The sequence below is a fragment of the Nocardia sp. NPDC050378 genome (assembly GCF_040655675.1).
Taxonomy (GTDB): Bacteria; Actinomycetota; Actinomycetes; order Mycobacteriales; family Mycobacteriaceae; genus Nocardia; species Nocardia coubleae.
This window is the reverse complement of sequence record NZ_JBFAKI010000006.1, coordinates 1-115,343: the sequence shown is the minus strand read 5'-3', so window position 1 is coordinate 115,343 and position 115,343 is coordinate 1. Positions and strand designations below refer to the sequence as shown.

Here is a 115,343-nt window from a genome sequence, read left to right as displayed (position 1 = left end):
GCCGACTCCTTCGCCATGATGCGCGGCGGCCACCTCGACGTCTGCGTGCTCGGCGCCTTCCAGGTCAGCGCACACGGCGACCTGGCCAACTGGCACACCGGCGAACCCGACGCGATACCCGCCGTCGGCGGAGCCATGGACCTCGCCATCGGCGCCAAGAAGGTCTACGTCATGATGACCCTGTTCGACAAGGCAGGCCGCCCCAAACTCGTCCCCGAATGCACCTACCCACTCACCGGCGTCGGCTGCGTGAGCCGCGTCTACACCGACCACGCGATATTCGACATCACCAGCAACGGCGTCGCGGTGCGGGAAACCTTCGGAACAGGTTTAGACGAACTGCGACACCACCTCGACCCAACCCTCGCTCTCCAGTGTGCAACCGAGACGTCGGGCGTTGGCAGGGGCTGAGAGCGTGTGCGGAGTGCCTTGCCCCATGTGGTGCGGGGCTCATATGCCGCGTGTGGTCCGTAAGTGCCGACCTCCCCATGCCAGACGCAAAGGAACCCAATGTCGATATCCCTGGCTCGGTACCGGAACCGGTACACACAGCAACCAACGCCGTCACCGCGACTGACCGTGACCATGTCTGGCCGGGCCGACCGACCACTCGTGGAGATCGCAGGCACTCACCGGCGCACGCCGGGACACCCGCGCGATAGCCGTTTCATTCACTGCAGTCACCGTTTATGAGTACGCCACCTCTCGATCAGTCCGTTAGTCCCGTCGGCACAACCGGCTGCCCGGTCCCTCACTTCGATACGCCGTTCAATGCCGCTGACCGCCGAATTGTTCTGGAAACAACGGAATTCGTTACCGACCCACACCGCGCCGACGGAGCGATGCGCCGTCGCCACGGCTCCATGGTGCCGATCAAGTCGGCGTCCGGCGTGCCTGGTCATTTGCTATCACACTGCGTGCAGATCCTGAACATCCCGAGCACTTCCCCGCCAACCCGCAGATGTGGCAGAGGAATACTCCGGAAGACTGCCTGGTTTCTGCCAAGACTGTCCAGGCCGATACCCAGCCGTGGTGCATGCTGGTTCGTCCCAACACCTAACGGGCCGAATCAGCACTATGGGCAGCGACCATGATGATGACCACAGCGTCGCGTCTCAATCGAGGGCAAAATTCACTTCGATAACCAATTGGCCACCACAACTTCCCAGGTCATCCGCGTTACCATCAACTTCCGAGCCTCTTTGGGCTGGACTCCGATGAGTTGTTCGCGCTCCCAGCGCAACCCACACGGCACCTGTCTCGCTGAGAGCTGCCGGCTCAGAGACGTCGAGGTGTTCGGTCGTGCGGAGTGGGCTCAGACCACGATCTATGAATCGCCCGATAGTGGCTGAGCAGCAGCGGAATCGGCTGCTCAGCCATTAGGTTTGCTGCCTGGCGCTCGCGGTCTTCGATGAGAACTTCGGGGCCGGATGGGAACTGGGAGTCGCCAGACCGGGAACCGTTACCTGCTAAGTAGATGGGAACACGGTAGGATCGGCACCGGCTAACCAGGATCGTTCGATCGCGCACTAACGCGCGATGACCAGGCGTTTTCCTGTTGCCCATGTTTGTGTGTCCTGCCGAGCGCACCAACCTGCGACACCGTTTTCGCAGAGCATCGGCAATTTTGGAGTTGCAGGTTCGATTCTCCCAGGACGCAGTCGTTCGTCCGTGCGGGGTCGATAATTGCCGTCGGGCCAACGCAGCTGGTCCGGGTTGGGGGTGTGCGCGGTGATAGTCCTCGTCGTAGACGTGTTCGAGTCAGGTGTCGACGTCGCCTCCCCGTAGGGCCAGGTGGGTCATGAGGGTGTCGGAGGCGGCGCCGGTAGCCTGTCCGGAACCGGTCACACGCCGGGGTCGATGAGGATTTTGCCTTCGACCTGACCGGCGGCGAGCCGATCGAGTGACGCGCCCAGGTATGCGAGTCCTACCGGGGTTTCGGCGAACTCGGTTCCGAGCAGTGGGTCTGCCGCGAGGATGTGCAGCGCGGCGGGGAGGTCGGTGTCGCAGACGTGGGCCAGGGTCGTGTCGAGGGTGATCTCGCGGAAGATCATCGAGTGCATGTCCAGGGCGGGCTTGTCCTTGGGAATGCCGACGGCTTGGACGCGGCCGCCGTCGATGACCATCTCGAGTGCGGCAGCCAATTGGCCGGGCGCTCCACTTGCTTCGATGACGACGTCGGGTTTGCGGCCGTCGAGCGCGTCGATGACATCGGTGGCGATGGATTCCGATGGAGTGAGGGTGCGATCGGCGCCGAGGCGTTGCGCTCGCTCGAGGCGGTTGCCGAGCAAGTCGATGACGGTGATGACGAATTCGCCGAGGTGTCGCAGACCGGCGAGGACGAACGAGCCGATCGCGCCGGCGCCGATGATGACGACGTTGTCGCCCTGGCGCGCGCCGGATCGGCGGGCCGCGTGAATGCCGACGGACAGGGGTTGGGCGAGTCCGGCGTGGTCGAGGTCGAGCCCGGCGGGCAAGGCGCGCAGTGTCTTCGTCGGGACCGCGACGAATTCGGCCATGCCGCCGTGGAGGTTCAGTCCGAGGGTTCGGTACTGCGTGCACTGGTTGGTTCGGCCTTCGGCACATCGTCGGCACTTTCCGCACCAGACGCCGGCGCCGCTGGCGACGAGGGTGCCTGTGGCGAAACCGGCAGCAGGGTCGGCTTCGACGACCTCGCCGACGAATTCGTGGCCGGGAATGATCGGGCCGAGGTGTCCGCTGTGGGGGTGGCGGCGTTGGACGGGGAAGGTTTTCGGTCCGGTGGTCCATTCGGTGGCGTCGGTCCCACAGATTCCCGAGCGCAGCACCCGCACGAGCGCCTCCCCTGCGCGGGGAGTCGGGATGGCGACGTGTTCGAGGCGGATATCGCGGGGGCCGTAGTAGACGGCGGCTTGCATCGTCGATGGCACAGCAGTGGCTTCCTCGTCGAGATGGCGGACAGGGTTGGCGCGCCGGCAGGCGGGCTGGGTCGCCACGAGCGACCCAGCCCCCTGTTTGTCACACCTTGACGGGTTCTCCGTCGTTCGGGTCTGTAACCGGTTGGGCGACAACGTCATCGGTGAGGCCGCTGCCGCGGGGCAGGAACAACGCCACCACCGCGGCGAAGCCGAAGAATCCCGCGCACAGGATGAGGCCGCCCTGGAGTCCGATGCCTGCGGCGAGGCCGGCCAAGGCGAACGGGGCCAGCGCCGAGACACCGCGGCCGACGTTGAAGCAGAAACCGGCTCCGGTCGCGCGGGCTCTGGTCGGGAACAGTTCCCCGAGGTAGGAGCCGAACAGGCCGAAAAAGGCGGTGAACGCACCGAACAGCGGTCCCATCCACAGCAGCGCGGTTTCGTGGGTGGTGAGTGCATAGATCGGCAGCGTCAGTGTGACGCCGAGCAGGGTGAGGATGATCGTGCGGTGGCGGCCGATGTGATCGGCGAGGAAGCCGAAGCCGTTGTAACCGACGAACATTCCGAGGTTCAGCATCGTGATGAACAGTGCGACCGAGGTCGAGGGCAGTCCGCGTTCGGTGGTGAGGTAGGTCGGCAGCCAGGTCATCGCGCCCCAGTAGCCGAACAGTGCGAGCGCCGCCATGAGGGTGCCCAGCAGTGTTCGCCGGCGCAGCGAGGGTCCAAGCACATCACGCACCGAGACGACGTCGTCGACGTTGTCGGTCTTCTCGGCGGCCCAGGTAGCGGATTCTGCGAAGAAGACGGCGACGATGGCGATCGGCAGCACCACCGCGCAGCCCGATACCAGGAACATCAGTCGCCAATCGGGCAGGAACCAGCCCGAGATCGTGGCGGCCATCGCACCGCCCGCGGGGAAGGCGCTGATCACGAACGCGGCGGCGCGGCCACGGTGTTTTTCCGGCCAGGTCTCGACCACGTAGGCCGAAACCACGCTCCAGACAGCGCCGAGTCCGATGCCGGCGAGAAATCGCAGGAGCAGGAAGACCTCGAAGCTCGGGACGACGTAGATCGCCGCGGTGAAGACGCCGAAGATGCTCAGCGCGGCGACCAGGGCCTTCTTGCGTCCGAAGTTGTCGGCCACATAGCCGCCGAGGACGCTGCTGACTCCGATTCCGACCAGGGTGGCGGTGGCGAGCAGGCCGCCCTGGGTGATCGTGATGCCCAGGTCGGTACGGATGGACGGTAACGCCATGGACAGCAGGACGATTTCCAGGGCGTCGAACAGGTAGGCGAGGAAACAGCCGCCGAGCACGATCCAACGTGTACGTCGCATCGTTGTACCTCCAGTGTGAACTGCTGGGGGTCGTGCCCGGGCAGCAGTGATCTCGAACCGCAGAGAACGGGTTGTTCGCTGCCGGAGTAGTAGCGGCACCGAGTCATCGCCTGCCGGTGGGGAATCCGGCGACAGGCCTGGCGGTGCCGTGCGATCCGGACCTCCACGGGTCCGGTCGTGTGCGACGGGAGCTAGCTGCCGTCGTGGGTGGCCAGCACCAGGTCGAATGTGATGCTCGCCCAGCCGCCCTGCGGATGCGTCCCGTCTGGCGCGGCGGTGTCGGTGTGGTGGACGGGCTCGACGACGAGGTTCTCCTTCACTCCGAACACCGCGTCGCAGTCGAGGTAGGGGTCGCCCGCGAGGAAGATATGGGTGATCAGGGGCCGGAACCCTGGGGCGGTGACCATGTAGTGCAGGTGCGCCGGACGCATCGGGCCGCGGGCGGTCGCGGTCAGCAGGTCGCCGACCGGGCCGTCGTGGGGAATCGGATATGGTGCGGGCAGGACGGACCAGAAGCGATATTCGCCGTTCGCACCGGAGTGCAGCCGGCCGCGGCCGGCCGAGCGATCGTCGGTGTACTGGACGTCGTAGAAGCCGTCGGAGTCGGCTTCCCATACGTCGATCCGGGCCCCCTCGATGGGCTCGCCATCGACGGAGCGAACCTGGCCCGAGACGTAGCAGGGCAATCCCTTCGCGCCTCGGGCGATGTCGCCTCCGAGTGGGATCTCGGGTGCGGAATCGATGAAGAACGGACCGAAGACCGTCGACTCGGTGGCGCCGGGTTGGGCTGGTTCGTTGATGGCGACCGTGAGCATCGACAGTCCGAGTACATCGGAGAGCAGGATGAATTCCTGCCGCCGATCGTCGGTGATATGGCCTGCGCGAGTGAGGAATTCGATCGCCGACTCCCACTCGTGTTCGGTGAGGCGGACCTCGCGGGCGAAGGCGTGTAGGTGCCGCACGAGATTGTGCATCAACTGCCGCAGCCGGGGATCGGGGGTGGCGTCGAAGCTGGCCAGCACTTCCTCGGTGACAGCGTGTTCCTTGTCGACAGCGGTCGCCTGGTCCGAGCTCATGCCGCCGGCCCTTCGGGGACCGATCCTGCCCATGCGCCGCGCAGGATCGCGCGCAGACCGTCCGCGGTGACGGGGGTCGGGTTGTCGGCCGGGGCGATCGCCAGGATCTCGTCGATCACATCGTCGATACCGGACTCCTCCATGCCGAGCTCACGCAGGCCCGTGGATACCCCGGCAGCACCGCTCATTTCACGCAGTCCGTCGACGATGTCGACTCGCCCGAGCGCGCGGCTGATCCGGTCGACGGCCTCGCCCGCGTTGGGAGCGTTGTAGGCCAGCACGTAAGGCAGCACGATGGCGTGCGTATGGGCATGGGGCAGGTCGAACGCGCCGCCGAGGACGTGACAGATCTTGTGATGCAGGCCGGATCCGGCGACGGCGAACGCCGATCCGGCAAGGTAGGCGCCGAGCAGCAGTTCACCGCGACTGGCCAGGCCGGTCGGGGTGGACGCGATCGTGGTCAGTCCGTTGACCAGGTGACGGATGCCGTCTTCGGCGACGGCGCTGGACACCGGGCTGCGCCGTGGTGCCCAGAAGGCTTCGACGCAGTGCGCTACCGCATTGAGTGCGCTCGCGACCGAAAGTTCCACCGGCAGGGTGAGAGTCAGCTCCGGGTCGTAGACGACGGTCTTGGGCAGTACCCGTCGATCGGTCCCGGTGGTCTTGCGGCCGCGCTCGGTCAGTCCCCAGACCGGAGTGACTTCGGATCCGGCGTAGGTCGTCGGGACAGCGAGGACCGGCAGGCCGGTCGTCAAGGCGACGATCTTGGCCGTTCCGGTGGTCGAGCCGCCGCCCACCGACAGCACCAGGTCGGCGTCGGCGTCGGTTGCGACCTTGCGGGCGAGCTCGGCGACCTCGGCGGGCACGTGGGGGCGGACCTCGGAGAAGGTCGCGACCACCCGATCGGCGAAGGGTTCGCACAGCTGTGTCGCGGTGCTGTTCTCGGCGTCGGTGGCGATGAGCAGGACCCGGTGGGCGTCGAGCAGGTCGAGCTCGGTGAGCAACTGGGTGCGCGCGGCGCCGGCGCCGTAGACGATTCGGCCCGGCAGGCCGTCGTAGGTGAACTGTGTCACCGGATCGTCCCCGGGATGACCGTGGGACCGTAGCCGAGCAGCAGCCACTGGTTATTGTCGCGCACCCAGACCGCGAGCGCGCTGTTGGCCAGTTGTTTGCGCACCCCGCCGGCGGTGATGTCGGCACGCATCTCTCCGGAGACCAGCACGGTGTCGCCGACGACCACGATCCGGTGCACGGGGTGGTCGATCCGGTGGTAGACGTAGAAGCCGGTGCGCAGGTTCTCCAGGTAGCTGTCGAGGGTGTCGACGACGGCGTTGGAGTGCGTGTAGAGCAACTCGGGATGCGCCAGTGCGGCGAAGCTGTCGGCATCGCCTGCCAGGACCGCGGCGTAGCGGGCGTCCTCGAGTGCGCTGATGGTCGATTCGATCTCGGCCGTGGCGACAGTGTCGCTGGTCATGAGAGTGCTCCTGTCTGCGGTGCGGTGGAAAGGGTTTCGCGCAATGTCACGCCGTTGCGGCGGCGCAGGACGGTGAGGACTTCGGCCATGTCGGCCGAACCGAGCCCGGTGGCCACGGCGTCGTCGAGGACGGCGAACGCGGCTTCGGACCCGGGCAGGGTCAGCTGGCGACGGTGGGCCAGCGCGAGGGCCAGACCGAGGTCCTTGCGGATCAGCGACACCGGCGCCGCGACCGGGGTCTCCTCCGGCGCGAGGTAGGCCTGCTGCTTGTAGCCCACGTACGGGGCGCCCGCGGCGCTGTTGCGCAGGATGTCGTAGAACGTGGCCGGGTCGAGGTCACCGGCTTCGGCGAGCAGAATTCCCTCTGCGACAGCCTGACTCAGCCCGGCCAGCACCGCGTTGACGGCGAGTTTGGCGGTGGCACCCGACCCGACCGGTCCGGCGTGGAACTGGGCGGTAGTCATCGCGGCCAGGACCGATTGTGCCCGCCCGAACTGCTCAGGCGTGGCGCCGACCATCGTGGTGATGGCGGCGGTCTCGGCCATCGACACGCTGCCCGACACTGGTGCGTCGATCACCGTGAGGTGCGGTAGATCGGCGAGTTCACGCACGACCTCCGGGCCGACGGTGCCCATCACGATGTGCAGGTGACCCGGCGCGACGGTGCGCAGGCTCTCGATCACCAGGCCGCGAGTGGATTCACCGTCGGGCAGCATGCTGATCGTCAAGGAGGCTGCGGCCAGGGCCTCCGGGAAGTCGGCGAGGTCGACCCCGTCGGGCGCTTGCTCGACGTGGGGGTCATAGGCGAGAACGGTGTGCCCGGCCGCGGCCAGGTGGGCAGCCATCGGCCTGCCCATGCGGCCCAGGCCCGCGAATCCGATCAGCACGGCCACTCCCCCGCTTCGGAGACTGCTGCGGCGAATCGATGAGCGGTGGTGCGAGGAGGCGACAAGCAGGTCGACCGAGGCCGCGCAATCAGGAAAGACACGAGTCTCCTTCGTCGTCGATGACGGGGAACGGGGCTGAAGCCACCGCGAATATGTTCAGTATCATTAAACATTGAGAGAGTGATGTCAACCACGAAACAACAGCTGCCACATCAAAGAGAGGCTCATCATCGATACCCAAACCGCAAGAAGATGCTCCCCGAGTGCAGGAACACGTCTTCACGCGCCCGTCGAGACGAGGGCCGCAGTTCGCCGCCCGCCGCAGATGGTGTTCATCATCAATGAACCCGTAGTGTTCACTGATAGTGGATTTTGTTTCGGCGAGTGGACAGAGGTGCGCTGATGCAGGACAAGATCGGGCCGGCTCTCAAGCAGGCCCGCCTGGCGCGGGGTTCGAGTCTGCGCGGATTGGCGACCGCGGCGGGCATCTCCGCCAGCCAGCTCTCCCAGATCGAGAACAACAAGTCGCAGCCGTCGGTGAGCACCCTCTACGCCCTCGTCAACCATCTCGAGGTGTCGCTCGACGATCTGCTGGGCCTCCGATACGGTCGCACCACCGAACCAGCCGGACATTCGGACATGACCCGTTCCACCGGGGTCGTGCAACGCGCCGCGGACAACCCGGTACTCGAGATGGCCAACGGCGTCCGGTGGGAGAAGCTGGCGGTAGACCCGAACGCGGGCGTCGACGCCCTGCTGGTCACCTACGAGCCCGGTGCGGCCAGTTCGGTGGACCGAATGCCGATGCGCCACTCCGGAACCGAGTACGCCTACCTGTTCACCGGGGAGCTGACGTTGTTGCTCGATTTCGACAGGCACACCCTCGGCGCGGGCGACTCGCTGTGCTTCGACTCCACCCGGCCACACATGTACGTCAACCAGTCCAGCGAACCCGCGCGCGGCGTCTGGTTCGTCGCCGGCCGCCACGAGTCCGGCCCCACCCGGGCATGGGTCGCCGCTCAACTCGGCGAGACCGACACCGAATCGCCTCCGCGCGTGACGAATGCGGTCGACGCTCTGGAATTGCTCGGCGCCACGCCCGTGCGTCCACCCGCGACCAGGCCCGACCGCGACAGCTAGTCACGGCCGGGCCCACAGAATCAGAGACGTTCGAAAACGGCCGCCAGTCCTTGGCCGCCGCCGATGCACATCGTTTCCAGGCCGTAGCGGCCTTCGCGGCAGGTCAGTTCGTGGAGCAGGGTGGCCAGGATTCTGGCGCCGGTCGCGCCGACCGGGTGGCCGAGGGAGATTCCCGAGCCGTTGGAGTTGACGCGCGGATCGTCGGGCTCGACCTTCCAGGTCCGCAGCACGGCAAGGGTCTGTGCGGCGAAGGCTTCATTGAGTTCGATCACGTCCATGTCGTCGAGAGTGAGATCCACTCGGGCGAGCGCTTTTTCGGTCGCCGGCACCGGTCCGATGCCCATGGTCGCCGGTGGCACTCCGGCGACCGCCCACGATGCCAGTCGAGCCATGGGGCGTAGCCCGAGCGCGTGTGCGCGTCGCGGTGTCGTCACGACACAGAGGGCAGCGCCGTCGTTCTGGCCGCTGGAATTTCCCGCCGTCACCGTGGATTCGGGATCGGTCCCGAGTCGGATCGGGCGCAGCTTCGCGAGCGTGTCCAGGTCGGTATCGGCACGTGGGTGCTCGTCGGTGCGCACGAGCATCGGTTCCCGTTTGTGTTGCGGCACAGCGACACTCACCAACTCCGCCTCGAAGCGGCCATCGCGTTGCGCGGCGACGGCGCGCTGGTGCGACTGCACCGCGAGCGCGTCTTGATCCGCGCGGCTGATGGCGAACTGTGCACGCAGGTTCTCGGCGGTTTCGATCATCCCTCCGGCAACCGGAAAGTCCTTGCCGCCAGCGGTGATTCGCGCACGCGCGAGGCGATCATGCAATACCGGGCCGTCGCCGCGAATCCCCCAGCGAATGTCGGTGGCGTAGAACTCGGTGCGGCTCATGGACTCCACACCGCCGGCCAGGACGAGATCACTGCCGCCGGTCTGCACCTGCATGCAGGCTTGCAGCACAGCCTGCAGGCCGGACCCGCAGCGCCGGTCCACCTGAATACCGGGCACACCGATGCCCAGGCCCGCGTCCAGCGCGGCGACGCGGCCGATCGCGGGCGCCTCGCCGTTGGGCGAGGACTGGCCGAGAATGACGTCGTCGACGGTCTCGGAGTCGAGTCCGGTGCGCGCGATCAGTTCGGTGATCACGGTCGCGGCGAGGTCTTGCGGGGCGATGTCCTTGAACACTCCGCCGAATCGGCCGACCGGGGTTCGCAGGGGTTCGCAGACAACGGCTTCGGGCATAGCTCTTCCTCGTAGGCGTCAGGTGGTGGATCGGATCCGGGTGAGGTCGTGCTCGATCGCGGCAGTGGTCTCGAGCAGGGCGGGAAGCAGGGAGTCGCGGACCTCACCGAGGCTGTAGCGGGCAGCCTGGGTCGAGATGTTCACCGCGGCGACGACCACACCGTGCCGGTCGCGCACGGGTGGTTTTGAACGCGAATCCCGACACCACCCTGTGCGCGAATTTCGACACCGCTCGATCTGGTGTTCGCGAATCTCGACATCACCCAGCTAGTCGACTGGGTCGGCACCCTGGCGCCCCGACCAACTGCGGGAGGCAAGTCGGGGTACCGCCGGGCTGCAACCAGATCGGCACACGGCCGAGCCCGACAAGAGCGCTGTCCGCCGCCCGAAAAGGAGTGGAGTTGGGCCACGCCAGTGCGGTTGAATGACTGCCTGCGCCACGCGGCCAGCGAACATGAATGATTGAGGAGTCGATGATGCCGATCGCGACGCTGCGAGGTGTGACTTTGGACTGCGCCGATCCCCGGGCGCTGGCCCGGTTCTACCAAGAGCTCACAGGCATGCAGCTCGGCTACGACGCCGACGGATTGGTCGCCCTGATCGATGGTTCGTGTTGCGACCTGGGCTTCCAACAGGTCGACGGATACCAGGCCCCTCGGTGGCCCGGTCAGGACGTGCCGCAGCAGGTGCATCTGGACCTGAGGGTCGAGGACCTCGACGTGGCGGAGAAGTTGGCACTGGGGTTCGGCGCGGTCAGGCCGGACCGCCAGCCGGGCGGTGACCGGTGGCGGGTGCTGCTGGATCCGGCCGGTCACCCGTTCTGCCTGGTCGTCGGCTGATACCAGGGGTCTTACCACCGCGACCTCTGGTGTTGCACCCGGTCTGGAACTCATCGGAGAAGACCCAAACCTCGCTGCTGTCATCGGAACTCGATCCGATTGGCCCAACTGTCTTGGCAAGCGACGATGTTGGGCCAACTTCGGCGGTAAAGGTCCAGCTTCACCGGCAGCAGACACTGGTGTCGAAATTCGTGACCAACCGTGGGCCGGACGGTGACGGAATTCGCGACCAAACGATGCCCAGATTCGCGACCGAAGCCACACGGGTGCCGCTATCGACCGAAGCCGTGCTCGAGTTCCTGGTCGACGACGCAGAAACCGTCTGCGCGGACCTGGGCCAGCTCGGCACGCAGTTCTCGTTTCGTGGTGACCGTCCTGGCGGTGAGCGGCGTCAGATCGACCTTCGCCAAATAGCTCTCCAGCGCGTTGGCGCCGAGGTCGGCGAGCAGGACCCGGCCCATCGAGGTGGCGTAGGCGAGGAAACGTGTGCGATATTGATCGACACGGTCATGATCCGGCTGACGGGAACACGGGCGACATAGACGATGTCGGTGCCGTCCAGGATCGACACCGAGGTCGACTCACGAACCTTCTCGGCCAGCGCCTCGAGGTGTGGGCCCGCCAGGTCAGGCAGGCTCAGACTGGACAGGAAGCTGTACCCGAGTTCGAGCACGCGCGGCGTGAGCCAGAACTGGTTGCCTGGTGCACGTGGGCCAGTGGAGGTCGGAATCGAGAAAAGGACGGTACGAGCATGACGTGGACGCGACAGGAGTTGGCGGCCCGAGTGGCGGCCGAGCTGAGCGACGGCCAGTACGTCAACCTCGGCATCGGGATGCCGACATTTGTGCCGAACTACTTGCCCGACGATGTCACGGTCGTGCTCCATTCGGAGAACGGTGTCCTGGGCGTAGGCCCGTACCCGAGCGAGGACGAAGTCGATCCCGAACTCGTCAACGCGGGCAAGGAGACGATCACTGTCCTGCCCGGCGCCTCCTATTTCGACTCGTCGCAGTCCTTCGGGATGAGCCGCGGCGGCTGCGTCGACGTCGCCGTGCTGGGCGCGATGCAGGTCAGCGCCCGCGGCGACCTGGCCAACTGGATGATTCCGGGCAAGATGGTCAAAGGCATGGGTGGCGCGATGGACCTGGTCCACGGCGCGAAACGGGTCATCGTAATGATGGAACACCGTTCCCGCGATGGCGAACCCAAAGTCGTCGAGCAGTGCACCCTGCCGCTGACCGGGTGGGGTTGCGTGCACCGCATCGTCACCGAAATGGCGGTGTTCGATGTCGGAACGGAGGGGCTGACATTGGTCGAGACCGCGCCCGGTGTCAGCGAATCCGATGTCTGAGTAGCGACCGGCGCCGACTACATTGCAGCGCCGGGCATCGTATCAGCTCGATGACATCGACGTGTTGTCGGCCCCGCGTCGGGCGAGGGGCAACAACACCGAACGACGTCGTCCCGCACGTAGATGAGTAGGTCACGGTTGGCCGTGCAGGGTAAGGGTGTCGTCGATGCACCGCGCGACGAACACGTCATCGATGGGCTTCTCACCTACCAGCAACCGGAAATACAGCGGCGCGGACAGGGTTTCGAGCACCTCGCGTGGATCCACGTGCTCGGGCAGTTCGCCGCGTTCGATCGCCCTGGTGATGATCTGAGAACTCTTCTCGAATCGCTCGTTCCAGAACCGTCGGCGCGCCGCGTCGACCTCTGGATCCACCGAGAGCGCGATAGTTGTTCCCACCAGCCGGGCGATTCCCGGGCGTGAGATCAAGTGCGAGACCTGCTCGGCGAGCACCCGCAAATCCGTACGGAGTGCGCCGGTGTCGGGGTCAGGGTTTTCGACAGCGGCCAATTCGGTGATCGCTTCGGCAATCAAGGCCATGCGGTTGCCCCAGCGGCGGTAGATCGTTGTTTCGGCGACGCCGGCGCGGGCGGCGACGTCACCGATGGTCAAGCCTTCGATGCCATGCTCGGTCACCTGTTCGACAGTGGCCGTCAACACCGCCTCCCGCACTCGCGCCGAACGCCCCCCGGTCCGCTTGCGCGGCCCAGAGGGCCTCCCGGTTGGCTCATCGTCCTCGCGCTCGTCCATGGTCCAAGTTCTACTCGAAGGATGCCGCCGATATCGAATGCGCGACCACGTCAGGCATTCGGGACCGAGACAAGCTGAGTGGTCAGCGCAGGTAGGCCGAGATCCAGTTGCCATATTCGCAGGCAAGATGCCACTGATGTTCGGCGATGTACAGGCCCGGCATCGAGGCGGGGAAGGCGACCTTGAGCTGACTGCGAAATCCACCGCCGGGCTCCTCGCGGAACTGATGACGGACTCCACCGACGATGAAGCCGTCGGCCAGGGACGCCACCCCCGAGACGGTCAGCGGGTAGGCCGGATCCGAGGGCACCATGACCCCGGCAGTGTCGGTGTAGTCGATGAAGAACTGGCTGGCCAGCACGGCGCCGCCAGTCACTTCGATCACCTCTTGGCGACCGTCTGACAGCGTCGCGATGATGTAGTGATCCGGGCAGGCATCAGTCCACACCGCACGATCGTCGGTCACCCGCGCCCGATCGAACCACTCCAGGAAGCCCTGCGCGGTTCCACGGTCACTGACGACCTCGGTGATCGAGTACTGCCAGCGTCCGTCGGAGGCGGCTATCGCAGCCCGGGCGGCGGTTTCGGAGGCGGTGAGCTCAGCGGCGAGCAGCTCACGCAACCCGTCCGTACCGATCGTCAGGCGGGCGCGCGCCAAAGCCGCTCGGGCAGCGGGTACGTCATCGACGGTGACTTCAAAGCGAGCGAGCAACGAGTCGAGTTCTCCGGTCAGTAGGCTTACATAGTCCCTTCGCAGCCGCGCGGCGGCCACCGACAGCCGCCTCCGCTCCCATTCGACGACCTTGCTCTGGTCGACAACGGTTCCATCGATGAAGGTGCGTAGCCCTGCTCCGGTTGCCGGGGTCACGGAATCGGCGGCAGCGAGCCCGGTCCCGGCGTAGGCCGCTGCGGCGGCGACGGCAGCCGTTGCTCCGGCTGCACTGGCGATGAAGCTTCTTCTGGTCAGCATTGACCAATTCCCTTCGACTTAAAGCTAGCTAAACTTGCGATAATACAGCTTCCGTTACCGCCGTCACGTTGTCAACGGTTTGCGCATAATTAACGCCATAAGAACTTGCGTTTCCCGGCACAGGAGGGCACCCTTAACGCAAGTCCCTATAGCGTTAACGAGAGGTAGGCGACATGAACGATCCCATCGAAATCCGAACATTCCTCGGCGAGGAAAACGTCACCCGCCAGCAGGTGCGTGTCTGGGAAGCGCGGCGCGCCGAAGCGGTGCTGAAGAGGTTCTCCGCGCGCCTCGGGCGCCGCGGAGTAGCCGAACTGCTGCCCGATTTCACGATCGGCGGGGCGCTCGACGCGCCGCTCGATGTCCAGCGCGAGACCCTCACCGCGATGAAGACCGAGCTGGGTCACGCGGGGATCTATGCCATGCTCAAGCGCGATCTGGCGATCTCGGAGCGGATAGCGCGAATCGGTGTCGCCACCAGCCGGGGTCGAGCCAAGTACTCGGTCACCCGGCTCGAAGTCCCCCACTACTCCGCGCAGCGATTCGCCGACTGGTTCAACGACCTGACCATCACCAACGCCGAGGTCGACATGGTCGCCGCCACTCCGGACCACTACTTGGTGCGCGGTCTACCCGACGGTCGTCAGGAAGTCGTCGAAACAACCGGCGGCTCACCCACGGCGTCGCGATTCCTCATCGACTACACCAGAACCGAATCACTGACCATCCCCGTCGATCCCGACTACCCCATCCAGGTCGCGGGCCAAGCCTTCCTCGACGACGGCCTGGTCATCGGCGGCGTCCGCCACCAGTTCCGCGATAGCGACGGCACTCTCGAAGCCCTACTGACCGCGCAGTTCCCTGGCAATCTACCCAACCGGCTCATCCACCAGCATCAATGGCACCTGGCCGACGAGTTCAGCAACTGGATGATCGCCGCGGCCCCAGTCGCGGCGACCGCCTGACACCGAAGACCGCACACACCGATGCCCACCCACCGATATCGGTGGGCGGGCATCGACACGCGGAGACCGGGCAGGCCGCCCTCAGCTGGGCTGCACTGCGTGCTGATCGGTGAGATACACACCGTTGCGACGTCGAAGTACATCCCGGCCAGACGCAGTCGCCCCGCACGCTCAGCATCGACCACGGTGGGATAGGTACGCAGGTGCTCGAGTTGTTGGGCCACATTGTGTTTGGCCAGCTCATCGACCGTGCTGCCGACCTGCTCGACCGGTCCGGGACCCGACACGGGTGCGGGAAGGCCTGCGGTCACGCGCAACACCACATTGGGCCTGCTCGATCCAATGGTTCAGCCCGGACAGGTGACCGGGCGCCTCGGTCAGCGCGGCGCTCATCGCCCCGCACGAGGAGTGCCCGCACACGACGATGTCCTCCACACCGAGAACGTCGACCGTGAATTCGACGGCCGCAGCCACCGAGCTGCCGGTGACCGCGCCGAGACCTGCGCTGGCATCACTGACAGGAACGAGGTTGCCGATATTGCGCACCACGAACAGGTCACCCGGCCCAATGGCGGTGATCATGTTCAGCACGATGCGCGGGTCCGCGCAGGTCAAGAGCAGCGTCTTGGGTGACTGCCCGGCGGAAAGCCGACTCATCAACGGCCGCACCGAGGCCGCGGTGTGCGCGCGGTACGTGTCGACTCCGCGTTGCAGCGACGGGGTGACCATCGTGGGCCCGCCCACGATGGTTACCGGCCGGTGCTCGACAAGCCCCGGTGACTGCCGGTCCGGCCAACCCGCCATCCGCGGTGCGGGCGATGCCGCGGCGGACATGGACCAGCGGAACGGAGTTTCGGCTCCCATTCGCTCGAGTACCGCTGCACGGATCTTCACAGCTTCACTCCGTCGTCGTCGGCCGACAACGCGCCGTCGGGCGCAACGGCCACCGGGCTGTAGCGCTCGGGCAGCGCGATGACGGCGACGGCCGCGAGCAGGAACAACCCACCGCAAAGCGCGAAGCCGATGGCGAAACCGGTGGTGCCGGCGAGATAGCCGAGCAGAAGCGGAGCCAGCGCCGAGATACCGCGGCCGACGTTGAAGCAGAACCCCGCACCGGTCGCGCGAAGCTCGGTCGGATACAGCTCGCCCAGGTAACTGCCGAGAATGCCGGTGAACACGGCGAAGAAGGCGTAGGCGGGCCCGAGAACCAGCAGGGTCGTCTCGTTCGCCGCCACCACATAAAGGGGAAGCACCAGGCCGGTCCCGAGCAGCGACGTGATGAGCGCGCGCTTTCGGCCGATCTTGTCGGCGATGAATCCGAAGACGTTGTACCCGAAGAACATCCCCAGGTTCAGCACGCTGATGAAGACAGCGACCGTGGTGTCGGGGATCTGGCGATCCTCGGCCAGGAAGGTGGGCAGCCAGGCGCTGGCTCCCCAGAAGCCCAACAACGCCAGCGAGCACACGGTGGTGCCGAGGACCGTGGAGCGAATCAGCGTGCGGCCGAAGATCTCCCGGGTGTTCGCCGTCGGCGTTTCGCCCGCCGCGCGGCGGGCACTGACGTTGTCGAGCCATTCCCGCGATTCGGGGAAGAACCGCCAGATCAGCACGATCGGCACGATCACGCCGACTCCGGAGACGAAGAACATCCCCCGCCAGTTCGAGGCGTAGGTGCCCGCGATCAACGCTGCGAGCATGCCGCCCACGGGGAACGCGCTCATCACGAACGCGACGGCGCGACCACGTTCTCGCTCCGGCCACGACTCGACCACATAGGTCGACACAATCGCCCACACACCACCGAGCCCGAAACCGGCGACCAACCGCAACACCATGATCCAGCCGAAGCTCGGCATCACCGCTACCGATGCCGTGCAGATGCCGAACAACGCCAGGCTGCCCAACAGGGCCGACTTGCGACCGTGCTTATCGGCGATCCGGCCGACCGTGACCGAACTGGCACCGATGCCGAGCAGGGTCGCCGTGGCCAGCAGGCCACCTTGCACAACACTGACTCCGAGGTCTGCTCGCATCGACGGCAAGGCCAGCGACAGAATGACGATTTCCAGCGCGTCGAACAGGTAAGCGGTGAACGATCCGATCAAGATGATCCACCGAACGGGAATATTCATCTAACGACCTCATTGTCAATAAATGTGTGAGGGAGTGGGTTTCAGCTCGAAAAACCGAATGCGGAGCCGAACCAATCGGCGGCCTTCGCGGCGGCGACGTTGGTGTCGCGCTGGTCGGAGTACAAACTCATGTGACTGACCGCGGGCAATATCTCGAGACGTTTCGCTGGACTGGCGATGTCGTTGAATGCCGCGATCTCGCGGTCCCACATCGTGATGTTATCGCCCTCGGCGACGATCATCATCACCTTCTTGTCGAGAATGCGCGGCAGGAAGGGAAATACCGAATAGTTCAACAGCAATTCGGTGGACTCGAGCGTGCTCCAGTGCTCATGGCGCTCGGCTTCTCCGGACTCCTTCAGCTTGGTGAACACCTCCCCGATTCGCGGGAACGGCCACGTGGACAGCTCTTTCCACGGCTCCGGCGAGCTCATGGGCAGGGTTGCCCCTTCGCTGCCACCGGCGCGGATCCTGCGGTCGGCAAGGATCGCCGCCTCCAGCTCCGCGAAGGCGACTTCGCCGTGCGCCCGACGCATGTTGTCGAAGCCTTCGACCACCGGGACCACGCTCACCGCGGCCTTCACGCGGCTGTCGGTGGCGGCCAGCACCAGGGCGTGCCCGCCGCTGTAGGAGATGCCGAACACCCCGAGCTGTTGGGCATCGACATCGTCTCGGGTTTCGACATAACTGAGCGCGTTCTTGTAATCGGCGATCTGTTCCCATGGATCGATGTGCTGACGACGCGCGCCGCCGCTCTCACCGAATCCTCGGTAATCGAAGCCGAGGAACTGCACCTGCTGCTCGGTGACGATTCGCGCGACGTGCGGAAGGACGATCTCCTTGACGTAGCACCAGCCACCACCGGCGACCACGGTGGGCAATGGTCCCTCGACACCGTCGGGCCGGAACAAGGTGCCGACCAAGGTCTCGCCATCGCTCTGAAATATGACGCGTTCTTCCATGAGCTGTCCTCCGCTGCATCGAGAAATAATTGAATTCGGCGAGGGCCGTGAAGAAAGGCTATGTGCACCGTGTCGGCTCGCAGTGTCTCGATTTCGAGATCGCACCGAGATGTCCCGGCACCCTTCGCCGGCGCGGCCTGGTGTCGCAGGTCTGAGACACTCGTCGCCGGTGTTCGGGGTTACCATCAAGGCGAGTGTGTTGCCGGTCACAAAAGGTGGTGATGCGAATTACCCGTACTGAGCAGCGACGATGAGGAGAGCTATGAATGACCAATCGCTAATCGCCGCGGCGCGGGAAGCATTTCTGCACGAAGGAGTGGAATCTTCCGATGTTCGCCCGGCCACGCTGCGGGCGTGGAAGCGTGCCAAGCTCGGCGGCGTCCGCCCCGACACCCAACCGGCTGTGGTCTTCGCTTCCGCGATGAACCCCGACAGCGCACTGCTGCGAGCGGTCCGCCCCGTGGTCCACGACATCATGGCCCAATTGGGCACCGCCGAGTTCGCGATGATGGTGACCGACCGTGACGCCTACATCGCCGACCGGTGGGTCTCGAGTACCTCGATGGGTACCCTGCTCGACGGCATGGGCGTGCTGAAAGGCGCGCGGTTCGACGAGGCCAGTGTGGGATCGACCGGGCTCGGAACGGTGCTGGAGGAACGCGCGATCTCCATCGTTGACGGCGCCGAACACTTCAACCGATGCTTCGACCCCGTAGTCGCTGTGGGCGTGCCGGTGATCCGGCCCGGCAGCGGAACCATCGAAGGCGTCCTCGACCTCGTCTGCCCCACCGGCGCCCCCCACGAGGTCCTCGCCGCACTGGTCGAGCGCGCGGCACGCGATGCCGGGGATCGCCTGCTCAGCGGATACGCCGCCGACGACCGCGCCTTGCTCGACGCCTTCCTGCACGCCGATCGCCGCGGCTCACGCCGACCCGTGATCGCCCTCAACGACCGCATCATCATGGTCAACACCCTCGCGTCCGCGCTGGTCGGTTCCCGCTACCGCCATGACCAGCTGTGGGACGCGGTACAGCGAACCATCGCCCTCGGCGGACCACCACTGCGTTTGACCACGGGCGACGGCTCTGCCATCGACGTCGGACTGCGACTGGTCCACCACTCCGGCGATGTCGCGGGCGCCCTGCTGCAGATGTCGACCCCACCGACCGAACCCACTCGGCCTTCGCCCGCCTCGGACCCCGTCTCCGCCCTCGTCGACGCGGTACTCGACGAACTCCCTGGCCGCAGCTGGCTGTGGCGAGCAGCAGTCCATGCGGCGGCACGAGCAGCCACCACCGAGGGCCGCCTCCTCCTCTATGGTGCGCCGGGCGTCGGCAAGACCGCGCTCGCCGCCGCAGTGACCGGCAACCGCGTCGCGATCGCGGGAAAAGACAGAGACGCCAGGCTGCTCGGCGACCTCACCCATCGCGGCCCCGGCGAATTGGCAGAACTGGGCGCTGAACTGGACGCCCACGAACGCGGCTTCGCGGTGGCAACCGTCACCGCCGAGCGCGGCGAAGACATCGACCCTCGCCTTCTGACGATGTTCGAATACGTCGTCGAGGTTCCAGAGCTTTCCCGCCGTCCCGAAGACGTCGGCGATCTCGCCGAGACACTCATCCGTCGCCTCAGCGAAGGTACTGTCGGACTTGCCGCGGCAACGATTCGTGAGCTCTGCCAACGCGATTGGCGTGGCAACGTCGCCCAGCTCAACCGGACCCTGCGCGCCGCGCTCGATCACACCACCGGACCACGAGTCCAACCCGCCGACCTGCCGACCACCACTGCACAGAGCTTCAACCACAAACGCCTGACCCATCTGGAACACGCGGAACGCGAGGCGATCGCCGCCGCACTTCGGCGCGCCAACGGAAACAGGCTCAAAACCGCTCAGGCGCTAGGAATCTCCCGTGCCACCCTCTACCGGAAACTCGCGGCGCTTGGGCTGAATTGAGCACACATCGCGCGCCACCTCGGACGCGAGCGGAGTAAACCCCAAGCCTGCACTCTGGCGTGGAGCCCGTCGGTGACAGTGGCGATGTGGACGACGAGCAGCCGATCTCCTTGGGGCCGAGCCTAGCCTGCGGCGCATGTAGCTCACCAAGCAGCACGCGCGAGCAATCGAGCAAAGTGGTGCGAAAGTCCCCGAACTGGGCACCGGGACCAACCCGGACTGCCAGGTCGAAGCCTTGCGCCATATATCGATACAATCTCGAAAGCTCCCGGTTCTAGCAATAACCGCCGGAGTTCTTCTGCGGTGCGGCGTCATCACGCCCGTTCCACCTCCATGGGTGTAGCCGTGGGCACATCGAAATGGAACGAAACCAGACCGTGCCGGCCGACCGAGACGGTCAGACCGGATAGGAACCCGCGATGATCAGGCGTTTTCCGGTTGCCCATGTTGTGCGTGTCCTGCCGAGGAATCGAACCTGCGACTCCCCGGCGGGCCAGGCATCATATCCAGGTGGGCACTGGCGTTGATGCACAAGAGAAACGCGCGCCAATCATGCGCCACCACCTAAATTGCGGGTCCTTATACGATTTGCACGCGGGTAGGCACAGGAACCGCCGGGAAATGGTCCGGTGGTTTCGAAACCTAAAGGTAGCCATTTACCTGCGCAGACAAGGAAATAATGGGAACAGTCGAACAACTTCGGGAACCTGCGGAAACGCTCCGCCGACTTCATGACCCAGGTCGGCATCGGAGCTCGAGCACTGCGGCATTGCATACCAGCCACGCGACGGCGCCACCGTGACCACGGTACGCGCCCCGCACTTGCTGTTGCCCGCCTGATCGCCCCTCATTGGCGGCGGCGCGAACCGGCAACCACGTCTACCAGGCATTTCCGTGCCAATTGGACCTCGGCGCCAACGCCGCCGTCGGCCGACTCCAGACTCGCCGACGACCCTGCGCCTGGCCCGGGTCAGATCCCGTATCCAGGTGCGAAGTGTTGATGTGGTCCTGGTGTTTCATCGTCCGATCTGTATTCCTGGCTGCCCGGTGCTTTCGACTCAAAGGCAGCAGTGGGCACAGCCGCAGCATTGATGGCGGCATCGATCATTCGTCCGGCCTCGGCCATCGCTCGGGGTGTCGTGCTCGGGCCGAGTTGCTGGCGGGCGCGGTCGAGGACATCCTGGATGGAGATCGGCGCCATATCCAACTCACTGCGTGTAGTGGTACGCCGCAGGCTCGACAGTGACGAGCGTACGCTCGCGCAACCGCGGGTGCGCCGATGTCACGCCACACCGCGGTCAGGCCATCGACAGTGAGATCCGAGGAACTGGCCGACGAGGTAGCCGCGCGCGTCGTGAAACTGGACGCCGTCGAGCCAGCCCGCTCTGCCCGCCGCAGGGCCGAGGCGAAGTCCTCGACGTTCACGCGATCTGGTCCTGGGTCATGGCCCGGGCGCTGGTTTCCGCGTCGTCGGACGCCTACAGCACCGGGTAGCCGTCAGGCCCCGCAACCCGCCGTGGTTCAGCTGGACACCGCGCCGGCCGCGGGTAGCCGGTCGGCGAGCCGCGTCAACCCAGGAGCTGGGAGTCGTCGTCGATCCCGAGCCCTCGCGCGAAAGCGCGGCGTTCACATGGGCCGCGCATTTCATCACTCACCCGAAGCCACTCGAGGCGAGAGATCAGCCAGCGCTCCCCGTCTTCGGACACTCCGCCGTTGGGCAGGTCTGCTGGTTCGTCATTAGCGTCGATACACCAGCCGGTTATCCATCGCCGGACCACGAGGGACTGTCACCGGGTGGAATAGGATAGTCACAGCGCTCCTTTCGTCGAGCTGCAAAGAAGAGGCTCGGCAGGAGGCCGGGTACGGATTCAGACGGGCGGCGACGTGCCTCTGAACGCGCTACTCGACCGCGAAGCGGGCATCGACCGGGGTGACTGGCTTGCCCGCAGTCGGCCGATTGTCCGCAGCCCGCCCGATGTGGGTCCGAACCAGGATCGCCATGGTGCCGAAGCCGACCAGGGAGGTCACCAAAAGGTAGACGGTGATCGGGGTGCTGGTGCCCCATGTGGCGAAAAGCGACGCGGCGATCAATGGCGCGAACCCGCCACCGACGATGGACCCGATTTGGTAGCACATCGACGAACCGGAGTATCGGACCCGTGGCGGGAACATATCGGAGAAGAATGCGGCGAAAGGACCATAGGTAACTCCGACGAATATTGCGACTACGAGCATTGCTGTCGCGAGCACTGGAACACTGCCGGTATCGGCTGCTGGCATCAGCGCGGTGCCGCCCAGCCCGAGCCCTACCCAGCCCCAGAGCAGTACCTTTCCTCGACCTATGCGGTCGGCGAGCATCGAGGAGAAGGGCATGATCAGCATCCAGAGGGTGGTGCCCACCAGTGTGAGGGTGAGGATGGTGGTGTAGCTGTAGCCGATTTGCTTGGGGGCATACGAGAGCAGGTAGGTCACGAAGATGTACGAGATCGCACTGCTGCCGCCGTACGACAGCGCGCCGAGGACGATGCCCTTCCACCCGGTCCGGAATGCCTCCACAATAGGCAGCTTGGCGCGATCCTGTTCCTTCAATGCCCGGGCGAACTCCGGACTTTCGGCGATGCCCAGGCGCACGTACAGGCCGACGATCACGAGCAGCGCACTGATCAGGAAGGGGATACGCCAGGCCCAGGCCAGCAGAGTTTCCTGCGAAACGACCGTCGTGAGGATCAGATAGACCAGGTTGGCGAGGATCAGGCCGCCCGCGACGCCCATCTGCGGAAAGGAGCCGTAGAGCGTTCGCTTGTTCGGCGGGGCGTTCTCCACTGCGACCAGGACGGCGCCACCCCATTCCCCGCCCGCGGCGATCCCCTGTATCACTCTGAGCAGTACCAGCAGGATCGGCGCCCAGATACCGATCGTGTCGAAACCGGGGAGCAAACCGATGAGTACGGTCGTACAACCCATTGTGAGCAAGGAGATCACCAGCATGGACTTGCGGCCGACCCGGTCGCCGAAGTGCCCCATGAGAATTCCGCCCAACGGGCGAGCGATGTACCCCACAGCGAATGTGGCGAACGCCGCGAGTGTTCCCGCCGTCGAGGAGAATTCCGGAAAGAATAGTTGCCCGAGAACCAGGGCAGCCGTGAGCCCGTAGATGAAGTAGTCGTACCACTCCACCGCCGTACCCACGAACGTCGCCAAGGCGATCTTCTTGACGGACGGCAGTGGCCTGCCGGAGTCCACCTCGACGTCGGTCTCGACTTGCGTCATTGCGACCTCCGGTGCCTGCTCGAGCGCTTCACCGCTGGGCGCATATCGCACGCGCCCTGCTTCGGGACAGACAGTGGCGGGCGAGGCCGCAACGGGACTCGATCTTTTCGGCCAGAGTGCCGGTGCCGACGCTGTCGAGGTCACCGTGATGTTGCGACTGTATCATTATTGAAACCTCTTTCTAGATGGACCACCTGGACTGAGCGAACTCAATTCCGACGGGCCACGAGCCGCAGCAGCGAATATAATGTTCCTGCGGGATCTTCATCTCGACTTAGTCACTGATGCGCACAATGCTAATGGGACTGTGCCGTGGAATAAATGTTCAACGACGCCACCGTCGATGTTCATCGGCGCCACGCGAAGCCCCGATCAGCCCATAACGGACGCCCATGGCCCGATACCGAGTGATCGAGTACATGTCGCGCACTTTGACGAACACCAGCGGGTAGTCGTTCAACTCCTGAAGCTGATCCGTGGAGAACTCATGGCGATCACGGGGCCATTGCCTCGAAGTTCGGCGAAATGGGCGTCCGCCCTCGGCTTTGACACCTTCCGAACAGGGGCCAAAGGTCCGAGAGTCAGAGCGTTGCGCCGTAGGCGAGCTCGTCATAGAACGTTACCTCTTCGCAGTAGAAGCGAAACAAGTTGTGTACCAGAGGCATTCGGAGGCCTGGATCCGATCCGCCAGGGGCCGCGGGCCTTGGACCACCCGGTCGATACGCACGATCGGCAACCGCCCACCTGCGCATTCGACAATCGTTCACGTCTGGCGCTGCGAGTGTCACGGCTCACAAGGTAGCAAATAGGCTGAAAGCTTGTAAAGATTAATGACAAAGAGACTTTGAAACGGGGCCGGAAGCGACCCGATCGCCCGCTCATCCCCAGGCACGCCGCCTCGGCCGCCTTGCAGGGTGACGTGCCCCAACCCGCACTATTGGCTCTGAGCAGGCACTTCTCCGCGCTCACCACATTGAGGCGCACATCTTTACAATCTTTATATACAATGCTACCGTCTGTGAGCTGGGTCACCAACCCTCCGGCAGGTCGGCAATGCGCTACCGAGGGGCTGCGGCCGAGTTACCGAAGCATGTGACGCCCGACAAGACGGATCACTCCGGACCCGCTTCCCGATCGCAACGCGGTAGCCGACGCAAGAAAGTCGCATCCGCAGGCGAGCGGGCGCGGAGCATCCGAAGACCCTGATTTATGAGATTGGAAGGACCCGACATGCCGGAAAGAGTTGCCGGAAAAGTAGCATTGGTCACAGGCGCCGCGCGGGGTCAAGGCCGTTCCCATGCTGTCCGTCTGGCGCAAGAAGGTGCGGACATCATCGCAGTAGATGTCTGTGAGCCGATCCGTGGAGTTCCCTACGTCTCCGCCACTGCGGACGATTTGAAGGAAACGGTTGGCCAAGTGGAATCGCTGGGCCGGCGAATCATTTCTGCCGAAGTCGACGTGCGCGAATTCGGTCCGCTCCGCCGCACTGTCGACGAGGCTGTCGCCGAGCTCGGTCGGCTGGATATCGTCGTCGCCAATGCCGGCATCTGCATACCAGCGGGATGGGACCGAGTCACCGAGGATATCTTCACGGACACGATCGACATCAATGTTCGCGGCACCTGGAATACAGCAATGGCCGGCGCGCCGCACCTCGTACGAGCCGGCGGCGGTTCGATCATTCTCGTCAGTTCGGCTGCAGGTCTCAAAGTGCAACCCTTCATGGTTCCCTATACGACCAGCAAGTTCGCGGTCCGCGGCATGGCAAAGGCATTCGCCGTCGAGCTCGCGAAGCACCATATCCGGGTGAACAGTCTCCACCCGACAGGAGTGAAGACGCCGATGATGGGAGAAGGCCTGCTGGCAGCGCTCAATCCGGCGATCGAAAACGACCCACGACTCGGCCCGATGTTCACAAACTTGTTGCCGGTCGAGGCCGTCGAACCCGAAGACGTGTCCGATACCGTTCTCTTCCTCGCTTCGGACGAATCGAAATATGTTACCGCCCATGAACTCGCGCCCGACGCCGGCGTGTCCGAGTTCTGATCCGGGAGTAGAGTTGACAACATCGAATATTCATCGGGAAATCTCTGATCTCATCACAACGTATTGCCGCGGAGTGGACGGTCGAGACGAAAAGGTCTTCCGGTCGATATGGCATTATGACGCCATATACGACGTGGGTGGACAGTTCGGCACATATACGGGCACGGACCAGATCGTTACAGGAGTCCAGGCGATCTGGGATGCGTTTGCGGAAACACACCACTGGACCACGAATGTCTTCATAGATATCACCTCGACAGATACCGCCGAATCACAGAGCAGCGCCCTTGCTCACATGATCGACAACGAGGGAAAATTCGTGGTCTGCGCAGCGGACTACGCAGACAACTTCACGAAGACCGGGGGTGGATGGAAATTCGAGAAACGTACGATCACCATCCATTACATTCGCGAAATCTCCGCTCCCATCTACGGAAGCCGGTGAGATGAACATTCAAACGGAAAACAGGCCCGACGGACATCTCGGTGGAATCGGGATCTACGAATCCGCGCTGCGTTTCGGCGACTCCGCCGAGGCTGCCGATTGTGCCGCGGAAATCGAATCCCTCGGCTACACCGCAGTTTGGATACCGGATGTGGAAGGAGACCTGTTCGGCGCAATGGAGAACCTCCTCTCCGGCACCCGCGAAATCACCGTCGCCAGCGGCGTGATGAACCTCTGGATGCACGACGCCGACGATTCGTCCGCCCGCTACAACGATCTGGTGAAACAATACGGGCCCAGGATAATCGTCGGGATCGGCGCCAGTCACGCGCCGTTCGTCGACAGCGCGGAGGCCCAGCGCTATCGCAAACCGCTTACTCAAATGCGCAGATTCTTGGACGAACTCGATCGCGCGAGACCGCCACTTGCCCGAGGGGATCGGGTACTGGCTGCGTTAGGGCCCAAGATGCTCGAGCTGGCCCGGCATCGGAGCGCTGGCGCACATACATACCTGGTGACCCCGGAACATACCGCCGCCGCGAGAGCTGTACTCGGTACCGAACCCCTGCTCGTGCCCGAGCAGGGAGTGGTCCTGGAGAGCGACCCGGTCGTGGCCCGTGCGATCGCCCGGCAGAACATCGCGCTCTATTTCGATCTGCCGAACTATGTCAACAACTGGCGGCGTTACGGATTCGGCGACGACGACGTTGCCGCCCCTGGAAGTGACCGCCTCATCGATGCACTTGTCGCCTGGGGTGACGAGTCGGCGATCATCGAACGGATTCAGGAACATAGAGCCGCCGGCGCCGACCATGTCTGTCTCCAACTCATGATCGACCGGCCGGACGCTACCGTGTTTCCCCGCGACGCCTGGCGTCGATTGGCACCGGCCCTCGCAGAGATTTGATGGACGGCCCGGCAATCACCACCGGAACCATCGATATCATACGATGCGCAGAAGCCTGTGCTGACCATCGAGCCCGGCGGTTTATAATGTCGTCGCAATATCGTTGAACGGCACCATATCTTCCCTGTTCAACCTCTCCAGGGATCGATTTCCTGCGCTCAACACGTGCCCTCTTGCCCCTGCGCCTACAGTTTCCGGAACGCGCGGGCGGCAAGGGGGGACGTCGAGTCGATCACCCGGTTTCCCCGGTCGGCGAGAACCAGCTCCTGAGTAGCCGCCAAATGCGTGGCCATCAAAGCCGCAGCCATCATCCCGTCGCCCTTTTCGACCAATCGCAGTATTTTCCGGTGCGTTTCCAATGCGGTGCACTGTCGACTCGAATCCGGGTATTTCCCATCCACCTGTAGACCCTCGGCCCAGGCTTGCTCCTGAATTGACCAGACAGCCACCATGCTGCGAACAACCAGTCTGGTCGCCGCGTTGGGCGTCCAGTCGACCAGGATCTCGTGAAACGACCGCGCTACGCCGGTGAACGATGCTCCATCCCCCAATGCACGTTCAGTTTCCTCGATATTCTGCGCCAAATCGGAGACCACGGTCGACATCCGATCCGGACGCTGCGCGCAAGCGATAGCGCATTGCGGCTCGAAAAACGCCAAAGATTCCGCGAGGTCACTCAGCGTGACGTTCTGGCCCTGCAAGGACAGGCCGAGCGCGAAGGCTGCGGTCGACCAGCTCGGCCGGTGCACAAACGCGCCACCGAACCGGCCACGCCGCACGGTGATCAGCCCTTCCGACTCCAGAATCCGCAGCGCTTCCCGGATGGACGGGCCACTGACCTGGTATTCACCCATCAGATCTTCCTGTTTGGGAAGCGGCCCGTCGGGGATACCTGCACGCAGAATACGATCTCGCAGGTCGGCGGCAACCGACTCTGCGGCACGCAGCGGTGTGCGCCCATTCAGGTTCATCGGCCCTCTTCCACAGTCCCTGTCGTGCTCGGCTGCCTACCGCCACAATCTACATAAATCTTACATGCATTAAGGACAATGCTTGCTACTCCGCGCAGCCCACGTGTCGGCGGCGCTGATGCGGTGATCGTCGGCCGGCTTCCGATGAGTCCGGGGTCGACGACAACTTCCCCCGCCAGACCGGGGCCCATGCCGGGCGGGGATTCGATGATGCGCGCCGACGGGTGATGCCAGATCCGTCGATGCCCTTGATCTCACGGGCGAGGTCGAGCGCTTCGTGCGATGAATTTCACGGCATTACGCTGCCGCGTCGCCGGGCAGGGCCGAGCTCTGGCGTTCGGCGGCATCGACCGGCGGTCGCCGGCTTGGCGATAGCCAGTTCACACGTGCCGTTCGCAGTGAACGGTCACCGGTTGGGGCCGTCTAATATGCGCCACCTCGCTCGGCCGGCTACAGCGTGATTCCGTCCTCGACCGCGGTTGGTCCCGGCGCTACCCCTATGGTCGCGTCGGAGTCCTGAGTCGCCCGGCGATCGCGCGGCCGGCTTCATGCATTGCGACAGCGTCCGTTGCGAGCAGAACGTCAGCGAAACGGGACCGGTACTCGCCGAGATCGTGGCCGATCGAGCCGACAACGGCGTATACCGGCGTGGTGCCCGCGCGGGTGAGGATCGCGGAAATGATCTTGCCCGCCTTGGTCTGGCCATCCAGCCTGCCCTCGCCGACGACGATGGCCGAGGCGGCAGCAGCCGCGGCGCCGAAGCCGATCACGTCGAGGATGTATTCGGCGCCTGAACACAGTTCTGCGCCGTAACGCGCCCACATCCCGCCCGAGAACCCGCCGGCCGCACCGGTCGCGTCGACATTCGACGGGTCGCGGGGCAGGGCCAGCGCTTTTGCCTCGAGTTGCCGCGTAAGGAGTCGTATTGCGCCCACGTCGGCGCCCTTTTGTGGTCCGAAAACGCGGGCGGCGTCGACGTAGCGGGTCGTCACGTCGGTCAACACGGTAAGAGCGGCACCGCGGAGTCCGCCGCGCGCTTCGATGGCGGCGATGGCCCCGGTGCCGCCATCCGTGGTGGCGGAACCGCCGGCCGCGACGAGGATGTGGCGGGCACCGCGCCGGGCGGCATCGGCGATGAGCATGCCGGTGCCGTAAGTCGTTGCGGTAACCGGGTCGCGGGGGCCAACGTGCGGTGTGGTGATCCCGGAGGCGGCGGCGATCTCGACGACCGCGATCCCGTCATCGGACAGTCCGTACGCCGCCCGGCACGGTAGGCCCCATGGGTTGCGGGACGAAGTGGTGACCGAGCGCAATCCGAGAGGGACGTCGAGGACTTCTTGGGTGCCCTCACCGCCGTCAGCGACCGGCAACCTGATCGCCTTTTCGCCGAACGACTCGACGCCGGCGGCGACGGCGTCGGCGACCTCGCGGGCAGTGTAGGTGCCCTTGAAACTGTCGGGGGCGATCAGAACCGTCATACGCCCCAGGCTTCCGGATTCACCGGATGCGGGGGGATCCGGTTCTGCGCCATAGCCACGGCGTTCTCGGCGCACAGTCGCGCCATCTCGGCGCGCACCGACACCGTCGCGCTGCCGATATGGGGAAGCAGGACGGTATTCGGCAGGTCCGCGAGGCCGGGGGCGAGGTTCGGTTCGTCCTCGTAGACGTCGAGCCCGGCCCCGGCGATCTCCCCGGATTGCAGAGCGGCGACGAGCGCGGCTTCGTCGACGACGGGACCGCGGGCCGTGTTGATCAGGATCGCGGAGGGTTTCATCGCCGCCAGCACGCCCGCATCGACCAGGTGGCGGGTCTGTGCGTTGAGGGGTACGTGCAGGGACAGATAGTCGCTCGTGGTGACGAGGGTGTCCCAGTCGGTGTGGGTGACGAGTCCGGCGAATACACCGAGTTCCTCATCCGGCACCGGTCGACCGCCAGGCGGTCGCGGGCAGAACAGCACCTGCATCCCGAAGGCCAGTGCTCTTTTCGCGGTCGCCCGTGCGATCCGGCCGAACCCGGCCAGCCCGAGCTTGCGTCCCGAAACATCCTGTCCTAGTAGCAGATTCGGCTCCCACCCGGTGAACTGTCCGGAACGAAGGAAGGCATCGGCTTCCACGGCGCGGCGGGCGGTCGCCATGATCAGCAACATCGCCACGTCGGCGGTGGCGTCGGTGAGCACACCGGATGTGTTGCCGACGAGTATCGAGTTGGCGGTAGCCGCATCGATGTCGACGTTGTTGAACCCGACCGCGTAGTTGGAAATTCCGCGAATCTTCGCCGCGGACAGCAGATCCGCGTCGAAGGTGTCACGCAGTTGAGCCACCACCACGTCGTAATCGCCGGACACGCAAACCTCGCGCAGCCGTGCTCTGTTCGGAGTCTCGTCGGGGACTTCGACGCTGCCCGCGGCACGCAGCAGCGTGAGTGCGGGTTCGGGAATCGGCGTCGTCACGTAGAACCGGGCGTCACTCATCGGCCACCACCATGAGCCTGCGACCGTGCCAACGGTATCGGCGCTGCGACACCGGGCTCCCCTGCACCGAGCCGCACCAGGGCCTCGACCACCGGACGCCATCGTCCGGCGTACGTTGTCAGCGCCGGATCGTCGGCATAACCGGCATCGAGGAGATAGAGACCGGGCAGGGCGCAGGTACCGCCCAGTTCGGCAAGTACCGGCTTGAGCGTGAGATCGGGCGCAAGCGCGTGCTCTGGCGCACCACCGAGCATGAAAGGGACAGTCACGACGCCCGCGAGACCGGTGCCACCGGGGAACTGATCCAGAAACAGTTTGAGCAACCCCGTATATGTGGCTTTGAACGTGGGGCTGCCGAAGACCACCAGCGACGAGGACCGCACGGTCCGGACGGCTGCGGCGACATTCTCGTCGCCCCAGCCCAGCAAACCCGGGCCGAGGTCGATCAGGTCGACGACGTGGTCGGGCGCTGCCCCGGTCAGCTTCTCGGTGAGCATCACCGACGCGGCGAGGGTGCGGGACTCGGGCTTGGGGTTTCCGACAACGACGGTAGTGATCACGGCTCTCCTGTGAGGGTGGACTGGAAGACCGGGAACGCGGGAGCGTGACCGGCTCGGATCAGTCGTGGATCGTGTCGTAGTCACGTTGCTGATCGGCCGGCAGGAACCGTTCTTCGAGCCCGCGCACCTCCTGGTAGCTCGGCTTGACGAACCCGTCCCCCCATCCCGCGAACTCGTCCGTGCCCGCGAAGTCCGAGAGGCGAGCGTTGTACTCGTCGATAGGAGCCAGTTCACCGGTGTCGCGCACCTTCAGCAGGAGCTTCCACGGTTCCTGGATAGCCGGGAGAATGAAGGGGACGATGTTGATGGCCTGGCCCATCTTCGACAACTCGTCCACCGAGGGCGTGGGGCCGGCGTAACTGGGGCTTGCGATCGCGTAGGTCGGTCCTGGTGTCTCGGAGAGCAGGTAGCGGACTTCCTCCCAGGTGCGGATGCCCTCGTAGAAGATGACGTCGACGGCGGTCTCCTGCCGGTAGAGCTTCCCTCGCCGCAGGGCCTCCTCGAGCCCGCCGCCGCCTGCGCCGTAGCCATCCGTGCGGGCGGTGATCACGAAGTCGGGGTCGAGCTCGTCTCTGGCCTCGACGGCCGCGCGCAGCCGCCCGATCGCCTCCTCGTCGGACACGAGCGCGATCCCCGCCTGCCCGCCCGCCTTCTTGGGATCACGCTGGTCTTCGAGGTGGATTCCGGCAACACCGGCGGCGATGAAATCCTGAACCGTCTTGCGAACGTTCTGGATGCCGCCGTAACCGGTGTCCGCATCGCAGTAGATCGGGATGTCGGTAGCCTGGACGATTCTTCGCGCGGCGTCGATGATCTCGGTTCGCGTCATCAGGCCGACGTCCGGGAGTCCGTTCCACCAGGAGCTGATTCCACCGGAAATGTGGAAGGACCCGAACCCGGCTCGTTCCGCCATCTGGGCGTGAATCGGCATTACGCCGAAGGGCATGAGTTCGGTTCGGTCACTTTCGAAGATCCGGCGTAGCCGGGTCGTCTTCTTCTCGAGCATCACACTGACTTTCGGTAGGAGGCTACGGGGTGGTTGTCGCCCAGCCGCGGGCCGCTGCCGGGGAAGAGCTTCTCGCGCAGCGTGCCGGGGGCGTACTCCCGCTGTGCGAGGCCCCGCTCCTGCAGCACGGGAATGACGTGATCGGCGAAGTCGGTGTAGGTGCCCGGGACGAGCATGGACATGATGTTGATTCCGTCCACGCCCGCAGCGTGATATTCCTCGATCTTGTCCGCGATGGACTCCGGGGTCCCGACCACGCGCCATTGTTTGGTGGAGAATGCCAGCAGGTCCCTGACCGTGGCGGTACGTCCTCGTACGGTGTCGATCACGAGTTGGATAGTGCCGCGCATGCCGGGAGCGGTCTCGATCAGATCGGTGAGCGGCTGGTCCGGATCGGCAGAGCCGAGATCCACACCGATCGTCCCGCTCATCACCGCCATCTGCGCCTCGACATCGTTCCACTCGTCGTACTCGGCCTCCTTACGCCGAGCTTCCTCTTCAGTGGAGCCGACGACGAACGTCAGACCCTCCATGAAGAGGATCTCGTCCGGTCCGCGACCGGCCTCGGCCGCCAGCGCTTTCACCTTCGCGATCTTCGCCGCCGACGCCTGCGGCGGCCCGGAGATCATGAATACGCCTTCGGCGTGCCGCGCGGCGAACGCCATACCGGCCGAGGAAGCACCCGCTTGAAATAATGTCGGGGTCCGCTGCGGTGATGGCTCCACGAGATGCGGGCCCTCCACGCTGTATCGCTCACCCTTGTGGTTGATCTTGTGGATCTTCCTGGGGTCGGACATCACCCCGGCGGCGCGGTCCTTCACCATCGCGTCGTCCTCCCAGGATCCTTCCCACAGCTTGTAGGTGACCTCCACGTACTCTTGGGCCCAGCGGTATCGCTCGTCGTGTTCGACGATGCTGGGCAGTCCCATACTCCGCGAACCGTTCTTGGAGACGCTGGTCACGACGTTCCAGCCGATGCGCCCCTTGGTGAGGTGGTCGAGGGTCGATGCCGACCGCGCGAAGGAGAAGGGGTGCTGCTGCAGGATCGAGTTGGTGTAGATGAACCCCAAATCGGACGTGGCGTGCGCCATCGCCGAGATGAGCATGCTGGGATCGCTGACCGGAAATTGGACGGCGTGCTCGGCGATCGCGTCCCAGGACCCGCGGAACTCCCCGTACAGTCCGAAGATGTCGGCCATGAAGATCGCATCGAATTTGCCCCGCTCCGCGATGCGTGCCATGTCTACCCAGAGATCCAGATCGTTGTACTCGAGTGAACGAGACTCCGGGTGTCGCCACATTCCGTGCGAGATGTGGGACGGCGTGTTCATGATGAAAAGGTTGAAGAGCATTGGCCTGTTGCGGCTCATGGCGTCGGTCTCCTTTGACTAGTCAGTTGCCGAGAACATCGGCTGAATCGACGGTGGGATCGGTCCGGCCGCCACGCGTGGAGCCGCAGCGGCCGGACCGGGTATATGTCAGCCAGCCGGCTGGTATGCCCCGACGACCACGGCTGCGTAGGTGCAGTCCTCGTCGTAGTGATTGCGCCAGGCGTGTGGGGCACCTGCCATGATCAGGACCGATCCGGGCTTCAGCGTTCGCACCTGTCCACCGGGGAGCTCGATGTCGACCTTGCCGGACAGGATGATCTCGTAGTCGATCGTGTCGGTCCGGTGCATGTCCGCCTCCCCACCCACTCCCGTCTCGGCATCCTTTGTGCCCGTGGCTTTCACGTCGAGCTTGCCCGCCGAGCGGGCCGGAAATCGGAACAGGCCGAGCTTCGAACCGCCGGGGCCGGGAAAATCCATATCGCGGGGCGCGCCCCCGATTTGCAGCGGCAGCGAAACGATGCCGTCGGTTTCCCATACAAAGGCGCCCTCGAAGGCGCCTGGTACTACCCGTACCGCGGGCTCGCCCGCCTCGGCGAAGTAGGATTTGCCGTCCGCGTCTACGGCGGCGATGACCAGTTCGAATTCGTCGGCGATAGCCATGGTGTTCTCCTTGAGGCAGAGGTGATTTCAGACGCGCGCGGCGGCGGGGAACTGGTTGCTCGGCCGCGCGAAGCCCAGATGCCCACGCAACGTGTCGGCTTCGTACTCGGCACGGAATCGGCCCCGGCGTTGCAGCTCGGGCACGACGAGATCAACGAAGTCCTCAAGCTCCTCCGGGCAACCTTGCAGGCACAGCACGAACCCGTCACCGGCCCCGTTCTCGACCTCTGCCTCCATGTAGTCCGCGATCGTCGCGGGGCTGCCCACCACAGTTCCCGGACCCTTGAAGCCGGTCAACAACTCGCGCAGAGTCGGCTTTCGACCATCGACGGTGTAGGAGAGCACTGCATCCCGATAACCCTGAATCCGGTCTGTCGCACCGAGATCCGGCAGCGGCTCATCCAGCGGATAGGGCGATAGATCGATTCCGAGGGCGGCCTCGAGCACGCCGCGCGAGATTTCCGGATGCAAGTGCTCCTGCAGCCAGTCCCACTTCTCCTGAGCCTCCTCATCGGTGCGCCCGATCACCGGCGTGATCTGCGACAGCACCTTTACGTCACCAGGCTCACGGCCAGCTTCGGCGGCGATTCGCAACACATCGTCGCGGTAGGCCTTGCCGACCGCGCCGCCCAGCGGAGAGAAGAGGATCTCCCCGGTTGTGGCCGCGAGCTGTCGGCCCGGCCCGGAGCTTCCTGCCTGCGCCAGCACGGGATATCCCTGCGGCGGGCGCATCACGTTGAACGGGCCTTCGACGTAGTAGTGCTTGCCGGCGAAGTTGGTCGGATGCAGCTTGGCCGGGTCGAAGAAGATTCCCGCCTCCTGATCGAGAATATAGGCGTCGTCTTCCCAGCTGTCCCAGAGCTTCTTGACGACATCGACGAACTCGGCCGCCTTCTCGTAGCGAAGCTCCGTCGAGATCTGCCCGGCATCGCTGAAGTTCTTGGTGTCCTGCGGCCCGGCCGAGGTGACAATATTCCAACCGGCACGACCATTGCTCAGGTGGTCGATGCACGCGAGCTGCCTGGCCAGCTCGTAAGGCTGGTGAAACTCGGTGTGCGCGGTCGCGACGAGACCGATCTTCTCGGTGGCGGTGGCCATCGCGGTGGTCAAGATCAACGCGTCCCAGACGCCGACCTTCGCGGTGTGGTGGCGCAAATGCTCGGGCACCGGCCACAGAGACTGGTTGTCCGCCATGAAGATTGCATCCAGCTTGCCTCGCTCAGCCGTCCGGGCGAGGTCACGCCACATGTCGAAGTTCCAGATGTCGTTGCCCTTGGTGTTCGGGCGCCGCCATGAGGCCTGGTGCCAGCCCCCCGCGTGCGGCATGACACAAACCGGAATGTGTTGCGACATCATTGTCCTTCCTGTCCGTTCAGTCCCGCCGGGGCTGCGGCGCACCGGCCAAGACCGCGTCGAATCGTGCTTGTAGTTCGTCGATCTGTGCCGGGTGGGTGAGGATGTGTGGTTTGTTCGCCTTGATGGCGTCCACGACGAGCCGACCGGTCGCGTCGGGTGCGATGTATTCCAACGGAGTTGCCGCGACATCGGGATCGGTCACCGGCTGCTCGGCTTTGCCCTCGACGTGCGGGTTACCGGGCTGTTGGACGTAGTCCGCCCACGGCTTCACCCCCCGCGCTTCGGATCGTTCCGCCTCCGACCGCAGGCGCTCGCTGGTAACGATGCGAGTGCGCACCGGGCCTGGATGCAGGATGCTCAACCCGATTCCCTGGGTCGCGAGTTCACCACGTGCCGCATGGGACAGGCCGTCGACCGCACTCTTTGCCGCAGAGTAGGCGGAATGCCCGGCGATCGGGATCAGTGAGGCCATGGACGAGGTGTTCACGATGTGCTTCTCGCCGGAAGTTTCGCGCATCCGGGGAACGAACACGTGATGCCCGTTCAGCACACCCCAGAAGTTCACCTTCATGACCCATTCGAAGTCCTCGTAGCTGGTGTCCCATGAAGCCCGGAACGGGCGCAGCGTCACGCCCGCGTTGTTCACCAGAATCTCGACGGAACCGAATTCGGCATAGACCTCATCGGCCAGCCGACGGACAGCGTCCAGGTCGGACACGTCCACCGAGTGCGCGGTGGCCCGACCGCCCTTTGCGTCGATCTCGGCAGCGACTGACTCGGCTGCCGCCTTGTCGATGTCGACCACGGCGACATTGGCGCCCTCGGCCGCGAGCTCCAGCGCGATCGACCGGCCTATACCGCCACCTGCGCCGGTGACCACTGCGGTCCGGCCTTTGATCTCCTTCATCGGAAATCCTTTCATATTGATCAACTGGTCGAATCGGCCGAATACGGGGTCGAGCCAGCGAATGCACAATCGACGCCGGTTACCGAACAGGGCAAGGTGCTTTATGGCCCAGAACACTCATGTCCTATGACCTAGGACACTATGGGCGGCGCGAGGCCCGTCGGTAGCGGAGCGACGTCAGTCGAGTTGTGCGAATGTGCCAGTCGGGAGCAACGCTCGCCGACAGCGACGCAAGATGCTCACAAAGGCGCGCGACGTGGCAGGGAGGCGCGGAGACGGCTCAGAAGCCGCCCTGCGAGTCGTCGGCCTGGCGCCGATAGCGAAGCCGATACCGACTCGGGCTTTCACCGGTCCATCGCCGGAAGGCGTTGCTGAAGCTGGCCACCTCGACGTATGCCAGCTGATCGGAGATCTCCGACACCGAGACGTCGGTCTCGGAAAGCAGGCGGCAGGCCTCGCGCAGTCGCGCCTGATCTCGCAAGGACCGGAAACTGACTTCGTACTCGTCGAGGCGTCGTTGCAGCGTGCGCACGGACATGGCCAGCTCGGCCGCGAGCCGGGCCAAGCTCAGGCCGGCATTGCCCGGCCTGGCGAGAATTGCCGAAACCTGCTCATCGAGCTGCGCCGACGCTTGCAACCATGTCGCCGAGCACGCGGCCCGCTTGACGTGCAAGTGGTAGAGCATCGCGTTCGAACGAGGTAGTGGCACGTCGAGAAGTCCCGACGGCCAGATCCAGCGAACGGCAGCGCTGCCGGAGACAATCGGGGAATGCACCAGGTCGTGGACAGCGACCGGCACAGGATCGAGCGGCAATTCCAGGTGCTCCAGCGGGAACGGGCCCCGCCAGAGATCGTCGAGGAACGCCGCGATCGCCGCGACGTCCCGCACCACGGTGAATCGGAAAAAGACCCCCGATGGATCGAGCTCGGGCGGCAGCTCGACCTCGATTCCCGCCCAGTCCTCTCCGATGTCGATCGAGCGATACCGCCCGACGCTGTAGAAGGTCTCCAACGTAGTGACCAGGTCCCGGAAATGCCGCAATGTGGGCGCCGAGATCATGGCCGCACCGAATGCTTCGAAGACCGGATATAGATATCTCGTCCCGGTCTCGAGCCAGATGTCGATCTGTTCCGCGGTGCGCTGCGCGAAGACCTCCTGGAAGGCCAGTTCCTGAAGCCACCCGATGCGGCGATCCGGCACCTCGAGAACATCGACAGGGATCCGGGCGGCACGCAGCAGTGGCACCGGGTCGACCCCGTGGTCGGAAAGTACCGTGCACATGAGGTGAACGCTGACGGCCGGGACCTCCGACCAGGTTTTCGCACCGGCCGGGCCAACCTGCGACCGGGCGGGTAGGGGTGGCGCGTTTCGGTCTCGCGCTTTCCCTGTCCCCAATCCGGGCCTCCTTCACCTCGCGGCAGCTCTACCACGTTTGCCAAATATAGCCCTCGCGTCGGGATCCGAAGACCGTTCGAACGACCACCGGAGCACTGGCGCGGATGAACAAACGGTCTGACAGAACTGCACAACTCTTACGCGACGGCAACAGACCGCCCCCGTGGCAGAAACTCCCAACTCCCCTGGCGTTCGCAAGTTAACGAGACAGCAGTCACAACTCCTAGCGTCACTGTGAGATCCATGGCACCAATCCCCGTGGCCGGAGTAGGCCGAAGTAATGGGCACGGGCCGCACACCCATTCAAGGAGATACCGGCGTGAATACGCTTCAGCTCGATGTACTCGACAGCAACCCGACGACCAGAACAGCTGCGTTGCGTGCCGCGTACGGCTGCTTTCCGAGCGGTGTCACCGCCGTCTGCGCCCTGCGCGACAACCAGCCGGTCGGGATCGCCGCGAGCTCCTTCGTGGCCGTCTCGATGGAACCACCGCTGGTAGCCGTGTGCGTTCAGCACACCTCCACCACTTGGCCGCGGCTGGCCGACCGACCGCGGCTCGGCCTCTCGATTCTCGGCGCCGATCACGACGCCGCGTGCCGTCAGCTCGCCTCGAAGAACGGGGACCGATTCGCCGGCCTCGACTGGTCGGCCACCGACGACGGCGCGATCTTCCTCCACGAAGCCGCGACCTGGCTGGACTGCAGCATTCAACAGACCGTCCCCGCCGGTGATCACGACATCGTCCTACTCCGCGTCGAAGCCATCGAGATTCACGAAGGTGTCGGGCCACTGGTTTTCCACGCCAGCACATTCCACCACCTCGCCCTGCCGACATCCGCGGAGGCAATTCGATGAGCATCGCACCGGAGGCGTGCGGTCTTCGGTGAGCACGAGCGCCTCCGGACACGAGCGACAAGACACCGAGGGGTGGTCACCGGCGGCGCCGAGCGGCAAATCCGCCGGGTGGAGGGAGGGGTTCCACCACCTCCTTGACAACAGACCATCGGGGTATCGTCACCCCGAACACGCGGTGTTCACGCCATACGCCTGGCAGTTTCTCGCACGGCGGCATCGAAGTCGACGATCTGGTCGCGGTTGCGGTGATATTCGTCGACATCGTCGAGAACGGTGGCGATCCAACTGGCTTTCAGGCTGTCGGGGTCCAGATCCTTGCAATACGCCGGGGTGCCGGGCTGCTGCCGCCAGGATTCCTCCAGCGGACCACCGTCGACCGGCTCGAACCCGAGCTGATCTACCAGTGCGAACACGGCGTGCTTGGCGTCGCCGTCCGGGCCGGACACCAGCAGTCCCACCCGGTTCCCGCGGTCCGGTGTCCCCTTCTTCTTCAGGTCGGGTGCAGCGATATTGTTGAAAACCTTGAAGACCGGCCGGCCGAGAATCTGCGATACCCAGACGCTGTCGGGCACGCCCCCATCCAGGGCCGGGATCCGCCCATCCCTGACTGGATAGTAGTTGCCGGTATCGATCACAATGGTGTTCTCGGACAGTATCGGCGCCAGTTCGGCGCCGAGTGCGTCGATCGCGTACTCGGGCACGCTGATGATCACGATATCGACATCGCGGACGGCGTCGGCTGCCCACACCGTAGTGAGGTTGTCGATGCCACCGAACTCGGTCAGGGTCGACGGCGCCTTGGAATTCGCGAGCTTGACTTGATGTCCCAGGACGGCAAGCTTGGACGCGAGCGTGCCGCCGATGAGACCTGCTCCGATCACACCGATTTTCATCGTACGCATGAATCGTTTACCTTTCGGAGTTCCTTCTGGTTGATTACTGCGCCGTGTTCGTACTTCTACTTGTGTCCGGAGCCGGGGTTTCGGGGCAGCGCCCAGTTGCACCGACCCGGGCGCAGGGGCCGCCGCCACATCTTGCGATACCGAGAATTCGACGGTTCTCGTTATGCCGAATTCCTATTGAAGCACCGACGACGCAGTCGGCGTAAGCGAGTCGTCCGGTCACCTCTCGAGCTCACCGGGCAACAGCGTTCGTCAACTCCCCGGCAATGAGATCGGCGGCCTGGGAGACGATTCGGGAGATCAGCTCGGCGCAGGTCGGGATGTCGTCGATCAGCCCCTGGCTCTGGCCGGCCCACCACATTCCGCCTTCGACATCACCGTCGGCGAGCACCGCCTGGCGCGCTCGCGCACCGGAGGCCAGAGCCGCGACATCGGCGAACTGAGCACCCTCGCGCTGCGAGATCTCGACGATCTTGCTGGAGACGGAGTTTCGTGCGACCCGTGCCGTATTCCCGAACTCCCGGAACACGATCTCGGTGGCCAGTTCGTCGTTGTCGACGATCTGCTGCTTGACATTGTCGTGCACCGGCGATTCCTGCGTGGCCACGAACCGCGTCCCCATGTTGATCGCGCTCGCACCCAGTGCGAGGGCAGCGACCAAGCCCGCACCGGTGGCGAAACCGCCGGAGGCGACGATCGGGATAGTGAGCTTCCTGGCGGCAGCCGGTATCAACACCAAACCCGGGACATCGTCGTCGCCCGGGTGCCCAGCACACTCGAATCCATCGATACTCACCGCGTCCACGCCGATCGACTGAGCCTTCACTGCGTGCCGCACCGAGACCGCCTTGTGGATCACGCGCACGCCGGCAGCGGCGAAAGCCGGTAGGTGTGGCGCCGGATTGGCCCCGGCGGTCTCCACGATCTTCACCCCACCGTCGATGATCGCCTCCCGGTACTCCTCGTAGGGCACCGGCGTCAGCGTGGGAAGGATCGTGAGATTCACCCCGAAGGGTCGGTCGGTCAACTCGCGGCACCGCGCGATCTCTTTCGACAGCGCCTCCGGCGACGGCTGGGTCAACGCGGACAGAAACGCGAGACCACCGGCCTCGGCAACGGCGCCTATGAGCTCGGCCGTACCGACCGCCGTCATGCCGCCACAGACGATCGGGTGCTCGATACCGAACGCTTCGGTGAAGCGAGTCGTCAATGCCATGGAAGAGCCTCCTCAGCAGGTCGATCATGCGACCTGCACGAGATCCGAATTTGATATTTCGAAGCGTGATTTCTCATTTCGAATCATAGAGGCTATTGTGTGTCTGTCAACACACCCGGCGAACCGGGGTGCCAGGAGTGATCAGCAGTACACGAGGAGACCCTGTGGCGACCGCATCGGCGAACGAGACCCACATTCGAGCCCGGTTGAACGACCTCATCGAGGCGTTGCCGACACAACTGTGGATCGGCGGCCACGATCGATCAGCCTCCGGCGGTGCGTCATTCGACGTATTCGACCCGGCGACCGGCAAGGCCTTCATTCGAGTGGCGGATGCGACCTCGGTGGATGCACTCGCGGCGCTGGACGCCGCCGCCGAGATCCAGCCGCGCTGGGCTTCGACACCAGCACGGGTGCGCGCGGAGATTCTGCGCACCGCGTTCGAGCTCGTTGTCGAGCGAACGGAGGACCTCGCCTTGCTGATGAGCCTCGAGATGGGCAAACCACTAGCCGAAGCGCGCGGAGAAGTGGCCTATGGTGCCGAATTCCTTAGATGGTTCAGCGAGGAGGCCGTACGCATTCAAGGGCGTTACACTCCCGCTCCATCGGGGAATGGACGCATACTTGTCACACGCCAGGCGGTTGGTCCGGTATTGGCGATCACCCCCTGGAACTTTCCCCTGGCGATGGGCACACGCAAAATCGGCCCCGCGCTGGCCGCCGGCTGCACGGTGATCGTCAAGCCCGCCAGGGAGACACCGTTGACCATGATGGTGCTCGGACGCCTCTTCGCGGAGGCCGGGCTACCGGCCGGGGTGTTGTCCGTACTGCCGAGCTCTCGGGCGGCCGACATCAGCGGACCTTTGATGTCGGATACGCGGCTGCGCAAGATCACTTTCACCGGGTCGACCGCGGTGGGCAAACGTCTGATCGAGCAATCGGCGGAGCATGTGCTCGCCAGTTCCATGGAGCTCGGGGGCAACGCGCCCTTGTTGGTGTTCGCCGACGCCGACCTTGATCAGGCCGTCGATGGAGCCATGTCCGCCAAGATGCGCAACGGCGGCGAGGCGTGTACCGCGGCGAACCGCATCCTGGTAGCGAATTCCGTGCGCGAGGAGTTCACGGAGAAGTTGGTCGCGCGGATGGCAGCGTTACAGGTCGGACCGGGCTACCTCGACGGCAGCGAGCTGGGCCCGCTGGTCAATGCCGCCCAGATGACCACCGTGGCCGAGTTGGTCGACGACGCCCTCGCGGCCGGTGCCGTCGCGCGCACCGGCGGTACACCGATACAGGGTGACGGCTATTTCTTCGCGCCGACCGTGCTCGACGGAGTGCCCAGGGACGCCCGAATTCTGCGGGAGGAAATCTTCGGTCCCGTCGCGACCATCGTCGGCTTCGACGCGGAGGACGAGGCAATCGCCATGTCGAACGACACGCCCTATGGTCTGGCCGCCTACGTATTCACCGAGAACCTCGACCGGGCGCTGCGGGTGACCGAGGCATTGGAAGCGGGGCTCGTCGGGGTCAACCGAGGTGTTGTCTCCGATGCCGCCGCGCCCTTCGGAGGCTGGAAGGAGTCGGGCACAGGGAGTGAGGGTGGCACGGAAGGGATCCATGAGTATCTCGTCACCAAGTACGTCGCGCTCCGGTAACCGATCCGCCGCAGCCCGCATATGGTCGCGTCTTTCGACATGACGCCGCCGCGTATGAAAAGTCGAACTCATCTAGACTGACGCGCCGTAGGCAGTCGACAAGGCACCGGGAGCGAGTTACATGAAACCTGCGTTGGCAGCGACACGAGCGATGGCCGTGCTGAATTTCATGATGGTGCAGCCGCGGCTGTCGTTCAGCCTGTCCGAATTGTCGAAAGCCCTGGATGTGAGTCCCGCGTCGATGTCGTCCGTCCTGATGGCGCTGTGCGACGCCGGGTATCTCTTCAGGCATCCCCGGCATCGGACGTATGAGCTGGGACCAGCGTTGGTGGCGGCCGGCCATTCGGCGGCGCAACGCCACCCCCAGATCGAGGCGGCGCGGCCGGAAATGACCAGGCTGGCCTCGGTCGTCGGCGGTGAATGCATCGGCAGCGCGGCCGTAGGCGAGGACATCATGATCCTCTCGATCGAAGGCCGCCCGAACGGGCGAACCCGCCAGAGTTGGATAGGTCAGCGCATACCGTTGATGCCGCCCTTCGGGCAGGTCTTCCTCGCCTGGTCTTCCGAATCCACTGTCGACAAATGGATCGCCCGACTGGGTAGGGTCGAGCCCCATATCCGAGACGAGCTTCGGATATCGCTCGAGGAAGTGCGAACCCGCGGGCTCGCCGTCGGATTGCACAATGACCCTGTCGACGAAGTCGTCGGATTGATCCACGAATCCGCCGAGCATCCGAGCCAGATCCACGATCGCCTGATCGAGGCCATCCCCGGACAGATGAGTGGCTACACGCTTCGCTCCATCGACCTGGAGGCTCGATATGACGTCGCGAATCTCGCAGTCCCGGTGTTCGGGCCGGACGGCAGCGTGGTCTTCGCGATGACCGTATACGGGCTCGCAGGGATCACCGGATCCGATCTCGTCGATCTGAGTGGTGAGATGCTCAGCTCCAGCCGGATCGTTACCCGGGAAATCGGCGGCAGGGCGCCCTCCGTTCCAGCTCCTTCCGCGACGATGAAAGTCCCCCAACTACACGGCGGTGCCTAGCACCGCTGATCGTCGCGTCCGCCACCAAATCAGCAGCCTCCCCCGCGCCGGGGAGGCTGGAGGGCATCCGGACCTCTGGGCGCAGAATGCGCTCCCAGAGGTCCGGGGCGAAGTTCGGATGCAGACGTCGAAAGCCGGAGCGGTCTTGTCAGCGCGCAGTCCAGCCGCCGTCGACCGTCATGACCTGCCCGGTCACGTAGCGGCTCGCATCGCTGGCGAGGTAGAGCAAAGCCCCGTCGAAGTCGTCCACCTTTCCGGGCCGAGGAAGCAGAGTGTTACGCAGAATCCACTCGTTGACCTTCGGCACACTGATGACCTCGGAGGTCATCTCGGTCTCGATGAAGCCAGGAGCGATGGCGTTCACCCGGATCCCGTAACGTCCCCATTGCGCGGCCCATTCCCTGGTGATGGCATTCAGCCCTCCCTTGGAGGCCGCGTACGTGGCCTGAGGGAATCTGGCGATTCCAACCGAGGCCACCATCGAGGAGATGTTCACGATCGAGCCACTGCCCCGCGCTTTCATCGACGGGAACAGTGTCTGCACGATGCGTATCGGCGCCACGAGGTTGACGTTGAGCGTCGTGGTGATCTGATCCAGGGATTCATCCTCCCCACGGACTCCACCGGCGATGTAGGCAGCGTTGTTGACAACCACATCGACATGACCGAAAAGGTCGAGCGCGGCACGAGCGACCTGTTCGGCACCGGCGGGGTCGGCGAGATCTCCCGCCAGCACGTGCGCTCGGTCTCCGAGCTGCCCGGCGAGCTCGTCGAGGACGTCGTGGCGTCGGGCCACCAGGGCGACCTCGGCGCCCGCACCTATCAGCACCTCGGCGAACCGGCGCCCGATTCCCGCTGATGCGCCGGTCAACAGCACTGTCCTGCCATTCAGAGAGAACTGCCGGAGTACATCGTTCACAACGAGTCACCTTCATTCGTGCCCGGCGTGGCGCCGCGGATTCCGAATCGTTCGAGCCCGAAGGCACGAATCGCGTTCGCGTGGAGGAATTTGTCGAGGACCGTGTCGCTCAGGTCGAAATTTCGCACCTGCTGCAACGGCAGTTCGTAGTCGAGTAGTGGCCAGTCCGTCGCGAATATGCATTTGTCCTGGCCATAACTGGAGAGAAACTTCCGGAACGACGGCTCGAAATGCTTGGGTAGCCGCGCCGAGGTATCGATATACACGTTCTCGTGCTTCCACGCGATATGGATCATCTCTTCGACCCAGGGCGACCCGACATGGCCACACACGATCGGCAGGTCGGGGAAGTCGAGCGCCACCTCGTCGATGTACAGCGGCTGACCGCTCCGCGAAGGAAACAGCGGACCGGTGCCACCGACCTGCGTCTGTACAGCGATCCCGAGTTCCTCGCACTTGGCGTACAGCGGATAGAACACCCGGTCGGTGGGATCCCGGTAGAGGTAGAACGGTTCGAGCTTGAGGCCGCAGATCGGGTGATCACGGGCATAGGCTTCAAGTTCACGCACGGCCTTCATCACCCCGTCGGTGGGATCGGCCCATGCGACACCGACCGTCGAATCCGGCAGCCGTTCGAGCACCTTCAAAACTTCACCCATCGGTGTCGCCGGACCGCCCGAGACCAGGGCCAGGTCGACCTCGGAGCGCTCGAGCTCCTCGATCATCGTTTCGAGGCCGATCCCATCGACGAGACGCCTGCTGCCGTACCTCTCGACGACGTTGTAGGTCCGCTGCGGCAGGGCCGCGACCACCTCCGCCGTCCAAGGTTGGATCCAGGCGTCGATCACATTTACTTCTCGAATCTTCATACAATTCCGTCCTGTCACCCTGATGGAGCATTTCCCGTAGCGGTCGGTGACCTGCCTGTCAGCCCGCGCCGACGGAGGCTGCCAGCCTGGGCAGAGTCCCTCCCGCGCCGATTCGCTCGCCGATGGTGTGGGCCAGCTCCCCTTCAGACCAGTAGAGGTCGGCGAGGAGTACGGACCGTCGGATCTGCGCGGCGAAGGAGAATTCCTCGGTGAAACCCATGCCACCGCACACCTGCAGGCCGTGCTGGACCGCCAGCGCGGCCGTTCGCGCCGCGAGCAACGCCGCCGTCGGCACGGCGATATCGGCAGCTGCGGACCATGAGGCGTCGAGTGCCTCCTGCGCCGATTCAGCGGCGACGAATACATCGGCCAGTCGGTGTTGTACCGCCTGGTAGGCACCGATCTGTTGCCCGAACTGACGGCGCTCACGGACATGCTCCGCGGCCACCGCGAGGATTGCTCGTGCGACACCGAGCTGCTCGTAGGCGTTCGCTCGCATGATCGAGTGCCGGATGGCCGAGGCGGTCGCGCCGTCACAGATCTCCCAGACGCGCGCTTGCGGCGCAACAATGGTCCGCAAACGTTTCGACGGGTCCACTCCGGCCACGTCGTCCACCTCGGTGCCACTACCCGGCAGATCCAGCACTGCCACCGTGTCCGCGGCCGGGTGCCAGGCCACAGCAGTGGCCGGCGCTGCCGCGCCGCAGGCGGTCAGGTACCCGCGGAGTTCGATGGAAGCGCCCGGTATCAGGGGTTCCGGCACGGCGGCCAGCCGGCACACAGTGAAGGGCCCGAACTCCGCGAGCGCGGGCGCGGCCCGCAGAATCACCAGATCGAGCGCAGCGGATGCACTTGCGGCGCTGCCGATCTCCTGGAACATGCTCGCAACGGCCTCTTCGGGATGCTCGGCCAACACGTCGTCCCAGCCGAACTCCTCGAGCACCGTTGCGGTCAAGCCGTCCGGGGTTCGCGCGATCAGTTCCCGGGTGGATTCGACGAGTTCCCGCCGGAGATCGTCATCCATTGCGCACCCCCCGCGGTAGATGCAACAGACGCTGCGCGATGATGTTCTTCTGCACTTCGACGGCGCCGCCATACACCGAGGCGGCCCGGCTGTAGAACCACTCCGCGCGAACACCGCGAGCGGCGGCGTCGTCGGTCAGCGAGAAACTCAGCCGGTCGAGGGAACGGATCACATCATTGACCGCGTGTTCTGTCTGGCTGAGCAGCACCTTGTCCACCGAGACCTCCGGTCCGAGTACCTCACCGGCGGCGAGCCGTTCGACGGTCCGCCGGCACTTGACCCGCAACGCGGCCAGGCCGGCGTAGGCGCGGCCCACCTCTTGTGCCTGAGTAGCGGACAGCTCACCCACAGCGGCCAGAGCCCGCTCGAGCTCCGCATGCATCAGTGCTTGCCGCTGCCAGGCCCACATTCCGCGCTCGAACTGCAGCAGATGCATCGCAACCGCCCAGCCCCCGCCGACCTCGCCGATCACCCGGTCCTCGGCCACCGTGACATCGTCGAGGTACACCTCGGAGAATTCTTCCTCCCCGGTGAGGGTGCGCAGCGGGCGAACAGATACCCCGGCCGCACGCAGATCCACCCAGAACATGGTCAGCCCACGGTGGCGGCTGTCCTTGTCCCCGGTCCGTGCGAGCACCGCACACCAGTCCGCCCGGTGCGCCAGCGAGGTCCAAACTTTCTGGCCGTTGATCACCCACCCGCCGTCGACCGGCCGGGCCGTCGTTCGCAGGCTCGCGAGATCGCTGCCCGCGTCCGGCTCGGAGAACCCCTGGCACCAGAGGGACCGGCCGGCGAGGATGTCGGGAAGGTGCTGCGCGGCGAGCCGAGGAGCGAATTCGACCAGCGCCGATCCGACGACCTCCAGCGCGGCCACCGACTCCGGTAGGCCGAGGCCGCACCGCGTCAGCGCATCGTAGAAGTTCGCCCGCTGTACGGCCGTCCCGCCCCGGCCACCGAGCGCTGTCGGCCAGCCCCACCCGGTCACACCGGCTCGGTCCAGGAAGGCCAGCAGGCTCGAACCCCGGTCGATTCGTTCGTCGAGGGTGTCATCGGGGGCCGGGACGAATCCGCTCAGCTCGGTATGCCGGGCCTCCAGCCAGGCAGTCCAATTCGGTTCAGCCGCCGCTGGTTCCGTGTCCGTGTCCTCGACGACTCGCGCCGTCATATCAAAACTCCTGAAGTTCGCTGAACAAGCCCTCGAAACCGGTCTCGAGGGTGCGGCGGGTCAGCAGCTCGACGGTCTGGCTTCGGCCGGCGGGTAGTCTGCGGACAGCTTGACTCACCCGCGACAGCCAGGAGACGTCGGTCTCGTCACAGAATCCCATGGCACCGTGCAGCTGATGCGCACCACGCATGACGATGTCGGCTGATTCGAGGGACGCGGCGCGCAGCGCCAGTGCATCGACCAGTGCGGTGGACCGACCGTGGTTCTGAGTCAGCGACCACAGCGTGTACTTCGCGAGTTCCTCGAGCTTGTGCACAGAGACCTGCATATCCGCCAACCGGAAGCTCGCCGTCTGGAACCCGGTGAGTTTTCGCCCGAACTGCTCACGCTCACCGGCGTACTTGATGGTGTCGCCGAGGGCTCGTTCGAGTAGTCCCAGCAGCCACCAGCTCTGCAGTGTCACCAGCAAGGCGGCAGCGCCTTCGTATCCGGGTGTGGGCTCCGACACCACCACCTCGCCCGCGAACGGCGCGAGGAGCGTACCCAGTGGGCCGGCGTCCGCGGAGAGAACGTCGTACCGGTTTCCGAGAAGGTCGTAGGCCACCCATCCCGCGGCCAGGTCGCCGTGACCTGCCATTCGCGCACCCGACTCCTGCACCAGGATCGCCCCGTCCCTGTCGTCGGGACGGGCCAGACGTTCGGCGATGGGATACGGCAACGCCACCGCACCGGCGGCTCGGCAGGCGACCGCCGCCGCTTCGAGTTCCTCGACGCTCTCGTGTGGACGCAGTTCCCAGACACCCAGTGATTCGAGGAGGGACACCATGTCACCGGACCGATCGGCCGGCTTGTCCGAGTACTTGCGCACCAGGTTCACGCCACCGGCTGCTTCGAGCGTGCCGAATACCGCCTTCTCGAACTCCTGTGCTTCGACAGACAATTGACTGATCATCACTTCACCAGCGCTCTCGCCAGCAGCTGCTGCTGCATTTCCAAAGTTCCGGACGCGACAGTTGACGCCTGGGCATATCGCCAGTGGTCTTCGACCGCGCGCTCGAACAACCGCGCGGTGTCCGGGGTTCCCAGACCACCCGCGCCGGCAATGTCCATCAAGACCTCGGCTACCTCTTGGTCCAGCGTCGTCACCGCGATCCGGTAAGACGCGGCGTCGGCAGGGTCGAGACCGCCTCGTTCCTGGTGGCCCACGATCTTGTAAGCCATCAGCCGGGCTTGCCGGGTGTGCACGAGCGCCATAGTCCAGCGGTCCACCAGGGCCGGCGACAGCTCGTCCCACGCGGCACCGAGGGCTTTGGGCGCCCATTGCAGGAGCCGTTCGCATCGCGCATACCGCGCGATACCCACGCGTTCGAACGCGAGGACATCCGTGACGATGTCCCAGCCGCGGCCCACTGTGCCGAGTACCGCCTCGTCCGGGACCCACGCGTCATCGAAGTACACCTCGTTGAGGTGATGATTGCCGACCATGCTGTCGACCGGCCGTGTCTCGACGCCGTCCTGGTTCATATCGAGCAGGAACACCGTGATGCCGTCCTTGCGACCACCACTCGGTCCGGTGCGCGCCAGCAAGAAACACCACTGGGCCATCCGCGCGTAGGAGGTCCAGATCTTCTGACCGTTGATTCGCCATCCACCGTCGGTCTTCGTCGCGGAGGTTCGCAACGCCGGTAGGTCCGAGCCCGCACCAGGTTCACTGAAACCCTGGCACCAGATCACCTCTCCCGCAGCGATCGGCGGCAGAAACTTCTCGTGCTGCGCGCTGGTGCCGTGCTTCATGATGACCGGACCAACCCAGTTGATGCCCATGTACTGGGCACCGCGGGGTTCGTGGACAGCCCACATCTCCTCGCGCAGGGCCGTCTGTTCCCATACGCTCGCCGCGCTGCCGCCGAAATCGGTCGGCCAGGCCATGGCCAACAGTCGTCGCCGGCCGAGTTCCTGGCAGAAGTTCTCAGCGATCTCGAGGTCGTGTGGATCATGGGTGAAAGCTCCGAGGTACGAGCGGGGCACGAATTCGTCGACCAGTTCGCGCAGTTGGGCTCGTAACGCACCCACCTCGGGCTTTTCTCGATAGTCGAGCATCACCACTCCTTGTTCCCATCGGCCCGCCTGTTCAGAGCGCAGCCCGATTTATCGTTGATGTCTATTCGAATTGAAAATCTGTTCAAATATCGGAGAGGTCGGCGGACATCGACTCCCGCAGTGCCGCCTTGACGACTTTTCCGCTCGCATTGGTCGGCAACTCCGGTACGAATCGAAACTCACGCGGGACCTTGAAGTTGGCGATCCGCTCCCGGCACCACAGCTCGAGATCGCCGACGGTCACTTCTACGTGTGGGCGCGCGACCACAAAGGCGCAGGTCACCTCGCCGAGACGCACGTCGGGGATACCGACCACCGCAGCCGCGGTGACACCGGGATGCTCCACAAGGCAAGCCTCCACCTCGGCGGGGTAGACGTTGAACCCGCCGACGATGACTACATCTTTGAGGCGTCCCGAAATCGACAGATTGCCGATCTCGTCGAGTGCCCCGAGGTCGCCACTACGCAACCAACCGTTGTCGTCAGCAGGTCGCGGCGAACCGGTCGCCGGGTCGAGATAGCCTGCCATGACGTTGAATCCGGCGAGTGTGATCTCACCCACCTCCCCAGCCGCCGCGGTGGTGCCGTCCGCACGCCGCACTGTTATGTGGACACCCGGAAGGGCCCGACCGGACGTGGTCGCGATGGTGGCGCGGTTGTCGCCAGCTCGGGTCAACGTAGCGACCCCGGTCCCCTCGGTGAATCCGTAGGGGATGTAGACCTCGTCGTATCCGAGCTTGTCGTAGATATCGCCGATCAGCTGCGGCGGAATCGATGTCGCCCCGGTGACCGCGGTGCGCAGGGAACTGATATCCCTGTCCAGCAGATCCGGTGCCGCCAACAGTGATTGATAGATCGTCGGCGGCCCGGGATAGTAGGTGATTCGCTCGCGCTCGATCAGTTCGAGTACCACAGAGGCGGAGAACACTGCGAGTGGATACACGGTGGCACCACGCATCAAAGCGGCGAGGAGACCCACTTTGAGACCGAAGGCGTGAAAGAACGGATTGCTGACCAGGAAGCGGTCGCCTTCCCGGAGGCCGGTGATCCCGCTCCATACCCAGTACGAACGCACCAGCGCTCCGTGCCGCAGCATCGCCCCTTTCGGCCTGCCAGTCGTCCCGGAAGTGAACAGCACAGTACCGATATCGTCCGGCCGCACACCCCGCACCCGTTCGTCGACAATTTCGGGCGGGACCTGGCTGGTTCCCCATTCGATAGCCGCGGCGAGCGACCCATCGCCACACCCTCCGAGAGTGAACACGAGCGGCATGTGCGGTAGTGCGTCGGGTTCACGATCGCGCAGCTGCCGCAACGCGTCGACGTAGCTGGATCCGAGGAACGATTCGACCGTGAAAAGGACCTTCGCATCCGCGTCGCGAAGAACCTGCGCAGCCTCCCGTGCCTTGAAGCGGGTATTGATCGGCACCAGCACCGCGCCGGACAGGTGGACGGCGAGCGCACATAGAGCGAAGTCGATGCTGTTGGGTGCCCAGATCGCGACGCGCTCGCCGGGTTGCACAGCGTGCGCGATCAAGACGCGGGCGATGCGTGCTGCTTCCCCCACGTAGTCGGTGAAGGAGACCACCCGCCCGTCCTCGACCAGCGCGGGGGCGTCCCGATACCGGTCCCGCGCCCAATATGCGGCGGCCGCGATCGTTTCGATCCCGGGGGCGGGCCAGTCGCTTGCAGGATTCATGACACTCAACTCCGAATCGCCGAAGGAATCTCGGGCACCGGCTCGACCGGAACCCGTTCGACGAATTGCCCGATCAGTTCGATCGCCGCTTCGGCGGCAGCATCGGTGGCGTAACCGTAGTGCCAGACATGTGGTACGTCGTCGAATTCGCGGTAGGTGACGAGGACCCCCGCAGCCGCCGCCGACGACGCGATGGCACGCGCGTCGTCGCGCAGCACCTCGGCGCCGCTCGCCTGTACGAGCAGCGGCGGCTGATTCGTCCAGTTCCCCAGTGCCGGAGATACTCTCGGATCACTGGCATCATGGCCCGCGAGATACATATCCGCAGCGTCCCCCGCGGCCTCCGCCGACCAGAGCAGATCAGTGCTCGCGCAGGTCTGGTAGCTGTCGGCACGGATTCGCATGTCCACCCACGGGCACAGCAGGATCCCGGCTGCTGGGCGGGGCAGGCCCCGGCGCGACACCTCGAGCATGAGCGCTGCGGCCAAACCGCCACCGGCGGAATCTCCGGCCACCAGAACCGGACTCGTTTGCTTGTTCACGACGGCGATGTACGCCTCGAGCGCGTCGTCGAACGCCGCAGGAAATGGATGCTCCGGCGCCAATCGATAGTCGACCACGAAAAGGTGCGAAGACAACTCTCGAGCGAGGCGGCTGCAGTAGCCGACGAAGCTCTCCGCCGTTCCCATGCGATACCCACCGCCATGGAAGTAGAGCACACTACGCCGCAGTGCCGAAGAGGGCTGCAGATGGTACGCGACAACGCTTCCCAGCCGAACCCGGTCTACCGCTACCCCGGGTTCTACAGGTACCTGCGACATCGCCGCCACGAAGTTCCGCCGCTTGTCGAGCAGACTCGGCGGAGCCACGGCTCTCACCTCCCTCACCACACCGATCCGGTGTCGACGCGGTTGAGTGTTTCCGCCTTGTCCAAAACATCTTTCAGGCGCCGGTAGGCGACGATTCCGCCTCCGATGAATACACCGGCGACGATCGACCTCACGAGGCACACGAGCATGTCACGCCTTCCTCTCCGCTCGGCAGAACCGCGGCGCGATCATCGAACTCGGAGTGCGGGAGCACGGTGTTCGCCGATTTCTCGATGAGTCGCTCGGTGCGCCATACCACTCGCCGCAGTACACGGGTCAGGGCTGAATAGATGATCGCGCCGTCCGACCACTGCGTGATCACCCGCCCGGAGTCGCTCTTGTAGTAGTTGTTGGCCTTCTCGAACGATGTGCCGGACAGCCGTTTCTGGATAACATCGTTGAAGATCCGATGCGCCCGAACACTGACCTCGAGCGCGGTCGCACCCGTGCGCTGCAGATGCTGGACCGCCGACGCGATGTATCCAGCCTGCGCTTCGAGGTGCGTGACGATGGCACCACCGTTGGTGTTGGGACCGTACATCATGAAGAAGTTGGGCATTTCCGGCACGAGAATGCCCAAGAACGCCTGTGGGTCTCCATCCCAGAGATCGGTCAACTTCCTGCCGCGTCGACCGATGATGTCGAAGGTCGGTTCGAAGTTCGTCGCGAACCCGGTGGACATGACCAGAATATCGATCGGATGCTCGACCCCGGCTGTGTCGATCAGACCTCGCTCGGTAACGCTCCGGACAGCTCGCGGGATCAGCCGCACATTCTCCTTCAGGAGGGCGGGGTAGAGATCGTCGGTGAGGATGGGCCGCTTACCGCCGAACGGATAGTTCGGCGTCACCGCTTCCCGCAAATCGGGTCGCTGCGCGAAGACGTCGTCGATGAACCGGCGGGCACCTCGCTCCGCGGCGGCGTTCTGGGGCGTCCCCGGCCGCCAGGAAGCGTTCTTGTACTGGGCCTTCTCCCGCCGCCACAACATTCCGAATCGAACCAGACGCTGTGCGGCCGTCGAGTTCAACGCCTCGCGTTCTTCTGGTGTGAACGCGCGGTCACCCTTGGGCAGAACCCACCCCGGTTCCCGCTGGAACATCAGTACTTTTCCCGCATCCGCCGACAAGGCCGGAACGAGTTGAGCAGCAGTCGAACCCGATCCGACCACCGCGACGGTCCGGCCCGAGACATCGAGATCGGGCAGCCATCGCGACGTGTGCAGTTTCGGCCCGGAGAAGGACTCCAGACCGGGCCAGTCGGGGTAACGGGGCGTATTCAGCAATCCAACCGCACTGACGATTGCCCGATGTCGCACAACGGAGCCATCGCCCAGTGTCACCTCGTACTGTTGGCGTTCTTCGATCCACTCGACTCGGCAGACCTCGGTATTCAACTTGAGATGTGGCCGGAGTCTGAATGATTCGGCGGTCCGCTCCAGATAGTCGTGGAGTTCTGCCTGACGCACGTGGGTGCGACTCCAGTTCCACGGAGCAAAGGAGAACGAGTACAGCACAGAGGGGGTATCGACCTCAGCACCCGGGTATCGGTTGTCCCACCACGTCCCGCCGACGCTAGCGGACTTCTCGTAGATGGTGACCTCGTGGATTCCCTTCTTTTTCAACGCGATGGCAGCGGCGATCCCGGAGAAGCCGCCGCCGATGATTCCCACGCTGATCGGGTTCCGATGGCCTCTCCCTTTCCAGAACTGCACAACAACCTCCTACGACCGGTTTGAGACACGTGGACGAGTCTCCTGCGCCAAAACACGCAATGCTGGATCTCATTTCGATATTTCGAAATTGAGTTCGTAATACGGAAGGCTAGCCACTGTTGCATGTGACTGTCAACACTGCGGCTTCGCAGATGCGCGTTCACCGATCCCGACGGCCGGGGACGACCAAGCCCCCGCCATCGCCGGCGCACGTCCGCCGATACTCTTCGCCACAGCTCGCGCCCCGCCGCGCATTTCGTCGCACAGATCGGACAGGTCCGCACCACGGATGCCGTTGACGCCCGTCAGAGTCATCGCGAACACGACCGTGCCATCCGGCCCGAAAACCGGGGCCGCGAGGTTCGCCACGTCATAGCGCTCGTCGGCACCGATCTCGTGCAGGGCGTAGTCGATGGCCTGCCGGGGTATCAGCCGACCGAGCTCCTCACGCGTCACAGAGCCGGCATCGGAGGAAGTGCGATGAATGAGCTCGATAACCTCTTCCACCGGCTCGTTACGGAGGCCGATGGCCACCCCACGCTGCCGGACCTCCCCCAAGGAGCGCAGCAGTTCGCCACGCAACGCAACCACACTCTCCGGACTCAATCTGCCCAGCCACTCGTCGACGACCGAGTCATTCGCCCAGGCGATGAATACCTGGCCGAAGGGCGGCATCAGCGGTATCCGCTGCCCGATCCACGACTCCCGGGAACGACCGGACGGGCGGCCCTCGATCGCCAGCATCATCATGTCGTCCCCGACGGCTGCACTTCCCACACATTCGCTTCCGAACTCCGCGAGCCGGATCAGCTCGGCACGGGCCGCCTCGATCACCGGATGACGCTCCGATGCACCATGCCCCGCCGCGACCAAGGCTGGACCCAGCACATAGGTCCGATGCCGGGCATCGCGGGCGAGATACCCGGACTCGGACAGGGCCAGCAGCACCGCCGACATCGATGCCGGGCTCACGCCGAGCCCCGTCGCCAACTCCGACAGGGTGAACGCCATCCGAGGATGAACCGTCATGTAGTTGATCACCGCCAGCGCACGGGCGGCCGATTGCGCAGGTTTCACAGGCACTCACTTTCGGGTCGACAGGGCGTTGACGCGCCTCGCTTTCGTCATTACAGTGTTCCACATCACGTAGACAAATTCGATATCTCGAATCTGAATTCGCGATTAGTAATCTGAGATCAGGCCAGTCGGCTCCGTCTCCCCGGCAGAACCAACTGCCCGACTCAACCGAAGATGCAGCTCACCGCCATAGACGGACCACCGGGACCAGCCGCCCGGTGCTTCCCCACCGCTGTGGGCCGACGATCGCGAACCGAGAACAAGGCGCAAGTCAGACTCCGCACACGAAGCGGCATTGCCAGCCGCGAGGAGCCGCATCTTCGGGCAGATCGCGCCGCTCTTACATAGCGGGGCCCCACACAGGAGAGGTTTTCCATGACCCAGTCCACGACCATCGCGACCCCCGACGCCGAAGGGGACAGCCCCGATTGGGCCACGCTGAGCTACCTCGACCGCGCCCGGCTCATCACCCCCCTCATCGAGGGCGAAGCGGAGTCGATCGAGGCCGACAAGCGGGTCACCGACAAAGTGGTCGACGCCCTCCGTGACGCCCAGCTGTTCTGGATTCTGGTACCGAAGAGCCTCGGTGGCGCCGGCCTCGGCATCGTCGAAGCCATGGAGGTCAACGAGCAGATCGCCTACGCCGACGCATCAGTCGGATGGGCCTTCATGGCCAACGCCTTCGGAACCGGAATCCTGGCCGGTTACCTCCCCGAATCCGGATCCGAATTCCTCTACGGCGGCGCAGACAAGGCGATCACCGCCGGAATGTCGGCTCCCGTCGGGCGCGCCGTCAAGGTGGACGGCGGCCTGCGAGCCACTGGCAAGTGGCAGTTCGGCAGCGGTTCGGACTACGCCACGTGGATCGGCGTCGGGCTACAGGTCACCGATGCCGACGGCACTCCGCTGAAGACCTCCGATGGTCAACCCGATGCACGATTCGCCGTGGTCCCCCGTGATTCGGTCGAATTTCTCGGCAACTGGGATGTGGCGGGACTGGTCGGCACCGGCAGCCAGGATTACGCGGTCTCCGATGTGTTCATTCCCGAAGAACTCGCCATGAGCACATTCTCGACGACACCCGTCCGTACGGACGGTGTCTACTACATGGGCCTACTGGGCATCAGCGTCGCCGGACATGCGGCTGTGGCCTTCGGGCTCATGCGCCGGGCTCTGCACGAGGTAGCCAAGATCACCGACGGAAAGCAGCGCGTGGGCTACCCGAGCCCGGTGGGTGACTACGCGGTCTTCCAATTCGAATTCGCCAAGTACGAAGCTGAGTACCAGTCGGCCCGTGCCTACGCTTACGACGTATACGCGCAAGCCGAGGAGTTCGCCGCCCGCGAGGGCTACCTCAGCCCGGAGCTGACCGCCCGCGTACGGCAGGCCGCGACCTGGGCGCACCACGTCACTCACCGCGTGGTGTCCTTCGCGCACCTGTGGTCCGGCACCCAATCGTTCCGCAACCCCAGCTTCATGGGGCGCGCCACCCGTGACTCGTCGGTGCTGACTCAGCATCTTCTCATCGACAACATCACGATGATCGACGCGGCTCCGGCGCTGCTCGATTCGTGGAAGGCCGGGTAGGGCTCTCACCTCGAACGCTCACACGATTAACCAGCATTCTCAACGGAGACAATTATGGCAAGCAAAGAAGCTGCACAATTGGCCGAGCTCTACGCCTACTGGGCGAAGCGCACCGCGGAAAGCAACGTCGAGAGCCTCGACCTGCTCCGTGATCTCTACGACGGGTGGGGAAAGCACGCGACCGAAGCAACGGGCGTGAGCTTCGAGACCGTCGACCAGGATGGTGTCAAAGGTATCTGGGCCATTCCCGCCGAGGCGCCCGCCGACGCTGCCCTGCTCTACATTCACGGCGGTGGATACGTCGGAGGCGGCAGCAAGGGCCACCGTAAGCTGGCGGCCCATATCGCCAAAGCCGCCGGCGTCAAGGCTCTGGTCATCGACTACCGCCTGGCCCCCGAGCATCTCTACCCCGCGCAACTGGAGGACTCCCGCCACGCCTTCGACTGGCTCACCGGACAGGGACTCCGCGCCGGCCGGATCGCCGTGGTCGGCGACTCGGCCGGCGGCGCCTTGGCCACCGCGGTCGCGCTTCACCTGAAGAACACCGACAGCCCGCAGGCCGGTGCCGTCGTCGCGCTGTCGCCGTACTACGACCTCGAAACGCGCGGCAAGTCCTTCGAAACGAACGGCGACAAGGACCTGATCGGCAGCCGCGACGGCATCGCGGAGAACACCGCGATGTTCCTCGGCCCGGACGGTTCCAAGACCGGTCAGTACATCAACGCCCTCCACTCCGATCCCACCGGACTCCCGCCGGTGTTCATCTCCTTCGGCGGTGACGAGGTGCTGCTCGACGGCGCTCATATGTTCGCCGAACTCGCACGATCCAAGGGCGTCGAGGTCGAGGTCGAGGTGGTTCCCGGCATGCAGCACGTGTTCCAGTTCCTCGCCGGAACCGCCCCGGAAGCCGACGCTTCGATCAGCGCGATCGGCGCGTTCATCGCCAAGAACCTCGGGGTGTGATGCCGCCGTGGCCACAGTCTTCGACAAGTTCGATCTGAGCGGACGGGTCGCGATCGTCACCGGCGCCGGAAACGGTATCGGTGCCGCGATCGCGTCCACCCTGGCAGCGGCCGGAGCGCACGTCGTCGTCACCGACATCTCCGCGGATTCCGCCACAACCGTCGCCCGATCTATCACCGACAGCGGGTTCTCGGCGGAATCTGCGCACTTAGACGTCCAGTCACAGGCCGATATCGACGATCTCGTCGCGCGCATCGTCAACGAGCGCGGCCATCTCGACATATTCGTCAACAACGCCGGAGTCATCGCCGACGGGACGCCGTTGACGGTCACCGAAACAGAGCTCGACCGAGTGCACGCGGTGAACTTCAAGGGTCTGGTGTTCGGATCGCAAGCCGCGGCCCGCGCCATGATCGAACAAGGGTCCGGAGCCATCGTCAATATGACCACAGCGGGTATCGACAGTGCTTCTGCGACGGTTGCGGCATACACGACAGCAAAGGCCGCGGCACACCAATTCACTCGTTCTCTCGCGTTGGAGATCGGCCCCCGCGGTGTGCGGGTCAACGCTGTCGCGCCCGGCTGGATCGAGACCTCGATGACCACCCGGCACATCGCGAACAGCGACGGCGAGATCGAGGCCGCGAGCCGCAACGAGTTTCGTCAGCAGCACGCCGGAATCGCCGCCCTCGGCCTGGTCGGAGAGCCCGCCGATGCCGCATACGCCGTCCTGTACCTCGTATCCGACGCGGCGCGATTCGTCACCGGCGCGGTGATGAGGCCCAACGGCGGCATGACCATGCTGTGGTGACGATCCGCAACATCAGTAGAGGTTGACGTTCGTCGACCGGTGTGATCACAGACCTCGACCGCGTACTCGTCGAGTGCCTGCCGAACAGGAGAGAAATGCAACCGTTCGCGAACGGACTGAAGATCGGCTTGGAGGGACGGCCGGTCGTGGTGGTCGGTGCCGGGCCCGGCATCGGCGAGGCGACGGCCCGTGCCTTCGTCGCTGCCGGATGTACCACGTATGTCGCCGATATCGACCTCGCGGTAGCGAAGGAGACCGCTGGCGCGCTCGGCGCCCTGGCCGAAGCCGTCCATGTCGACGTCCTCAGCCGGGACTCGGTCCGCGAGATGCTTTCACAGGTGCTCGACCGGTCCGGGCCACCCGCCGCGGTCGTCAATGTCGTTGGAATCGCACGCGGGAAGCCCTTTTCGAAAGTCACCGACGACGACTGGGACACCATGTTCAACCTCAATCTGCGACAGCAGTACATCGTTGCGCAGGAGGCCGTACGCCTGCTCGGGACCGGTGGCTCGTACATCGCGATCGCCTCACTCAACGGTGTCCACTCCTCCCCGGACAACCTCCCCTATGGCGCCGCCAAGGCCGGGCTGGTGTCCCTTGTCCGTTCACTCGGCGCGGAGTTGGCGTCCATCGACGTTCGTGTCAATGCCGTCGCTCCGGGCATCGTCGAGACTCCGCGCATGCGGGAACTCTTCGAGACCACGGGCCGCAGGGCCGAGTTCGCCGAAGCAGTGCCGATGAAGCGTCTCGGCACGCCGGACGATATCGCCGGCGCGGCGGTATTCCTGGCATCTCCGCTGTCGTCTTACATCACGGGCCAGGTCATAGTGGTCGATGGTGGCGCCTCGGTCAAATATCCACTCGCCCTTCTGACAGATGCCCACTGAAGGAGATGAAGACGTGACAACGAGCCTCGCCGATCCAGCAGAACTTCGCAGGATATTCTCCGCGTGCCCCAGCGGCGTCGTCGCCATATGCGCCGAAGTCGGCGGCGAACGAACAGGGATGGCGGTCAGCACCTTTGTCCCGGTATCACTACAACCTGCGCTCGTGGGCGTATTCATTCAGAACGAATCGCGGACGTGGCCGAAACTCGAGCGAGGAAATCGGCTCGGGCTCAGTGTGCTTGGTTCGGACAACGAGGTGGCCGCCCGGTCACTGGCCAAGAAGGACGGCGACCGGTTCGGTCCGATCGTAACCACGGTCGCGGATTCCGGGGCTGTGTATGTCGATGGTGCGACAGCGTGGCTCGAAGGTGCGCTGTGGTCGAAAACCCAGGCAGGTGACCACTTCATGGTCCTGCTGGAAGTCCACTCCGCCACCGTGCACGACGCCGCAAACCCGCTGATCTTCCACAGCAGCAGCTTCCATACCCTGCCTCGTTGACGAGAAGGCCCGACATGCACAGCTCACTCTCCCTCCATAACAAGACGTCCGCCGCGCAGGCTCCCGAACGAATCATCAAGTTCTCGAACGGTTCTCTCGTGCCCAAGGCCGCAGAACTCCGCCACGCCGAGGCGGTCGAGATGGATATCGAGAGCCTCGACAGGTTCGAGCAGGCAGCTGACGCCGTCCGTGCGATCTTTGCCGAGGCGAAGCTGTCGACACCGCCGCTGCTGCTGCTTATCAACATCTGCCTCGCCGATTCGTCACGTGAAGCGACGCAGCGCTTCGAAAAGTTGATAGGCCACGGCAGCCGTATTCATTTGAGCCACACCTGGTATGTCGGAACCGAGGAAGGGCTGCGTGGCCTCGTCGACGACCTCCGAGTCCTCGGTATCGGCGACGGAGTCTCATACAGGACGGTGGAAACCGCAGCTCGTGAGCTGGCGGGGCAGCGAGCCGAACAGGCTCCGCTGCCGACACACCGTAAGCCGTGACCATCGCGGGCCAGGGAACGTCGAGACGTCGCGAAACATTGTCGACGTGAGCTCATGGGGGCATCGGCCTCATCGCCGGAGTCGACCGCGCCGCCACGCGCGTCTGAGTTCCTCCGAGCGGCCGGCATCCCTCGTCCTGAGACTTCTGGTGGACCGGGTGTTGGCTCATGCACCCTCTACCGGACTCACCTCCAGCGCATGAACCCGACCGACACGCCTCACGCCGATGCGAACACGGCCTGCTGGGGCGACGACCCCCTTTCGAAACGAAGGAGAATGACACATGGGCAGGTTCGACAGAAAAGTTGCGCTGATCACGGGTGCCGCGCGTGGCCAGGGGCGGGCGCACGCGGTCAAGCTGGCGGGCGAGGGCGCCGACATCATCGCGCTGGACTTGTGCAGCCAAATAGACTCGGTTCCGTATCCGCTGGCGACCACGGGGGATCTTGCCGAGACCGTCTCGGCCGTTGAGCGGTTGGATCAACGGATATTCGCGGCAGAGGCAGACGTTCGTGATTTCGCCGCAGTCTCCGCAGCCGTGAAGAACGGACTTGCGGAACTCGGTCGCATCGATGTCGTCATCGCGAATGCGGGCATCGCACCCCACAGTGTCGACGAGAAGGATCCGATTCAAGTATTCGAAGACACTTTGGCTGTCAACCTCACCGGTGTGCGGCACACCGTTCACGCCGTCATCGACACTCTCATCGAACAGGGTGAGGGCGGTTCGATCATCATCACCAGTTCGACGGCCGGCCTCACCGCCAGGGGAGGTACCGGGACCGGTGCGTGCGACGGCTACGTCGCCTCCAAGCATGCAGTTGTCGGACTGATGCGCTCGTGGGCGAATTGGCTTGCACCCCACCGAATTCGCGTCAATACGATCCATCCGACCGGTGTCGATACGCCCATGGTGACGAACGATGCGATGGCAGCGTATCTGGAGGCGAACCCAGGCGGGGCGACGAACCTCCTCGATGTCGCTCTGATCGAAGCGGTGGACCTCGCCAATGCCGCGGCATGGCTCGCATCCGACGAGGCCCGCTACGTCACCGGAGTGGCGCTGCCGGTCGACGCAGGATTCACCGCCAAATAGCGAGTCATCAAACACCCGGCAGTCTGCACACGACCGCGATACGCGGCGGTATCGACGATTGCCGGAAAACACAATTGCGAGGCAACCTGTGAACACACTTTTCGAACCGCTCGACCTGGGCGCGCTGACCACACCCAACCGCATCTTCTTCTCTCCGTGCAGCCGCTACCGCGCCCGACTCGACGAAGTCCCGTCTCCGATGATGGAGGAATACTACCGACAGCGGGCATCAGCTGGACTCATCATCACCGAAGGAGTAAACCCGGATCCCATGGGTCGGGGTTACCTGTTCACACCGGCGTTGTATTCACAGGAACAAGAAGACGGCTGGCGGCCGATCACTTCTGGGGTGCGAGATGCCGGGGGCTCTATGTTCGCGCAGTTGATGCACGTAGGGCGCATGACATGGAACTCCCTCCTTCCAGGAGGGGCAACTCCCGTCGCGCCATCGGAGGTTCGGCCAGACCCCGAATTTCGTGGATACGCGGTCAACGCATCGAGCCCCAAGAATCATTTCCATCCCACGCCCGAAGCACTGACTGCGGACGGGATCGCAAGCACCATCGAGGGATTCGTCAACGCGACCAGAAGGGCGCTCGATGCGGGATTCGCAGGTGTGGAGATCCACGCCGCGAGTGGATACTTGCCCATGCAGTTTCTGAGTTCGAGCACCAACCGTCGTATAGACCGCTACGGAGGTTCGGTACCGAACCGATGCCTATTCCTCTTGGAGCTGATCGACGCGGTATCCGCAGTCGGGGGGGCGGAACGCGTCGCTGTGAAGTTCTCCCCCGGATTTCGGTTCAACGACATTCATGATGACGATCCGGTCGAGTTGTACACCCATCTTCTACGTCAACTCAGCGGTGCACGCCTAGCATTCGTGGAGGTCGCCGATTTCGGTGGATATTACGGCTATGAGCCTCCGACGAATTGGTTCGAGCTAGCGCGCAACCACTACCGGGGAAAGCTTGTCGCCAACGGTGGCCTGACGTACGAAACGGGTTCGGCACTCGTGGCGGATGGTACCGCAGACGCGGTTTCGTACGGTGCGCTCTTCCTTGCGAATCCCGACCTCCCGGAGCGCTTCCGGCTTGGCGCGGGACTGAACGTTCCCGATGCGTCGACCTTCTATACCCAGGGGACCGTCGGATACCTCGACTACCCGACACTCAACGACGGTCCAGTCCCGATGCCGAGCGAAGTGTACGCAGGACACGCGTCTTTCAGTTCGCCAACTGGATAGCCTCGGAACATCTTCGGCCTGCCCGACGGCGTGTCCAGCCTTCCGGTGTCGAGCTTCTTCGCAGAACTCGACGCAACTTAGTTGAACCGAAGCTCTTGTCGCTGTGTCCATCGCCGACGGCACGCGCGGGCCACTACCCTTCATACTCGGTGTCCGAGAGGCACTTCCGAGCACGAGCATGGCGACCGAGTACATCCACGACGAAATCTTTGGACCGAACCGCTGGACGCCAACCGGGCTGGGAACTGTCTGTCATACGTGGTCCCCAGCCCATGACACCGTCGGGTAGTCCATCGGCCGGATCGGTGTAGGCCATGGTCGACACCGACTCAAGCCACGGTAGTAAGCGGCCAGTCGCCAGGCCGACTTCCGATCGTCGCAACGCTGGCCGCGGCTGAGCCGCGGCGGTACGGTCCGCCACGAGGAACACCACCTGCGCGACCCCGCACTCCGACTCGGCCGGCCCTCGCACTAGGGCTGTCCTGGACCGCCTGGGGCTGGCAGGATCCGGCGAGGTGCCGATACACTGCGAACACTCGCAATTCCGCGAGATGTACCGCAAGCCTTTCCAGGCCGATACCCAAGCCGTGGTGCATGCTGGTTCGGCCGAATTTTCGGGGCCGAACCAGCACGGCCGGCTCCGACACCGACCACGTCGGGAACTGCCGATGGTGACGAAACCGCGCCGCTTCCGTGAATGTGCGAACTCGGCCATCTCCTCAGCCTCGGGGGTTCCATTGCCCAGCGGCCACTCGCTCAGCACGGTCTTCCAAGCTGTCGGCGTGGAGGTGACCAGCCTGTGATGGTGCGGCACCCTCAGAGTCACGTCCACCAGGTCGACTTCGTCGCAGACGACGCGCTGCAGGGAGTTGCCCTGTCCGACGGGCAGGAGCTCCCGGTGGACCTCGTCGTTGTCGGTGTCGGTCTGGTGCCGGCGGGCCGAAAGGGGCAATGCTCCGGCAGCGCGAGCGGATCACCTATTATCCCGGGCCGCCGACTATCCTGATGTCGCATGCCGAGGATTCGATGCCCGTGGCCGCGCTCCGGCAGCGGACACGGCGTTCCGCTACGTGCAGGACGTCACGGGGATATCGACTACCGTTGCGTTCGACACATAGATTTGCCCGATAATTGCATTGGATGCCGCCTGCTCGCCCGTGCTTACATGACCTATGTAATCGAGGTCACACCCGCCCTCGAAGGCGAGGCAAGGCAGGGCAATCGAATGGTGCACGCTCCGACAAGCGAAGTAGACATTTCCGAATGGCGCCAGGGTGCCCGCCCACTCTTGACCGCATTCATCTCTTATGGCTTGGGCCCGATCATCATCCTGCAAACCAATGGGTTGTTCGTGCAGCCGATCATGGAGGAAACTGGGCTCAGCGCCACTGCGGTCCAAATTGGTTCGGTGGTGATGCTGTTCGCCGGGATCGGCGGCGTTGGGGTCGGGGCACTCCTGCGGAAGTTCAACGCCCGTACGGTCGCGATCACCGGGTTCCTGGTGCTTGCCGCTCTCGTCGCCGGACTGTCGGTCCTGGCTTCGGCGATCACCTTCTATACAACAGCGACGGCCATAGGCCTTTTCGGCTCGTTTTGCTATCAGGTCATGACGAGTTCCCTCCAGCCAAACCTCCTGCTCGTGGGGCTACCCGTCGCCTTCGCTTCTGCGATGTCGATGGCCTATCTCCTAGGTGTCATCATCGGTCGGATCGGTGGCGGATTCCTTCTCGATCGCTTCCGCAACCCGTATCTTGTGCCCCCGGCGGTCTGCGTTGTCGCCGCCGGTTGCGCTCTCCAGCTGTCTGCGGCAACCGCCACGACCAACCTGCCGGCCATCGGCGTATTTGTCGTCGTGATGGCCACTGCCGCCAGAGCCGACGCAGATTTCCCGGCCTTTTTCACACTCCGGATCGTCGGTCGTAATCATTTCCCGCTCGCTTTGGGGATGGCTGGCCTGACCGTCGGCCTGTCCAACTCGGCGGGCGCCTTGCCGCTGCCGGAATTCGTCATTCATCCGGAAGCTATTCGGGTGCAATTCAGCTGGGTCCTATGTATTGAACACCGGTGACACCTCCCTGCCGACCGACGGTGACGACAGCTGGCTCAGCTTTCCCGCCCGGCTCGGCGTGGAGCCGGTTGAGGCGCCGGGCGACCATGAGGCCATGCTCACCGAGCCCGCCAGGCTGGCCAAGGCGCTGCTGACCGCCGCAGGGCACGACATCGCCCGCGTCACGCCGGCATGACCTGACCCGGCCGTCGATGGCTGCGCGGCAGCGTATTCGCGCCACGGGCTGCCTGTTGCGTGGTGGCGCGTTCGACAACATGCCAGAATCGCACCGCTACCGGGTCATAGCTGCCCCTTCGTAGTGCCCTACGTCATAGGAGCTCGCAACCGTTTCGAGGGCCCCGTACCGGAGCCTTCGGTAGGGCGATTAGCACCCTGCAGCAGGACTGGCGGTAGTGCGGCCCGGCCTTGTCACAAGCCGATGCGCAACGGCGGTTGAGGGCCGGGCCGCCGAGAGGATTCCTGGGCGCCGGCGGGACTGGTTCCGTCAATGACATATCCGTTTCGGATGATGTCGCGCACACCGTCGAGTCCTCGCTGCCCCTTCAGCACCTGGGATTCCAGCCACGCGACCATGAGAATGGTATCGAACAGATCTCGCCCGCAGATCCCGGCTCTGACCGCGCCCGCTCGTTGCGCGTCGACCAGGAACTCATCGGTCAGCTCGATGATTTCGTGGCAGGTGATAGCCAAGGGCGTCTCGTGGCTATCGGCGAGTGCGTGTGCCAGTGACGCCGGCAGGCCGTAATAGGAATTGAAGTACCTCTCGACCTCGGCCAGCCACCGGTCGAGCCGCTCGTCTGTCGCCACCGCTGCCCGGATGTGCCCGGCGGCCGCGCGCAGCTCTTCTCCCTGGGCGTTGAGGGCGGCGAATATCAGGTGGTCCCGATCGGGAAAGTGCCGGTAGAAAGTTCCCACCCCGACTCCGGCCTCGCGAGCGATGGCTTCGAGTGAGGTGGATACTCCCTGGCTGTTGAGGTGATCCTGGGCAATCCGGATCAATGTCTCATAGTTTTTTTGGGCATCGGCCCTCCTTGCCCGACCGTTCGGCATTGCACCCCTCCACTCATTTGCCAACCGGAGGCACCCTCCGTAACCTTTAACAGGAGGCTACCTCCGCTTGAGCTCGGGGGCAACATCCGAAGAGGATCGAGACGAACATGAAAAGACCAATGCACCTGACTGTGCAGCTCATCGCCGGGTACGGCATTGAGGCCGGAGCATGGCGCTGGCCCGGCGTCGAACTCGAGTCGTTCATCAGCGCGGATGTTTTCGTCGAAGCCGCCAGGATCGCGGAGCGTGGCAAATTCGATGCCCTGTTTCTCGCCGATACGCCCGCAGTGACCAGCGACCTCGCGACCCATGCGCCGCAGCATGCGCTCGAACCGCTTGTCACCCTGACCGCAGTAGCGCGCGAGACCGAGCGGATCGGTCTGGTCGCGACATCGTCGACCACGCTCAACCACCCGTACACGGTGGCCCGGCAGTTCCGCGCATTGGACCTGGTGAGCCGAGGGCGTGCGGGATGGAACGCGGTGACGACCTCACATCCGGCTGCCCTGTTGAACTATGACGCGGAGCTACCGACTCGTGAAGAGCGGTACGCACGTGCTCATGAATTCATCGCCGCGGTCATGGGTCTGTGGGGTTCGTGGCCCGACGGCGCCTTGACACTCGATCGGACCTCGGGCCGGTTCGCCGATTCGGCGCGGGTGGCCCCGGTGGCTTTGAAAGGCCGATATGTGTCCAGCCGCGGCCCGCTGGGCCTTCCACCTTCCCCGCAAGGGCAGCCCGTGGTGTTCCAAGCCGGGGGCGGCATGAACGGGCTACATCTGGCCGGGCGGTTCGCCAACGCCGTATACAACAACCCCTTCGATGTGCCCAGCGCCGTCGAACACGCGGCGGCAGTGCAGCAGGCGGCAGTCCACTACCGACGTCCGCCGGAGCAGATGACCGTATTCAACGGCGTCATCACCTCGGTTGCCTCGACACGTAAGGAGGCGCTGGAACGACGGGAGCAGCTCGATGCGCTCGGCGATCTGGAATCGAGAGTGGCCTATCTGGGACACCAGATAGGCGTCACGCTGACACCGGAGGATATCGATGAGCCCGTACACCCGGACCTGCTGAGCCGTGCCCGGGCGAACCCTTCCGATCCACGTTCTCCGCTGGCGTTGAAGCTCGCCCGGGAAGGTCATACGCTTCGGCGAATCCTCGCCCACGGCCCCATCGGCTATCACCCGGTGGCCCTCGGGACCCCGGATGAAGTGGCCGACTTCCTGGAGCATTGGCATGCGGCCGGAATAGGCAATGGATTCAACATCAACCCCGACGCCACGGACGGGTTGGCGAATTTCGTCGACGAAGTCGTCCCGATCCTGCAGAAGCGCGGTCTGTTCCGGACCGACTACACCGGGAGCACACTGCGAGATCACCTCGGTATCCCGTACCAGAACGGACTACCGGCTGCCTACTGGCAGGAAGGAAACGTGGCGTCGTGAAATACTCCCTGGTCGAATTGGCCCCGGTGACTCAGGGCCGGACGAAGAGCGAGGCCCTCCACGCTGCCGTCGGTGCCGCAAGCGAAGCAGAGGCGCTCGGGTACCACCGAATCTGGTATGCCGAGCACCACCACACCGCCGGCTACGCCTCGCACGACCCGATCAGCCTGATCGCCCTGGCTGCCAGAGAAACCGAACGGATCCGGGTGGGGTCCGGCGCTGTCCTGCTGAATCACTACAGTCCGTTCAGTGTGGCGGAGCGTTTCCTGCAGCTCGAAGCCCTCACGCCGGGGCGCATCGATCTGGGTCTCGGACGGGCGACCACGGGACCGCTCGTCGATGCCGCGCTTCGCCGCGACCGTGGTTCCCGCCCGGTGGACGACTTCGCCCAGCAGGTCCAGGAGATCCTCGCCTATTACCACAATGCCTTCGATGCAGGCCATCCCTTCGCCTCCCTCGACCTCACCGGCGGAGTCGACTCCATACCCGAGGTATGGGTTCTCGGCTCCTCTGGAAACAGTGCCCAGCTCGCCGGGACTCTCGGGCTCGGTTACGTATTCGCCGGATTCATCAACCCCGGCACCGCGCCCGCGGCCATGAACGCTCATCGCCAAAGCTTCCGGGCGTCACCGTTCGGACCCGCCGACCACCGAAGCATTCTGGCGCTCAATATCGTCGCCGCCGACGATGAAGGCAGCGCACATCGGCTCACATGGCCGGCCAGGCTGCTCTGGCAGAGCTTGTCGTCCGGGCGGCCGATATTCCTTCGCACCGTCGCCGAAGCCGATGCCGGGCTCGGTCCGGCTCCGAAGGCGCAGGGCAGCACATTCGACGGGAGCACTATCCCGCAGCAGATCTCCGGAACAGTGGAAACCCTGCGGTCGCAGCTCCAGCAAATCGTCAACGTCACCGGAGCCACGGAGATCATGGTTCAAGACATGCTCATCGAACCCGATGTGCGAAGCCGTTCGCGAAAACTGATCGCGGAGGCGGTCTCTGGGGTAGAAGTGCCCGCGCAGATACCGCCTGACACTGCCGCATTGCCGAAGACTGTGCGCCGACAGTAGCTGCCGCCAGCCACAAGCAGTAGCCGGAAACCCTTATGTGCCCAAACTGTTGCGCGCGGCAGGGACCCGGTAGCCGTGTCGCTGCCGGTACCGGCTGGGGCTTTCGGAAGTCCACCGTCGGAACGCGTTGTTGAAGCTCGCCACTTCTGCGGAAGCCTGAAAAGCCAACAGGCAGAACGCTTTCAAGACCTTCACCGAAAGCTGGTACTGGGTATCAGAGCGCTCGTGCAGTCCGGCAACGAGATCGCCGAGAATCTCGATCTGTCGGCGGGCCGCTACTACCTGATCGATCAGCAGGCCTCGAAGGTTGTCAAAGCCGTAGATGCCCACGGACTGTCGGAATGGCTCGACAACCCCGGTGACAAGGTCGTCGACGCAACCGGAGGCACCGCCCCGAAGAAGGAACTCGGCGAAACCACCCATCCCAAAGAACTGATCCGCGGCGATGTCGTCAAAATCAACGAGGTCACCGGGCATCTGGGCAAGATCGGCACCGCGATCGAACAAACGGCTGACGCCCTGCGCAAGATCGACACCGCCGACTGGACAGGCGACGCCACCACCTTCGGCGAAAAATGCGCCAAGCAACCGAAGCTGTGGTGAGACGGCGGCGACGCGATGAGCCAAGCCAAGGCCGCTGACGCCATCGCGACGTGGGGGGAAGCCGACCGAGAGGAACGCGACCGCAAGAACGCCTGGAACGCGCTCTCCGACGACGACCGCAAGGGCAAGAACCTCACCGACACGTGGACCAGCATCCGCGTCGCCGCCCGCGCGATCCTGACGTCGTGGCGGCGGGAATGTTCCGGCCCACCAGCTGCCGGCGGGGTGGGAATACCGAGATCTCGCCCGGCCGCCGGAAGCATCCGCGATACCTCCGGCCGACGGCGCGATGGCACCCGGTTCTCCCCGGTCCAGCTCAACGCTCGAGGGCGCCGTTTGCCTGACCGCACCGACCAGCGCGCGCTCGACGTAGTGATGGCGCCGCTGTTGACATCCGCACAGATCTCGATGACGCCCGCCTCGACCTTCAAACCCGTGTTCGGCGGCCGACGACGCGTCCTGGCAACGCCCCGAGCTTTCGGACCGCCGGGGCTTTGACGCGTGCGGCTGCCGGTCGCCCGCGAACAACGTCGGCTCGGCCCACTCATGCAGCGATTACAGCGTTCTGGGTAAGTGTCGAAGCCGAGAACGCGGGCAAGCCAGCGCGTTCCCATAGTGGTATGGTCACGTCTTGCGGGCATCGGCTGCCCGACGCGCCATATCCGCATTCCGTCATGGCGCTCAGGCCGGTGTGGAAGTAAACGTCCCGAACCTGGTGAACTATCAGCGGGTGCCGCCCTCGGTCCGGACTCAGCCTCCGACGGGCTGCGCGCCCAGATGGCCGCAGCACACCCGGAAGGGATCACGTCAGCGCCGGTAGGGGGCGACGCGCCGCTGGTGCACATGTTCACCTCGGGCACAACCACCAAACCCGGGAGTCGTGCATCCGGTTCGCTTGTGCCGCTGGCTGGCAGAGTCACCTCGAGTTCGGGTCTGGAGTAGGGCCGGAAAGTACGTGAAGACACCTGCCCTAGCAACTGAAATTGCTTGATTTCACAGGATCCCGGATGCAGTGATCGACGCTGAGACGTAACCCGTAGACCAGAGTTCGACGGCCTGTTCGGTGAATTCTCGTGCCGCTCCGGTCACGTACGATTACACCGACGACGTTCGATGAGACATTCCTACACACTATCGAACCCCGCGTGCGGGGTCTGCACGCTCGATCAGATGTTGCACGAGAGTCAACAGCACGTCCTTGGACGATTCCCGACTACGGGCGTCGCAAAACACCACTGGGATGTGCGGATCGAGATCGAGCGCCTCGCGCACCTCGTCAGCGGTATAGTCCGGCGCACCGTCGAAGCGGTTCACTCCCACCTCGAAAGACAGCCCGCGGCCTTCGAAAAAGTCCACTGCCGCAAAGGAATCACCGAGCCGTCGGGTGTCGACGAGGACGACCGCGCCCAGGGCGCCGCGGGAAAGCTCTTCCCACAGAAACCAGAACCGGTCCTGTCCCGGTGTGCCGAACAGGTACAGCACAAGGTTCTGATCGATGGTGATACGGCCGAAGTCCAGCGCGACCGTCGTGGTTCTCTTCTGCTCGATTCCGGAGAGATCGTCGACGCCGGCGCTGACCTCGGTGATCAGTTCTTCGGTGCGCAACGGCGCAATTTCGCTGATCGCCGACACCATGGTCGTTTTGCCGACGCCGAACCCACCGGCGATGAGGATCTTGACCGACGCTGCCAGCTGCGCTGAGGCACCTGCCGAGGTCTGGTCAACTGTTTCGGATTCCATCAAGTACCGCTCGCAATATCTCTAGATCGCCGGGGCCGGTGTCCGCCTGGATCGGAGCCCGGAATATCAGGTGTCCCTCGCCGATCAGGTCGCCGACAAGGATCTTGGTTACTGCCAAGGGAATTCCCGCATGAGCCGCCACCTCGGCCACCGTTTGCGGGGTACGGCACAGCCGGACGATGGCCACATACTCCGGTTCCACCCGACGCATGGTGCGCGGTGACTGTGGCGTGGCGACGACGGTGAGCATGTCGAGTTCGTTGCCGGTCGCTCTGACCCGCCCGCGCGTTACCGCGTAGGGCCGGACCAGCCGACCAGCTGCCTCGTCGAACCACTGCTCGCCATCGTGCGTCATCGCAGGCGCGCTGTGGTGGAGAGATAGGTGCCGACCCGCTGGACGGTGATATTCATTTCGTACGCCACCATTCCGAGATTGGCGGTTTCGGCCGCCAGCAGTGCCAAGCAAGCGTTGGCGCCAGCCGAAGTCACGAACAGCACCGCGCGATCGAGTTCGACCACCGCCTGCCGGACCCCGCCGCCGCCAAATCGGGTGCCCGCGCTGCGCGACAGCGCGTACAGGGTCGAGGACATTGCGGCGAAGTGTTCGGCATCTTCACGTGGCATAACCGTCGAGTGGCCGAGGAGGAGACCATCGGCGGAGAGCACCACGGCATACCGCACACCTGCCAGCCGATCGAGCAGATCATCGAGCAGCCAATTGAGATCACCCGGCTTGGAAGTAGCCACCGTTACCGTCCTGATTCGTCGGAGAAGTTGTTGATCGGCAGGTGGGATGCGTCCACCCGCCCGGAGTACGTCGAGCGCGGGCTTCACTCGGGTACAACATGTCGTCCCTGTCTGGTTCCACTTTCGATAGCGGATATCAGATCTCGGGCCTGCTCGGGGGTACGTTCTCGTTGCGGACGCGGTTCGGTCGCGGACTCCGCAGGGGTCGCGGATTGCGCCAATTCCGGCGTGAGGCTGGCCTGTCGCTGCCTGCGCGGCAGTGCGGGCTTCGACGCGCTTCCCGTGGGCTGGGCAGGCGCGTCGAAGCCGGACTGGGACGACGTCGGAGGTTCGCGATCCACTGCGGGCACCGCCGCCGGCGGTGGATCGAATCCCATGGGTGGCGCACCGAATGTCACCGGTTCAGTACGGAATCCCACCGACTCAGGATTGCCTGCTGGCGGTTCGGTCTCGGCGACGGTGACCGGCGCCCAGTCGGTCGAGGCCGCCCGGCGGGGACGTCGCTCCACCGCCACTGGTTCGGAATCCATCCCGGCCGCCCGAGGAGTTTCGGGTGCGAGCAGGGCGGTGGGAAGCAGGACGATTGCCCGGATGCCGCCGTAGTCCGAGCCCGACAACCGCACTGAGACATCATGGCGCGCTGCCAGCTGCGCGACGACGAACAGACCCATCCGGGAGTCGGCGGACAGCGCCGCAACACCGAAACCTGGTGGCTGGGCCAACATCTCGTTGAACTGGGCCATCGTGTCGCTGGGCATGCCCATGCCCTGATCATTGATTTCGATGACCACCCCCTTGCCGACCACGCTGCCCCTGACCTCGACGTGCGATTCAGGAGGAGAGAACGAGGTGGCATTGTCGACGAGCTCCGCCAGCAAGTGGATGAGGTCGGCGACGGCCGCGCCGAGCACGTGCGTTCCCGGCAGCGCGGCGCTGCGAACCCGTGAATAGTCCAGGGTCTCGCCGATAGCGCTACGCACCACATCCAGCAGCGGTACTGGATTACGCCACTGCCTACCCGGACGGCCGCCGCCGAGGATGATCAGATTCTCGGCATTGCGGCGCTCGCGGGTGGCAAGGTGATCAAGGCGGAACAGGGTTTCCAGGATGGCCGGATCCTCCTGCCGTTCCTCGGCCTTGTCGAGAATTTCCAACTGCCGGTGGGCGATGACCTGGCTGCGGTGGGCGATATTGAGGAACACAGCCTTCACACCCTCACGGGTGCGGGCCTCGTTCACCGCGCCGACCACTGCGGCGGCGTGCGCTTGGTGAAATGCGGTGGCCACCTGGCCGATTTCGTCGTTTCCGAAGTCTAGACTCGGCGATTCCGCCTCTGCTTCGACAGGTTCGCCCGCGCTCAAGCGTCGCATCATGTCGGGCAGCTGCACTTCGGAGATTGCGATTGTTTCGCGGCGAAGTCGCACGAGCCTGTTGATGATCCGGTTGGCCAACAGCAGCGCGATCAGGAATGCCAGGATGCTCACCGTGGCCACCCCGCCGCCCGCCCACATGGCATTCCTCGTGTTGTCGGCACTCTGCTTCTCAGCGGACTGCTGGGCGTCGAGGCTCTGCGTGACCCAGACATCGAACAGCGAGCGAGTCACAGCAGTTGAAGCAGTGCGCCACTCGTCGGTGCTCGACGGCGGTGGCTGTGACCTGCTCGCGGCGCCAGAGCTACTGGACGATTCGGTATTCGAGCTGCCCGTACCCCATTGCACCAGCGCGATTTCCATCGCTGTGAGGCGCTGCCATGCCGGGCTTGACATGAGATTCTTCAGACTCGCCTGCTGGGTACCGCTGAGATCGGTCGACAGATTATCGGCTTCGGTGTGGTAAAAGTTGACAAGCCGGACGAACTCGGCTATAGGGATGGCAGCTGTGCCACTCGCCGCTGTGACCACACCGACCAGGGCGGTACTGCGCGACATCGCCTCTTGCATGCGGAAAATCCGCATTCCGTCGGCGAGTCGTGTACCGATGTCGGTGGTCGGCGCTGTCTGGGCGACGGCCGTCGGCGCTCCCTGCGCGAGGACCCTCTGTCCACCCGCCAAACCATCCACGAATCCGTTGTAGAACGCATACGCATCGGCTACGGACAGCCGTCTGGAATCCACTCCCCCACGTGCCCGAGTCAGTCCCGATGAAAACTCCAGGATGGTCTGATCCACGGCCCCGAGCCTGTTACCGTCGCCACCACCAGCCGAGACGGTGACCATGTCCTCGAGCCCCTTGTCCAACCGCAGCCGGGCAGCAACGAGCGCGTTCCCCTCACCACCGCTCATCACATCCAGCGTCAGTTGCCGTTCCGCTTGAGCAGCCTCCATGAATTCTCGAGCTACCGGAACCAAGGACTGATACTGCTGGGCCCACTCCTCAGCCTTGCTCTGGCTTTGCACCAGATACCCCGCTGTGCCTACACCGATTGCGAGCAAGGTCAGACTGGGAATTAGCGTGATCGCCAAAATTCGAATGCGGACTCCAGGCCTAGCTCTGAACATCGGCACCACGTGTCAGGGTAAGGTTGGGATAATGTGCCATAACTTCGCCTATCGCAATTGTGACCACGCCAGTTCAGTTGCGGGCCAGAGATTAGATGACGGGACTGTTCCTCGACTACGGCGCGTTCGTCCCGAGTTCGGCCTTTGAATGCCTTGAAAACAGCGCAAGAATCGCATGACCGCGTAGGGCGGTCGGACTGTAGAATTTCGTCCGCTCATTCTCCGCTTTGATGGTCGGGGCTGCTCCGACACGTTTCGGCGACTTCCGCGACGAACGTGCTTCGACGTCGGCTACCCGGTTCTAGTAGCCCGTGGAGAGAACGATTAATTCGGTTGGCAGGATTGCCCCGTCGTCGCGCAGGGCACCTTCCTCGGTCAGTCTTCGGATGCGACAACCTGCAGGGTTTGATGCCGTCCTGTGCGAAACCCTTGATGCTCCAGCGCTGATGTAGTAGCCGACGCCATGGTGAAGAACTTGCTTAATGATCGGGGGTCAGTGGTTCGACTGCACTGGTGACGCGCCTGCTGCGCGACGCGCCGGAGCCCAGTCCCGGATTCGGTCAGCTCCCGGCGGACACTCCCTCGCTGCTTCCATAGGTTTTGTCTTCCCGGAGAATTCAGGCTCTGCATCGCTGCGCTGCAGGTTCGGGGACGCTCGTAGGCCTCCGACCCCGCAACCGGGTGCACCAGGCGCACAGCACACACCGTTCCGTGTGGCGTCAGCGTATGCGCACAGGCAACGTGCGGAAACCGTTGAAATTGGTGCTCTCGAGCCGCTGGGGCTCTCCTACCTCCATGTCCCACAGTTTATCGAGGAACTGAGCGAACAGGGCTCGAAGCTGAGCTTTGGCGACTGCATTGCCCAGGCAATAATGGATGCCACCACCACCGAAGCCGATATGCGGTGTACGGCCCCTCGTGATGTCGAACTTCCACGGAGCGGTGAACTCAGTCTCGTCGCGATTGCCCGACCCATAGAACAGCACGACCTTGTCGTGCTTGGCGATCGGGGTCCCCGCGATCTCGGTGTCCTGCGTTGCCCGCCGGGCGAACGATTCCACGGGGGAAGCAAACCGTACGAATTCCTCGATCGCCCCGGGGATCAGGTCATCGAACTGGTCGGCGAGGAGCTGCTTCTGCTCGGGCGCGTTCCACAGCTCATACACCGCCGACCCCGTGGTTTGCTTCGTGGTGTCGTTGCCTGCCACACACAGCAGTAGCGTGCAGGCGCCAACTTCCTCGTTTGTGAGCGGGCGGCCGTCGACCTTTCCGTTCGCAAGAAATGTCGCAAGATCGTCACCAGGGGTCGACCGCTTCATCGTGACGGTCTCGATGCCGATTCCGACCAAGATCTGGAGCTGCTGGTTCCTGAACTCCACGACGCTAACACCTTCCGGGCATACCGCCGGATCGGACGCCGTCGCCCACCGGTCACCTGCCTCGGTGAACGCGGGAACCAACTCCTCCGGCAATCCGAACAGGTCGGCGATTGTGAGCATGGGCAGCTTCGAGGAAACCTCCTTCACGAAGTCGATCTCACCCGCCCCTCGGACACGTTCCACGATCTGCGCCGCGCGCTCGTCGATCTTCGCGGCCAGGCGTTTGACAGCCTTCGGAGTAAATGAAGCGCTGATCATCTGCCGGTAGCGCTCATGCTCCGGCGGATCCGAACTGAGCATGTTACGCGGGGCCGGTGGGTGCGGTGGAAGAGCGAGCGAATAGGGGTTGGAGCTGAAGTGCTCATGATTGTTGCTTACGAAGCGAATGTCCGCAGCACGCGTGATTGCCCAGAAGCCCTTCTCCTGATGAGGGAATCCGAGCGAGTCAACAGGGCGATGCCAACTAACGGGTGCATTGCTCCGCAGCCAGGCAAACGCCTTGTCGTCGCGCTGACGGTGGTCGAGCGCCCAGAATTCTGAACTGCTGATATCGACACGATTCTCGTACCTGTGATCGGTGATCGAAACCGATTCGTTCATTTGTACTCCTGCCCAGGGTGTAGAGAACCGAGACCCCTCTTGCATCGAGCGGGCCGGTTCGGTTTAGCGAGCTGCGTTTCACGCGGCGTAATATAATTGAAATCTAATGCGATACGTCACGGGTAACGATTCGAATCAAATCTATAGAAGCTTCTCTGACCTAAACTGCCAACCTTAGACTGGCCTAACCAGAAGAAGGGTTCAGGTTCTCGTAAACCACGAGGAGGGCTGCCTTCGCTTCTACTCACAGAAAATCCTCGTCACCTGCGCAAGAAAGTGGATGTCGGCTCAGAGATTCGTGAATGGTGCTGTGAATCGGATCTCTGACGTGTTGTGAGCTGCACTGGGTCCGTCGATGCCGACGTCGCCAAGGTCACGTCACTGAAACAATCGCCGCGTCCAGGCCACTGACTGTGATGCTCTGACCACGCCGGCTATGACGGAACTCGACCAACGCGGCGAGCGCGCGTATCGCTGCCCACAGGCCTTGCTGACGTCCGGCGGATTCCGTTTCTCCGTACCATGGTGCACCCTGCGGAAGGTACGCCGGTGTATAGAGCACGAGAGTCGACGACACAACACTATCCGGATCGATACCGAACTGCCGCAACCTTTCCTCGGAATCGACGATGACAAGGTCAGCCGCACACGCGAACCGGTCGAGAGCCTCCTGATCGCCGGGACCCTCCACAACGATCCGTTTACTTCGATTACAGGCCAACCAATCAGGCAGCTCAGGACCACGCTCCTCACGCGGATCCGCCGTAACGACCTTCACCACATCCGCGCCGAAGTCTCCGAGCAACGTTGCGGCAAGAGAACCGGCACAACCAACCGCCAAATCGAGCACCCGAACGTCACCGAGCATTCGACGACTATCCCTCACCCCAGAACTCACACCCATCGGATTGCTCCTTCGCAATTACGGGAAAAGGGACTCAGCTAGGGGCGAAGATCGTCTTGGGCATGCCCTCACCCGCCGGCCTGAACTGCTTCTCGATAGACGTGGCCAACTCCTCCAACTCCCAAGGAGCATCACGCTCGAGGGTCTCGATCTCTTCGAGGAAGTTGTACAAACCGACCTTGTACCCCGCCGCCGACAAGACCCGCCCGTTGAGCCACTTCGAGCGCTCACTGGCCAGATATGCCACCACCGAAGCCACATTGTCCGGCGAACTCTTCTGACTCACCTCATCGACCATCGACGCTCCCGTATGACGATTCTCGGACTGAACCGTCCCGGTGAGCCGGGTCGCAGCACCAGGCGAGATCGCGTTACTGGTCACCCCATACCGTTGCAACGACCGAGCCAACGACCAGGTCAAACCGATGATCCCCATCTTCGCGGCCGCGTAGTTGGGCTGCCCCGGTGAACCCTCGATACCCGAGATCGACGTGAAATTGATGATCCGGTTCTGCGCATCGGGATCACGCTGCTCACGCCAATACGCCGCCGCGGGCCGGATCGTGGAGTAATGCCCCTTCAAATGCACGCGAATGACCGCATCCCAATCCTTTTCCTCCAGATTGAAGATCATCCGGTCACGCAGGATCCCCGCGACGTTCACCACGATGTCGAGCTTGCCGTAGGTGTCGATCGCCTTCGCCACCAACCGCTCACCCGTGGCCGTGTCAGCAACATCACCACCGTCGTATTCCGCGCGACCACCACCCGCGATGATCTCCTGCGCCACGTTCTTGGCAGGACCCTCGTCGCCACCCACCCCATCGGCAGAGGTCCCCAAGTCATTGATCACCAGCGAAGCACCCTCGCGCGCAAACCGGCGAGCGATCGCCGCACCGATCCCATTACCACCACCGGTCACGATCGCAACCCGGCCGTCGAGACTACCCATACGAACACACTCCTCATTGAGACGCCAATCACCACCGACCGTAATAGAATCCCATACTAGAATGCAACACCAGGAACAAAACACCAGCTCAACCCACCCCCGAACAACGACAGACAACCCACACCACCAACCCGCACAACACTCACCTCGCCTCGCGCAAATGCAGCTTCACTCACACCCGCAAGGCGACCCAACCCTTCGGGCCGACAACGACTCTGAGATGATCAGGGGGTGGATGAATCAATTCTAGAATCGAACTCGGGCGGTCCCGCTTCGTCACGGAACCAGTGGGCGACATCCGAAAGAACGCGCAACCAAATCTTGGACACAGCGCGTGACCTCTTCAGCGAGGTTGGCTACGCCGACACAAGCATCAACGACATCGTCGTCCGATCCGGGGTGAGCGTAGGGAGCATCTACCACCACATCGGCGGCAAACCTGATCTGTTCGAACAAGTCGCCCGACGAATACTGGCGGATCTGTCCGCCGCCTCACATCGCGCCGTCGAGGAGGCGCGAGAGGCTGGCGAAAGCGACGCAGTGGAACTGTATCTCGTCGGCGCCAGCGCCTACCTAGCCGCCGGCTGGAAGAATCGCAAAGTCAATCGGCTCCTCCTCGGTGACGATAGACCGAGGGGCTTCGCCGCCACGGAGCAGGAACTGAACGCGATCATGATGGCCAGGATGAACGTTATCGTTCTCGGGAATCCGCCCGCCCCCGAGTTCTCTGCGATCGCCATCCAGGCCCTGTTGCGCGCCGCAGCCGGTCAACTCGTCCACGTCGAGGACCAATCCACCGCCGAAGGGATTATCGACTACTACATCGGGCTTCTTCGCACGCTGGCATACAAGCGGCCGCACTAGAGCGCTACACGCCGCGAGGGTGCCCGGCGCTGTAGATGATGCGTGCCGCGCTTCCGGGGTTGACCGGCCAGAATTCCGACTGCTGTCGTAAGACCCCTGGAGCCCGTACCGATTCCCCGCGATTCATGGACTCACCTAAATTAGAGTGGTATTCTAGGATGCGACTCGAGCACCGCCCTCAGATCAGGCTGTGGCGTGACGGAGCAGCTCGATCATTCGTTCCAAGGCATTCGTTTCAAGGGAGAAACCGATGAAGATCGTTGTTGACCGCGTCCGTTGCACTGGAATCGGCATCTGCGAGTCGATATCCGAAGAATATTTCGAGGTCAACGATGACGGTTCGCTGACAGTGCGGCATGAGACGGTCGCCGATGCGGACGGGGCGATCGTCCGCGAAGCCGTTCAGAGTTGCCCGGCGCGAGCCCTGATCCTCGAGGAAGACTGATGCGCCCGTCGGAGCCGTTCGTCGTCGTCGGCGCTTCCCTTGCCGGCCTGAGGGCAGTCGAAGAAGCGCGGGCTATCGGCTACTCCGGTCAGATCATCCTGATCGGGGCTGAACCCCACATCCCCTACGACCGCCCGCCGCTGTCGAAGCAATTCATCAGTCCCGAAGCACTACCGGACTACCTGGTGCAGGAACGCGACCTGCGCGAAACTCTCGACGTCGAGTTGCGGATGTCACGCAAGGCGACTTCATTGGACGCCGAAAGTCATACAGTGACGATGGCTGACGGCAGTTCGGTGCGGTACAGCAAGTTGCTTATCGCGACGGGCGCGTCTGCTAGGACGCTGCCACACCTGTCCGGCAAGGATGGGGTGTTTACGCTTCGGACCCTCGATGACGCACGGGAAGTTCGCGAGCGACTCGTACCCGGCGCGAACTTGGTAGTAATCGGGGCCGGCTTCATCGGGTCGGAGATCGCGTCCTCGGCGAAGCGGCTGGGTGTCGACGTAGTGATCGTCGAAGCCGCTCCGGCCCCGTTGGTCCGCGCCCTCGGATCGAGGGTCGGGAAACTGGCGTCGTCGCTACATACCCGAAATGATGTCCGGCTTCTTCTGTCAGCGGATATCATCGGTCTCACCGGCGGAGAATCAGTCGAGGGAGTACAGCTGGGATCCGGTGAGGTACTTCCCGCGGACGTTGTTATCGTCGGTATCGGCGCAGCGCCGACCACTGATTGGCTCCGCGGTAGCGGCATCGACCTCAGCCCTCTCGACGGCGGTGTCATCTGCGACGAGATGCTTCGCACATCCGCTGAGGACGTCTTCGCAGCGGGCGACCTGGTTCACTGGCCCAATGGTGCCGTCGACTCGACGGTCATGAGACTCGAGAACTGGACGAATGCGGCCGAGCAAGGTCGACGAGCCGCGCGAAACGCGCTGAGCCCGGATTCGCCGGTTGCCTACACCACCGTGCCGTATTTTTGGAGCGATTGGTACGATCACCGGATTCAGTTCGTCGGCACAGCCCAAGCTGATGAGGTCCGGATCATTACTGACAGCGAGGGAGCGGACAAGTGGTCGGCCCTTTATCGATCGGGCGATCGTATAGTCGGTGCGGCCACTCTGAACGAGCAGCGCAAGATCATGAAGTATCGAAGAATGATCGCTGAGGGGACGTCGTGGCAGCACGCACTCGACGCTTTTCCAGCGACAGCGCTAGCGCCCTCATGATCTCCCTGCTGTGGGCGGTCAAAGAAACCTTCGTTCGGTATGTAGGTGACCACGGCTCGATCACTACCGTTCCTCCCGCTTGCACGGATAGGGAGGGATACGTGTTTGCTGGCGCCTCGACCAGCGATGAGGTCTGGCGTTTCGAGGGAAGAATCGATTTCGAAGCCCACGCGGGCCTGCTCGGTGCAGTGATCGCTGACCCGTGGTTGCACAGAGAGCCAGGAGGCTGCTATCTGTCCGTCGCGGGCACGGGACCGACTCGAAGTCTCGGCGATCGACTGCGTCTAGTCGAGTTGCCTGAACTGTCGACAGAGGATCCGATTCCATTCGAGACCCGTGCAACGCTGGCGGCCGAGGGTGCCGTGTTGTTCGACTTCCGCTATCCGGCAGACACCGAGATGGCGCCGATCCGGATCGAGTGAACTCAGCGGCAGCGCGAAGTCGTCCGATCCCACGGTAGGGCGTCGCTGCGGTCGGCGCCCACGGTCGCGTGAGTGCCGACCAGTCGCAAGACCGTGGCAGTGGATCTCCACGAGGCTCTCAAGCTGGCAACTTTCGGTCCCGGATTCGCTGGATCGGGACCTGGAGGAACAGCACCATCCGGGCGGTTGATGTGGGCCGGGAGACTCTGGTGCATGTGCGCGCAGTCGAGGGCTCGTGGCCTGCATCAGCGCATTGCCCCAGCTCGACTTGAGAATTCCGCAATCCAGGGGGCCAGCAGCGAGTTCGGCGAATAGGCGCAGAACGACGGACGAGGTTCGGCCGCTGACGATGGCGAGCTTGTCCGGGTCGATGGCGCCCATGCCGCTGCGTCCGGGAGTGACCAGGCGACGCAAATCGCTCGGTGGGAGGTGGTTGGCGACCGCTAGGCGGATCACGTAGGACTCGGCGGGTTCCGGCCGCAGCCGCACTGGCAACGCGGCAAGGTTGTTGCTGGTCACCGCGACGGGTCCGGTTGTGGGCGGGCATCGGCATGATCGTTGATCAGGTGAGCGGTGTCGGCGAGGCTCACGAGGGTTCGGTTGCGCCAGTAGTCGTCGATGCGTAGATGGGTGATCGCTCCCGGCGTTGTCGCGAAGGATGCGAATCCGGCCGCCTCGACCGGGATCTGCATCCAGGTCGTGATGACGAACGTGAGCGCGTATCCGTGAGTAACAACGACATGATCGTGATCGGCGTCGGTCATCAGCTCCTGGATGCAGGCCCCAACCCGGGTGGCGACCTCACGGCGGGTTTCAGCGCCGCGAACGGGGCCGCGGTGGTCGAGTCGGTCGTGGTCGGGCGCGGGGGCATGCCGCTGCGCGAGCCATTCGTTCGGACGTCCTTCGGCTTCGCCGAAGCTGATTTCTCGGAGGCGCTGATCGGCGGAGATCGCAACGTTGAGAGTCTCGGCGAGGATCCGCGCGGTCTCGGCACATCGGGCAAGATCAGAGGTTGTGATGCGCAGTGCCCGCGACGCGTCGCGGCGGTGTCGGAGTTCCTGAGCGAGCAGGTGCGCGTCGAGGCGGCCAGCCGGTGTCAGGTGCGAATCGTGCCAGCCACCGACGAGGCCGCGGCGGGTGTGTTCGGCGTGTGGGTGGCTCACGACATAGAGATTTTGCATGTGCGCTCAAAGGGACTTCGGGTGGGCGGCGTGGTCGAGGTCCATGGTGTCGAGGCTGGTTTTGGTGATGGTTTCGGTGCCGGTGAGTATGCATTCCAGGGCGGCTTCGCAAATCAGTGCCGAGAGGCTGCCGATCATGCCTGCGGTGCGCTGGTGCAGATAGCGAGCGAGATCGGTCAGCGTTCCAGGCTGATGCATATGCAGGCGCAGGGTGTTCTCGAGGGAGGCGACGCCACGCCAGTCATCGGTGTAGGGGAATCCGACGGTCTGAATGAGGGTGTGACGTCCGGCGATCTGCTCGCCGCGGGCGCCGGTGATCAGTCCTTCGCGTTCGACGTTGATCCCGGAATAGACGAAGGTGGCCGGGATCCGTTCGGAGAAGTATTTCAACGTGTCGGAGACCTCGGCTCCGGCGCGGTTGGTCAGTGAAATGTTGTGCAGCTCATCGCAGATCACGATGCTGGTGCCGGTGTCGCAGCAGACCCCGCAGACGGCTTCGATGATGTCGGTCAGGTTCGCGCGCTGGGTGACCGGCAGGCCGAGGAAGCGGGCGAATTCTGCGGCGAGCATGCGTGGGGTCGCGGCCGGTGGGACGGTGACGTAGAGGACCGGGATGCGGTCGGACCGGTGTGGGTGCCGTTGACGGTCGGCGACTTCGTGCATTTTGCCGAACTGGGTGATCGCGGTGGTCTTGCCGGTGCCGACGGCTCCGGAGAGGATGAGACCGCGCCGTGCGCTGATCGCGTGCCGGTTCAGCAGAGTCAGCCGACGCCCTTTCTGCGCAACGGCTGTCACCGTTGATGTCGCGATCACCGTCAACCGGGTGTGGTAATCGATGCGGGTCTCGTCGTAGCGGTGGCGGGAATCGGGGTGGAGTTCTGTCCAGTCGTTGTGCGCCAACAGGTCCGGGATCACCGGATGATCGACAGTGAACTGCCGCCAACCCTCCAGCGTGGTCAGCTGTCGGCTCGGTTCGGTGACCGGTTCGGTGTCGGTGGTCCTCACCAGCGTTTGCTCGCTTCCTCGAAGGGATCGAAGATGCCCAGCGGGATCACCTTCACCATGGTCTCGGGTTCCTCGGGTCTGGCCTGATCGCCGGTATCGCCGTCTCGGTGCGGGGTTGGTGACGACGCGCCGCGGGTGGCTTTGGTGCGTACGGTGACTTTGCGGTCACGGCGCGATCGGGTCGTGTCGGAGACAGGCCCGCGTTCGGCGCGGTCGAGGTGATCGGCTGCGGCGACGGCGATCTCGGCTTCGGCCGTCGGGTCGTGGCCGCGTTGGATGAGGACCTCGCGAGCGTGCTGCCATGCCAGTTCCCCGAATGGGACCGGCATGGTCCGCAGGTGTGTCCAGGTGACGCTGATCCAGCCGCCGTCGCGATGGTTGCGAACCCAGATCCGGGAGACGTCGTAGGGGTCGTGGTGGATCTCCCAGCGCCCGTTGTGTGCAGTGATGCCGGAATGCTGGCGGCGGAAAGGATCCAATCGCGCGTCGTCGTAGGTGCGGTGATTGATCCGGATGCCGTAGGAATTGATCACCCGCCAAGTCGCGGGCAGCAGTTCGATGTAGTCGTCAGCCGACAACGGAACCGGAACGTAGCCGGCCGGCCGGACCAAGGCGGCGTATTTCTCGTTCGGCGTCAGCGCCGTGTCCTGCGAGATGGGATCGCGCAGCCCTTCGTGCGGGCGGTTGGCCCAGACCGCGACCAGCCATTCGTCCAGTGACGCCTGTAACTCGATCATCGACCAGACCGCAGCCTGTTCGGCCCTGCGGCCGCGGCGTTCGACCGACGAACCGACATAACCCGCGACGTATTGGGCGAACAGGGTGCTCATCGATCCCAGCGTGCGTTCGATGACCGGCTTGTCGGTCGGGGTGTCCAAGTGCGCGGGTTGCAGGCTGATCCCCAATGAGCGGCAGGCTGATCGGAGTGCCTGGGAGAGAATGGCTTTGCCGTGATCGATAACGATCGTCTCCGGGGCGATCACCGGCCGGGCCGCGGTGTCTGCCAGGCGCTGGTCGACCTCGGTGAGGGCGTGGTGTGGCAGCACCGACCGTACCATCCGCAACGCATCGCTCCAGCCCGGGCGCATTGGCTCCGGCGTCAACGGCCGCGCCAGCAGCAGCGCCGCGTCGACCGCTTTCGTGGATGGCCGCAGCACCGCCGCGGGGACCGTGCGGGTCGCGATGTGGACCATGCCGGTCAGCTCGACCGAGTCGATCGTGCCGTCATCGAGCACGACCCGAACATCCAACCGAGTCGAATCGATCTGGACGATCTCTCCCGGTCTGACCGCGACGACTGTCCCGAACGGGCCTTCTGGTTGTTTGGCCAGTGACCGGCGAGTTCGGGCGGACTCGAAGGTGTGGCGGCCCTCGGCCAGACGTGCCACCAGCCGATAGAACGTGCGCTCGGGTGGTAACGGTGGCGCCGCAGGTCCGTGGAGCTCGACCAGTAGTTGCCCCACCCGCCGCCGAAGTCTGGTGATGGTGCCGGTCGAGTGATCCGTCTCCTCCGTGATCGCCGCTGCCGTCGCTTCGACTACCCGAGCGTCGACCCTGCCGGTCGCCACCGCCCGCCGTGCGAAGCGGCGTCGACCAAGCCCCAGAGACCATCTCGTTCGTAGGCACTGCGCATCCGTTGCACTGTGCTCAAACTGACCGTCCGTCCTGCCGCGTCCAATTCCCGGACTTTCGCCAGCTCATGCTGCCGCATCGTCGTCGTGGAGGGGTCGTAGTCGCTGCGGATCGGTGTCGCGTGTGCAGAGTCGGGGCGACGGCCCGTGATCAACTCCACGACGTGAAGTTCCCACCACTGTGCCTGCTCAGCGACGTCGGCAGGCAAACCGGCGATCCGCTCCGACGACGGAAGCGACGGCTGCCGTGGTCCACTCAGCAATTTGAAGCCAGGGTCGGCAAGGATCTGCGACACCGTGACGACAGTTTCGGCGCCGGTGACGTCGCGGATCCTCACCTGTGAGCCGATCAGCTCGGCGACCACATATTCACTTTCTCGGCAACGGAATCGGCTGTCTCGGGCCAGGATGTCGACGCGGCTGGTCATGGTCGTTCACCCCGATGATTGTGCCCGGGCTCATCAACATCGTCTCGATGTCGACAGCCAGTTCCTGGCACCACAGCAAATGAAACAGCGTCGGTAGCACCAGAATCGGATCACCGACCTCGCCGACCCCGTCTGCTAGCGGACGGCGGGCGGCGAAAGCCTCGGCGAACTGCGTGACCAGGCCCGGGCGGCGACAGCGACGATGTCGATAGCCCGGCAACCACCTCAGATTCGCTGCCTGGACCGGTGCCATGTCACCGAGTCGGCGATACTGCCACCCGACCGAATGACACAGTGTCGCTGTCCGATCGAACGTCACCTGATCATCGGCCTCGATTCGAAAGTCCGGGCGAACATCGACCACCACCGCCGTGCCGTCGTGGAGCCGGAGAAAGTAGCCAGGGACATGATGTTTGACGGATCCGCTTGCCCTCCAGACCAATCGGAAGGGTTGGGATCCGATTCCGCTCACATCTGATGACGAATCGAACGCCATCAGTCAGTTGCGCTCCACCCAGGATTTCAAAGCCGATGTGCGAACCTGTCGTCGCCGACCACCACAAGCCGGAGAAGTTCTTCTGACCACGGAACGATGGGAACCTCCGCGCTGGCTCAACCTGTCGAAACGCACTGCCGCGCAAGCCATCAGAAGCCATCGACAACGACCACCAGTGTCCGGATCGATGAACTCCACCCAGCACTCATCGCTACCGGCAACGGCGACGACAGCACCCACACGCACCCGAGCAACAGTCGGAACGAACGTTCCGCGTCAGGCTACTGGCAGAAGCTCCGCACTTGTGCCAGAACGATGGCAACATCAGGTCAACTGGCAATGGACAGCCATGCGGGCTAGCCGATTCACATGCCAGTCCAACTACTGGCTTTGTCGCGAAATCTGACACCGGTTGGTCGCGAATCTCGACACCACGCGCGAGCTTCTTCAGTGGCCCACGGGGCTGGAGTGCTGCTGGGTGATATCCGGATGAGGCTGGAGTTCTTCGACACGTCACAAGATAACTAGACGCCGACGCACCACCAGATCCATCACAGACCCGCTCACCCCGAGCCCGCTGCGGTCAATGAGCCGGGGGCCAACCGACTCTGCAATTTTGGACGACACAGCCATGCCGATAGCGGCGCCGACCCTGTCGGAGTCAAGCAGGCCGGTGCCGTCCACTTACGTTCCTTCGTACGCGGATGATCCGGGCGACCCGGCGAACGCATGGTGCTCGCCCGGCCAGTTCCCCATCCACCCGGTAGAGCAGCCCCCGACCAGGGTGTCGCTTTCACAGCACCGCCGTCGACGACCGCTTATCTCGCCCTTCCGAAGAGAACAGCAACACGCGCATGTGTGACCCGTGCCGGCCTGCCCGTTATCAAGAGCGAATTCGCCTTCACTGTCGAAGCGGTCCTCGGTTCAGAGACTTTTCGCCCAACGGGATATGTGGTCGCACATCTCGTCGCGTAGTTCAGGGTTGTTTCGGAAGTAATGATCGGCACCTTTCAACGCGATAATCTCCTTCTGCTCCGCCCGTACCGCAGCGAACATCTCCTCGGCATGGCTGGGGAACACAGCGTTGTCCGCCGTTCCGTACACGATCTGTACCGGCACTGTGATGTGCGGGAGCTCCTTGATGGCGTCCGATCTGCTGTCCTCGATACTCCATTGACTGAGCCACGACCGGAGACTCGAGTAGTGCCCTAGCCGCGCCGGGAGGAAGTTGGTCTTCCGCGGGTCGCCGAGGATCGTGTTGGCAACCCGATCGCTCGGGTCCTGGGTGAGGTCGAGGAATCGCGGATCTGCCGCCGTACCGTGAACCACGAAGGGCATGTCGTCGGGGCCGTCAGGATCCGCTTCGAGCCGAGCCAAAGATTCCCGTACCCATTTCGTAATCCGGAGATTCCGTGCCCTCTGCTCGGCTCTATAGCGTTCCATGAACGACGGAGAGTACGGTGGCCCATTCTCTGCGCAGAATATATCGAGCTCAGGATCCCGCAGAAACGGATCATTCTCGTCGAGGATCGACGCGTCGAGACTGTCCGTATAGACCCGGGCACGTCCCGGATGAGCCATCGCGAGCGACAGCCCGTCGAGCGCTGGAAGCTGGTGGATCGTCAAATCCGGCGGGTCACCCGCAGGCGTGGAGGTGATAGTCGGGTTTTCTGCTTGCGATTGGTAGAGGGCCGCGAGCGATCCACCACCAGAGTTCCCGACGAGCAGGACCTTCGCGTACCCCAGGTCCTCACGGAGGTAACGCACGACGGCGCCGATGTCGAGAAGGCAGTTCTCGACTATCAGCGTGCTGTCGTTTCCCGAGTATCGAGTCGCCATGCCGATGGCTGCTACGCCACGCTCAGCGAGCGGCGCAAGTGCGTAGTGCCCCATGAAGTTCGACGTGGGATGAACGAAGACGACGGCGGTGTCGACGTGGGCCCCGGGTACTTGCCATCGCGTGGCCCACAGCGTCGCGCTCATTCGCGCGACACCCGACGCGATATCGACCCGCCCGGTCGTAAAGTCCTGTGGGATCGCGAGAAGATCCCGGATCGGCTCAGCCATCGAGATCCCCCAACGAACGGTCCCAGCTGGTGAAGTAGTTCGCGTCCTCTGCACCGACTGCGTGGGAAGTGAGCTTGAGCGGAGCAAAGGTATCCACCATGACCGCGAGTTCGTCCAGCATCACGCCAGCTTGGCGACCACCGTTCGGGAGCTTCTGGGGACCGTGCGTCCATCCGAGCGGGTGCAGAGAGATCGAACCGAGTCCGATGGCTGATCCGGTGCGAGCGGCGTAATCTCCTCCGGCGTAGAACATGACTTCATCCGAGTCGATGTTCGTATGGTTCGCGGGCCCGCCAACAGCCGCAGGGTCATAGTCCGAGAGCCGTGGTACGAACGAGCAGAGGACGAATCCGGGGGCCTCAAAGGTTTGATGCACGGGTGGTGGCTGGTGAATCCTGCCGACGATGGGCTCGAAATCGTAAATCGAGAAAGCGTACGGATAGACGCATCCGTTCCAACCGACCACGTCGAACGGGTGGTAGCGGAAGGTGATCCGACTGTACCGTTCTTCGCGCTTGACGATCACGTCAGCCTCGCCAGTCTGCGGTTCTCCGAGCTCCTGCGGCCCGCGCAGATCGCGCTCCCGATAGGGCGCGTGCTCCAAGAACTGTCCGGCCTTCGAGAGATAGCGGCTAGGAGGCTTGATATGACCCCGACTCTCGATGGTCAGCGCGTCTACGCCGTTCGCCCCCGGTACCCACTGATGAATCACACCTGCGGGGATAACCACATAGTCGCCCTGCTTCACCTCGAGCGGGCCGAACATCGACCTCAGCGTGGCCGACCCTCGAAAAATGTAGAGGCACTCGTCGCCATTGGCGTCACGGTACAGCTCGCTCGGCACGCTTGCTTCCACATATCCGATCGACACATCACTGTTGACCATCAATGGGACACGCCCCATGACGACGTCCACACCGGTGGTGACATCGCTGGTACGGATGTGGCGAGGCAACACGGGCCAGTTGTCCACAAGCTCGGCGGGCGCCCGCTCGATCCGTGCAGCCTGCACAATGGCGGTCGGGGGTCGGCGATGGTAGACGTGCGACAGATCCGAACTGAAACCCTCCTCTCCTACGAGCTCCTCTGAAAAATAGCCGCCGTCGGGATCAGGAAATAATGTACGCCGCTTAGTCGGCAATGAGCCGAGCTGTCGAAAGTAAGGCATGAAAATACGAGTCCCTTCTAAATGTGAGATGCCTGCCGGCGAATTACCTGTCGCGCCAAGGCCTGTGAACGCGGGGCACAGCGCACCGCCGTGCGCACCGCGGCCTGTGTCCTGTGGTCCGCGCCGCTATGCACGTGACACCCGGCCGATGTCATAGCGAGGCCGCCATCAACTCAGAAATGAGGCGCTGGATGTTGTCATGACGCCAGCCATCGCCAGTCAATCGACTCCGGCAGATGGCGTAGCCGGTTCCGGTAGATAGATCGCCCCACGCGATCGATCCGCCGGATCCGGGATGACCAAAGGTCCGCGCATCCACGGCGAATGGCGGCGCCCAGCGACCAGCTGGACCTGGCGAAACGTAAAAGCCGAATCCGCGGGATACGAACCCGCCGAGGAGCCGGTCTGTCGTCGCGGATCGAACCTGTGTCCCTTCCTCGAGCACAGCGTGAGGTATCAGCGATCCAGAAGCAGCACCGGCGTACAGGAAGGCAAGCGTCTCGGCGTTTCCGATACCGTTGACAGCAGGCAGGCACGCACGCCGTACCTCGGGGCGCCCGTATACCGCTTCTGTCGTTGCGAACTCAACTGGGAGCGCCGCCAGCAACGGTCGGCCATCGTCGATCGGGTCGACGTCGGACACGACCGTGACGATTCGTTGCTCTTCCGACTGCGGGACGCCGAACCAAAAGTCCGAAGCACCTGTGGCAAGCAGCTCGGCTCTGACGATCTCGCCGAAGCCGCGGTCGTCGCGGAGGGCACGACGCACAGTCTCCCCTACCACCCACCCGAATGTCAGTGCGTGGTATTCGACGCTACCGCGGTTGACCGACCGCTGCGAGGCAGTGGCGCGGACCATCGCATCCCAGTCGCAGAACTCACGGATGCCATCGACGCGGGGCATACGCGCTAGGCCGGCGGTGTGATCAAGGATTTCGCCGAACCGAATATCTCCTTTGCCTGCAGCCGAGAATTCGGGCCAAACCTGCGCGACAGGCGTATCGAAGCCGATCACCCCGCGAGCGATCGCGCGATATGCGGCGAGCGTAGTAACGCCCTTCGACACGGAGAAGACCGGGAACAGCGATTTGGAGTCGACCGGAGTTCCACTCATCGGGTTCCCGTCGACAACGCCGACCGCCACGTCAACGATCACCTCGCCATCGCGCACGACCGCGATCTGAAGAGCACTCTCCGACCCGTTCGCAACCAGTTGCTCGGCAACTGCTTGTACCGACGAAACCCCTCTGACGAACATCAGATGATCTCGGTGCCGAACCGGGACTTCCCGCTGCCGACATACCCTGACCATTCGACAGGTCGTCCCGCGATCGGGGTGCCGTCGGTGGTTGCCATCTCGAAACCTTCATAATCGCTGTCACGAACGGCATCGATCACCGTTTGGAACACTCGCGTGCCGCCCACGTAGGCGAGATAGGCACGCGTCTTGCCCGGCACGTTGCCGCCCCAGTACTGGGTGTCGTCGTGAACGAGCAGCGTCTTCGCCACCATGTCGTTCACATGCGTCGTCCACTTCTCCTCAGCCTGCGAGGTAGCCTCGACCACACCGATGCCGTTTTGTTGCGCATAGGCAACGAGGGCGGCAAGCCAGTCCACTTGCTGCTCGATCGAGAAGATCACGTTGGAGCGTATTGAGGGCGCCCCTGGGCCCGCGATCGTGAACAGGTTCGGAAAACCCGCGATGGCGGTACCGATGTAGGTGGCTGGGCCGGCACTCCACTTCTCGGCAAGCTGTTTACCGCCGCGGCCGCGGATGTCGATTCGGCTGAGAGCGCCGGTTCCGCTATCGAAGCCCGTCGCGAAAATGATGACGTCGAGGGGATAGAACCCACTCTCGGTGCGCACACCTTCTGCGGTGATTTCCACGATCGGGTCGGACTTGACATCAACGAGGTCCACGTTGTCTCTGTTGAATACTTCGAGGTACCCGTTCTCGATCAGGACACGCCGCGCACCGAGGTAATGCCCCTCTGCGGTCAGCTTCGCGGCGACCTCCGGATCGGCTACGCGACGGTACACCTCCGCCCGCAGGTAGTCTTGCACGCGCTTGTTGGATTCGGCGTTCGTCAGGAGGTCCCGCCCACAACTCATGAGCGAGGTGCCGCCTAGCGCCATCGCCGCCTCGATGTGGTCGACCAACTCCTCGTCGGACAAATCTGCGATCGTCGCCACCGGCCCGTCATACACTGTGCCGCTACCGGATTCCCGGGCGCGTTGGCGAAACGCCGCGTAATTCTCTTTGATCGCGGAGTTCTCCTCGTCTGACAGAACCCGATTGCGCCCAGGAATGACATAGTTCGCCGTTCGCTGGAAGACGAGGAGTCTGTCCAGATCTTCATCGGCAAGTGTCGTGATCGTCTGCATGCCGCTGGCTCCGGTCCCGATCACGCCGACCCGCTTGCCTGAGTATTCGATCGGACGGTCAGGCCATTTCGCGGTGAAGTAGGTTTCGCCCGCGAACGTGTCCCATCCGGGGATCGTCGGGTCGACCGGCGCGGAGTACCCACCGGTCGCAAAAACCGCCCATCTGGCCTCGATCGTCAAACCGGTGTCGGTGTGGAGCGTCCAACCTTGACGGTCCTCCTCAAAACTCGCGGTGGTGACACGCGTACCGAAGATGATGTCGCCCCGCAGCCCGAACCGGTCAGCGACATGGTTGGCGTAGCGCTCGATCTCCGGCTGCGCAGCAAAGCGCTCAGACCAGTGCCAATCCCGCTGAAGATCCTCGTCGAACGAGTACGAGTAGTTAAGGCTGGGAACATCACAACGAGCACCCGGGTAGCGATTCCAGTACCAAGTTCCGCCGACGCCACTCCCCGCCTCGACGATCTTGACCCGTAGGCCCAACTGACGGAGCTTGATCAATGAGTAGAGACCGGCCCATCCTGCGCCGATGATGACGGCGTCGAGGGTCAATGGTTCATCGCGACGTGCTGTTTGCGCCATAAGAAGCGTGGTCCTCTCTGGGTTGCTCCGGTTCCGCGGCCCCTTGGGGTCGAACAACGCACCTGCGAGCTTGGTAGTCAGAGCATATGCATCAGGTACCGCATATTCAAGTTGGTATATAGTTCGGAGTCCGAACTTCTTCGAACGCGGCGTTGTGCTGCTTGCCAGTTGGGGCCGAGCATGCAAACGTGGTCGACTCGCTCATAACCGGCACCGAACACCACACCAGCGGACCGAGTCCTACCCGGCCGTTTTGTAGAATCAGGCGATGGACGACGTGGAACGCAAGCACGAATCAGCCGATGCTGACAACAAATCGGCCCACATCGGCGGCGCGCTGAGCCTGCTCGCGCACGTCCTCACCCGACTCGAGGATCGGTTGCTCAACAAGGAGCTCGGTCTGAGTTATCGCCAGGTGCGCATCCTCAAGCATGTGCGCGACGGAGTAACGTCAGGCACCGAACTCGGTCGAATTTTCTGCGTAACTCCGTCGGCGATCAGCGAGAATCTCGAGTCGCTCGTGCAGAAGGGACTATTGGCGCGCGAGCCGCACGGCAGCGACCGGCGCGCCGTTCGGCTGGCGCTGACCGAACAAGGTCACCAGCTCAACGTCGCCGCGCAACATGCGGAGCGAGCGCTGATGACCCAGGTGTTGGCCCCACTGAACGAGAACGAGGTGGAAGGACTCATGCAGATTGTGACCAAGTTGCTGGGACCCAGTCAGGATTTGCAAGTCAAGGGCGCCCTACCAGATCTTTCGATCCCAGCACGCACAGGCTCGTAGTCCGCCCCGACTTGCCTCAACGCCGATCTACTGGCTGGCCGCTAAGCCCTGGCATCGGCGTAACGTAAACTCCGCCGTATCCACAGGCGAAGTGTGACATGGCATTTTCAGGGTCAGCTCAGCCCCTCGGTGATCACCACGCGAGTCACGCCCGGCTCCTTGAGCATGTCGTAACCGTCATTGATACTGTCCAGCGAGATCTGCCGGGTCACCAGGTCGTCGAGGTTGAGCCGTCCCCGCAAATAGAGATCGGCATACTGCGGGATGTCTCGTTTGGGTGTGCTCGACCCCATGTAGACACCCTGGATTCGCCGCTGTGTGAGGACCATCTCCAGATTGTTCACCTCGACGGCCGAAGTCGGCCCTGCCGAGCCGACGATGTACAAACCACCTCCCGGCCGCAGCATGCCGAGCGCCGCTCGAGAGACAGTCGGCAGCCCGACGAAGTCGAATGCTGAATCGGCGCCTCCGGCGCTGACAGCAAGAACCTCGGCTACGACATCCACATCATTCGAATTAAAGGTGTGCGTCGCCCCGAAACGCTTAGCCTTGGCGAGCTTTTCATCGATGACATCGATCGCGATGATCGTTGACGCACCCGCCAGCACAGCTCCGCTGATCGCATTCAGGCCGACCCCACCAACGCCGAAGATCACGACGGTGTCGCCGACGTCGGTGTTCGCCGTGTTGATGACCGCGCCCGCGCCGGTCACGACCCCACACCCGAGCAGCGCAGCCTGCGGGAACGGAACGCGATCATCGACCTTGACGAGCTGGTTTTCGTGGATGAGCGCCTGCTGGGCGAATCCACCGATACCGAATGCCTGTGTCACGGCGGCACCGCTCACCGTGACCCTCGGCGACTGGTCCTCTGAGCGCAGCGTCGACTCCGGGCGGTCGCACTGGAACGACCGCCCGGTCCGGCAGGGAATGCACTGCCCACATGACTGCACGAGGCAACCGACAACGTGATCACCGAGGGTGAATTCCTCGACATCGGGGCCTACCGCCACCACTACACCTGCCGCCTCGTGCCCCAAGACCGCCGGAAACGCGACGCCGGCTCCGAAGCGTGCAATGGCGTGGTCGGTGTGACAGAGCCCGGAAGCCTTGATGTCGACCAGCACCTCACGACCGATCGGGGCCGCGAGTTCGGCCTCTTCCGTTACAAATCCAGAGCCCGGCTCTCGGACAACCGCTGCCCTCATTTGACAGCCACCGCTCGCGGATTGGACAGCTCTCGGAATCCATCCACCCCGTGATAACGCCCGATGCCACTGTCGCCGACCCCACCGAACGGAAGCGAATCCTCCCAGTAGTGAGTCATACATCCGTTGATCGAAACACCCCCGGAGGACGTCGACGACAGGATCCGCTCGACGTCGTCTTCAACGTCGGAGAAGATATACATGGCAAGGGGTTTGGTCCCCTTCCGCACGTGTGCGATTGCCTCATCCAGGTTTTCGTATCCGATGATCGGCAGGATCGGACCGAAGATCTCGGCCTGCATGACGTCTGCGTCAACCGGCACACCGGTGAGAATGGTCGGCTCGACCACGAGCCGCTCCATATCCGTCGCTCCGCCGAACACCACCTTCGCGCCGCGAGCGACCGCATCATCGATATACCCAGCGACACGTTCGAAATTGGGCCGGTTGACAACCCTGGCGGTCCGTTCCGACTGGTAAACCCCGTCGACGTAGTAGTTCGTGGTGTAGTACTCGCTCAGTCTCGACGCGAACTCTTCTACACGAGAGTGGGGGACCAAAACGTAGTCGACGGACAGGCACACCTGACCGCCATTGGACATCTTAGTCTCGCCGATCTGCGGGATCACGATGTCGAGGTCGGTCGACTGATCAATGATTGCCGGACATTTCCCCCCGAGTTCCAGCGTGACGGTCGCCAGGTTCTTTGCCGCAGCGGCCATAACTGCTCGGCCCACCTTCGGGCTCCCGGTGAGGAAGATGTGGTCGAAGGGCTGCTCGAGCAGGATCTCGGCCAGGTCCGTGCCCCCCTCGACGACAGCAACCTCACGTTCGTCGAATACTTCACGAATGATCCTGGCGGAGAGTGCGCTTGCCGCAGGCGTCAACTCGTTCGGCTTGACGATGGCGGTGTTACCGGCCGCAATGATAGCCACCAGCGGCTCGAACAAGAGCCCGATCGGGACGTTCCACGGACCGAAGAGCAGCACCACACCGCGTGCTTCCCACCGCACTTGTGCCGAACTCGCCTTCTCGAGGTCTGTCACCACTTGCGGCGCCATCCACTCATCCAGCTTGCTGAGGGTCGCGTCGATCTTGGCCACCGGAGGCCACACCTCGCTGAAGCCGGCGGGGCGCCCCAAATCAGCTGTCAGCGCGGCAACCGCCTCATCCGCGTGTGCCAAGAGCACCTCTTTGAGCCGCATGAGTCGCTGCTTCCGCTCCTGCGAAGTAGAAGCACGAACGACCCACTGGTGCCTGCTCTGAAGCTCGAAAATCCTCTCGACCTCAGCGCGGCTAGTAGCTGTTGTTGTCTTGACGGATTCGATAGTCACGCTACCGTCCTATTCCTCATTGAATGTGGTCTTCGATTGATGAAGACCCGGACAATTACTGCGAAGTGTGGGGCCGAACCCATACTCAGCGCCACATCAGTCGCGGCAGACGAACTCACCACCACCGAGGACCCGCTTGCCGCTCGAGTCGTCAACCACGAACCGGACATTGCGGTCGCTACTGCGCCAGAGGCTGACGGTGAGGTCGTCACCTGGAGTGACGACACTCACGAATCTCGCCTGGAGCGAACGGAACCTGGCTGGATCGCCGTCGCACAATTCGTTGAGCAACACGCGGCCGGTGATTCCGTAGAGCGACATGCCATGCATGATCGGGGCAGGAAACCCCGCACGGCGAGCGAACGCCGGATCGGTGTGGAGCGGGTTGGAATCCCCAGAGAGCCGATACAGCAGTGGCTGGTCACGACGTGTCCCGACGACAAGCTGTTGATCAGGCGGTGAATCCGTGTCCGAGACCAGGACCGCTGACGGCCCCCGTTCTCCACCCCATCCTCCCGCCCCACGGAAGAACATCGCACTCTTGCTTCGGCACAGCTGCTGATCCTCGTTATCTGTGATCACTGTCGTGATCTCCACGATGGCCGCAGAACCCTTGTCCCAAAGCGCACTGATGGTTGCAGTAGCGTAGGCGGATCCTTGCGGGGGCAGTTCGACGAACTGCTCGTAGCTCTGTTCGCCGTGCAGGAGCTTGCTCATATCGACGCTGTCACCCAACTGAGCGATGAGCGAAGCCATGCCGAGACTTCCAGCCAGAACCGTGCCGAACGTTGGAAGCACGCGCTGGGGGACGCTCGAATTGGTCGTAGTGAATTGCAGCTCCTGGCCGGGATCGGCCTGTCCCGCGCCGACGCCCAGGGCGTACAGGACCGCCTTCTCGCCGGACCAGCTGATCTCCACCGGTCCTACCAGTACGTCACCGACGGTTAGATCAGCGAATGTTTTTGACATCGTTCCTTCTCGAAGTCGATTTCTTGCGACGACCCATTCAATGGGGCCGGGTCGCGAAGATGGCCGAACCGGTGTATTCGAACATGCCGCCGACGCCCTGACAGAATGCGACATCCACACCCTCGACCTGCGCAGCTGCTTCGCCGCGAACCTGGCGGATAGATTCCTGAAGCGCGAACATCCCGTACATTCCCGTGTGGGTGTAAGAGAGTCCCCCACCGTTTGTGTTCATGGGCAGTGATCCACCGGGAGCTGTATGGCCCTCAGCGACGAAGGCGCCGGACTCCCCTTTTCCGACGAACCCGAGATCCTCCAGGCCGTACAGCGGGACGTGGGCAAACGCGTCATAGACCTGAAGATGGTCGATGTCGTTGGGCCCCACTCCTGCTTGCTTGAACGCCTCCGCGCTCGAACGACGGAAGCCATCCGAAGTGGTGAAGTCGGCCATCTGGGAAACCATGGTGTGATCCGCGCTCTCCCCGGTACCGAGAACGAAGGCCGGCTTCCCCGGCAGATCTTTCGCTCGCTCAGTGGATGTCACAACGAATGCACCGCCGCCGTCTGTCACCAGACAGCACTGCGCTTTGTGGAAGGGGTAGGCGATAAAGGGTGATGCAAGTACGTCGTCGACAGTGAGCGGATCGCGTACAAAGGCCCGCGGGTTCAGGGCAGCCCACTGCCGCTGTGACACCGCCACGCTAGCGAGCTGCTCTTCGGTGATCCCGCGCTCCTTCATGAATCGAAGCGCGGTCAGAGTGAACATTGTGTAGAACGGACCCACTCCGTAGGGCGCCTCGAACTGGCCGTTGGGGGTCGCTGGGCTGTACGCAAAACGATCCTCACCCACCCGGGAGCGTCCGGACTGACCATGACTGATGAGAACCGCGTTCGCCCGACCGGTTTCGATCGCCGCAACCGCGTGACGCAGGTGCAGGAAGTACGAACAGCCTCCGATGATCGTATTGTCTATCCATCGCGGTCGAATCCCGAGAGCTTCGGCCAGACGACCCGCGTGAGCACCGGTGCTCGCGACGCCGTCGATCTCCTCGACCTTCAGCCCAGAGTCCTGAATAGCCAGAATGGATGCGTCGATGTTCAAGCTGAGCGCCGTCATATCGGGAATCACCCCGAGACGTGTCGTCTCGGATGCGCCGACCACCGCTGCCGAGGCGCTCATGCGGCCATCACCGGACGAAAGACGGGAACTGTCACGTCGTCGCGCTTCTCAAAATCGACCTGCAATGCCATATCCAGTTGCAAGGCCTCGGGTGTGTTTTCAATGCCAATGATGTTCGTCATCATCCGTGGGCCTTCCTTCAATTGCACGATGGCAATCGCGTAGGGTGTGCGATCCTCGAACCCGGGCACCGGGCGGTGAACGATGTTGTATGAGTACAGAGTCGCCTCTCCGCTCACACGCGCCCACTCGATCGCGCCACCGAGGACATAGGGGGAATGCGTCTTGGGATAGAAGAAGAACTTGCCGGTCGTAGTGCAGCGAGGCAGCCACAACTCGTGCTTGTTGATCTTGTTCCAATAGAACTCGGTCTCAGGAGTCGCCTGCGGGCGAGCAGCCTTCCCGTTGTGTTTCATTCTTGATTCCTTGCTCTGTGTTTTAGCGGTACGGCGGGAGATAGACGATGTCCATGGGCGAGCCCTGAATTACCAGCCCTTCCGCAACCATGCGCTCGATACTCTCCGCAGAGACATCCGCCTCAGCCAGGAGTTCAATGGAATGCTCGCCGAGTCCGGGCGTAATTCTCAACGGATGCACTTCGGTGCGGTCGAAGAAGACGAAGCGCCCGGTCAGGGTCATATCGACTCCCTGAGTCGTCGTGTATTTCGACATCACGCCGAGGTCGTGCAGTTCCTCGTCCACCGCGACCTCGCCTGAGGTACGAGCAGCCGCCGCCGGCACTGCGGCTGCTTTTAGTCGACGTTCGGCCTCATCCCTTGTCAGCGGTGCGAGGATACGAGCGATCTCAGTCGCCGCGTCGCGGGCAAGCGCCGTCTCGTCGACGTCGAGGCCCGCGGCGACCCATTTTGCCGGGTCGATGTTCCCGACTTGAATCCGAACGTATCCGTCCTTGACGGAGTAGAAGCGATCCAGTGCCGACGGCCCTACGAAGTCACGGCCACCCGCGCGACCGGCCGGCCGATCCGGGTAGTCGATCAATTCGGATGACTGGAAGAACAGGGCAGTAGTCCCGAGCGCGGTCGACAGGTGCTGGCCCGTTCCGGTCATCGTCCGGTGGTACAGACCGAGAGTAGTAGCGAAGGCACCACAGAGCGCTGTCGCTAGATCGATGGGGGGCAGGGAGAGTGCTGTCGGTTCGGAATCGCCGCCTTGGGCGATCATCATGCCGGAGGCAGCCTGCAACACCGGATCGTAACCCGGTTGCATGGCCAGCGGCCCTCGCTCACCGTAGGCGGTGACTCCCACGGTAACGACCTGGGGATTCCTCGCCGCGAGCTCGTCATGCGAGAGCCCTAGGCGCTCCATCACCCCGATCCGGAAGTTGTCCACCACAGCGTCGCAACTGGCGAGCAACTCCTGCAGTGCTTCACGCGCCGTCGCGTGCGCAAGATTGAGCGAAATGCTCCTGTTGCCGCGGTTGATTCCGAAACCCTGCACTCGCCAGGGGTCACCGCTAGGAGGTTCCACCTTGATCGCGGACGCACCCAACTCCGTGAGCAATCTACCTATCAGCGGGCCGGCCACATAGGAGCCGAGGACCGCGATGCGGTGTCCGTCGAGTGGACCGCTCGGGGCTGAGTTGCTCTTTCGTGGCTCAACAGGAATTCCCGCTCCGCGGTGCCATGCCAACTCTTGGATGGAGACGGGCGCTGATGCCGGGCCAGGATCGGCAGGAGTCGCGGTGCTATCGACAATGACACCTGTCATATCTATAGGTCCAAGGACCGGATCGGCTACGCGCAGTCGTTGGTTCATCACGGCCATCTGTTCCGAACGGAACCACTCGTCGCGGGTGCTGAGCAATGCGCACGGCACGTCGGCTGCTTCGAGTCGAGCCATCCACTCGGCTGCTGAAGCCCCGCGGAAGCGCTCGGCGAACGCGGGCATGACCCAACTGACGTTTTCCGAAGCCCAGAGTTGCTCGATCTGACCACCGGCTCTTGGATCATCCAGGAGGTGGCGCAGACCGACCAGGTCGAGCACGATATTAGCGAACTTCGGACCCAGGCCACCGACGAAAACCCACTTGCCGTCCGCGCACTGGTATCGGGTGTACATCGAGTTGAGACCTGCTGGCCCGATGCCGCGATCCGGATCTGGCTCGCCAATCGGCCGCGAGAAGGTCATGTCGCCGAATATCAGCGCCGCGTGCATGCCACTGACTGTGATGCTCTGACCCCGTCGGCTATGACGAAATTCGATTAGCGCAGCGACGGCACATGTCGCTGCCCACACGCCTTGTAGCCGCACGAGGTATGGGTAGACCGAGGCAACGGGACCGCCGGAATACGACGCCTGATATCCGGCGATTCCAGTGGCGGCCTCAAGCAGTCCGGCGGATTCCATTTCTCCGTACCATGGTGCACCCTGCGGAAGGTACGCCGGTGTATAGAGCACGAGAGTCGACGACACAACACTATCCGGATCGATACCGAACTGCCGCAACCTTTCCTCGGAATCGACGATGACAAGGTCAGCCGCACACGCGAACCGGTCGAGAGCCTCCTGATCGCCGGGACCCTCCACAACGATCCGTTTACTTCGATTACAGGCCAACCAATCAGGCAGCTCAGGACCACGCTCCTCACGCGGATCCGCCGTAACGACCTTCACCACATCCGCGCCGAAGTCTCCGAGCAACGTTGCGGCAAGAGAACCGGCACAACCAACCGCCAAATCGAGCACCCGAACGTCACCGAGCATTCGACGACTATCCCTCACCCCAGAACTCACACCCATCGGATTGCTCCTTCGCAATTACGGGAAAAGGGACTCAGCTAGGGGCGAAGATCGTCTTGGGCATGCCCTCACCCGCCGGCCTGAACTGCTTCTCGATAGACGTGGCCAACTCCTCCAACTCCCAAGGAGCATCACGCTCGAGGGTCTCGATCTCTTCGAGGAAGTTGTACAAACCGACCTTGTACCCCGCCGCCGACAAGACCCGCCCGTTGAGCCACTTCGAGCGCTCACTGGCCAGATATGCCACCACCGAAGCCACATTGTCCGGCGAACTCTTCTGACTCACCTCATCGACCATCGACGCTCCCGTATGACGATTCTCGGACTGAACCGTCCCGGTGAGCCGGGTCGCAGCACCAGGCGAGATCGCGTTACTGGTCACCCCATACCGTTGCAACGACCGAGCCAACGACCAGGTCAAACCGATGATCCCCATCTTCGCGGCCGCGTAGTTGGGCTGCCCCGGTGAACCCTCGATACCCGAGATCGACGTGAAATTGATGATCCGGTTCTGCGCATCGGGATCACGCTGCTCACGCCAATACGCCGCCGCGGGCCGGATCGTGGAGTAATGCCCCTTCAAATGCACGCGAATGACCGCATCCCAATCCTTTTCCTCCAGATTGAAGATCATCCGGTCACGCAGGATCCCCGCGACGTTCACCACGATGTCGAGCTTGCCGTAGGTGTCGATCGCCTTCGCCACCAACCGCTCACCCGTGGCCGTGTCAGCAACATCACCACCGTCGTATTCCGCGCGACCACCACCCGCGATGATCTCCTGCGCCACGTTCTTGGCAGGACCCTCGTCGCCACCCACCCCATCGGCAGAGGTCCCCAAGTCATTGATCACCAGCGAAGCACCCTCGCGCGCAAACCGGCGAGCGATCGCCGCACCGATCCCATTACCACCACCGGTCACGATCGCAACCCGGCCGTCGAGACTACCCATACGAACACACTCCTCATTGAGACGCCAATCACCACCGACCGTAATAGAATCCCATACTAGAATGCAACACCAGGAACGAAACGCCAGCTCAACCCACCCCCGAACAACGACAGACAACCCACACCACCAACGCAAGCTGCGGTCACGATGAACCGCAGGACCCCCGAAGGGAACTGTTCGCCGACCTGCACGACTTACACGGACGGAGCGCTCGACTACGAGAACGAGATGCGACACCGTGCGGCCACACCCCAACTGCTTCGCCCGCGGGCTATCCAGATGAGATGCCCGCTCGTCGATGACCGGTCGAGATCGGCCTCCCCGTCGCGGCGACAAGACGTTTTACTGCACGTGGCGGAAAATCCCCGTCAGCCAATGCGATCGGGACCCGGCATGGACGATCGATCCTGTCGACGGCCGCCATGCCGATCTTCCCGAATTCGGGTATCGGTTCATCACCGACGACATTCCGACAGGGTTCGCGCGCCGCAGGAGGTCCTGACCGAAAGCGCCGAATCTGCGGCGCGGTCGGATCAGCGTAGCGATTGGCTGAGGGCGTGAGCGCTCGCGAGTAGCCGCTCACCAAGCTGAGCGCGCCGGGTTGGACCGAACCGGGTTTCAACTCCGGTGAGGCTCAGCGCCCAGGCAGGCTCACCGCGCCGGTCGAAGACGACCGCCCCCATTCCCCAGCTGCCCTCGACAAGCAGGCCGGGGTTTGTCGAATAGCCATCCCGCCGAACCTCGGAAAGACGCGCCCGCAATGCGGTGCTCGCGTGCGAAGGCCCCCATTTCTCGGTCAGGTCGACACAAGCCAGGTACTCCTCGACCTCTCGATCCGGTAGATGCGCGAGAATCGCCAGCCCGGCGGACGCCACGCCAAGGGGGAGCCGAATCCCGGTGTGCAGCACATGCGAGCGGAGCGGAAATGTGCCTTCTTCACTCGCAACACAGACGGTTTCACCCCCGCGCCGGGCGGAAAGGTAGGCGCTCTCTCCGGTGTCACGAGCCAGGTCGCGCAGAATCCTTCCAGCACTGTCGGTGATGTCGTAGCGGTTGGCTGCCAACGAGCCCAGCAAGTACAGCTCGGGCCCCAGCGACCAGCGGCCAGACCGCTGATCGCGGTCGACAAGTCCCTCCTCGGCCAGCGCCGACAGCAGGCGGTGTGCAGTGGGGCGAGCCAACGCCGATGCCCGCGCGATGCTCGCTGTCGATGCCCCATTCGGTTCGGTCGCAGCGATCGCACGGAGTAACGCTGCTGTTCGGGCAACCACGTGCGGCTTTGTTTCACCATCCACGCTGCCAGCATACGTTCACTGAATGGACGCAAGCTCCATGCGTAGGTCACCACACGAACAAACAGGTAGGTCCTCGAAGACTGCCGTTGATCTCCAAGAATTCTTCGACTTGGCTAGTCGTGACCAAACGAAAGCCAATCACTGAGTGAACGGGATTATGACATCGAAGAAGCTGGTCGCGTCCGCAGCCGAAGCCGTGGCGGACATCGGGGACGGGTCGTCTCTCGCCGTAGGTGGCTTCGGCCTGTGCGGCATCCCTACCGAATTGATCGCCGGGCTCGCGCAGAGTGGCGTCGGCGGCCTTGAGGTGTTCTCCAATAACTGCGGAGTCGACGACTGGGGGCTCGGGACCTTGTTGGCGGCCGGGCAGATTCGCCGCATCACTGCGTCGTATGTGGGTGAGAACAAGGAATTCGCGCGACAGTACCTGTCGGGGGAACTCGAGGTGGAGCTGACTCCGCAGGGCACACTCGCCGAGCGACTTCGTGCTGGCGGCGCCGGCATTCCCGCCTTCTACACCCCAGCCGGTGTCGGTACACCGGTTTCCGACGGAGGTCTGCCCTGGCGATACGCCACCGACGGCTCGGTAGCTGTGGCATCACCGCCGAAGGAGACGCGAATCTTCGGCGGTCGGTCCTACGTACTCGAGGAGGGGATCGTCGCCGACTTCGCGCTCGTCCACGCCGAAATCGGCGACAACGAAGGCAATCTCATCTTCGCCAAGACCGCGATGAACTTCAACCCCCTTACCGCTATGGCCGGCCGCATCACCATCGCGCAGGTCGAAAAACTCGTCGAACCCGGCGAACTCGATCCGGGCCGAATCCACCTGCCGGGTGTGTTCGTCCAGCGGGTAGTGCATGTGGGTGTTCAGGACAAGCGAATCGAGAAGCGGAAGGTGACGGTGTGAGCTGGTCACGAGAGCAGATTGCCGCGCGTGCCGCGGCCGAGATGATCAACGGCGAGTACGTCAATCTGGGGATCGGCCTGCCGACCCTGATCCCCAACTACCTGCCCGGCGACGTGCGGGTGGTCCTGCACTCGGAGAACGGAATCCTGGGCACCGGTCCCTACCCGAGCGCGGACGAGGTCGACCCCGATCTGATCAACGCGGGTAAGGAGACCGTGACGGTCAATCCCGGCGCTTCGTTCTTCGATTCGGGTCTGTCTTTCGCGATGATTCGTGGCGGTCATATCGACACCGCCGTACTCGGCGGCATGCAGGTCTCCAGCAACGGTGACCTCGCGAACTGGATGGTGCCCGGCAAAATGGTCAAGGGGATGGGCGGCGCGATGGACCTCGTGCACGGTGCCCGCCGGGTCATCGTGGTCATGGAACACACCGACCGCGACGGCGGATCGAAAATCGTCGAGCGTTGTTCACTGCCATTGACTGGACGGGCAGTGGTTCACCGCATCATCACCGATCTCGCGGTCATCGACGTGCGGGACGGGACCCTGGTGCTGCGCGAACTCGCACCGGATGTGACCGTCGAACAGGTAGGAGGGGCCACTGCAGCAGAGCTCATCGTCGACCTAGCCGCAGATACTCAAGCCTAGGGCGGATCGGAACTACGACGGGAAGGTCCACGTCGCATCCACTTCTCCGTCAACTAGGCATCTCGGCCGAACGCTCCCACCGAAATGGGGCTTCGATGTGAGGGGTAGCCGCCCGGACCAAAGGTCGCGATCATCGGGTCGACAATATCGGTACCGATCTGATGATCGAGGTCATCCGGCACTCCCGGTATCTGGAATCGGGCGCGATGGTCGGCATGGATCCGAACTCTGACGGACAGGCCGCACGAGCAACCCGACGGAAGGTGCCGACCCCCACGACGCAGAGGATGGCCTGATCTCCATGTCGGAATCCGACGATATCGAGATCGTTCCGATGCGACCTCGGCCAATGCCCATAAGGTCAATCACGAAAGATTGGCGCTGTTGGGTAAACGGTTGATCGACCTGACACCTGCGGCGATCGGCCCGTTCGTCGTACCTGCGGACAACCTCGATCGACACCTCGACTAGGTCGATGTGCACATGGTGACCTGCGGTGGTCAGGCCACCATTCCGATCGTGGCCGCAGTGCCGCGGGTCGTGCCCGTGGTCTACCCCGAGATCGTGGGGGCAATCGCCTCGAATCGGCCGGACCCGGTACTGCCCGAATAGCGTTCGGACTGCCAACGGTTGGGCTCAACGTGACCCAAAACTGCCTATTTCCAGCAGAAATGAGAAGAGCATAGCTCCCAACAATTCTCAACACGTCCGGTCGTCTCCTGCTGAACTCGTGTTGATCGGTGTCAGACGTCAAATTTCTGTCGGCAACTGCGCATGCTTCAATTTACGACTTCACCGACCGACCTCGACGCAATCGCTACCGTCCAACGTCGCCGAGTGTCTGCGCCGACGCAGATAGCGAGTCATCTTTCGCCGCCCGTACATTCGCTCAGGGCTATCGGCCTGCCCGCGCAGTACATCGTCGAGGCCGGCATCAGCGACATATTCGAGCATGTGGACCACCGAGAGCCGATCGGCGCAGGCCGGACCCGCGTTGTTGCCGGCGATCCATCGAGTGGCGACCGCGCCCGCGAAGGACGAGCCCCCCCGATGGCGCGGTGCAGGGTAACAAGCAGGATCAGCGTTCCTGGCCTGAGATGACCCGGCGGGTAATCAGCGGTGGGTGAAGACCGGTGGCCGCTTCTCGATGAATGCGCTCATACCTTCGGTCTGATCGTCTATCGCGAAAATCGAATGGAAAACCCTGCGCTCGAAGCGTATTCCTTCCGCCAGGGTGGTCTCGAAGGATCGGTTCACCGCTTCTTTGGCGATCATCGTCACCGGCAGGGATTTGGCGGCGATTGTCTCGGCGACCTCGGCGGCGACGTCGTGCAGGTTCTCGGCGGGCACGAGGCGCGAGACGAGCCCGGCGCGTTCGGCTTCCTCGGCGTCGATGGTGCGTCCGGTGAGTACCAGATCCATCGCCTTGGCCTTGCCGACCGCGCGGGTGAGGCGCTGCGAGCCACCGATGCCGGGTATCACGCCGAGCTTGACCTCAGGTTGCCCGAATTGCGCTGTGTCGGCGGCGATCAGGATGTCGCAGAGCATGGCGAGCTCGCAGCCACCGCCCAGGGCGTAGCCCGCCACCGCGGCAATGGTGGGTTTGCGGAACTGCGCGAGCCGGTCCCAGCGGGCGAAGTAGTCGTCCATGAACATGTCCATGTAGGACTTGGGCTGCATCTCCTTGATGTCGGCACCGGCCGCGAAGGCCTTGTCCGAGCCCGTGATCACCACGGCGCCGATCTCGTCGTCGTGCTCGAGCTCGTCGAAAGCGGAGATCAGGTCGTCGAGAACCTGGGTGTTGAGGGCGTTGAGCGCCTTCGGTCGGTTCAGTGTGATCCAGCCGACCCGGTTCTTTGCTTCGACGAGAATGGTCTGGTAGTCGCTCATTTGGAACCTTCCTGGGAGCGGTCGCGGATGTCGGTGACGATGGCCGAGAAGTCTTGTCCGGCGGCGGTCTGGTTGAAACGTTCGTAGATGGCGGCGACCAGTTCGCCGAGTTGGCCGTCGATGCCGTTGGCGCGCAGGGCGTTCGCGGCCAGGGTCAGATCCTTCGACATCAGGGCCGTGGCGAATCCGGGCTCGTAGTCGTTGTTGGCCGGGCTGGTCGGCACCGGGCCAGGGACCGGACAGTAGCTGGTCAGTGCCCAGCTCTGCCCCGAGGCGGTGGAGACCACGTCGAAGAAGGACTGGTGGCTCAAACCGAGCCGCTCACCGAGCACGATGGCTTCGGAGAGCCCGATCATCGAGATTCCGAGCAGCATGTTGTTGCAGATCTTGGCGGCCTGGCCGACACCGGCGTCGCCGCAGTGCACGACCTTGCCCCCCATCACGGCTAAGACCTCGCTCGCGTCGGCGAAGTCGGCTGCCGCACCGCCGACCATGAAGGTCAGCGTGCCCGCCGTCGCTCCGGAAACACCCCCGGAGACCGGAGCGTCGAGCGGCCGATGTCCGGCCGCGATCGCTTGCGCAGCAGCGGCTTTCGCGTCGGCAACGTCGATGGTGGAACAGTCGAGAAACAGTGTGCCCGGTGTCGCGACGGGCAGCAGTTCGGCATACAGGTCGAGCACGAGCCTGCCGTTGGGCAACATGGTGATCACCACATCACGTTCCAGCGCCGCCTGCGCGGCGGTGGCCGCGACGGTGGCACCGTCGGTGCGCGCACGATCCTGGGCGGCGGGCACCGGATCGTAGGCGAGCACGTCGTAGCCGGCCCGCACCAGGTTGGCTGCCATCGGCGCGCCCATGTGGCCGAGGCCGAGAAAACCGATCTTTTTCGTCATCGTTGTGCCTCCTGTTCGGTCGCCCGCAGTTCCCGTTCGCCCAGATCGGCGAAATAGGCAGCGACCTGGTCGTCGGTGACCTCGGTGAGCGTCGCGGGTGACCACCCCGGATTACGGTCTTTGTCGATCACCTGGGCGCGGATGCCCTCGACCAGATCGGGTGAACCGAGCGCGGCGATCGAGACCCGGTACTCCTGGTTCAGCGCCGCTTCCAGATCGGGCAGCTCGCGTGCCGCGCGCAACGAACGCAACGTGACCTTTAGCGCGACAGGCGATTTGGTGAGCACATCCTCGGCGGCCTTGGTCGCCTCCGGTGCGTCGGAGGCCCGCAGGCGGGCCACGATTTCCTCGACGGTGCCCGTGCTGTAGCAGCCGTCGATCCAGCTGCGCTGGGCGAGCAGATCCGAGTTCGGCGCAGGTTGTGCGACCGAGGCGATCGCCTCGTCCACGCTTGTGGTGCGCAGTGCCGACAGCAGCTGCGCCAGTGCGGTCGAGGGCACATAGTGGTCGGCGAATCCGACGGCGATCGCGTCACCGGCGGTCATCCGGGCAGTTGTCAACGCGACATGAGTGCCGACTTCGCCCGGTGCGCGCGAGAGCAGGAAGGTGCCACCGACATCGGGCACGAACCCGATGCCGACCTCGGGCATGCCGATGCGGGACCGTTCGGTGACGATTCGGTGGCTGCCGTGCGCGGACAGACCGACGCCACCACCCATCACGATGCCGTCCATGACCACCACGTACGGCTTGGGATAGCGACCGATCATCGCGTTGAGTAGGTACTCGTCGCGCCAGAACCGTCCGGTCGGCGAATCCGCGTCCAACGCACCAGTTGTCGCGTCGGCGTGGATGGCGACGATGTCGCCGCCCGCGCACAGCCCGCGCTCACCCGCACCGGTTACCACGACCGCGCGGACCGCGTCATCGCTGACCCACACCCGCAGCGCGTCGGTGATCGCCAGCACCATCGGATGATTCAGGGCGTTGATGGCCTTGGGCCGGTTCAGAGTGATGAGGCCCAGGCCGTTCTCGACGGTGATCAGTACTTCGGGTTCGCCGGTCATGCCGCTCCTGTCACTGCGCGGGCGACGACCACCCGCATGATTTCGTTGGTGCCTTCGAGGATCTGGTGGACCCGCAGGTCCCGCACGATCTTCTCCAAACCGTATTCGTGCAGATAGCCGTAGCCGCCGTGCAACTGCAGTGCCTTGTTGGCCACCTCGAAGCCGACATCGGTGGCGAATCGCTTGGCCATGGCACACAGTTCGATCTTGTCCGGAGCGTCGGCGTCGAGCGCGGCCGCGGCCCGCCACAGCAAGGTCCGTGCTGCTTCCAAATCGGTCCGCATGTCGGCCAGCTCGAACCGCAGGGCGTCGTTGCGGACCAGCGGCTTACCGAAGACCCAGCGATCAGCCAGGTACGCCGCCGCTTTGTCGAGCGCCACCTGTGCGCCGCCGACCGAGCACGCGGCGATATTGAGCCGCCCGCCGTTGAGGGCGCTCATCGCGATCGAGAAGCCGTCGCCCTCGTCGCCGAGCCGGTTGGCGACCGGCACCCGTGCGTCCTCAAGGATCACTTGGCGTGTCGGCTGCGCGTTCCAGCCCATCTTCCGTTCGTTCGGTCCCACGGTCAGCCCCGGGGTGTCGGCGGGCACGATCAGCGCCGAGATGCCGTGCGCGCCGTCGCCGCCGGTGCGCACCATCATCACGTACACGTCGTTGGCGCCCGCGCCGGAGATGAATTGCTTGGCGCCGGTGAGGACGTAGTCGTCGCCGTCACGAATGGCCTTGGTGCTCAGGGCCGCCGCGTCGGACCCGACGCCCGGCTCGGTGAGGGCGTAGCTGCCGAGCAGTTCCATCGAGGCCATGCCGGGCACCCAGCGGTGGCGCTGTTCCTCGGTGCCGTAGGCATCGATCATCCACGTCGCCATGTTGTGGATCGACATGTAGGCCGCGACCGACGGGCAGCCCGTCGCGAGCTGTTCGAAGATGCGCACGGCGTCGAGCCTGCGCAGAGCCGAGCCACCGACGTCCTCGGCGACGTAGATGCCGCCGAGGCCGACCGGACCCGCCTTGCGCAACACATCCACCGGAAAGTGCTTGTGTTCGTCCCATTCCAGCGCGTTCGGCGCGAGGAATTCGTCGGCGAACTGGCGCGCGGTCTCGATGATCGCGCGTTCGTCGTCGTTGAGAATGAACATCGACGCTCAGTCCATCGTGGGGATGACGAAGGCGTTGGACTCCTTCAGCCCCGCGGGCCAGCGCTGGGTCACCGTCTTGGTCTTGGTGTAGAAGCGGATCGAATCCGGGCCGTGCTGGTTCAGATCGCCGAAGCCCGAACGCTTCCAGCCACCGAAGGTGTAGTACGCGATCGGCACCGGGATCGGCACATTGATACCGACCATGCCGACCTGCACGCGAGCGGCGAAGTCACGGGCGGTGTCGCCGTCGCGGGTGAAGATGGCGACACCGTTGCCGTACTCGTGCTCGTTCGCCAGGCGCAGACCCTCCTCGAAGTCCTGCGCGCGCACCACGGTCACGACCGGACCGAAGATCTCCTCCTTGTAGACACGCATCTCCGGGGTGACCTTGTCGAACAGGCTCGCGCCGACGAAGTACCCGTTCTCGGCGCCTTCGACGGTCAGCCCGCGCCCGTCGACGACCAGCTCGGCGCCCTCGTCGACACCGATCTGTACGTAGTTGTTGACCCGGTCCACCCCGTCCTGGCCGACCAGCGGGCCGAAGTCGGCGCCCGGGTCGTCGGAGCGGCCGACGTTGAGCTTGTGCACCCGCTCGGTCAGCTTCGCGACCAGCCTATCCGCGGTCTCTTCGCCCACCGGTACTGCCACCGAGATCGCCATGCAGCGCTCACCCGCCGACCCGTAGCCCGCGCCGATCAGCTGATCGGCCACGTCGTCGAGGTCGGCGTCGGGCATCACGATCGCGTGGTTCTTCGCGCCGCCGAAGCACTGCGCGCGCTTGCCGTTGGCGGTCGCGGTCTCGTAGATGTACTGCGCGATCGGCGTGGAGCCGACGAAACCGACGGCCTTGATCCGCTCGTCGCGCAGGATCGTATCGACGGCGTCCTTGCCGCCGTTGACCACGTTGAACACCCCCGGCGGCAGCCCGGCCTCGACGAACAGCTCCGCCAAGCGCAGCGGCACCGACGGGTCACGCTCGGACGGCTTGAGCACGAACGCGTTGCCACACGCCAAGGCCGGGCCCGCCTTCCACAGCGGGATCATGGCCGGGAAGTTGAACGGGGTGATACCCGCGACGACGCCGAGGGGCTGGCGCATCGAGTACACGTCGATGCCGGTACCCGCGCTCTCGGTGTACTCGCCCTTGAGCAGGTGCGGAATACCGACCGCGAACTCGATCACTTCCAGACCACGTTGGATATCACCTTTGGCATCGGCGATCGTCTTGCCGTGCTCGGCCGACAACAATGCGGCCAGGCTGTCGATCTCGTCGTTGACCAGCGTCAGGAACTTCATCAGCACCCTGGCCCGCTTCTGCGGGTTGAACGCCGCCCACACCGGCTGGGCGGCGGCCGCGTTCGCGATCGCCGCCTCGACTTCGGCGGAGTTCGCCAGCGGAACCCGGGCCTGCACCTGCCCTGTGTTCGGATCGAACACCTCACCGAACACACCCGACGTACCCCCGACGTGCTCACCGCCGATGAAGTGGGTCAACTCACGCACCATGCCAGTTCCTTTTCTGTTGCTCACGACTCGCCAAATCAAAATCCAAGGACATCCAATAGATGGACGTCCTACTAAATGGAGCGTCGCATCTTGGCTCCCCCTTGTCAACAGCAGACCGATCGGCGACAGAACACATACGGCCCCGCCTACCGACCGTCTCGGCTTCGATGGGGTGAATCCGGTGGTCAACTACGTATTCACCCGTCACGGGCGTGAAATGCTCGCGATCACACCTCGGCGACCGCCTGCCCCTCACCGCGACCAGGGCCACCGACTGCCACAACGCCCACGGACCCGACCACCCCGATTCCCAGCGGTCCCTCCATTTTCGCTGCTGATGGATCCCTCTACCCGGTCTTCGACGAGGGGGTGCGGCATTCGGCGAGGGCTTGGTCGTGGTTGCCTTGCTTGTAGTTCCAGAAGGCCATCACCGCACCCGCGAAACCAAGCTGTTGCTTTCCGCCTACTCGGCGAAACACCGGAAACGCCGAAGCTGCCGTCGCGGCGCTCCGCGACCTGCTCACCGCCAGCCTCGAAGTCGACGGCCCCTTCCCCCTCGCTGTCCGCTTCCACCTGGGCTGGTGGCTCGACGAGACAACGACATCCCCGGCACCATCAGCAACTACGAAGACATGATCGACGACTGCACCCGGATCCACGGCGCCCGCCACCCCAACACCCTCTCCCTGCGCACCGCTCTCGCCGACCTCCGCGCAAAGCAGGGCGATCTCGACACCGCCATGGCTGAACTCGGATCTGTCCTGCACGTCCGACACGAAGTCTTGGGACCCGATCACCCCGAAATCCTGAGAGCCGACACTCGCTTCTCCGATGCAAAGGACACCAAGACCCGCGAGCCGTGCTCTCCAATTACACCCACCTCCTCGCGGACTGGGACCGACTTCTCGGAGCGCACAGCATGCCGCTCTGAGCGTCCGCAAGGAGCTCGCACGATGCCAAGCAGCCGCCGGCGACACCGCCGAAGTCATCGCCACTGCAACCGCGGTCACCGAACAATTCCGGCAGATCCTGGGCCCAGACCACCCCGCCACCCGAGCCACCGACGAATTCGTCAACGCTCTGCAAACCGCCTGATAGGTACGAACTGGCGCCGCGCTGACCGGTGTCACCCGAACGCGGAGGCTGCACGGGATCGTCAACAGATCTCGGCAGCAGCGACACACGCCGACGCAAGCGGGCCACCCGGCGCCGCTGCCAACCGGACGAAATCACGCCATGCCCGGAGAAACCCGCGCGACGACATTGCCGATGTTCTCGTGGCCATAAAGAAGTTGAAATCAAAACTTGACGCTCCGTCGGCCCAGCAACAGAAGTCGCCGCTACTTCAGCCGTCGGATTGGTCGCACCCATCGGAGAAGGAGTCTGTCTACCGTGGTCCATAACTCGGCCAACAACTCGAGGCAGGCCCAGACCATCTGTTTCGGATCAGTAATTACCCTGCGCAAGCGTGTGACCGTTTTGTGGATGTTTTGAGCGTCGGGGTTACCCGCACTCTGGATATTTCAGCGAACACGCCCACTCGGTCCTCATCGATCCCGACGATGAAAGCCTGCGAACTATTGCGATGTTAAAAGGTGAGCCGCGACCACGCACCAGCGCGGAAACCCCGACGTTCGTAAGCACCTAGGCTCGGTCATCAGCTTTCGGCAATCCCCAGGCAAACTGCTTGGCGAACGCCGCCCACTCTCGGTCCGTATCGAATCGGCGCTTGCAACCTCATGGGGCTTCGAGCGTGCGAGGCAGGCATCTTCGCGCCGGATGGCCCCTAGGCTTACTGCCATCATCGTTGCGCCGCTGGGTCAGGACCAAGCTGACGAAGGACGTTGACGAGACGAGTTGCACCCGCGCATTGGAGTTCCGGTAGCTGTCTTCGCGGAGGCCGCGGCGGTCCTGTGAACCAGCGCAGGTGCTTCAGCTCAGAGGCTGAGTTGCCGCACAAGGGGCGCGGCTATCTGCGGTAATTCGCTAAGAGTGGCTTGTGTCGTCGATGTTCCTGGCGCCCTAGCCGCTCAACCGCGGTCGGAGGCCGCGGACGAACTCGGTGCAGCCGGGCCGGGGGCCGTGAAGGGAATCATGCCGTTCCGAGCGGGCCCAGCCGGCACAAAGCCCAGTTTGCGTAGCATCCCGAGGCTCTCCTCGTTCCTGGAATCGACAGACCCGCCCAACGTCACTACGTCCGCCAGTTCCGGACGATCGAACACGGCCTCGAGCGCTGCCGACCCGAAACCTTTCGTCTGTTGCAAAGGGTCGATAACGATATTCACGCCAGCATGGAAGGGTGGCATCACCGGATCGTCCTCCCGTTCAGTCCAACTGCCGGTCACCTGCACGGAGACGAACCCGACCGCCACACCAGCGGCATCACGAACCATGTAGCGCACCAGCGGCCGTGCGAGGTATTTGCCGGTGCCCACCTTCGAGCCGAGCGCACCGGGACTCAGTTGGTGCTCCAAGTCGTGGACGTACTTCAGCACATCCTCGTCTTCCCACCACCGCCGCAACGTGGGCATATCTCTCGACGTGTATTCGGTAAGTGCGATCTCGGGCAGTGTCATGGCCGACAACGTATCCCGCGCAGCGATCGGTGCGGCAAGATCGCCGATTCGGGTCGGTTATCGGCGGCCTGAACGGAGGAGTCTGCGAGCCAGCAGGACAACGAACACGAGGACGGAGAGGGTGCCGACAAAGGACTCGATCACTAATACGATCCGCGCAGCGCCTGAATAACCGCTGGTATCGCCGAGTCCGAGGGGGCTGAAGAAGTTGATGATGCCCGCATGGGCCATCTCCGATATCGAATACTCCCCCGGTGTAAAGGCGAGCAGGAGTGTGAACAGAACGATCTGGGCGATGATCCAGCCGAGCATCCGAAACGGCAGATAACCATATCCGCAGAGTAAGTCGGCGGCAAGCATGCCGAGGTTGCGGAGGCCGACGGGTCGCGCGGTGCGGCGAGCTCGTGCGAAGGCGAGCTCGCATCGTTCCTGGGTGGCGGTTTCCTCGTTCTGGTAGTGCACGATCGCTGCCCGCTTGTAGGCGAAGGCGGCGTGGGTGAACAGCCCGTATTCCAGCATCCATTTCCCGACACGCTCGTAGAGGTCGGCGAGCACACTCTTCTCCGTGTAATTGAGGCGCACGGGCCCGTGGAATTCGACTTCGGCCGCCAGCAGGGCGGCGAAGTACTCAGCGGGAACCCCGCGGCGCGGCTCGTGCGGGCCGGGCCGCTCGGACACCGACGCGACGTCGAGCACGGCCCCGGCTTCGAAGTAGATGTCGGCCAGCACGAGGTTGTTGCGGTTACGGCGAGCCACTGGAGGGTCGTAGCACTCCAGGACCAGGCTCACCATGTCGTGGAGCTTTTCCAGGCTTCGCTGTTCCAGCTCTTGCCGGCGCGTGTGCGGTTCGTACCGGAAGGTGTCGACCTCGCGCGCGTAGGCCTGCGCGTGTTCGGTGATCAAGGGCCGCACATCGGCAGCGACCGGGATGGCCCTGAACTGTTCTTCGTCTCCAATCTGCTCCGCAGCCGACCCGCCATCGCCGGTGCTTGCCGGGCCGGTTGTGGTGGTCTCGGCGTTCGCGTCACGGAGATCACGCACCGCTCGCCATCGTTGTTGCCACAGCGTCAGGTCGAAACGCGCCGCGTCGACGACCATGCCGTCCTCGGCGGCGGCCCTGCGGCACGCGTCGACGAACGCCAACACCGTCGCGATCGAGGGCAGCCGCTTGCCCCGGATCGCGTCCGAGGCGGTCGTACTCGGCAGCGATATCGCTCGGCCAGCCGAGGAGTCGGTGCCCCGCAGCTTCGACAGGTTCTGAATCCGGGCGAAACTGGGCTTTCCCGCGTGGTTACGCAAGTCGGCCAACGCCGCCGCGAAGTCCTCGATCGCACGCTGTGTATCCCCGACCATCACAGCGCACATTGTGCCAACCTCACACTGCCGCAGACGATCACGATGCCATACCCCACATGACCGCGGACGCGGCGAGCGCCAAGACGGCCACCAGGACGCACAGGCGCACGGTGGTGCCCCAGTCTTTCATCGCCGCCCGCACCGTCGTGCCGATCTCTCTCCACATATCGCCTCCTGAGGGGTGTGCTGGACCTCCATTCCAGACGCGAAAACCGCCGCCGTGATCCTCCTCGGCCGGCCTCGGACACACTTCGACCGAGCTCGGCCGGAATCGGCGAATATCGGCCGACATTCGCCGGATCGGGAGATGAACATCAGGCCCATCTATCCACTCTCACCTCGGTACGCAGAGCGCATCCAGAACCGTGCCCTCGCGTAGGGCACCGACCCCAGCGGATGTGCCTGGTACTCCATGGGCAGGACGACCGGCGGGCACCGATCGACCCGACCAGAAGGTAGAGCGTCGCCCACCCGACCGTCACCATGCGGGAATTCGGCGACGCAGACCACGATCTCTTGCACGAGCCGGTACACCGAGCGGTAACCGAGACGATCATCGACTTCATCCTCATCCGAGGTCGAGAGCGGTTCCGGCCCAATGCTCACCGACACCGAACGGTTCGCCCCCTATCCGAACACCAGCAAGCAGGACGCGACAGTCCGTGCCTCGCACCTCCGCTCGACTATGCACAGCCAACCCTGCCGAACATCCGCTCTCGGGTGAGTTCATCGAGCCATGCGACAGTCGCTTCGACCGAAGCCGAGTCAAGGCTCGCGGTCTCCGTATAGCCGTTCTCGGCAGCGATAACGCACGCCGTCGCTATCGACACGCCAGCACCTCGCCATCGCTCAACGACGGCACGTTCAACCGCGAGCGCATCCATCCGGGACATCTGCCACTGGCACTGCTTCCCGTTGAACTCGACCAGCCGCCACCCACGTCGAAAGTGAGACTTCAATCGTGCCGAAGTCGCCCCAGCCACACCGACTTTGAGCGCACGGCGGCGTTCAGACCAGATCAAATACAGCGTGGTCGGCAGGTCAGCACGGCGCCGGCGGGCGCAGTCGGGACACCGGGTCTCGGTTTCGTCTTCCAGGTCGTATTTACTCGACACAAACCAACCCTCGGCATTCGCCAGGGCGCGCAGCGCCGCCCCAGCCGCCACCGTGGCGGCTGCCTCGTCCTTTCCACTGCGCATGCGAATCCTGACGCATCCTACCGAGATGCCTTGCTGGAATAGGTCGTTGAGAACGATCCGCCCGCGAGTCGGTAGCAGTAAACCAGCTGCCTTCAGGGTGGAGCAATGTTCCTCGAAACCGTTGACACCGCTGTAACCGACCGACTTCGTCGAGTGCGCTGTTCCGTTGTGGGGCAATTGATTCGCGCACCGGATCGCTGTGTAAGTTGACCCTCAGTCGGAATGATCCGCCAGCTGCCCCTCACGAACATTTGGTAGGGCTACACGACCATTGCGTGACAGGTGATGGATCAGCCGACGGCACACCTGTCTGCGGTCGCCATGATTCTCTCCACCCCTGACTTGACGTCATCTGTTGTGGCTGTTGGGGTTCGGTCAGGCTGCTTGCAGGGAACGGATCGAGTTGCCGAAGCGGGTGCCGTCGATGACGGTGCGCAGCGATTCCCCGTCGGAATTGCTCGCGCCCAGCGTCAGCAGCAGGGGGACGAAATGATCGGCGGTGGGGTGCGCGACCGCGGCGCCCGGGCCCTTGCGGCGGTAATCGAGCAGCGCGTCGATGTCGTTGCGTGCCAACGCATCGGTGGCCCATTCGTCGAAGGCGGCGGTGTGACCGGCCAGGGCGGGATTACGCATGACCTGGAAGCTGTGGGTCCGTCATGAAGCCGGAGCCGAGCACGAGCACACCCTCCTCGCGCAGGGGGCGCAGCCTCTCCCCCAGTGCCAGCAGAGCTTGTGGGTCCAAGCTCGG

General features: G+C 63.9%; 107 protein-coding genes and 3 pseudogenes (1 of these 110 running past the window's edge). 36 read left to right on the top strand and 74 right to left on the bottom strand.

Annotated elements, in window-relative coordinates; all coding sequences use genetic code 11:
- A protein-coding gene (locus AB0I35_RS15780; RefSeq protein ID WP_357396663.1) for a 3-oxoacid CoA-transferase subunit B crosses the window boundary here: on the top strand, positions 1–411 show its 3' portion. 255 nt of this gene lie to the left of the window's left edge; the window shows 411 of its 666 coding nt (coding positions 256–666); the start codon falls outside the window, past its left edge; its stop codon occupies positions 409–411.
- Between the two features lie 1,433 nt (positions 412–1,844).
- Here AB0I35_RS15780 and AB0I35_RS15775 read toward each other — a convergent pair.
- The 6 genes from AB0I35_RS15775 to AB0I35_RS15750 all read right to left on the bottom strand — a co-directional run bounded on the left by AB0I35_RS15775 (position 1,845) and on the right by AB0I35_RS15750 (position 7,667).
- Positions 1,845–2,909: an alcohol dehydrogenase catalytic domain-containing protein gene (locus AB0I35_RS15775; protein WP_357396662.1), complete on the bottom strand. Its 1,065-nt coding sequence runs from the start codon at positions 2,907–2,909 to the stop codon at positions 1,845–1,847.
- Positions 2,910–2,997: 88 nt separating this feature from the next.
- Positions 2,998–4,230 (bottom strand): MFS transporter, encoded by a 1,233-nt coding sequence (locus AB0I35_RS15770; RefSeq protein ID WP_357396661.1) that lies wholly within the window; start codon positions 4,228–4,230, stop codon positions 2,998–3,000.
- A 191-nt stretch (positions 4,231–4,421) separates the two neighbouring features.
- Complete coding sequence (locus AB0I35_RS15765) at positions 4,422–5,306, bottom strand: intradiol ring-cleavage dioxygenase (protein ID WP_357396660.1); 885 nt, start codon at positions 5,304–5,306, stop codon at positions 4,422–4,424.
- Positions 5,303–6,379, bottom strand: a complete 1,077-nt coding sequence (locus tag AB0I35_RS15760; protein ID WP_357396659.1) for a maleylacetate reductase — start codon at positions 6,377–6,379, stop codon at positions 5,303–5,305. The genes AB0I35_RS15765 and AB0I35_RS15760 overlap by 4 nt, the downstream gene beginning before the upstream one ends.
- Entirely contained in the window at positions 6,376–6,780 is a 405-nt protein-coding gene (locus AB0I35_RS15755) for a nuclear transport factor 2 family protein (protein ID WP_357396658.1), read from the bottom strand. Before AB0I35_RS15755 ends, AB0I35_RS15760 begins: the two co-directional genes overlap by 4 nt.
- Entirely contained in the window at positions 6,777–7,667 is an 891-nt protein-coding gene (locus AB0I35_RS15750) for an NAD(P)-dependent oxidoreductase (RefSeq protein ID WP_357396657.1), read from the bottom strand. The genes AB0I35_RS15755 and AB0I35_RS15750 overlap by 4 nt, the downstream gene beginning before the upstream one ends.
- Before the next feature lie 402 nt (positions 7,668–8,069).
- On the opposite strand from AB0I35_RS15750, the gene AB0I35_RS15745 reads away from it, so the two are divergent.
- The gene (locus tag AB0I35_RS15745) at positions 8,070–8,807 is read left to right on the top strand and encodes a helix-turn-helix domain-containing protein (protein WP_357396656.1); all 738 of its coding nucleotides are present in this window, start codon (positions 8,070–8,072) and stop codon (positions 8,805–8,807) included.
- 20 nt (positions 8,808–8,827) lie between these two features.
- Here AB0I35_RS15745 and AB0I35_RS15740 read toward each other — a convergent pair whose 3' ends face one another.
- Positions 8,828–10,036, bottom strand: a complete 1,209-nt coding sequence (locus AB0I35_RS15740) for an acetyl-CoA C-acetyltransferase (RefSeq protein ID WP_357396655.1) — start codon at positions 10,034–10,036, stop codon at positions 8,828–8,830.
- An 18-nt stretch (positions 10,037–10,054) separates the two neighbouring features.
- The gene (locus AB0I35_RS15735) at positions 10,055–10,213 is read right to left on the bottom strand and encodes a hypothetical protein (protein WP_357396654.1); all 159 of its coding nucleotides are present in this window, start codon (positions 10,211–10,213) and stop codon (positions 10,055–10,057) included.
- Between the two features lie 296 nt (positions 10,214–10,509).
- Between AB0I35_RS15735 and AB0I35_RS15730 the strand changes: the two genes are divergently transcribed.
- Complete coding sequence (locus AB0I35_RS15730; protein ID WP_357397006.1) at positions 10,510–10,875, top strand: VOC family protein; 366 nt, start codon at positions 10,510–10,512, stop codon at positions 10,873–10,875.
- A gap of 284 nt (positions 10,876–11,159) precedes the next feature.
- Here AB0I35_RS15730 and AB0I35_RS15725 read toward each other — a convergent pair.
- A pseudogene (locus AB0I35_RS15725) lies at positions 11,160–11,575 on the bottom strand (IclR family transcriptional regulator C-terminal domain-containing protein); the annotation flags it as partial.
- A 51-nt stretch (positions 11,576–11,626) separates the two neighbouring features.
- On the opposite strand from AB0I35_RS15725, the gene AB0I35_RS15720 reads away from it, so the two are divergent.
- Positions 11,627–12,226, top strand: a complete 600-nt coding sequence (locus AB0I35_RS15720; RefSeq protein ID WP_357396653.1) for a CoA transferase subunit B — start codon at positions 11,627–11,629, stop codon at positions 12,224–12,226.
- 132 nt (positions 12,227–12,358) lie between these two features.
- Here AB0I35_RS15720 and AB0I35_RS15715 read toward each other — a convergent pair whose 3' ends face one another.
- Both AB0I35_RS15715 and AB0I35_RS15710 read right to left on the bottom strand, forming a co-directional pair.
- Positions 12,359–12,976 carry a TetR/AcrR family transcriptional regulator gene (locus AB0I35_RS15715; protein ID WP_357396652.1) on the bottom strand — a complete coding sequence of 206 codons (618 nt, stop codon included), beginning with the start codon at positions 12,974–12,976 and terminating at the stop codon, positions 12,359–12,361.
- Between the two features lie 82 nt (positions 12,977–13,058).
- A complete protein-coding gene (locus tag AB0I35_RS15710; RefSeq protein ID WP_357396651.1) occupies positions 13,059–13,748 on the bottom strand; it encodes a hypothetical protein in 690 nt (229 codons plus the stop codon).
- Between the two features lie 371 nt (positions 13,749–14,119).
- Between AB0I35_RS15710 and AB0I35_RS15705 the strand changes: the two genes are divergently transcribed.
- On the top strand, positions 14,120–14,911 hold the full coding sequence (locus AB0I35_RS15705; RefSeq protein ID WP_357396650.1) for a hypothetical protein: 792 nt from the start codon (positions 14,120–14,122) through the stop codon (positions 14,909–14,911).
- Here the strand turns inward: AB0I35_RS15705 and AB0I35_RS15700 are convergent.
- Genes AB0I35_RS15700 through AB0I35_RS15685 form a run of 4 tightly spaced genes read right to left on the bottom strand, consistent with a single transcriptional unit; the run spans position 14,842 to position 18,005 of the window.
- Positions 14,842–15,135: a hypothetical protein gene (locus tag AB0I35_RS15700; RefSeq protein ID WP_357397004.1), complete on the bottom strand. Its 294-nt coding sequence runs from the start codon at positions 15,133–15,135 to the stop codon at positions 14,842–14,844. The two genes, AB0I35_RS15705 and AB0I35_RS15700, sit on opposite strands and share 70 nt — an antisense overlap.
- A 16-nt stretch (positions 15,136–15,151) precedes the next feature.
- The gene (locus AB0I35_RS15695) at positions 15,152–15,805 is read right to left on the bottom strand and encodes a carbonic anhydrase (protein ID WP_357396648.1); all 654 of its coding nucleotides are present in this window, start codon (positions 15,803–15,805) and stop codon (positions 15,152–15,154) included.
- The gene (locus AB0I35_RS15690) at positions 15,802–17,043 is read right to left on the bottom strand and encodes an MFS transporter (RefSeq protein ID WP_357396647.1); all 1,242 of its coding nucleotides are present in this window, start codon (positions 17,041–17,043) and stop codon (positions 15,802–15,804) included. Before AB0I35_RS15690 ends, AB0I35_RS15695 begins: the two co-directional genes overlap by 4 nt.
- A gap of 41 nt (positions 17,044–17,084) precedes the next feature.
- Positions 17,085–18,005 carry an alpha/beta fold hydrolase gene (locus tag AB0I35_RS15685; protein ID WP_357396646.1) on the bottom strand — a complete coding sequence of 307 codons (921 nt, stop codon included), beginning with the start codon at positions 18,003–18,005 and terminating at the stop codon, positions 17,085–17,087.
- A gap of 262 nt (positions 18,006–18,267) precedes the next feature.
- On the opposite strand from AB0I35_RS15685, the gene AB0I35_RS15680 reads away from it, so the two are divergent.
- The gene (locus AB0I35_RS15680; RefSeq protein WP_357396644.1) at positions 18,268–19,959 is read left to right on the top strand and encodes a helix-turn-helix domain-containing protein; all 1,692 of its coding nucleotides are present in this window, start codon (positions 18,268–18,270) and stop codon (positions 19,957–19,959) included.
- Between the two features lie 970 nt (positions 19,960–20,929).
- Here the strand turns inward: AB0I35_RS15680 and AB0I35_RS15675 are convergent.
- Positions 20,930–21,160 (bottom strand): hypothetical protein, encoded by a 231-nt coding sequence (locus AB0I35_RS15675; protein WP_357396643.1) that lies wholly within the window; start codon positions 21,158–21,160, stop codon positions 20,930–20,932.
- A gap of 698 nt (positions 21,161–21,858) precedes the next feature.
- Positions 21,859–23,229 (bottom strand): MFS transporter, encoded by a 1,371-nt coding sequence (locus AB0I35_RS15670; protein ID WP_357396642.1) that lies wholly within the window; start codon positions 23,227–23,229, stop codon positions 21,859–21,861.
- A 1,230-nt stretch (positions 23,230–24,459) separates the two neighbouring features.
- Here AB0I35_RS15670 and AB0I35_RS15665 point away from each other — a divergent pair.
- Genes AB0I35_RS15665 through AB0I35_RS15655 form a run of 3 tightly spaced genes read left to right on the top strand, consistent with a single transcriptional unit; the run spans position 24,460 to position 26,627 of the window.
- Positions 24,460–25,275, top strand: a complete 816-nt coding sequence (locus AB0I35_RS15665) for a mycofactocin-coupled SDR family oxidoreductase (RefSeq protein WP_357396640.1) — start codon at positions 24,460–24,462, stop codon at positions 25,273–25,275.
- Complete coding sequence (locus AB0I35_RS15660) at positions 25,226–25,720, top strand: nuclear transport factor 2 family protein (RefSeq protein ID WP_357396639.1); 495 nt, start codon at positions 25,226–25,228, stop codon at positions 25,718–25,720. The genes AB0I35_RS15665 and AB0I35_RS15660 overlap by 50 nt, the downstream gene beginning before the upstream one ends.
- A gap of 1 nt (position 25,721) precedes the next feature.
- Positions 25,722–26,627 carry an LLM class F420-dependent oxidoreductase gene (locus AB0I35_RS15655; protein WP_357396637.1) on the top strand — a complete coding sequence of 302 codons (906 nt, stop codon included), beginning with the start codon at positions 25,722–25,724 and terminating at the stop codon, positions 26,625–26,627.
- Between the two features lie 185 nt (positions 26,628–26,812).
- On the opposite strand, the gene AB0I35_RS15650 is transcribed toward AB0I35_RS15655, so the two are convergent.
- From AB0I35_RS15650 to AB0I35_RS15605, 10 genes are all read right to left on the bottom strand, one after another.
- The gene (locus AB0I35_RS15650; RefSeq protein WP_357396635.1) at positions 26,813–27,598 is read right to left on the bottom strand and encodes a GntR family transcriptional regulator; all 786 of its coding nucleotides are present in this window, start codon (positions 27,596–27,598) and stop codon (positions 26,813–26,815) included.
- Positions 27,599–28,095: 497 nt separating this feature from the next.
- Positions 28,096–29,076, bottom strand: a complete 981-nt coding sequence (locus AB0I35_RS15645) for a glycerate kinase (protein WP_357396634.1) — start codon at positions 29,074–29,076, stop codon at positions 28,096–28,098.
- On the bottom strand, positions 29,073–30,068 hold the full coding sequence (locus tag AB0I35_RS15640) for a D-glycerate dehydrogenase (protein ID WP_357396633.1): 996 nt from the start codon (positions 30,066–30,068) through the stop codon (positions 29,073–29,075). Before AB0I35_RS15640 ends, AB0I35_RS15645 begins: the two co-directional genes overlap by 4 nt.
- Positions 30,065–30,628 (bottom strand): NAD(P)H-dependent oxidoreductase, encoded by a 564-nt coding sequence (locus AB0I35_RS15635; protein ID WP_357396632.1) that lies wholly within the window; start codon positions 30,626–30,628, stop codon positions 30,065–30,067. The genes AB0I35_RS15640 and AB0I35_RS15635 overlap by 4 nt, the downstream gene beginning before the upstream one ends.
- Before the next feature lie 58 nt (positions 30,629–30,686).
- Positions 30,687–31,634, bottom strand: a complete 948-nt coding sequence (locus tag AB0I35_RS15630; protein ID WP_357396631.1) for an isocitrate lyase/PEP mutase family protein — start codon at positions 31,632–31,634, stop codon at positions 30,687–30,689.
- The gene (locus AB0I35_RS15625) at positions 31,634–32,986 is read right to left on the bottom strand and encodes an LLM class flavin-dependent oxidoreductase (RefSeq protein WP_357397003.1); all 1,353 of its coding nucleotides are present in this window, start codon (positions 32,984–32,986) and stop codon (positions 31,634–31,636) included. The genes AB0I35_RS15630 and AB0I35_RS15625 overlap by 1 nt, the downstream gene beginning before the upstream one ends.
- Positions 32,987–33,112: 126 nt before the next feature.
- On the bottom strand, positions 33,113–33,625 hold the full coding sequence (locus tag AB0I35_RS15620) for a cupin domain-containing protein (RefSeq protein WP_357396630.1): 513 nt from the start codon (positions 33,623–33,625) through the stop codon (positions 33,113–33,115).
- 27 nt (positions 33,626–33,652) lie between these two features.
- Positions 33,653–34,981: an LLM class flavin-dependent oxidoreductase gene (locus AB0I35_RS15615; protein ID WP_357396628.1), complete on the bottom strand. Its 1,329-nt coding sequence runs from the start codon at positions 34,979–34,981 to the stop codon at positions 33,653–33,655.
- 16 nt (positions 34,982–34,997) lie between these two features.
- Positions 34,998–35,888 carry an SDR family NAD(P)-dependent oxidoreductase gene (locus AB0I35_RS15610; RefSeq protein ID WP_357396626.1) on the bottom strand — a complete coding sequence of 297 codons (891 nt, stop codon included), beginning with the start codon at positions 35,886–35,888 and terminating at the stop codon, positions 34,998–35,000.
- Between the two features lie 280 nt (positions 35,889–36,168).
- Complete coding sequence (locus AB0I35_RS15605) at positions 36,169–37,170, bottom strand: helix-turn-helix domain-containing protein (RefSeq protein ID WP_357396624.1); 1,002 nt, start codon at positions 37,168–37,170, stop codon at positions 36,169–36,171.
- A 433-nt stretch (positions 37,171–37,603) separates the two neighbouring features.
- Here AB0I35_RS15605 and AB0I35_RS15600 point away from each other — a divergent pair, with 433 nt between their 5' ends.
- Positions 37,604–38,140 carry a flavin reductase family protein gene (locus AB0I35_RS15600; RefSeq protein WP_357396623.1) on the top strand — a complete coding sequence of 179 codons (537 nt, stop codon included), beginning with the start codon at positions 37,604–37,606 and terminating at the stop codon, positions 38,138–38,140.
- A 179-nt stretch (positions 38,141–38,319) separates the two neighbouring features.
- On the opposite strand, the gene AB0I35_RS15595 is transcribed toward AB0I35_RS15600, so the two are convergent.
- Both AB0I35_RS15595 and AB0I35_RS15590 read right to left on the bottom strand, forming a co-directional pair.
- Positions 38,320–39,042 carry an NAD(P)-binding domain-containing protein gene (locus tag AB0I35_RS15595; protein ID WP_357396622.1) on the bottom strand — a complete coding sequence of 241 codons (723 nt, stop codon included), beginning with the start codon at positions 39,040–39,042 and terminating at the stop codon, positions 38,320–38,322.
- Between the two features lie 232 nt (positions 39,043–39,274).
- Positions 39,275–40,258 carry a nitronate monooxygenase family protein gene (locus AB0I35_RS15590; protein ID WP_357396621.1) on the bottom strand — a complete coding sequence of 328 codons (984 nt, stop codon included), beginning with the start codon at positions 40,256–40,258 and terminating at the stop codon, positions 39,275–39,277.
- Between the two features lie 218 nt (positions 40,259–40,476).
- Between AB0I35_RS15590 and AB0I35_RS15585 the strand changes: the two genes are divergently transcribed.
- Complete coding sequence (locus AB0I35_RS15585; protein WP_357397002.1) at positions 40,477–41,910, top strand: NAD-dependent succinate-semialdehyde dehydrogenase; 1,434 nt, start codon at positions 40,477–40,479, stop codon at positions 41,908–41,910.
- Positions 41,911–42,031: 121 nt separating this feature from the next.
- Positions 42,032–42,958, top strand: a complete 927-nt coding sequence (locus AB0I35_RS15580; RefSeq protein ID WP_357396620.1) for a hypothetical protein — start codon at positions 42,032–42,034, stop codon at positions 42,956–42,958.
- Positions 42,959–43,106: 148 nt separating this feature from the next.
- Here AB0I35_RS15580 and AB0I35_RS15575 read toward each other — a convergent pair whose 3' ends face one another.
- The 10 genes from AB0I35_RS15575 to AB0I35_RS15530 all read right to left on the bottom strand — a co-directional run bounded on the left by AB0I35_RS15575 (position 43,107) and on the right by AB0I35_RS15530 (position 54,391).
- Positions 43,107–43,787, bottom strand: coding sequence for an SDR family oxidoreductase (locus tag AB0I35_RS15575; RefSeq protein ID WP_357397001.1), 681 nt, complete (start codon positions 43,785–43,787; stop codon positions 43,107–43,109).
- Between the two features lie 86 nt (positions 43,788–43,873).
- On the bottom strand, positions 43,874–44,746 hold the full coding sequence (locus AB0I35_RS15570; protein WP_357396618.1) for an amidohydrolase family protein: 873 nt from the start codon (positions 44,744–44,746) through the stop codon (positions 43,874–43,876).
- A 58-nt stretch (positions 44,747–44,804) separates the two neighbouring features.
- On the bottom strand, positions 44,805–45,770 hold the full coding sequence (locus tag AB0I35_RS15565; protein ID WP_357396617.1) for an acyl-CoA dehydrogenase family protein: 966 nt from the start codon (positions 45,768–45,770) through the stop codon (positions 44,805–44,807).
- Positions 45,763–46,935, bottom strand: a complete 1,173-nt coding sequence (locus tag AB0I35_RS15560; RefSeq protein ID WP_357396616.1) for an acyl-CoA dehydrogenase family protein — start codon at positions 46,933–46,935, stop codon at positions 45,763–45,765. The genes AB0I35_RS15565 and AB0I35_RS15560 overlap by 8 nt, the downstream gene beginning before the upstream one ends.
- 1 nt (position 46,936) lies before the next feature.
- Entirely contained in the window at positions 46,937–47,875 is a 939-nt protein-coding gene (locus AB0I35_RS15555; RefSeq protein ID WP_357396615.1) for an acyl-CoA dehydrogenase family protein, read from the bottom strand.
- Positions 47,876–47,886: 11 nt separating this feature from the next.
- Positions 47,887–49,035 (bottom strand): acyl-CoA dehydrogenase family protein, encoded by a 1,149-nt coding sequence (locus AB0I35_RS15550; RefSeq protein WP_357396614.1) that lies wholly within the window; start codon positions 49,033–49,035, stop codon positions 47,887–47,889.
- A gap of 82 nt (positions 49,036–49,117) precedes the next feature.
- On the bottom strand, positions 49,118–50,734 hold the full coding sequence (locus tag AB0I35_RS15545; protein ID WP_357396612.1) for an AMP-binding protein: 1,617 nt from the start codon (positions 50,732–50,734) through the stop codon (positions 49,118–49,120).
- Positions 50,735–50,739: 5 nt separating this feature from the next.
- Entirely contained in the window at positions 50,740–51,555 is an 816-nt protein-coding gene (locus AB0I35_RS15540) for an alpha/beta hydrolase (RefSeq protein ID WP_357396999.1), read from the bottom strand.
- Between the two features lie 178 nt (positions 51,556–51,733).
- Entirely contained in the window at positions 51,734–53,314 is a 1,581-nt protein-coding gene (locus tag AB0I35_RS15535) for an NAD(P)/FAD-dependent oxidoreductase (protein WP_357396610.1), read from the bottom strand.
- A gap of 132 nt (positions 53,315–53,446) precedes the next feature.
- Positions 53,447–54,391, bottom strand: a complete 945-nt coding sequence (locus tag AB0I35_RS15530; protein ID WP_357396609.1) for a helix-turn-helix domain-containing protein — start codon at positions 54,389–54,391, stop codon at positions 53,447–53,449.
- A 375-nt stretch (positions 54,392–54,766) separates the two neighbouring features.
- Between AB0I35_RS15530 and AB0I35_RS15525 the strand changes: the two genes are divergently transcribed.
- The 10 genes from AB0I35_RS15525 to AB0I35_RS15480 all read left to right on the top strand — a co-directional run bounded on the left by AB0I35_RS15525 (position 54,767) and on the right by AB0I35_RS15480 (position 64,217).
- The gene (locus AB0I35_RS15525; RefSeq protein WP_357396608.1) at positions 54,767–55,978 is read left to right on the top strand and encodes an acyl-CoA dehydrogenase family protein; all 1,212 of its coding nucleotides are present in this window, start codon (positions 54,767–54,769) and stop codon (positions 55,976–55,978) included.
- A gap of 54 nt (positions 55,979–56,032) precedes the next feature.
- Positions 56,033–56,941, top strand: a complete 909-nt coding sequence (locus AB0I35_RS15520; RefSeq protein ID WP_357396606.1) for an alpha/beta hydrolase — start codon at positions 56,033–56,035, stop codon at positions 56,939–56,941.
- A 7-nt stretch (positions 56,942–56,948) separates the two neighbouring features.
- On the top strand, positions 56,949–57,752 hold the full coding sequence (locus AB0I35_RS15515; RefSeq protein ID WP_357396605.1) for an SDR family oxidoreductase: 804 nt from the start codon (positions 56,949–56,951) through the stop codon (positions 57,750–57,752).
- A gap of 41 nt (positions 57,753–57,793) precedes the next feature.
- Positions 57,794–58,639 carry an SDR family NAD(P)-dependent oxidoreductase gene (locus AB0I35_RS15510; RefSeq protein ID WP_357396604.1) on the top strand — a complete coding sequence of 282 codons (846 nt, stop codon included), beginning with the start codon at positions 57,794–57,796 and terminating at the stop codon, positions 58,637–58,639.
- A gap of 13 nt (positions 58,640–58,652) precedes the next feature.
- A complete protein-coding gene (locus AB0I35_RS15505; protein WP_357396603.1) occupies positions 58,653–59,138 on the top strand; it encodes a flavin reductase family protein in 486 nt (161 codons plus the stop codon).
- Positions 59,139–59,152: 14 nt separating this feature from the next.
- A complete protein-coding gene (locus AB0I35_RS15500; RefSeq protein WP_357396602.1) occupies positions 59,153–59,632 on the top strand; it encodes a hypothetical protein in 480 nt (159 codons plus the stop codon).
- A gap of 283 nt (positions 59,633–59,915) precedes the next feature.
- The gene (locus tag AB0I35_RS15495) at positions 59,916–60,728 is read left to right on the top strand and encodes a mycofactocin-coupled SDR family oxidoreductase (protein ID WP_357396600.1); all 813 of its coding nucleotides are present in this window, start codon (positions 59,916–59,918) and stop codon (positions 60,726–60,728) included.
- A gap of 88 nt (positions 60,729–60,816) precedes the next feature.
- Positions 60,817–61,974 (top strand): alkene reductase, encoded by a 1,158-nt coding sequence (locus tag AB0I35_RS15490; protein ID WP_357396599.1) that lies wholly within the window; start codon positions 60,817–60,819, stop codon positions 61,972–61,974.
- Positions 61,975–63,139: 1,165 nt separating this feature from the next.
- Positions 63,140–64,042 carry a hypothetical protein gene (locus tag AB0I35_RS15485; protein WP_357396598.1) on the top strand — a complete coding sequence of 301 codons (903 nt, stop codon included), beginning with the start codon at positions 63,140–63,142 and terminating at the stop codon, positions 64,040–64,042.
- Positions 64,029–64,217 (top strand): hypothetical protein, encoded by a 189-nt coding sequence (locus AB0I35_RS15480; RefSeq protein WP_357396597.1) that lies wholly within the window; start codon positions 64,029–64,031, stop codon positions 64,215–64,217. Before AB0I35_RS15485 ends, AB0I35_RS15480 begins: the two co-directional genes overlap by 14 nt.
- Before the next feature lie 233 nt (positions 64,218–64,450).
- Here the strand turns inward: AB0I35_RS15480 and AB0I35_RS15475 are convergent, their stop codons facing one another.
- Positions 64,451–65,092: a TetR/AcrR family transcriptional regulator gene (locus AB0I35_RS15475; RefSeq protein WP_357396596.1), complete on the bottom strand. Its 642-nt coding sequence runs from the start codon at positions 65,090–65,092 to the stop codon at positions 64,451–64,453.
- A gap of 131 nt (positions 65,093–65,223) precedes the next feature.
- On the opposite strand from AB0I35_RS15475, the gene AB0I35_RS15470 reads away from it, so the two are divergent.
- The 4 genes from AB0I35_RS15470 (at position 65,224) to AB0I35_RS15455 (ending at position 68,708) form a co-directional block, all read left to right on the top strand.
- On the top strand, positions 65,224–66,540 hold the full coding sequence (locus AB0I35_RS15470; protein ID WP_357396595.1) for an NtaA/DmoA family FMN-dependent monooxygenase: 1,317 nt from the start codon (positions 65,224–65,226) through the stop codon (positions 66,538–66,540).
- Complete coding sequence (locus AB0I35_RS15465; RefSeq protein WP_357396594.1) at positions 66,537–67,607, top strand: MsnO8 family LLM class oxidoreductase; 1,071 nt, start codon at positions 66,537–66,539, stop codon at positions 67,605–67,607. Before AB0I35_RS15470 ends, AB0I35_RS15465 begins: the two co-directional genes overlap by 4 nt.
- A gap of 75 nt (positions 67,608–67,682) precedes the next feature.
- On the top strand, positions 67,683–68,210 hold the full coding sequence (locus AB0I35_RS15460; protein WP_357396593.1) for a putative T7SS-secreted protein: 528 nt from the start codon (positions 67,683–67,685) through the stop codon (positions 68,208–68,210).
- Positions 68,211–68,225: 15 nt separating this feature from the next.
- Positions 68,226–68,708, top strand: coding sequence for a hypothetical protein (locus AB0I35_RS15455; RefSeq protein WP_357396592.1), 483 nt, complete (start codon positions 68,226–68,228; stop codon positions 68,706–68,708).
- Between the two features lie 633 nt (positions 68,709–69,341).
- Here AB0I35_RS15455 and AB0I35_RS15450 read toward each other — a convergent pair.
- From AB0I35_RS15450 to AB0I35_RS15420, 7 genes are all read right to left on the bottom strand, one after another.
- Entirely contained in the window at positions 69,342–69,950 is a 609-nt protein-coding gene (locus AB0I35_RS15450) for an ATP/GTP-binding protein (RefSeq protein ID WP_357396591.1), read from the bottom strand.
- Positions 69,931–70,305, bottom strand: a complete 375-nt coding sequence (locus AB0I35_RS15445) for a DUF742 domain-containing protein (RefSeq protein ID WP_357396590.1) — start codon at positions 70,303–70,305, stop codon at positions 69,931–69,933. The genes AB0I35_RS15450 and AB0I35_RS15445 overlap by 20 nt, the downstream gene beginning before the upstream one ends.
- Positions 70,302–70,697, bottom strand: coding sequence for a roadblock/LC7 domain-containing protein (locus tag AB0I35_RS15440; RefSeq protein WP_357396589.1), 396 nt, complete (start codon positions 70,695–70,697; stop codon positions 70,302–70,304). Before AB0I35_RS15440 ends, AB0I35_RS15445 begins: the two co-directional genes overlap by 4 nt.
- Before the next feature lie 83 nt (positions 70,698–70,780).
- On the bottom strand, positions 70,781–73,159 hold the full coding sequence (locus AB0I35_RS15435) for a nitrate- and nitrite sensing domain-containing protein (protein WP_357396588.1): 2,379 nt from the start codon (positions 73,157–73,159) through the stop codon (positions 70,781–70,783).
- Between the two features lie 755 nt (positions 73,160–73,914).
- Positions 73,915–75,174, bottom strand: coding sequence for a cytochrome P450 (locus AB0I35_RS15430; RefSeq protein WP_357396587.1), 1,260 nt, complete (start codon positions 75,172–75,174; stop codon positions 73,915–73,917).
- Between the two features lie 373 nt (positions 75,175–75,547).
- On the bottom strand, positions 75,548–76,078 hold the full coding sequence (locus AB0I35_RS15425; protein ID WP_357396586.1) for a CoA transferase: 531 nt from the start codon (positions 76,076–76,078) through the stop codon (positions 75,548–75,550).
- A gap of 34 nt (positions 76,079–76,112) precedes the next feature.
- Positions 76,113–77,030: an SDR family oxidoreductase gene (locus tag AB0I35_RS15420; RefSeq protein WP_357396556.1), complete on the bottom strand. Its 918-nt coding sequence runs from the start codon at positions 77,028–77,030 to the stop codon at positions 76,113–76,115.
- A 231-nt stretch (positions 77,031–77,261) separates the two neighbouring features.
- On the opposite strand from AB0I35_RS15420, the gene AB0I35_RS15415 reads away from it, so the two are divergent.
- From AB0I35_RS15415 to AB0I35_RS15400, 4 genes are all read left to right on the top strand, one after another.
- Positions 77,262–77,894: a TetR/AcrR family transcriptional regulator gene (locus tag AB0I35_RS15415; protein WP_357396584.1), complete on the top strand. Its 633-nt coding sequence runs from the start codon at positions 77,262–77,264 to the stop codon at positions 77,892–77,894.
- Positions 77,895–78,144: 250 nt separating this feature from the next.
- The gene (locus tag AB0I35_RS15410; RefSeq protein WP_357396582.1) at positions 78,145–78,339 is read left to right on the top strand and encodes a ferredoxin; all 195 of its coding nucleotides are present in this window, start codon (positions 78,145–78,147) and stop codon (positions 78,337–78,339) included.
- Positions 78,339–79,568 carry an FAD-dependent oxidoreductase gene (locus AB0I35_RS15405; protein ID WP_357396581.1) on the top strand — a complete coding sequence of 410 codons (1,230 nt, stop codon included), beginning with the start codon at positions 78,339–78,341 and terminating at the stop codon, positions 79,566–79,568. The genes AB0I35_RS15410 and AB0I35_RS15405 overlap by 1 nt, the downstream gene beginning before the upstream one ends.
- Positions 79,565–79,990, top strand: coding sequence for an HtaA domain-containing protein (locus tag AB0I35_RS15400; protein ID WP_357396580.1), 426 nt, complete (start codon positions 79,565–79,567; stop codon positions 79,988–79,990). The genes AB0I35_RS15405 and AB0I35_RS15400 overlap by 4 nt, the downstream gene beginning before the upstream one ends.
- 515 nt (positions 79,991–80,505) lie before the next feature.
- Here AB0I35_RS15400 and AB0I35_RS15395 read toward each other — a convergent pair.
- The 8 genes and pseudogenes from AB0I35_RS15395 to AB0I35_RS15360 all read right to left on the bottom strand — a co-directional run bounded on the left by AB0I35_RS15395 (position 80,506) and on the right by AB0I35_RS15360 (position 90,933).
- A complete protein-coding gene (locus tag AB0I35_RS15395) occupies positions 80,506–81,153 on the bottom strand; it encodes a histidine phosphatase family protein (RefSeq protein ID WP_357396577.1) in 648 nt (215 codons plus the stop codon).
- Between the two features lie 24 nt (positions 81,154–81,177).
- Positions 81,178–82,176 (bottom strand): ATP-binding protein, encoded by a 999-nt coding sequence (locus AB0I35_RS15390; RefSeq protein WP_357396575.1) that lies wholly within the window; start codon positions 82,174–82,176, stop codon positions 81,178–81,180.
- Positions 82,173–84,139 (bottom strand): annotated as a pseudogene (locus tag AB0I35_RS15385) (Mu transposase C-terminal domain-containing protein). Before AB0I35_RS15385 ends, AB0I35_RS15390 begins: the two are co-directional and overlap by 4 nt.
- Positions 84,140–84,176: 37 nt before the next feature.
- Entirely contained in the window at positions 84,177–84,731 is a 555-nt protein-coding gene (locus tag AB0I35_RS15380; protein ID WP_357396574.1) for a TnsA-like heteromeric transposase endonuclease subunit, read from the bottom strand.
- A gap of 924 nt (positions 84,732–85,655) precedes the next feature.
- On the bottom strand, positions 85,656–86,798 hold the full coding sequence (locus tag AB0I35_RS15375) for an alpha/beta hydrolase (RefSeq protein WP_357396573.1): 1,143 nt from the start codon (positions 86,796–86,798) through the stop codon (positions 85,656–85,658).
- Complete coding sequence (locus AB0I35_RS15370; RefSeq protein WP_357396571.1) at positions 86,791–87,966, bottom strand: homogentisate 1,2-dioxygenase; 1,176 nt, start codon at positions 87,964–87,966, stop codon at positions 86,791–86,793. Before AB0I35_RS15370 ends, AB0I35_RS15375 begins: the two co-directional genes overlap by 8 nt.
- Before the next feature lie 151 nt (positions 87,967–88,117).
- Complete coding sequence (locus tag AB0I35_RS15365; protein ID WP_357396569.1) at positions 88,118–89,224, bottom strand: serine hydrolase domain-containing protein; 1,107 nt, start codon at positions 89,222–89,224, stop codon at positions 88,118–88,120.
- A complete protein-coding gene (locus AB0I35_RS15360) occupies positions 89,224–90,933 on the bottom strand; it encodes an NAD(P)/FAD-dependent oxidoreductase (protein ID WP_357396568.1) in 1,710 nt (569 codons plus the stop codon). Before AB0I35_RS15360 ends, AB0I35_RS15365 begins: the two co-directional genes overlap by 1 nt.
- A gap of 268 nt (positions 90,934–91,201) precedes the next feature.
- On the opposite strand from AB0I35_RS15360, the gene AB0I35_RS15355 reads away from it, so the two are divergent.
- Entirely contained in the window at positions 91,202–91,717 is a 516-nt protein-coding gene (locus tag AB0I35_RS15355; RefSeq protein ID WP_357396566.1) for a MarR family winged helix-turn-helix transcriptional regulator, read from the top strand.
- A 113-nt stretch (positions 91,718–91,830) separates the two neighbouring features.
- On the opposite strand, the gene AB0I35_RS15350 is transcribed toward AB0I35_RS15355, so the two are convergent.
- From AB0I35_RS15350 to AB0I35_RS15315, 8 genes are all read right to left on the bottom strand, one after another.
- Entirely contained in the window at positions 91,831–92,925 is a 1,095-nt protein-coding gene (locus tag AB0I35_RS15350; RefSeq protein WP_357396564.1) for a zinc-binding dehydrogenase, read from the bottom strand.
- A complete protein-coding gene (locus tag AB0I35_RS15345) occupies positions 92,922–94,259 on the bottom strand; it encodes an aldehyde dehydrogenase family protein (RefSeq protein ID WP_357396562.1) in 1,338 nt (445 codons plus the stop codon). Before AB0I35_RS15345 ends, AB0I35_RS15350 begins: the two co-directional genes overlap by 4 nt.
- Positions 94,260–94,355: 96 nt before the next feature.
- Complete coding sequence (locus AB0I35_RS15340; protein ID WP_357396561.1) at positions 94,356–95,228, bottom strand: MaoC/PaaZ C-terminal domain-containing protein; 873 nt, start codon at positions 95,226–95,228, stop codon at positions 94,356–94,358.
- A gap of 37 nt (positions 95,229–95,265) precedes the next feature.
- Complete coding sequence (locus AB0I35_RS15335; RefSeq protein WP_357396559.1) at positions 95,266–96,405, bottom strand: thiolase; 1,140 nt, start codon at positions 96,403–96,405, stop codon at positions 95,266–95,268.
- On the bottom strand, positions 96,402–96,821 hold the full coding sequence (locus AB0I35_RS15330) for an OB-fold domain-containing protein (RefSeq protein ID WP_357396558.1): 420 nt from the start codon (positions 96,819–96,821) through the stop codon (positions 96,402–96,404). Before AB0I35_RS15330 ends, AB0I35_RS15335 begins: the two co-directional genes overlap by 4 nt.
- 22 nt (positions 96,822–96,843) lie before the next feature.
- Positions 96,844–99,129, bottom strand: a complete 2,286-nt coding sequence (locus AB0I35_RS15325) for a CoA transferase (protein WP_357396557.1) — start codon at positions 99,127–99,129, stop codon at positions 96,844–96,846.
- 70 nt (positions 99,130–99,199) lie between these two features.
- Complete coding sequence (locus AB0I35_RS15320; protein ID WP_357396556.1) at positions 99,200–100,117, bottom strand: SDR family oxidoreductase; 918 nt, start codon at positions 100,115–100,117, stop codon at positions 99,200–99,202.
- A gap of 533 nt (positions 100,118–100,650) precedes the next feature.
- A complete protein-coding gene (locus AB0I35_RS15315; RefSeq protein WP_357396554.1) occupies positions 100,651–101,412 on the bottom strand; it encodes an IclR family transcriptional regulator in 762 nt (253 codons plus the stop codon).
- A 157-nt stretch (positions 101,413–101,569) separates the two neighbouring features.
- Here AB0I35_RS15315 and AB0I35_RS15310 point away from each other — a divergent pair, with 157 nt between their 5' ends.
- The 3 genes and pseudogenes from AB0I35_RS15310 to AB0I35_RS15300 form a co-directional block, all read left to right on the top strand.
- Positions 101,570–102,322, top strand: coding sequence for a CoA transferase subunit A (locus AB0I35_RS15310; RefSeq protein ID WP_357396553.1), 753 nt, complete (start codon positions 101,570–101,572; stop codon positions 102,320–102,322).
- Positions 102,323–102,363: 41 nt separating this feature from the next.
- A complete protein-coding gene (locus AB0I35_RS15305; protein WP_357396998.1) occupies positions 102,364–102,972 on the top strand; it encodes a 3-oxoacid CoA-transferase subunit B in 609 nt (202 codons plus the stop codon).
- A 129-nt stretch (positions 102,973–103,101) separates the two neighbouring features.
- Positions 103,102–103,554 (top strand): annotated as a pseudogene (locus AB0I35_RS15300) (acetaldehyde dehydrogenase (acetylating)); the annotation flags it as partial.
- 531 nt (positions 103,555–104,085) lie between these two features.
- Here AB0I35_RS15300 and AB0I35_RS15295 read toward each other — a convergent pair.
- From AB0I35_RS15295 to AB0I35_RS15270, 6 genes are all read right to left on the bottom strand, one after another.
- On the bottom strand, positions 104,086–104,862 hold the full coding sequence (locus AB0I35_RS15295; RefSeq protein WP_357396552.1) for an enoyl-CoA hydratase: 777 nt from the start codon (positions 104,860–104,862) through the stop codon (positions 104,086–104,088).
- On the bottom strand, positions 104,859–105,755 hold the full coding sequence (gene mmsB, locus AB0I35_RS15290) for a 3-hydroxyisobutyrate dehydrogenase (protein ID WP_357396551.1): 897 nt from the start codon (positions 105,753–105,755) through the stop codon (positions 104,859–104,861). The genes AB0I35_RS15295 and mmsB overlap by 4 nt, the downstream gene beginning before the upstream one ends.
- Complete coding sequence (locus AB0I35_RS15285) at positions 105,752–106,822, bottom strand: enoyl-CoA hydratase/isomerase family protein (protein WP_357396549.1); 1,071 nt, start codon at positions 106,820–106,822, stop codon at positions 105,752–105,754. The genes mmsB and AB0I35_RS15285 overlap by 4 nt, the downstream gene beginning before the upstream one ends.
- The gene (locus tag AB0I35_RS15280) at positions 106,819–107,958 is read right to left on the bottom strand and encodes an acyl-CoA dehydrogenase family protein (RefSeq protein WP_357396548.1); all 1,140 of its coding nucleotides are present in this window, start codon (positions 107,956–107,958) and stop codon (positions 106,819–106,821) included. Before AB0I35_RS15280 ends, AB0I35_RS15285 begins: the two co-directional genes overlap by 4 nt.
- A gap of 6 nt (positions 107,959–107,964) precedes the next feature.
- Positions 107,965–109,464 carry a CoA-acylating methylmalonate-semialdehyde dehydrogenase gene (locus AB0I35_RS15275; RefSeq protein ID WP_357396547.1) on the bottom strand — a complete coding sequence of 500 codons (1,500 nt, stop codon included), beginning with the start codon at positions 109,462–109,464 and terminating at the stop codon, positions 107,965–107,967.
- Between the two features lie 347 nt (positions 109,465–109,811).
- Positions 109,812–110,261 carry a hypothetical protein gene (locus AB0I35_RS15270; RefSeq protein ID WP_357397022.1) on the bottom strand — a complete coding sequence of 150 codons (450 nt, stop codon included), beginning with the start codon at positions 110,259–110,261 and terminating at the stop codon, positions 109,812–109,814.
- Here AB0I35_RS15270 and AB0I35_RS15265 point away from each other — a divergent pair.
- Complete coding sequence (locus tag AB0I35_RS15265; RefSeq protein WP_357396996.1) at positions 110,151–110,867, top strand: tetratricopeptide repeat protein; 717 nt, start codon at positions 110,151–110,153, stop codon at positions 110,865–110,867. The two genes, AB0I35_RS15270 and AB0I35_RS15265, sit on opposite strands and share 111 nt — an antisense overlap.
- 627 nt (positions 110,868–111,494) lie before the next feature.
- On the opposite strand, the gene AB0I35_RS15260 is transcribed toward AB0I35_RS15265, so the two are convergent.
- Both AB0I35_RS15260 and AB0I35_RS15255 read right to left on the bottom strand, forming a co-directional pair.
- On the bottom strand, positions 111,495–112,040 hold the full coding sequence (locus tag AB0I35_RS15260) for a GNAT family protein (RefSeq protein WP_357396546.1): 546 nt from the start codon (positions 112,038–112,040) through the stop codon (positions 111,495–111,497).
- Between the two features lie 57 nt (positions 112,041–112,097).
- Entirely contained in the window at positions 112,098–113,138 is a 1,041-nt protein-coding gene (locus AB0I35_RS15255; RefSeq protein ID WP_357396545.1) for a hypothetical protein, read from the bottom strand.
- Between AB0I35_RS15255 and AB0I35_RS15250 the strand changes: the two genes are divergently transcribed.
- On the top strand, positions 113,137–113,301 hold the full coding sequence (locus AB0I35_RS15250) for a hypothetical protein (protein ID WP_357396544.1): 165 nt from the start codon (positions 113,137–113,139) through the stop codon (positions 113,299–113,301). The genes AB0I35_RS15255 and AB0I35_RS15250 overlap by 2 nt on opposite strands.
- A gap of 132 nt (positions 113,302–113,433) precedes the next feature.
- Here AB0I35_RS15250 and AB0I35_RS15245 read toward each other — a convergent pair whose 3' ends face one another.
- The 3 genes from AB0I35_RS15245 to AB0I35_RS15235 form a co-directional block, all read right to left on the bottom strand.
- Entirely contained in the window at positions 113,434–113,562 is a 129-nt protein-coding gene (locus tag AB0I35_RS15245; protein ID WP_357396543.1) for a hypothetical protein, read from the bottom strand.
- Positions 113,563–114,079: 517 nt separating this feature from the next.
- Complete coding sequence (locus AB0I35_RS15240; protein ID WP_357396541.1) at positions 114,080–114,595, bottom strand: hypothetical protein; 516 nt, start codon at positions 114,593–114,595, stop codon at positions 114,080–114,082.
- A gap of 375 nt (positions 114,596–114,970) precedes the next feature.
- The gene (locus AB0I35_RS15235) at positions 114,971–115,228 is read right to left on the bottom strand and encodes a hypothetical protein (protein WP_357396540.1); all 258 of its coding nucleotides are present in this window, start codon (positions 115,226–115,228) and stop codon (positions 114,971–114,973) included.
- Positions 115,229–115,343: the final 115 nt, after the last annotated feature.

Excerpts from the sequence above, each read along its gene's own strand:
- AB0I35_RS15670 (WP_357396642.1), bottom strand. The coding sequence starts at position 23,229 with ATGACGCAAGTCGAGACCGACGTCGAGGTGGACTCCGGCAGGCCACTG.
- AB0I35_RS15355 (WP_357396566.1), top strand. The coding sequence starts at position 91,202 with ATGGACGACGTGGAACGCAAGCACGAATCAGCCGATGCTGACAACAAA.
- AB0I35_RS15360 (WP_357396568.1), bottom strand. The coding sequence starts at position 90,933 with ATGGCGCAAACAGCACGTCGCGATGAACCATTGACCCTCGACGCCGTC.
- AB0I35_RS15705 (WP_357396650.1), top strand. The coding sequence starts at position 14,120 with ATGAACGATCCCATCGAAATCCGAACATTCCTCGGCGAGGAAAACGTC.
- AB0I35_RS15475 (WP_357396596.1), bottom strand. The coding sequence starts at position 65,092 with ATGCCGAACGGTCGGGCAAGGAGGGCCGATGCCCAAAAAAACTATGAG.
- AB0I35_RS15375 (WP_357396573.1), bottom strand. The coding sequence starts at position 86,798 with ATGGCTGAGCCGATCCGGGATCTTCTCGCGATCCCACAGGACTTTACG.
- AB0I35_RS15250 (WP_357396544.1), top strand. The coding sequence starts at position 113,137 with ATGCCGTCCTCGGCGGCGGCCCTGCGGCACGCGTCGACGAACGCCAAC.
- AB0I35_RS15715 (WP_357396652.1), bottom strand. The coding sequence starts at position 12,976 with ATGGACGAGCGCGAGGACGATGAGCCAACCGGGAGGCCCTCTGGGCCG.
- AB0I35_RS15565 (WP_357396617.1), bottom strand. The coding sequence starts at position 45,770 with ATGGATGACGATCTCCGGCGGGAACTCGTCGAATCCACCCGGGAACTG.
- AB0I35_RS15450 (WP_357396591.1), bottom strand. The coding sequence starts at position 69,950 with ATGGAATCCGAAACAGTTGACCAGACCTCGGCAGGTGCCTCAGCGCAG.
- AB0I35_RS15605 (WP_357396624.1), bottom strand. The coding sequence starts at position 37,170 with ATGTGCACGGTACTTTCCGACCACGGGGTCGACCCGGTGCCACTGCTG.
- AB0I35_RS15520 (WP_357396606.1), top strand. The coding sequence starts at position 56,033 with ATGGCAAGCAAAGAAGCTGCACAATTGGCCGAGCTCTACGCCTACTGG.
- AB0I35_RS15295 (WP_357396552.1), bottom strand. The coding sequence starts at position 104,862 with ATGAGCGACTACCAGACCATTCTCGTCGAAGCAAAGAACCGGGTCGGC.
- AB0I35_RS15400 (WP_357396580.1), top strand. The coding sequence starts at position 79,565 with ATGATCTCCCTGCTGTGGGCGGTCAAAGAAACCTTCGTTCGGTATGTA.
- AB0I35_RS15665 (WP_357396640.1), top strand. The coding sequence starts at position 24,460 with ATGCCGGAAAGAGTTGCCGGAAAAGTAGCATTGGTCACAGGCGCCGCG.
- AB0I35_RS15405 (WP_357396581.1), top strand. The coding sequence starts at position 78,339 with ATGCGCCCGTCGGAGCCGTTCGTCGTCGTCGGCGCTTCCCTTGCCGGC.
- AB0I35_RS15420 (WP_357396556.1), bottom strand. The coding sequence starts at position 77,030 with ATGGGTAGTCTCGACGGCCGGGTTGCGATCGTGACCGGTGGTGGTAAT.
- AB0I35_RS15595 (WP_357396622.1), bottom strand. The coding sequence starts at position 39,042 with ATGCGTACGATGAAAATCGGTGTGATCGGAGCAGGTCTCATCGGCGGC.
- AB0I35_RS15525 (WP_357396608.1), top strand. The coding sequence starts at position 54,767 with ATGACCCAGTCCACGACCATCGCGACCCCCGACGCCGAAGGGGACAGC.
- AB0I35_RS15770 (WP_357396661.1), bottom strand. The coding sequence starts at position 4,230 with ATGCGACGTACACGTTGGATCGTGCTCGGCGGCTGTTTCCTCGCCTAC.
- AB0I35_RS15350 (WP_357396564.1), bottom strand. The coding sequence starts at position 92,925 with ATGAGGGCAGCGGTTGTCCGAGAGCCGGGCTCTGGATTTGTAACGGAA.
- AB0I35_RS15680 (WP_357396644.1), top strand. The coding sequence starts at position 18,268 with ATGAATGACCAATCGCTAATCGCCGCGGCGCGGGAAGCATTTCTGCAC.
- AB0I35_RS15675 (WP_357396643.1), bottom strand. The coding sequence starts at position 21,160 with ATGGCGCCGATCTCCATCCAGGATGTCCTCGACCGCGCCCGCCAGCAA.
- AB0I35_RS15650 (WP_357396635.1), bottom strand. The coding sequence starts at position 27,598 with ATGAACCTGAATGGGCGCACACCGCTGCGTGCCGCAGAGTCGGTTGCC.
- AB0I35_RS15260 (WP_357396546.1), bottom strand. The coding sequence starts at position 112,040 with ATGACACTGCCCGAGATCGCACTTACCGAATACACGTCGAGAGATATG.
- AB0I35_RS15610 (WP_357396626.1), bottom strand. The coding sequence starts at position 35,888 with ATGAAGGAGATCAAAGGCCGGACCGCAGTGGTCACCGGCGCAGGTGGC.
- AB0I35_RS15240 (WP_357396541.1), bottom strand. The coding sequence starts at position 114,595 with ATGCGCAGTGGAAAGGACGAGGCAGCCGCCACGGTGGCGGCTGGGGCG.
- AB0I35_RS15745 (WP_357396656.1), top strand. The coding sequence starts at position 8,070 with ATGCAGGACAAGATCGGGCCGGCTCTCAAGCAGGCCCGCCTGGCGCGG.
- AB0I35_RS15755 (WP_357396658.1), bottom strand. The coding sequence starts at position 6,780 with ATGACCAGCGACACTGTCGCCACGGCCGAGATCGAATCGACCATCAGC.
- AB0I35_RS15580 (WP_357396620.1), top strand. The coding sequence starts at position 42,032 with ATGAAACCTGCGTTGGCAGCGACACGAGCGATGGCCGTGCTGAATTTC.
- AB0I35_RS15570 (WP_357396618.1), bottom strand. The coding sequence starts at position 44,746 with ATGAAGATTCGAGAAGTAAATGTGATCGACGCCTGGATCCAACCTTGG.
- AB0I35_RS15455 (WP_357396592.1), top strand. The coding sequence starts at position 68,226 with ATGAGCCAAGCCAAGGCCGCTGACGCCATCGCGACGTGGGGGGAAGCC.
- AB0I35_RS15645 (WP_357396634.1), bottom strand. The coding sequence starts at position 29,076 with ATGACGGTTCTGATCGCCCCCGACAGTTTCAAGGGCACCTACACTGCC.
- AB0I35_RS15235 (WP_357396540.1), bottom strand. The coding sequence starts at position 115,228 with ATGCGTAATCCCGCCCTGGCCGGTCACACCGCCGCCTTCGACGAATGG.
- AB0I35_RS15495 (WP_357396600.1), top strand. The coding sequence starts at position 59,916 with ATGGGCAGGTTCGACAGAAAAGTTGCGCTGATCACGGGTGCCGCGCGT.
- AB0I35_RS15310 (WP_357396553.1), top strand. The coding sequence starts at position 101,570 with ATGACATCGAAGAAGCTGGTCGCGTCCGCAGCCGAAGCCGTGGCGGAC.
- AB0I35_RS15765 (WP_357396660.1), bottom strand. The coding sequence starts at position 5,306 with ATGAGCTCGGACCAGGCGACCGCTGTCGACAAGGAACACGCTGTCACC.
- AB0I35_RS15660 (WP_357396639.1), top strand. The coding sequence starts at position 25,226 with ATGTTACCGCCCATGAACTCGCGCCCGACGCCGGCGTGTCCGAGTTCT.
- AB0I35_RS15275 (WP_357396547.1), bottom strand. The coding sequence starts at position 109,464 with ATGGTGCGTGAGTTGACCCACTTCATCGGCGGTGAGCACGTCGGGGGT.
- AB0I35_RS15630 (WP_357396631.1), bottom strand. The coding sequence starts at position 31,634 with ATGCTCGAGAAGAAGACGACCCGGCTACGCCGGATCTTCGAAAGTGAC.
- AB0I35_RS15320 (WP_357396556.1), bottom strand. The coding sequence starts at position 100,117 with ATGGGTAGTCTCGACGGCCGGGTTGCGATCGTGACCGGTGGTGGTAAT.
- AB0I35_RS15430 (WP_357396587.1), bottom strand. The coding sequence starts at position 75,174 with ATGAACGAATCGGTTTCGATCACCGATCACAGGTACGAGAATCGTGTC.
- AB0I35_RS15500 (WP_357396602.1), top strand. The coding sequence starts at position 59,153 with ATGCACAGCTCACTCTCCCTCCATAACAAGACGTCCGCCGCGCAGGCT.
- mmsB (WP_357396551.1), bottom strand. The coding sequence starts at position 105,755 with ATGACGAAAAAGATCGGTTTTCTCGGCCTCGGCCACATGGGCGCGCCG.
- AB0I35_RS15280 (WP_357396548.1), bottom strand. The coding sequence starts at position 107,958 with ATGTTCATTCTCAACGACGACGAACGCGCGATCATCGAGACCGCGCGC.
- AB0I35_RS15640 (WP_357396633.1), bottom strand. The coding sequence starts at position 30,068 with ATGAGTGACGCCCGGTTCTACGTGACGACGCCGATTCCCGAACCCGCA.
- AB0I35_RS15325 (WP_357396557.1), bottom strand. The coding sequence starts at position 99,129 with ATGCTCGGTGACGTTCGGGTGCTCGATTTGGCGGTTGGTTGTGCCGGT.
- AB0I35_RS15305 (WP_357396998.1), top strand. The coding sequence starts at position 102,364 with ATGATCAACGGCGAGTACGTCAATCTGGGGATCGGCCTGCCGACCCTG.
- AB0I35_RS15335 (WP_357396559.1), bottom strand. The coding sequence starts at position 96,405 with ATGAGCGCCTCGGCAGCGGTGGTCGGCGCATCCGAGACGACACGTCTC.
- AB0I35_RS15690 (WP_357396647.1), bottom strand. The coding sequence starts at position 17,043 with ATGAATATTCCCGTTCGGTGGATCATCTTGATCGGATCGTTCACCGCT.
- AB0I35_RS15615 (WP_357396628.1), bottom strand. The coding sequence starts at position 34,981 with ATGATGTCGCAACACATTCCGGTTTGTGTCATGCCGCACGCGGGGGGC.
- AB0I35_RS15550 (WP_357396614.1), bottom strand. The coding sequence starts at position 49,035 with ATGCTCGACTATCGAGAAAAGCCCGAGGTGGGTGCGTTACGAGCCCAA.
- AB0I35_RS15485 (WP_357396598.1), top strand. The coding sequence starts at position 63,140 with ATGACCTATGTAATCGAGGTCACACCCGCCCTCGAAGGCGAGGCAAGG.
- AB0I35_RS15445 (WP_357396590.1), bottom strand. The coding sequence starts at position 70,305 with ATGACGCACGATGGCGAGCAGTGGTTCGACGAGGCAGCTGGTCGGCTG.
- AB0I35_RS15425 (WP_357396586.1), bottom strand. The coding sequence starts at position 76,078 with ATGGGTGTGAGTTCTGGGGTGAGGGATAGTCGTCGAATGCTCGGTGAC.
- AB0I35_RS15365 (WP_357396569.1), bottom strand. The coding sequence starts at position 89,224 with ATGTTCGTCAGAGGGGTTTCGTCGGTACAAGCAGTTGCCGAGCAACTG.
- AB0I35_RS15540 (WP_357396999.1), bottom strand. The coding sequence starts at position 51,555 with ATGTCGCAGGTACCTGTAGAACCCGGGGTAGCGGTAGACCGGGTTCGG.
- AB0I35_RS15245 (WP_357396543.1), bottom strand. The coding sequence starts at position 113,562 with ATGTGGAGAGAGATCGGCACGACGGTGCGGGCGGCGATGAAAGACTGG.
- AB0I35_RS15740 (WP_357396655.1), bottom strand. The coding sequence starts at position 10,036 with ATGCCCGAAGCCGTTGTCTGCGAACCCCTGCGAACCCCGGTCGGCCGA.
- AB0I35_RS15545 (WP_357396612.1), bottom strand. The coding sequence starts at position 50,734 with ATGAATCCTGCAAGCGACTGGCCCGCCCCCGGGATCGAAACGATCGCG.
- AB0I35_RS15730 (WP_357397006.1), top strand. The coding sequence starts at position 10,510 with ATGATGCCGATCGCGACGCTGCGAGGTGTGACTTTGGACTGCGCCGAT.
- AB0I35_RS15620 (WP_357396630.1), bottom strand. The coding sequence starts at position 33,625 with ATGGCTATCGCCGACGAATTCGAACTGGTCATCGCCGCCGTAGACGCG.
- AB0I35_RS15720 (WP_357396653.1), top strand. The coding sequence starts at position 11,627 with ATGACGTGGACGCGACAGGAGTTGGCGGCCCGAGTGGCGGCCGAGCTG.
- AB0I35_RS15685 (WP_357396646.1), bottom strand. The coding sequence starts at position 18,005 with ATGGAAGAACGCGTCATATTTCAGAGCGATGGCGAGACCTTGGTCGGC.
- AB0I35_RS15655 (WP_357396637.1), top strand. The coding sequence starts at position 25,722 with ATGAACATTCAAACGGAAAACAGGCCCGACGGACATCTCGGTGGAATC.
- AB0I35_RS15340 (WP_357396561.1), bottom strand. The coding sequence starts at position 95,228 with ATGTCAAAAACATTCGCTGATCTAACCGTCGGTGACGTACTGGTAGGA.
- AB0I35_RS15410 (WP_357396582.1), top strand. The coding sequence starts at position 78,145 with ATGAAGATCGTTGTTGACCGCGTCCGTTGCACTGGAATCGGCATCTGC.
- AB0I35_RS15625 (WP_357397003.1), bottom strand. The coding sequence starts at position 32,986 with ATGCTCTTCAACCTTTTCATCATGAACACGCCGTCCCACATCTCGCAC.
- AB0I35_RS15380 (WP_357396574.1), bottom strand. The coding sequence starts at position 84,731 with ATGGCGTTCGATTCGTCATCAGATGTGAGCGGAATCGGATCCCAACCC.
- AB0I35_RS15590 (WP_357396621.1), bottom strand. The coding sequence starts at position 40,258 with ATGGCATTGACGACTCGCTTCACCGAAGCGTTCGGTATCGAGCACCCG.
- AB0I35_RS15370 (WP_357396571.1), bottom strand. The coding sequence starts at position 87,966 with ATGCCTTACTTTCGACAGCTCGGCTCATTGCCGACTAAGCGGCGTACA.
- AB0I35_RS15330 (WP_357396558.1), bottom strand. The coding sequence starts at position 96,821 with ATGAAACACAACGGGAAGGCTGCTCGCCCGCAGGCGACTCCTGAGACC.
- AB0I35_RS15560 (WP_357396616.1), bottom strand. The coding sequence starts at position 46,935 with ATGACGGCGCGAGTCGTCGAGGACACGGACACGGAACCAGCGGCGGCT.
- AB0I35_RS15255 (WP_357396545.1), bottom strand. The coding sequence starts at position 113,138 with ATGGTCGTCGACGCGGCGCGTTTCGACCTGACGCTGTGGCAACAACGA.
- AB0I35_RS15285 (WP_357396549.1), bottom strand. The coding sequence starts at position 106,822 with ATGACCGGCGAACCCGAAGTACTGATCACCGTCGAGAACGGCCTGGGC.